This is a genomic window from Rhizorhabdus dicambivorans, assembly GCF_002355275.1.
GTDB lineage: Bacteria > Pseudomonadota > Alphaproteobacteria > Sphingomonadales > Sphingomonadaceae > Rhizorhabdus > Rhizorhabdus dicambivorans.
Window position 1 is genome coordinate 57,672 of sequence record NZ_CP023451.1, and the last position, 112,213, is coordinate 169,884.

The following is a 112,213-nucleotide window of genomic DNA, read 5'->3' on the forward strand; positions in this document are numbered from 1 at the left end:
GGCGATTTGCTGGACCATAGCGGCGCCCAACCAATTCAACATCTTCCGCAGAAAGGGTATAATGCCCAATGATCGCGGTTTCTTGGACAGGAGGATCGAACAGGCGCCGGCGCTCGTCTCCGGTCAGAAGTCGGCGTCGTGCCATTTTGCTCTCCCGCTGAGGCGAATAACAAAATTGACACCAAAGCGGCTTGCACTGGAGGGAGGCCATTCGTTGCCGGTTGATCCCCGAGCAATCACCCGGCGCAGCAAGACAGTTTGGCGACATCCTTATCAAACGTTTGGGCCGCCAGTTTGAGGCCTTCCACAGTGGTCAGGTAAGGAAATATCGTTGCACCCAATTCCAGGGTGGTCATGCCGTGTTTGATCGCCAGCACCAGTGTCTGGATCGAATCCGCGCCTTCGGGTGCCATGATCTGGCCGCCCAGCAAACGGTCGTTCGCCTTGTCGGCAATCAGTTTGATGAGACCCCGCGTATCGCGTGCTGCCAGTGCCCTTGGCACAGCATCGAGCGGGAGCAGCGAAACCTTGATGTCCAGGCCTTGCGCCCGTGCTGTCGTTTCAGTGAGGCCGGCGCTGGCGACTTGCGGGTCGGTGAAGACGACGGATGGCATGGAGGAATTGTCGTAGCGGTATTGGTTGCCCGTCACCGCGTTGCGCGCGGCCAGTTTTGCGCCATAGGCGGCCATGTAGACGAACTGGTCCCGTCCCGTTACATCGCCCGCCGCGTAAATGCCTGGAACCGACGTTTCGAGGTGGTCATCGACGACGATTCCACCATTACGGGCAAGCACTATGCCGCGCTCCTCCAGCCCAAGCCCGTCGCTATTGGGTCGGCGTCCGGTGGCGATGAGCACCTGTTCCGCCGCGACGGTGTCACAATGCCCCTCGCAGGTCAATTCGACCCCGCTCTGTGTTTGGGCGATACGCTGATAGCCGACACCTGCGCAAACCCGCACGCCCTCGGCTTCCAAATAGTTTTTCAGCGCGGCACTCACTTCCGGGTCCATTTCGGGGAGCAGGCGGCTTCGGCAGCAGATGGTGACATCAACGCCCAGACGCGAAAACATCTGTCCCAGTTCTACCCCGATCACCCCGCCACCGATCACCAGCAGCGATTTGGGCAAGCGATCCAGCGCCAGCGCCGATGTGCTGGTTAGGTAGGGCACGCTGTCCATCCCCGGAATCGGCGGCACGGCGGCGTGCGCACCCATCGCCAATATGACCTTGCCGACCTTCATGGGCGCATCGCCGACAATCAGCGCACCATCGGCAAAGCGTGCCTTGCCCTCGATATAGCTCACACCGTCATAGGCGGGCAGCAGATCGACATATTTTTTTTGGCGCAGCGTCGTGACAAGATCGTCCTTCGACGCCGCCAATACGGACCAGTCATCCATCTGGACAGCGCCCCCAAGGCCGGGAAAGCGCGCGGCGGCAAGCCCACCATGCACCGCTTCGGCGGCGCGGATCAGCGTCTTGGAAGGAACGCAGCCAACATTGACACAGGTGCCGCCAATCGTGCCGTGACCGACGAGCGCCACTTTCGCGCCCAGATCGGCAGCGGCGATCGCGGCGGAGAACCCGGCAGAACCCGCGCCGATGACGGCCACGTCAAATCCTTCCTGCCCGGGGCGGTTGCAACAGTCGTTCATTGCTTATCGCTTTCTTGAGGCGCTGGCGGCGCCCCGCTCAGTTTTGAATAGCGCGCGCCGGATAACCCGCGTTGGTTGATGCAGCGGCAATCGCAGCAGCATTGGTGCGGCGCGGGTTATAGGTTGCGCGCGCGGTCTTGGCTGCGAAATCGACCGTGACCGCCGTTACCCCGGCGACGCCTTCCATCGCCTTCTTCACGGTGATCGGGCAGGTGGCGCAGGTCATGTTCTCTATGGCAAAGGTGGTTTGCTTCTGAGCGGTTGCGGTAGCCGCGGGGCGATCTTGCGCCGTGCCACTAACTGCATAGGCGACCCCGCCGCCAGCCATAGCCAGCACGGCCATAGCGATACATACTGTCTTTTTCATGGGTATTTCCTTTCAATAGAACCAGGGTGCCCACCAGTCGATGGTGAGCGCCAGGATGGCGACGGCAAGGCCCAGCCACAGCACCGCCTTGGTGGTCCAAGCCGATTGTGGACGAGCGCAGTAGGAACCGTCTTCACAGGGCGGTTTCGGCTTGAAATAGACATGCCAGAAGCCGTAGCCGAGCAGCGCGAGCGTTACGCCTGCGACATAGGGCTTGTAAGGTTCGAGCGCCGTCAGGTTGGCGATCCACGCGCCGGAAATTCCGAGCATAACCAACAGTAGCGGGACGACGCAGCAAGCCGAGGCGAGCCCCGCGCCGATCAATGCGCCCGCCGCAACCCAGTTTGCCTGCTTCGGCTCGTGGTTTTCGGTGAGGGCTGGCTGTCCCGCTTCCGGCGTTGAGACCATGGCTTGAATCCCTTGTTCCAACTGAGTGATTCGCAGTGTAGGCTCTGTAGCCACTACAGACTCAAGAGGTATTTTCATGGAGCAACAGGTCGGCATCTTGCGTGCCCAGCTTGCCCGGAAAACAGGCTGCAATCTCGAAACCATCCGCTATTACGAGAAGGTGGGATTGCTGCCGGGGCCGCCTCGCAGTTCCAACGGCTACCGCGTCTATTCGCCGGAACTGGTGCAAAGGTTGCAGTTCATCCTGCGCGCGCGCGACCTTGGCTATGCAATGGATGAGATACGGTCATTGTTGTCGCTCACCGATACCGGTGCACAAACCTGCGCGGAGGTTATGGCGAGAACCGAACTCCACCTTGAAGATGTCCGCCGCCGCATTGCAGATTTGCAGAAGATAGAGGTGACGCTGGCGACCACGTTAGCCAGATGCACTGGAGATGACGTTGCCGAATGTCCCATCCTGGAAGCACTCCAGTTTTTACCCCATCAAGGCAATTGACGCCATCTTTGAGGGATTTGATTTTGTGATGTCAGCTTGGAGTATAGCCTAACCGGACGTCAGGGCGCTACCGCGGTTTCTGTCAGATTAGGGTACTAAACGGAATTTGTTGACGAATGTCGTTGCGTATCATAGATTTCAACCTGACATTTTGATGGAGAGAGTGCGCAGTGAAGGGGCAACGGATCGGCTATGTCCGGGTCAGCACGTTCGATCAGAATGTGGATCGCCAATTGGAAGGTCAGTCGCTCGATCGGACCTTCACCGACAAGGCATCGGGCAAGGACGTCAACCGCCCCCAGCTTGAGGCTCTGCTCACTTTCGCCCGCGAAGGCGATACCGTCGTCGTCCACAGCATGGATCGGTTGGCCCGCAATCTGGATGACCTGCGCAAGCTGGTCCAGGGCCTCACCAAGCGAGGTATCCGGATCGAGTTTGAGAAGGAAAGCCTGTCCTTCTCGGGGGAGGACTCCCCGATGGCCAATCTGATGCTCTCGGTCATGGGTGCGTTTGCTGAGTTCGAGCGCGCCCTGATCCGCGAACGGCAACGCGAAGGCATTGCGATCGCTCGGCAGCGCGGCGCCTATCGGGGGCGGAAACGGTCGCTCTCGGATGAGATGATTGCCGATCTGCACCGCCGCGTTGCCGCCGGTGAACGCAAGGCGACCATCGCGCGCGACATGGGCATCAGCCGCGAAACCCTCTACCAGTACCTTCGCGCCGCTGCCTGACACCAATGTTCACATTATGTCCGGAAAATCGTTGTTCAGCGTACAAAGCTTGAGGTGACGCCAGCAAGGCGCAGGCGGCGAACACATGATCGGTGAAGCCGCCCGTGTCGGCAAAATGCTGGCGAACGCGGCGGCCCGCGTCATTCATGAGCAGCCCGTCCAGGATATAGGGAGCCTCGCTGACCGTTGCCGGGATCACCTGGGTTGCGAACGGCGCATATTGATCGGACACATGGCTGTATCCCTTGAGGCCCGGGACGTTGCCATATTTCGCGTTGATCAGATTCATCGCCTCGCCCTGCTCGGTAGCAAGGAAGAACTGCCCGTCGCTGGATGCCGATTGCCCTTGTCCCCAGAAGGCGGCCATGGGCAGGGCGGCGTGGGCCTCCACGATCATGGCGAGCGCCCGATCATAGGCGCTGCCTTCGACATGCCAGCGCGCGATCCGCAGCAATTCCCAGAAGCTGTGCGTGTTGGTCGCCGCCGCCATCTTGCGCAAACCGAGATTGACGCCTTCCGCCAGCAACACGTTCATCAGGCCGATCCGGTCGCTGCAGGGCGCGCCGGTGCGCAGATGCGTGAACGCCTCGGAAAATCCGGTTCGCTCATCGACTTCCAGCAACAGATCGGTGATCCTCGCGGGCGGGAGCTGTTGATAGAGATCGAGCACGAGATCCTCGGCCCCTTCGGGCGTGTCGGCCCTCAGCTTGTCGATGTGCAGCTTGCCGTTCTCGATGATGCCGCCTGGGATCGTGCCGGTTCGCGCCGCGCGGCCAAACTCCTTCAGCCGTGTATCCAGTCGAGCCCTGCGCTCGGCCAGCCATTCGCCGGGTCGCAGCGGCACGGCGAGCCGCGCGGTCTGCTCTATCGCCTGTGGCGGGACCAGAAGCTGCTTGAGGTCGCCATAGCGGCGCGATCCCGCCAACCATATGTCACCGGACCGGAAGGCGTCGCGGATGTGGAACAGCACCGCGATTTCCCAAAGCCGGTGGTCGCCGCTGGGCTCAGCGCGAAGATGACGATGCCATTTCGAGTTGGGACGTAGAAAATCCACCGGCGGATCGACCTTGATCCCGTTACGCAGCATCGCAACGGCCGTCAGAAGAGGCGTGGCGATCGGCGCCGCCTGCATGTCGAGCAGGCGCAGCATCCTGGGCGCGTAGAGGCGGAAACGGTGATAGCCGTCCAGCACACGGCTGAGCGGGTCGGCCGCGAGCACGTTGGTCAGCGCGGAGGCCGTGGCGACAAGGGTTCTGAACCGTTCCCAGCCAGGCCCGGTGGCGATTATCCCGTCCAGGGCCGTGCCATCGTCCTGCGCTCCAAGCAAAGCACCACCGATTTCGGCAAAGGACTTCAGCGTGTCCCGAACGGCCGCCTTTTCGTCGGCGATCCTGGTGTTGCAAAGGCGTTCGGAGGCCCGATAGAGACGGCCTACGATGCGATCGTGGGTCTCCACGATGACATCGGCCAGCGATGACCGCCATTCCAGGGTGCAGACAGCGAGGATCGCAAGCCGCCTGTCTTCGGGCAGATCACGCATGCCGTCGGCGTAATAGCGCTCGCCCTGCCGGCGAAGCCGGGTCACACGATGCGCCGGCACGCCGTCCAGCAAATCCGCCGGAAGATCGAACCTTTGAAGATATTCCAGTCGATCCATCAGCCGGTTAGCGGCTGCTGAATTTGCGCCAACCTCGAACTGTCGCAGCCATACGAAGCGCGTGACGCGACCATCCACCGTATCCTCCAACAGGTGAGCCAAATTCTCGCTCAGGGTTGGCGTGATGCGATGGGCGATAAGATCCTCGATCCGGCGCTCGGCCTCAACCAGCGCATCGGCGCAAAGGCGCTCGATCGTCGAGGAGCCGGGAAGGATCGTGCGGGTGCGGCGACACTCCGCAACGAAGCGACGGGCAAGATCCTCATTCGATGTCGCCGCCTCGGCTTCCCGAGCGATCCATTCGCGCAAATCCCGTGCGCCCCGCCCCGAAAAGGAGCGATAGCCGTAGATTCGGCGAAGGTCCGCCAGATGCTCGTGCCGGGTCTCCTCGCGCGCGGCATAGAGGAGTAGATCGTCGCTGGTCAGGCCGAGCTGGGCCGCGATGAAATCCGATACCTGCGCCGGGATCAACTCGCCAGGAGCGAGCACCCGGCCCGGGTAGCGCAGGACGCACAGTTGCAGCGCGAAGCCAAAACGATTGTGGGCGCGCCGGCGCTGGCGGATATGCCCGAGATCCTCATCGCTGAGGGTATAGTGCCGCAGCAGCTCACCTTGATCGACCGGCAAGTGAAGCAGCGCCTCGCGCTGTCGATCGGTCAGGGTCACGCGACGCGGCATACATGCTCCTTATTCTTTCCGAGCTACGGTTTGAGATAGCTTGATTGAGATGCTGGTTAAGATACACAATAGCCCAATCTTATGTGCTCATGTTCGTCACCGCCTCAAACCTTCGTTTGTGATCCATGCTGATCGGCTACGCCCGCGTGTCCAAAGCCGACGGCTCGCAGTCGCTCGACCTGCAGCACGATGCCCTTCGCGCTGCCGGTGTCGAGCCAGGCAATATCTATGATGATCGTGCATCCGGTAGCCGTGATGATCGCCCCGGTCTTGCCGCCTGCCTGAAATCGTTGCGCGACGGCGATGTCCTCATCGTTTGGAAGCTCGACCGGCTCGGCCGAACGCTCACCCACCTGGTCAGCACGGTGCAGAATCTGTCGGATCGCGGTATCGGTCTGCGGGTGCTCACCGGCAAGGGCGCGCAGATCGACACCACGACGCCATCGGGCCGGATGGTGTTCGGCATTTTTGCCACACTGGCGGAGTTTGAGCGGGATATGATCCGCGAGCGCACCATGGCTGGCCTGGCCGCTGCCCGCGCGCGGGGACGCAAGGGTGGCCGCAAGTTCGCCCTCTCCAAGGCCCAGGTGCGGCTCGCTCAGGCTGCTATGGCCCAACGCGACACGTCCGTTTCCGACCTCTGCAAGGAACTCGGGATCGAGCGCGTCACTCTCTACCGCTATGTCGGTCCCAACGGGGAACTCCGGGATTACGGTCAGCGCGTGCTTGCTGCCAAAACGCGATGATGATGACGGGAGCCCCGATCAAACTTACCCAAGCGGACGCCGCAGACGTTGCAGACCTGTACAACCGTTGCAGCGACTATTTCCTGTTGCAGGACGGGGCCGCGCCCACGCTGGACGATGCTCGCGAGCTTTTCTCCGATGTGCCGCCCGAAAAGAGCGCCCACAATCAAGCTGTCCTGGGATGGAAGGGGCCTGGCGGCCTATATGCAATCGCGGCCATCCTCCGCGATTATCCGCGTGATGGCACATGGTATCTCGGCTTCATGATCGTAGATGCCGCACAGCGTGGTCGTGGCGTCGGACGCTCAATTTACTCGACGGTCGAAAGCTGGGCCGCTGCGAGAGGTGCCACAGAGATTCGGTTGGCCGTGCTGGAAGCGAATGAAGCGGCAGAGCGATTTTGGCGTTCTCTCGGCTTCATTGAGTATCGGCGCGTTGGGCCAGACACCTTCAAAATGCGTAGCCATCGCCGGATAGAACTGAGCCGTCGCCTTTCTGGCGCGACCGTAGAAGGCAGCAACAAGTAAGATCTCGCGCCGGCTATCTGGGCGAGCTTGGCGTAGGATTCCGCCCCCTCCCGCAAACGCCCCCTTTCAGGGAAGGGGGCTTGAGATCGCCTTGATGGCCTTCAATCCCGTTCCAAAACGAGCGATCGCGTCCCTGTTTCTCTCCAGCTCGCCATAGGGCAGATAGGCGAAGTCGAGATCGGCAATACGGCTGAAAGCCGGGCGACGGAGTTGCGCGCGAACGTCCTGCTCGCGCGCATTCGGTGCGACCAGGAATAGCCCGGCGGCAGCGTGCAGATCGCTCCCCGACAGCGCCAGATCGAGCATGCGCACGATCCCCGAGTAGATCGAGGTCGAATGTTCAACCTCGAACGCGGCGGCGACGCCGTCGCCACCCTTCGCCAGCCACAACACGTCGATGAGGCGGATCGAGTCCGCTCCGGGAGAGGTCGCAATGGCGTCTGGAAGGCGCTCGAGGCATCCCTGTCCAAGCGGGCAGCCAGCGTGAAGTCGACCGCGGTCATTGGCGGCGATCCACACATCGTAACCGAGGGCATGGCCGAGGTCGCGCAGCCAGGCCTGGATTTCGGCGTGCGTGCGATCGGTTTCGCCCTGCGCGGCGGCTGTCTTGTCGAGCCGGCTTGCCTCCGCTCTGGCATGTTCCAATCTGCCGAGCCAGTCGTCGGCCGCCGTTGCGTCATCCTCCAGCGGTGGCGCGGGATAGCGGCCCGAGCCAATGTCGAACAACAGTCCGCCGATCGCGCCGAGATCGTTGGAGAGCAACTCGCGGTAACGGTCGTTGAGGTCGAGGATGCCGGCGCGCATGGCGAGAAAATGATCCCATGACCCGAGCTTCACCTTGGCGCCGGTGACGGCATTGTAGCCCTTGACGATCGCGGTATTGAAGGGCGGCACCAGCGTCGGGTGAAGGAAATAGAGCAGGTTGGCCGCCGCCGGCCCCAGCCCCTTGATCTTGAGCGCGTCTATGCTGCGGATGTGGCTGATGATCTCCTCGGCGGTATCGCAGCACGAGCAATTGTCGAGCAGGCGACCGAACGCCCGCTGATTGTCCGGGCTTTCGTAAATGTCGGGAATGCGCAGCTTGGGCTTCCACAGCCAGGCATGGTCGGCGCCCTTGAAGATCTGCCGCTGTTCGGCGATCGAGTGGACAACCGTTTCCAGTGACGAGCCGCGATAGGCGACGCCGAACCGCCCACTTTCGATTTCCACGACCACCTGCTGCAGCCCCCGACGGATGGAGCGGAAGTTTTTCAGGCGTTCGTCCCAAAGAAACCAGGAGCGATAGGTGGCGCCCGGATCGTCTCGCCAACGACGGACAAGCTCGCTCAAGAGATCATGATGTGTCGTGGGTAACAAGGTCATACTGGCTCGGTCATCCTGAACTGGCTCCTTGCCGCTCAGGCTATCGCGGGCAAGGGCGGCTTGCACGTTCAATGTGCGATCCGCGAAGCTTGCTCAAACTGCCTGTGATCGCGCAGGGAAACGCGGCTGGCGTTGGGCGTTGCCGATCGCATCCGTAGACCGGGCGCACGGCCAGGCAGACGGCCGGCAGGGGCGTCGCCGCCCCGGAGCGGCGACGCAACCAGCTTCTTTTGGTCGAACTTAGCGGATCATTGCTTTGTGATCGCGGTGACCTCGCCATCGCTGCCCTTGAGCGAGAGGTCGAAATCGACCTTGTCGCCGACCTTGACCGCATCGGTGATCGCGGGCGCCGCCTTGAACGCCATCGTCATCGCCGGCCACTTGGCTTCGGGGATCGGGCCGTGGTTGAGCGTGATCGTGCCCGCCGTCTTGTCGATCGCGGTGACGGTGCCATGGCCCTTGGCCTTGATTGCGGCGTTCGCGTCAGGCGCCATCGACATGTTGCCCATGTCGCCGCTCATGGTCGCGGCAGGCGCCGCCTGGTTGGTTTCGGTTGTAACCGGGGTCTCGCCCTTCTTGCCGCACGCGGCGGTCAGGACGGCAAGGCCGAGGGCGAGGGTCAGTCGTGCATGTCTCATAATCGTCTCCTTCATGATGAAGCGGGTTGATGGATGGGGTCGGTCTTCGGCCGGCGCAGCAGCAGATAGGCGGCGGGCAGGACGAACATCGACAGCAGCGGCGCGCTCAGCATGCCGCCGATCATCGGCGCCGCGATCCGGCTCATCACCTCCGAGCCCGCGCCCGATCCCAGCAGGATCGGCAGCAGGCCGGCGAGGATCACCGCGACCGTCATCGCCTTGGGCCGGACGCGCAGCAGCGCGCCTTCGCGCACCGCGGCCTTCACCTCGGCGGCGTCCGGATTAGCCGTGCGCTCGGCCAGCGCATTCTTGAGATAGATCAGCATCACCACCCCGAACTCGGCGGAGACGCCGGCGAGCGCGATGAACCCGACCCCGGTGGCAACCGACTGGTTGAACCCCAGCAGATAGAGCGTCCAGATGCCGCCGGTCAGCGCGAACGGCAGCGTGCCCATGATCAGCGCAGCCTCGTCGAAGCGGCCGAAGATGAGGTAGAGCAGCACGAAGATGATCAGCAGCGTCGCGGGCACGACCAGCTTCAAGCGGTCGACCGCGCGCTCGAGATATTCGAACTGGCCCGAATAGGCGATGCTGACCCCCGGCGAGAGCCGAACCTGTCTCGCCACCGCGCGTTGCAGATCGCCAACCACCGAGGCGAGATCGCGCCCGCGCACATCGACATAGACCCAGGTCGAGGGCCGGGCATTCTCGGTCTTGAGCATCGGCGGCCCTTCGGCGATCGTGACATTGGCGACCGTGCCGAGGGTGATCTGCTGGCCCGCGGGCGTCAGGATCGGTAGCCCCCGCAGCCCGTCGAGGCTGTCGCGCAATTCGCGCGGATAGCGCACGCTGATCGGATAGCGGGCGAGGCCCTCGACCGTCTCGCCGATCGTCTCGCCGCCGATCGCGCCCGAGACGATGGCCTGCACGTCGGCGATGTTGAGTCCGAACCGCGCAGCGGCGGCGCGGTCGATGTTGACATCGACATAGCGTCCGCCGGTCAGCCGCTCGGCGAGCGCCGAGCTGACGCCCGGCACGGTCCTGGCCACGGTCTCGACATCATGGGCGATGCGGTCGAGCTCGGCGAGATCACTGCCCGACACCTTGACCCCGATCGGGCTCTTGATGCCCGTCGCGAGCATGTCGATGCGGTTGCGGATCGGCGGCACCCAGATATTGGCGAGCCCCGGAAGCCTCACCCGGCGATCGAGCTCGTCGATCAGCTTCTCGGGCGTCATGCCTGGTCGCCACTGGTCGCGGGGCTTGAACTGGATCGTCGTCTCGAACATCTCGAGCGGGGCGGGGTCGGTCGCGGTCTCGGCACGCCCCGCCTTGCCGAACACGCTTTCGACCTCGGGCACCGTCCTGATCAGCCGGTCGGTCTGCTGGAGCAGTTCGCTCGCCTTGGCGGCCGAGAGACCGGGCAGGGCCGAGGGCATGTAGAGCAGGTCGCCCTCGTCGAGGTTGGGCATGAATTCGCCGCCGAGCCGGCTGAGCGGCCAGGCCGTGGTCGCGAACACCAAAGCCGCGATCAGCAGCACGGTCTTGGGCCGCTTCATCGTCCAGTCGATCGCAGGCCGGTAGAGATCGGTCAGCCAGCGATTGACCGGATTGGCCTGCTCAGGCGGGATCCGCCCCCGGATCAGCCAGCCCATCAGGATCGGCACCAATGTCACCGACAGGATCGCGGCGGCGGCCATCGCATAGGTCTTGGTGAAGGCGAGCGGCGCGAACAGCCGGCCCTCCTGCGCCTCCAGTGTAAACACCGGGATGAACGACAGCGTGATGATCAGCAGGCTGAAGAACAGCGCCGGCCCGACCTCGGCCGCCGCCTCGGTGACGAGGATCCAGCGCGTCTCGCCGTCGAGATGCGTGCCCGGATGGTCCTGCTCCCAGCGCTCGATCTTCTTGTGGGCGTTCTCGATCATGACCACGGCCGCATCGACCATGGCACCGATCGCGATGGCGATGCCGCCGAGCGACATGATGTTGGCGTTGACGCCCTGGTAGCGCATCACGACGAAGGCGGCGAGCACGCCCAAGGGAAGGGTGAGGATCGCGACGAGCGCCGAGCGGACATGCCAGAGGAAGAGCGCACAGACCAGGGCCACGACGACGAACTCCTCGACCAGCTTGTGGGTGAGGTTCTCGACAGCACGGTCGATCAGCTGCGAGCGGTCATAGACCGTCACCACCTCGACGCCCGGCGGCAGGCTCCTCTTGAGGTCCGCGAGCTTGTCCTTGACCGCCGCGATCGTCTCCCGCGCATTCTTGCCCGAGCGCAGGATCACGACCCCGCCTGCGACCTCGCCTTCACCGTTCAGCTCGGCGATGCCGCGCCGCATCTCGGGGCCGATCTGGATCGTGGCGACGTCGCCGAGGCGGATCGGCACGCCGCCGGCCGCCGTCTTCAGCGGGATCGCGCGGAAATCGTCGAGCGTCTTCAGATAGCCTGAGGCGCGCACCATATATTCGGCTTCGGCCAGCTCGAGCACCGACCCGCCCGCTTCTTGATTGGCCTGCCGGATCGCCTCGACCGCCTGGGCGTGGGTCACCCCGTAGGCCGCGAGCTTCACCGGATCGAGCAGTATCTGATACTGCTTGACCATGCCGCCGATGCTGGCGACCTCGGCGACGCCGGTCACGGTCTTGAGCTCATAGCGCAGGAACCAGTCCTGCAGACCGCGCAGCTGCGACAGGTCATGCCGGCCGGTGCGGTCGACCAGCGCATATTCATAGACCCAGCCAACCCCGGTCGCGTCGGGCCCGAGCGCGCTGCGCGCGCTCGCCGGCAGGCGCCCCTGCACCTGGTTCAGATATTCGAGCACGCGGCTGCGCGCCCAATAGAGATCGGTGCCGTCCTCGAAGATCACATAGACGAAGCTGTCGCCGAAGAAGGAATAGCCGCGCACCGTCTTGGCGCCTGGCACCGACAGCATGGTGGTGGTGAGCGGATAGGTGACCTGGTTTTCGACGATCTGCGGCGCCTGACCCGGGTAGCTGGTACGAATGACGACCTGCACGTCGGACAGATCGGGGAGGGCGTCGATCGGGGTGGATCGTACCGCCCAGAGGCCCGCGCCGACCAGCGCCAGCATGCCGATCAGAACGAAGAAGCGGTTCTTGACCGACCAGCGGATGAGATGGGCGATCATCGGCCCGCCACCTTCGCCATACGCCGCAGCGTCGGTCCCGCCGGGGGCCGGTCGAACCCGAACCGAACCCGGTCGCCCGCCTTGAAGCCGCGCGCGATGCCCGGATCGGCGAGCGCGAAGGTCATCGTCATCGCGGGCCAGTCGAGCGCGGGGACCGGTTCGTGGCTGAGCGTCACCGCATTGGCCGTGAGCCGCTCGATCTTGCCCGTCGTCTCGTACAGCGTGGCTTTCGACCTCGGCGCGGCGATGGTCGCCGATGCCGCACCGCCGCCGATCGGCCGCGCCTCGATTCCCGACAGGCTCGCCTCGGAGTCGATCAGGAACTGCCCCGAGGCGACGACTTTCTCGCCGGGCGACAGGCCGGCAAGGATCTCGGTTTCACCGCCCGCCTCGCGGCCGATGCGGACCTCGGCGGGATGATAGCGCCCGTCGCCTGCGGCGAGCATGACGAGCGTGCGCTTGCCCGTGCGGATCACCGCCTCGCTCGGCACCAGCAGCGCCGGCTTGGCATCGCCGCCAAGCACGACGCTGGCGAACATGCCCGGCCGTAACCGCCCGTCCCGGTTGGGCAGCTCGATCCGCACGGTGAGCGTGCGGCTGTCGGCCTGCGTCGTCGGCAGGATCGCGATCACCCGGCCGGCGAAGCGCTCGCCGGGGAAGCTCGCCAGCGTGGCGCTGGCATTCTGGCCGACCCGGACATCGCCCGCGCGCGCTTCGGGCACCGCGGCATTGAGCCAGACGGTGCCGAGCCCGCTTACCTGGGCGAGCGTCTGGCCCATGGCGAGCGTCACGCCGGCACGGGCGTCGAGCGTCTGGATCGTGCCCGAGATCGGCGTCGTGATGGTCACCACGCCGTTCGGCCGACCGCTCCGCTCGACGCTGGCGATGAGGCCGTCGGACATGCCCATCAGCCGCAGCCGCTGGCGCGCGGCCGCGGTGAGATCGGGCTTGCCGAGCCGCCTGACGCTCAGATATTCGGTCTGCGCGCCGCCCCATTCGGGCAGGAGCAGGTCCGCGATCGGCGCGCCGGCGCGGACCACGTCCCCGGGCGCTCGCGCATAGACGCGGCTCACGAACCCGCCCGAACGCGCCTGGATGACGGCGACGTCGCGCTGGTTGAAGTCGATCGTGCCGGTGACCTCGAGGGCCGAGGCAAGGCTGCCCATCTTCGCCGCGACGACCCGCAATCCCAGGCTCTGCCGCGCGGCGGGATCGACGGCGACCGTGGGGGCCGCGCCGGCGCTTCCTCCGTCCGCGTATCGCGGCACGAGCTGCATATCCATGAAGGGCGACTTGCCGGGCTTGTCGAACTTCTGGTTGGGGAACATCGGATCGTACCAGTAAAGGACTTTGCCTGCCCCGGCGGGCGTGGTCGCCTCCGATTGCGGTGCCTGGCGATGGCCAGCCCAATAGCCTGTGCCGCCGGCCAGCAGCGCGACAGCCAGGATCGATGCGCCCCAGCGCAGCGCGGATTTATCGAGCGTCATGGCCGCTCCTCCCCATAGGTGATAGTGATGCGGACCGCGTCGCGCGCGACGTCGGCTTCGCGGTTGAGCGCCTCGACCTCGGCCTCCGCGAGCCCGAGCGTCGTGAGCAGCGCGGCGCCAAGGTCGAGCTTGCCGGCGCCATAGCTGTCGCGGTCGAGCTCGGCGCGGTGCCTGGCGAGTGGCACCAGCGTCTCGCGGGCATTGCGCAACCGGGAGAGATGCATGGCATGGTCTGCGAGATCGGCGTCGAGCTGCGCCACCAGCTCGCGGCGGATCGCCTCGCGGTCGAACCGACCCCCTTGCGCAAGGCTCTCGCTTGCAGCGATCCTGGGGTTCTGGCGCTTGCCGGCGAACAGCGGCAGGTCGATCGACACGCCGACCGAGGCCATGTCGCCGTACATGGGATCGCGCCGGCCATAGGTGACGCCGACCTTCCAGTCGGGGCGCTTGTCGGCGCGCGCGAGACGCACGTCCGCTTCGGCGACTGCGATCCGCGCGTCCTGCGCGCGCAGGGCGGGAAGCGCATCGATCCCGGCCCGCAGCCGGATCGGATCGACATCGAGCATCGGCGGGTCGCCCGTCGCCTGCGGGTCGGGGTCGCCGGTATAGCGCGCGAGCCGGGCCCGCGCCTGCGCCACCACCGCAGCCATCTCGGCGCGGCGATCGGCGATGGCGGCGCGGAGCTGGTCGGGCTCGAGCGCCTGGCTCGGGCGCGCGCTGCCCGACGCCAGGCGTGCGGTCACGGTCTTCTGCAGGTCGTCGAGGCTGGCATCGAGCAGGTCGAGCTGCCGGAGCCGGCGTTCTCCATAATAGAGATCGACCCAGGCGAGGGCGGTCTCGAGCCGCACGTTGCGGCCTTCGACCAGCTCGCCCGCCTCGGCGATACCGATATCGGCCGCGGCGCGCGCGGCGCGTGCATGGCGCTTGGCGAGATTGGGGAAGGTCTGGCTGAACCCGATCGTCGCCATGGTGAAATCGTCGCGCGTGAAGCTGCCGGCATTGGGGCCGCTCACCGGGAAGTTCTGCAGGCCCAGGTCGAGCGTCGGATCGGGCAGGCGATCGGCCGCGACCGCCGAAGAGCGGGCGCCGGCTGTCGCCGCCGCGCGCGCCTTGAGGCTTGGCGCGTTGGCGGCAGCGAGCCTCACTGCCTGCTCGTAGGTGAGCGGGCCGGCCGACACCGGCACGGCCCAGGCGCTCGCAAGCGTCGCACCGATAGAGAGCAACAGGCGTCGCACAGCGCGCCTCGGCATCATGATCATGGATATCATCCCCTCATGACAGAGGCGGCGCGCCAAGATGTGACGCGCCGCTCCGGAGCGGGTTTAGCCCTTGTCCGACCTGACTGCGCCGCGCATGCAGTCGGCGGCGCTTGCCTGCATCATCGCGCAATCGCAGCTGGCCATGTCCCGGCTGTCGGGCACCCATATGCGGACACGCGCAGGGCCAGTCGCCCGCGGACCATATTGCGGCGCCGACCGCCATTCCCAATGGCCTTGCGGCGTGCGGCTCGCGTCGGTTGCAAGCGCAGGCGCGGCGAGACTGAGGGCCGCCACAAGGGCGGCCGGAAGCAGTTTGATCATCACGAAAACCTTTGACTGAAAAGAAGGAAACCGGGCGCGCACGCATCGATCGATGCGCGCAGCCCGTGCTCGTTCAATCAGGCAAGGCTGGTGGGAGGATCCGGCTCGGGCGCAACCGCCTTGCCGGTCAATATCGTGTCGGTCGTCCAGAAGCTGGGCGCGTCGTAGAGACGCGCAGGCGCAACGCCGCCTGCCAGGTCCGCTGCGACCAGCGGGATCACGCACCCCATCGCGGCGATGCAATCGAGCGTCAGGCCCTTGCAGGGCTTTTCGCTGGGCGCAGGCTGCTGCTTGGCCATCATCGCCATGCAGTCCGCATCCATGCCCTTGGCCAGCGGCGCGCCTGCCGCCTGCGGCACGCTGTGCGCGGCCGCCATCTGGGCTCCGAAGAGACCGGACAGCGCTCCGATGACGAGCAGGAGGGCGAGCAGGCGTTTCACGGGCCTCGATATCTAGCGGGTTTCGCGGGCGCAGCCAACCAAAGTCTCGCGCCGCGCGGATTTTGAAGTGCTGACGGCTGATTCCGTCAACTCCGCGTCAATAAAGATCCGGCCCGGGGAAGAAGATCGGCTGCGGCCTCTACGTATATCGAGGCTGGACCCGGGACCGTAGTCCCAAGCCTGAAGAGACGCTCTTCCCCTCGGCAAAGTCCGGGCGGTGGCTTACCATCCAAGGAGGTGAATATGGTCAGAAAAACTCTCATGGTCGCGCTTGCCGGCATTTCGATGCTTGCTGCCGTCCCCGCTATGGCCCAGGGCATCGGGCACAGCCTGTTCATGCGCGGCTCGATCGTCGACACGGGCAGCAACGGCACGGTCGTCTGCATCGGCAAGGCCGATGGCGCCGAGGTCGGCCAGAAGCTCGAGGTCTATCGCGTCGTGACCCATCCGGGTCCGTCCAAGGGCGTGGCGCCGACCTATCACCGCCAGCTCGTCGGCCATGTGACAATCGACCATATCTTTGACGATCACTTCGCGCACGTGTCCGTCGCCGACGGCACGCCTGCCAAGCACGACATCGTCGAGCTTCGCAAGAACTGACAAGCCGGTGGCCCGGCGGCACGGGCTGCCCTGATGCGACGCGTCGGGGCAGCGGGCCGCCGGCGACGAGGAGACCGTTCGGGGTCAAAGCGAAACCGCTTGACCCTGGACCATGGTCCAACCGGCATGATCGAGCGGATGACATGGGCAATTTCAAGATCGGCGAACTGGCCGCGGCCGCAGGCGTGGGCCGCGATACGATCCGCTATTATGAGCGGATGGGCCTGCTGCGCGAGCCCGCGCGCACGGCAGCGGGCTACAGGCTCTACGACGCGACGGACCTCGAGCGCGTCAACTTCATCCGCTCGGCGCAGGAGCTTGGCTTCACCCTCGATCAGGCCCGGCAGCTGCTGGCGCTCAGGGCATCGGACACCGCGCATGCGCAGGCCGTGCTCGATATCACGCTCGCCAAGATCACGGACGCCGAAGTCCGGCTCAAGCGCCTGTCCGATATTCGCGACATGCTTCGATTGCTTGCCGATGAGTGCCCGGGCGAAGTTCCTGTTTCCGATTGCCCTATTCTCACGTTCCTCACGGAAAGGCGGAGATCTGATCACCGAAAGATATAAGAGCAAGCCTCGCAGGAAGAACAAACACCATTATTAAAAGGGGATTTATCATGACACGAATGCATATAGTGGCTGGGATTGTTCCAGCATTGCTTCTGGGCGCCTGTGCGACGACGCCGCCTACCTCCGCACAGGTCGAAAGCTGTAGGGCCATGGAGGGCGATATGGGTCTCCAGACACGTCATGACCATGGCGAGATGAAACAGCAGGGTCGTAATCCCATGAACCTGTCGCACGATCAGTGCCGCAAGATTCTTCGCCAAGCACAATGATTCCTGCTCCGGGTGGCTCGGGCCCACCCGGAGATTCCTCCAGTACGAAAGGAAGAAGCAATGGTCGGAAATCGAAAAGTCATACTGTCGCTAATCAGCGTTAGCCTGCTCTCGATGGCGGCGCTTTCGGGCTGTGAGCGCAAGACCGATCAGACGGTGCCGGCTGCGGCCAACAGCGCCGCACCCGCGGCTGGCGCTGATAGCGTAAATCCCGCCGGCATGGATCATTCGGACGCCATGGCCAATGAACAGGAGATGGAGCGGCATCACCAGCAGGCCATGGACCATGATGCGATGCGCCAGGGAGGCATGAACAGCAGCGCTCCGAAGACCGAGCCTGCGCCTGCGGATTCGGCGATGCCGATGAAGGACATGTAAGGGCGCGAAGGGGGTCGACATGTGCGTTTGGACCAGCCTTCGCCTTTCGGGTCTGGGGTTGTTGCTCGCTTTCAGCCTTCCCTCTGCGAGCGTGCACGCTCAGGAGGGCGAAGACCATTCGGCACATCATGGGGATACTTCGGGCGGTGCGGGGATGGCCGATGGCGCAATGTCCGCAAAGCCCGAGGTCGGCACCTCCGATATGGCCTCGATGATGAACTCTATGATGGAGCGCATGATCAACGGCGAAGGCGAGAATGAACATGGGCACGATTCCCGCCGCACCGCATTTTTTTCGCAGTTGCTCGCCTTTCCCGCGCTCGACGAAGCGGCCCGGCAGCGGGTCGCTGCGCAGGCCGGGGAACGGGTAAGCACGGGCCTGTCGATGGTCAACGCCGCCTCGGCCGACGGCGCGCGTGCGACAACGGTCTCGGCCCGGCTCGATGCGGCGCGCCGGATGCGCGAAGGGACCGACCTGTTCCGCTCCGGTACCGCCGCGCAGGGCGCGATCGGAGGCTTGCAGCCGCCCCGGGAGGTCGGGCTTGCCTGGCTGCGCGATCAGCTCGACATCGACCAGGCCGCGCCCGGCCATGCCGATCACTGGTTCGGCATCTCGCCCTCGCACCTCCTTCTCATGCTGTTCCTGGGGCTGGTGAGCGCCACGCTTATCGCGCTGCAGATCTTCCGCCTGCGGCGGATCGGGGCGATCGCCGGCGGTGTCGCCACCGCCAAGGTTCCAGCAAAGCCGGAGCCGAAGGCTGCCCCTCCCGCTACCAGGGTTGCGCCCGCGCCTGCACCCGTTGCCGACAGCGCCGGGCTCGCGCCGAGCAATGCGGCCGCACCCGCTGGGGCGTCGCTGCGCAAGCCCAAAAGCTGGGCGGGGCAGCTGCGCGTGGTCCAGATCGTGCGAGAGACGCCGAGCGTGCTGACCTTCCGGCTCGCGGACCCGACCGCCGACCGGCTGCCGTTCGACTTCCTGCCGGGCCAGTTCCTGCAGGTCGAGGTAGAGCCCGAAGCGGGCAAGACCGCGCGCCGTTCCTACACGATCGCCTCTTCGCCGACCCAGCGGGCCTATGTCGAACTGACGGTCAAGCGCGAGGAGCAGGGCGTGGTCTCGCGATACCTGCACGACAAGGTCGTCGCCGACGATCTGCTGAAGGTCAGCGGACCGTTCGGCGCCTTCACCTTCACGGGAACGGATGCCCAGAGCATCGTGCTGATCGCGGGCGGGGTCGGCATCACCCCGATGATGTCGGTGCTGCGCTATCTCACCGACACCGCGTGGAAGGGTGATATCTTCTTCTTCTACGGCGCACGGTCGACCGAGGAATTCGTGTTCCGCGACGAGCTCGAGCGGCTCGAACGCCGTTTTCCCAACCTCCATGTCGTCGCCGCGATGCAGCGCGCGCCCGGCACCGTCTGGATGGGCCCCGAAGGGCCGATCACCCGCGAGATGATCCTGGCCGCGGTGCCGGAGATCGCGAGCCGGCGGATCCATATGTGCGGCCCGCCGGCGATGATGGGCGCGATGCGCGGCGTGCTGGCGGAACTTGGCGTCCCCGAAGCGCAGCTGCACACCGAGGCGTTCGGTCCGGCCTCGCTGCCGGCCGACCACGAGGATCTCGAGGTCAAACCCGCGCCCGCGCCAGCGGATAAGCCGGCCCCGAGCGCCGAGGTGGCGCCGAGCACGGTGACCTTCTCCGTGTCGGGGGTGTCGGCGGCCTTGCCCGCGGACGAGACCGTGCTCGAGGCGGCCGAGGGCGCGGGCGTCGAGATCTCCTATGCCTGCCGTGCGGGCACATGCGGCGCCTGCGTGGTCAAGCTGCTGCAGGGCGAGGTAACGATGGAGGTCGAGTCCGGCCTCGCGCCCGCCGACAAGGCGCAGGGCTATGTGCTCGCGTGCCAGGCGAAGGGCACGGGCACGCCGCTCGTGGTCGAAGCCTGATGCGCGAACGCAGCGACATCGCCGTCGGCCTGCTGGTCGCATTCCTGCTGCTGTTCCCGTTCGGCTACCTCGTGCATGTGTCACCGCGCTTTCCGGGCAGCCTCGCTGGCGGGATCATCGGGATCGCAGCGCTCGTGCTGATGCTGCTGACGCTTCCCTATGTCGCGGCCAAGCACATCGCCTGGGTCGACAAAGTGCTCTCCCGGCTCGTCAGCAAGCCTACCCTGCTCGCCATCCACATCTATGCCGGCGTGCTGGCGCCGATCCTGGGTCTGGTCCACGCCGCGCACAAGCTCGAAAGCCCGGTCGGACTGCTTCTGACCGTCCTCCTGCTGATGACGGTCATCACCGGCTTCATCGGCCGCTACCTGCTTGCCCAGCTTGGTCGGGCGCTGCGCGGACGCAGGTCGGAACTGGCCTCGCTTCGCGCCGCCTTCCTTGAGGAGCCGGCGGCGCCGGCGCAGGCCGATACCGCAGCCGCGCCGCTGTCGGGCTGGAGGCGCTATCTGTTCGTCGCCGGGGATGCGCCCGCGGGCCAGCACCCCCAGAACAGGGCGGGGATCGCCGCGGCGCTGGCCGATACCGAATTCGCGATCCGCGCCGAAGAGGCGACCAACACCCTGTTCGCGCGATGGCGGTTCCTGCACATCCTGCTGGGCTGTCTCATCTTCGCGCTGCTCGCGCTCCACGTCGGCGCGGCGATCTATTACGGGCTGCGCTGGCTATGAGCTGGCAGCGTCTTTCCTATGCCGTCTTCATCGCAGCCCTGCTGGTGATGGTCGCCGCGGTCGCGATCCGGATGCGATCGGACGCGCCGAGGGATGCCGGCCTGGTGGCGCAGCTCGTAGCGCCCGGCCCGCTCTCGAGCGCCCACCAGTCCTTCGCCGGCCAATGCACGGCCTGCCACACGCCGGGCAAGGGCGTCGAAACCCGGACCTGTCTCACCTGCCATGCGGGCACGGATTTCGGGACGAAGCAGTCGACGCAGTTCCACGCGAAAGCGACGCAGTGCACCTCCTGCCACGTCGAACATGAGGGAGAGCGCGGCATCATCCGCATGGATCACGCCGCCTTGCTCGACATGGCAAAGTGGCGGCAGCCTTCGGCGGGCATGTCGACAAACACTCGAAGCCTGACCCCCGAGACCGCGCTCAATTGCGCGAGCTGCCATGCGTTCCGCGATCCGCACCAGGGCCTGTTCGGCACCGACTGCGCGAGCTGTCACAAGACCGACAGCTGGAAGATCGCCAATTACCGCCATCCATCGGTCAATTCGACGCAGTGCGCCGAGTGCCACAAGGCGCCGCCCAGTCACTTCATGGAGCATTTCAGCATGGTCTCGCAGCGCGCAGCCGGATCGAAAGCGCGCGTCGACCAATGCTATGCCTGTCACGCCACCGACAGCTTCAACAATATCCGCAAGCGAGGCTGGTATGATCACCATTGAGGCCGACTGGCTGAGCGCCTTCTTCCGGCTTGCGGTGATCGGCCTGGAACTGGCGGGCACGCTGACCATCCTGGTCGGCGCGGGGCTCGCAACCTTTCTGTTTGCGCGGCGGGCGAGGGCGGGCGACCGAACCGAGGCCTATAGCGCGTTCCGATCGGCGCTCGGCCGCAGCATCCTGCTCGGCCTGGAATTTCTGGTCGCCGGCGACATCGTCAAGTCGCTGGTGATCAACCCGACGCTCGACGATCTCATCGTGCTGGCCGGGCTTGTGCTGGTGCGGACCTTCCTGAGCATCTCGCTCGGGGTCGAGATCAACGGCCACTGGCCCTGGGAGGAAACCCGGATGGCGCGGGAGAAGGCGCGTGCGGCGTCGGATGGGTCGCCGGCTACGGCTGAGGCCGCCGGATGCGGCACAGCGCTCAAGCGATAGCAGATGGAAGGCGCATCATGATCGAGAGACGCGAATTGCTGATGGCGGGCGCCGGCCTTGCCGCCGCCGGAACGCTGGCTGCGCCGGCGGCGGCGCAGCAGCATCGAATGGAAGGGATGGCGATGTCGATGACGGACTGCATCGACGATTGCGTGGCTTCGCACCGCATGTGCCTGGAAACCGCCGCTTGGCTGACGAAGCAAGGCGGCGCGTCAGCTACGGCGTCGCTGATCGCCATGCTGAACGACTGTGCGGAACTGTGCCAGGCGACTGCCAACTCGATGCTGCGGGAATCTGCCCTGCACCGCATCGTCTGCCGCGCCTGCGCCGACGCTTGCGAGCGCTGCGCCGAGGAATGCGGACGCCATAGCGCGGACCAGCGGATCGCGCGTTGCTCGGCCACCTGCAAGAAATGCGCGGCGAGCTGCCGAACGATGGCGGACATGTCGAGCTGAGCGGCGCGCTTCGCACGTGCCCCACATAGTCACGTTCAGGCCAGAGCCCCCGGTCACAGCTTGTGTGTCCGACAACTACGCCAGGACAGCGATCATGGCACGTGGCACAAAGTCCGAGTATCCGGCAACGGCGGAAATCATCGCACCCGCCATCGCCGGAGCCTTCCGTGCCGCCACCCGATAGTCGGGTAATGCCGAGCACCATCTTTACGATTGCGTGAACGCTCCACGGTCGATCTGTATTGGAGAAGTCAGTGTCAACCGCCGAATTTGTCAACCGGCTACCCGAATTGCTCCGCCCCAATCCAGCAAGGGTAGTGATCAGACCCTATATGCCGTCGACGGAAACCTATAAATATGCGGTACCGGATCAGCCACGTGCGCAGCGCATCGCCGACCGCGTCCTGGCGCTCGACCCAGCATCGCTCCACGATGAGTTGCAACGCATTCTTGATGATTTCTCGGGAAGGCATCGTGAGGTTCCGTCCCTGTTTTTGCGGCGGTTCCACGAGGTTGATGGCATCATCGTCTGTGATTGCGAGGTCACCCATGAACAGGCGCTCTTGATCGGTGCCCATTTTTGCAACGAATATTCCTATGAGGCAGCAGCGCTTTTCAATCCGAGCATCGTCCTGCATCCTGACCAGTCTGCTGTACCTGAAAACTCTCTCCGATTCATTCTTTCCCTGCGAGGCGTGGGCGAGGGGCATATCTCCTCCGTCACCTTTCGCACCGGGTTTTGCGCCGCGGACGGAACCATAGCAATCAATCCTCCGAGCCCCATGCCGCTCGTGCTGGAGACTGAAAACATCTCCGGCGAGGACCGGCCGGACGCGGGCATTCGGATCAAGTGCGATGGCAGCCACGATCTCTCGGAGATCGTGATCTTTCCGACAACCCCCAGCCAGCGTGGTGGCATCGAAGACCTTCGCTTGGTCCGCTTCCTGGACGACGATGGCCGAGCCACCTATTTCGGTACATATACGGCATTTAGCGGCCAGTCCGTCCGGCAGGAGTTGTTGTCCACGCCGGACTTCCGGACATTCGAACTCAGACCGCTGCGTGGGGATGCCACCGGTAGCAAGGGCATGGCGCTTTTCCCCCGACGCATTGCCGGGCACTTTGCCATGCTTGGGCGCGAGGATAACGAAAATATCTGGTTCCTGACGTCCGCGGACATTCACGACTGGAGTGGCGGAGCGAAAGCCATCGAACCTCGCTGGCCTTGGGAGTTTGTCCAGATCGGTAATTGCGGATCGCCGATCGAGATCGACGAAGGCTGGCTGGTCGTAACTCATGGAGTCGGCGCCGTTCGGAACTATTGCATCGGGGCGTGCCTGCTGGACCGTGACGATCCCTCGAAGCTGCTGGCGCGGACGAAGCTACCGCTTTTGCGGTCGGACATGGATGAGCGCGAAGGTTATGTGCCAAACGTAGCCTACAGCTGCGGCGCGATGGTACATAATCGGGTGCTGGTACTGCCTTATGCCATTGCTGACAGCTTCACCACTTTTGCCACTATTCCTCTCGAGCGTCTGCTGGCCGCCATGGATTAGTCACTGTTGCCGACCTGTCCTGCTCTCGAGTCCGAACCATAGTTACACATCGGCACAACAACGATGCCAGTGCGATAATTTATGGCCATCTCAGAGACGGACTTCGCACATTACGTATACAGCAAGGCGGAAGGTGACACCATTTCACGGGCAAGCTCCGGAAGGGGCGACAATCGACCGGGCATATGCTCGATCGAACGAGAAACCCAGACTTGAAGGAATGGATACTTGCGCAAGAAGACGGCAATGATCGCTTCGCTCGCAGCTCTCGGCTTCCTCGCCGTCAGTGCCGGACCGGTGCTGGCGGACGGGATGCCGCCGGGCATGCCCGATCTTGAGGAGACCCTCAAGGCCAGGCCGGCGCCTGCCCAGCCCGATCCTGCCCACATGCAGGGCATGGCTCACGGTAAGGAGCAGATGCACGGCCAGATGATGCAGGGCCATCGAATGGCGATGCGGGATTCGCAGGACCAGGACGGCGCCTCCGGCATGTCACACAGGTCGGACGGTGGTTGCTGACCCTGCCATCATTCCATCAGACGACAAGGTTGACGGACAAGATCATGGCCGCTTTCAACCGAAGCCTTGGTCCGCCGTTCCCACGGCGGGCCAATCGCTTTTCTGGCCGGTCTCAGGACGAGAAAACCAGGCCGGGTCACATTTTTGATCGATCCCGGATCATCATTTTACGCGCCTGCTCCAGCAGGCACACGGCCGATCGGATTTCGATTCGTAACTTACGTATACAGACAGCGTCTCGCTAGCAGCATTGAAGCTTCGGAATTGCCGGGATCGGAACGTCGATCGGGCAACAGGAAGAACACTCGGAGACCCTCAATGCGACAGACGACATTTCTCGCGGCGCCCGTCAGCCTCTTCGCGACGCTAACCTTCGCCGCCGGCACCGCTCTCGCCCAGTCGACGCCCGCGCCCGCGCAGGCTGCGCCGGCCCATGCCCACCAGCAGGGCATGGATCATGGCGGGCAGCAGATGCACGATCAGATGATGAAGGATCATCAGGCCGGCGCGCAGAAGCAGCAGGGGCAACCGGCCCAGCAGGATCAACAGGGCATGTCGGGGATGGCCGGCATGTCCGGCGGGTCGCCAGCATCGAACGGCTCGGGCATGGCCGGTAAGGCGAAGAGTGGCTGCTGCAAGATGCCGATGAAGAAGGCCAAGCCGGCCGCGAAGAAGAAGACCGCCAAGCCCATGGCCGACAAGCCGATGAGCGACATGTGAAGTTTCCAGCCCCGATAAAACACCCCCCGGGGCTGAGGGCCCGCCGCCGCCCCGCGGCGGGCCAGTTCTTTGACGATGCCCAGCGTCGCCCCGTGCTCCCAGCTTTCAAAGCCGGGACCGAGCAACTAACGTGAGAGAGGAAACAGTGATGCGAAAGCATCTTGGCGTCGGTGCTGCTGTTGGCTTTCTGCTCTTTGGCAGCACGCCGCTCCTCGCACAGGGTATCGGCCATAGCTTGTTCATGCGCGGCAAGATCGTCCGTACGGATGCGGGCGGCACAGTGGCCTGCCTGGGCAAAGCCGATGGCGCGCACATCGGGCAGATACTCGAAGTCTATCACGCAACGCCGCGCCACCGCCGCCTTGTCGGTCATGTCGAAGTCGACCAGATTTTCGACGACCATTATGCTCATTTCCGCGTGAGGGACGGGACGCTTCAGAAAGGCGATTGGGTGAGCCTAAAGCGCGTCCGGGCGTAACGCCAGAATTGGAATGCCAAGCGCCGCCCTCGCCAAAAGAAGACTCGGCCGAGTAACGCCTGTCTCGGCATAATTCCGATCAGGCGTGCGCGAATAGGTTCAGGAGTCGATGAATATTCATCGGCTCCGTTGGCGTGTCCGACCCTTAAAGCCCGCGACACCGATACCAGACTACCTTCTGCGGAACTTACTTATAGGCCGCCCGGGCAAAGAGACTACTCCGTCAGGCCATCGATAGAGATGGAGTCAGGTTATGTTCGAGAAGGCGATCGGGACCATTAACGCGGCGGCCTCCTTCCGACACCGCTATGATAATTTCATCGGAGGCCGCTGGAGCGCTCCTGCGAGCGGCGAGTATTTCGCCGACAAGAGCCCGATCAATGGCGCCCAGATCGCCGAGTTCGCGCTGTCGACGCCGGAAGATGTCGAGCGCGCGCTCGATGCGGCGCACGCCGCCAAGGATCAATGGGCAAGGATCGCGCCCGCCGAGCGCGCCAGGATTCTCAATCGCGTCGCCGACCGGCTCGAGGATAATCTGGAGCTGCTGGCGCTTGCCGAGACGATCGACAATGGCAAGCCGATCCGCGAGACCCGCGCTGCCGACGTGCCGCTTGCAATCGACCATTTCCGCTACTTCGCCGGCTGCATCCGGGCGGAGGAAGGCGGCATCTCGACGATCGATGCCGACACCATCGCCTATCATTTCCGCGAGCCGCTCGGCGTCGTCGGCCAGATCATCCCGTGGAACTTCCCGCTGCTGATGGCGGCGTGGAAGATCGCCCCGGCGCTGGCGGCGGGCAACTGCACCGTCATCAAGCCCGCATCCCAGACGCCGCTCACCTTGCTGATGTTCGCCGAGCTCACCGCCGACATCCTGCCGCCCGGCGTGCTCAATGTCGTCACCGGCCCGGGACGGACCGTCGGCCAGGCGATCGCCGCCAATCCGCGCATCGCCAAGGTCTCGTTCACCGGCGAGACCGTCACCGGCAAGCAGATCATGCACGCCGCGGCGGACCATCTGATCCCCCAGACGATGGAGCTTGGCGGCAAGTCGCCCAACATCTTCATGGCGGACGTGCTCGACGAGGACGATGCCTTCTTCGACAAGGCGCTCGAAGGCTTTACTTTGTTCGCCTTCAACAAGGGCGAGGTCTGTACCTGCCCGTCGCGCGCCCTGATCCATGAGTCGATCTTCGACCGCTTCATCGAGCGCGCCGTGGCGCGCGTCGCCGCGATCCGCCAGGGCGATCCGCTCGACCCGTCGGTCCAGGTCGGCGCGCAGGCGTCGGAGGACCAGCTCCACAAGATCCTGGGCTATATCGATATCGGCAAGGCCGAGGGCGCGCAGTGTCTGGTCGGTGGCGCCAGGGCGCTGCCGGGCGGTGCGCTCGACCAGGGCTATTTCGTACAGCCGACCGTGTTCGTGGGTCAGAACCACATGCGCATCTTCCAGGAGGAGATCTTCGGTCCCGTCCTGGCGGTCACCACCTTCAAGACGGTCGAGGAGGCGATCGCACTTGCCAACGACACCGCCTACGGTCTTGGCGCGGGCGTCTGGACCCGGAGCGGCAACACCGCCTACCGTCTGGGCCGCGCGATCGAGGCCGGGCGGGTCTGGACCAACTGCTATCACCAGTACCCCGCCCATGCCGCCTTCGGCGGATACAAGGCGTCGGGCTTCGGGCGTGAAAATCACCGGATGATGCTCGACCATTATCAGCAGACCAAGAACCTGCTCGTCTCCTATGACGAGCACGCGCTCGGCCTGTTCTGACCCCTCGCTCAAAAGGAGAAACGGACATGGCGAAAACCATGAAGGCGGCGGTCGTCCGCGAATTCGGCAAGCCCCTGGTCATCGAGGACGCGCCGATCCCGACGGTCGGCCCCGGGCAGATCCTGGTCAAGATTGCGGCAACCGGCGTGTGCCATACCGACCTGCACGCGGCAGAAGGGGACTGGCCGGTCAAACCCAACCCGCCCTTCATTCCTGGCCATGAAGGCGTCGGGCATGTCGCCGCCGTCGGTGCGGGCGTCACCCATGTGAAGGAAGGCGACCGGGTCGGTGTGCCCTGGCTCTACACCGCCTGCGGGCATTGCGTGCATTGCCTGGGTGGCTGGGAGACGCTTTGCCACGAACAGCAGAACACCGGCTATTCGGTCAATGGCAGCTTTGCCGAATATGTCCTCGCCGATCCCAACTATGTTGGTCACCTTCCCGACAATGTCGACTTCCTCGACATTGCGCCGATCCTCTGCGCGGGCGTCACCGTCTACAAGGGATTGAAGGCCACCGAGGCCCGACCCGGCGAGTGGGTGGTCGTCTCAGGGATCGGCGGGCTCGGCCACATGGCGGTGCAATATGCCCGTGCCATGGGTCTCAATGTGGCCGCGGTCGACATCGACGATAGCAAGCTCGACCTCGCTACACGCCTTGGCGCCACACTGACGGTCAACGCGCACAGCGAGGACCCTTCGGCAGCGCTCAAGAAGGCGATAGGCGGCGCGCACGGAGCGCTCGTCACCGCCGTTTCGCCCAAGGCGTTCCAGCAGGCGCTCGGCATGGTCCGGCGCGGCGGCACGGTCGCGCTCAATGGTCTGCCGCCGGGCGACTTCCCGCTGTCGATCTTCGACACCGTGCTGAACGGCATTACCGTGCGAGGCTCGATCGTCGGCACGCGGCTCGATCTGCTCGAGGCACTGGCGTTCGCCGGCGACGGCAAGGTCAAGGCCACGGTCCATGCAGACAAGCTGGAGAACATCAACGACGTCTTCTCCCGCATGCACCATGGCGACATCGAGGGCCGGATCGTCCTCGACCTCGCCTGAACCCGACTTCGCGAAAGTACAGTTCATGTCTCCCTTACATATCCGGCCGATCGCACGGCGCCGTTTCGTCCAGGGGCTGGCGATCGGCGGCGCGGTTGCCGGCTTCGCCCCGGCGCTTCTCGCGCGATCCGCCCCAGTCTCGCCCGCCGAGCTTAGCGGGACCGAGTTCGACCTCGAGATCGCCGAGCTGCCAGTCAACTTCACCGGCAAACGCCGTATCGCGACCGCCGTGAACGGCAGCGTGCCCGCGCCGGTCCTGCGCCTGCGCGAAGGCGACACGGTCACGCTCCGTGTGCGCAACGGCCTCAAGGAGATGTCGAGCATCCATTGGCACGGCATCATCGTGCCGGCGGAGATGGACGGCGTGCCCGGCATCAGCTTTGCCGGCATCGCGCCGGGCGAGACCTTCACCTATCGCTTCGAGGTCCGCCAGAGCGGAACCTACTGGTATCACGCTCACACGCTCGCCGAGCAGACGGGACTCTATGGAGCGATCATCGTGGAGCCGAAACAGGCGCCGGCGGCGCGGGCGCCCGATCGCGACTATTGCATCGTGCTCAGCGACTGGTCGGACGAGCCGCCGCTGCAGATCTTCCTCAATCTCAAGAAGCAGAGCAGCTACTATAATTTTGCGCAGCCGACCGCCGGCGATTTCCTCAAGGATGTCGGCACCATGGGCTTGGGCAAGGCGCTCGAGCGGCGGCGGATGTGGAACAGCTCGCGGATGAACCCGACCGACTACAGCGATGTCTCTGCCGCGACCTACACCTATCTGATGAACGGCGCGCCGCCCGCCGGCAACTGGACCGGTATCGCCGCGCCCGGCGAGCGCGTGCGCCTGCGCTTCGTCGGCGCGGGGACGGCGACGTTCTTCGACGTGCGGATCCCCGGGGTCGAGCTGACGGTCGTATCGACCGACGGGCAGCCGGTCGAGCCGGTCACGGTCGAGGAATTCCGGATCGGCCCGGGCGAGACCTACGACGTCGAGTTCACCATGCCCGAGGGCGGCGCCCGCACCATCTTCGCGCAGGCGATCGATCGGAGCGGCTATGCGCGTGGCACGATCGCACCGGCCCCGGGCATGGCGGCAGCCGTGCCGCCGCTCGATGCCCGGACCTGGCTCGAGCCGGTCGACATGATGGGCGCGATGGCGACGATGGGCGCAATGGGAGGCGACGCGCATGCCGGGCACGGCATGACCGAGATGCCGGCCAGGGCACGGCACGCCCGCACCGAATATGGCGCCAATACCGACATGCGCGTCGACTATCCGCGCACCAATCTCGACGATCCCGGCGCCGGGCTGCGCGGGCGCGGCTGGCGCGTGCTGACGCTGGCCGATCTGCGCACGCCGGGCGGCGATCCCGACCCGCGCGAGCCCGAGCGCGACATCGAGCTGCATCTGACGGGCAATATGGAACGGTTCATCTGGTCGCTCGACGGCATCAAGCTCAACGATTCCCGGCCGCTGCATTTCAAGCCGAACGAGCGGCTGCGCGTCACCTTCGTCAACGACACGATGATGGCGCATCCGATGCATCTGCACGGCATGTGGAGCGATGTCGAAGGCCCGGACGGCGCCTTCCAGGTCCGCAAGCATACGGTCGTGGTCCAGCCCGCCCAGCGGGTGAGCTTCCGCGTCACCGCCGACGCCATGGGCCGATGGGCCTTCCACTGCCATCTGCTCTATCACATGGCGGCCGGCATGTTCCGGGAGGTGGTGGTCGCATGATCCGGATTATCCCCTCGCGCGGCATTGCTCTTGGCGTTGCCCTCTTCCTGGCGCCGGCGATCACGGCTCCCGCCCTCGCGCAGGATGCCTTGCCCCCGTCGCCCGCCGCCACCCCTGCCCAAACGGCCACTCCCGATCCAAACTCACCTTCCGCGCAAGGCTCTCAGGAGCATGCGGGCATGGACATGCCGGGCATGGATATGACCGACACGAAGGCGTCCGGTAACGGCGCCACGATGGACATGGGCTCGATGCAGGGTGGCAAGGCCCCGCCGGACGCGCGCAACTCGGACGATTATGCCGACGGCTATCGCAACTCGACGCTGCCGGGCTATGAGATGGCCGACAAGCTCTCGATCCCCAAGATACTTGTGGATGAGCTCGAGTTCACCAGCGGCAACGAGGGTCAGGGCGTGGGCTGGACCGTGCTCGTCACCAAGGGTCAGGACAATGACAAGCTCTGGCTGCGCAGCCAGGGGCTCAAGAACTCCCGCGACCAACGTCTCGATCCGGAGAGCAGCGTCGAGGCGCTGTGGTGGCACAGCAAGAACCCGTTCTGGGGCACGCTGCTCGGGGTCAGGCAGGATCTCGGCAAGGGTGCGACCACCTGGCTCGCCGCCGGCGTCGAGGGACTGGCGCCCTATTGGTTCGACGTCCAGCTCACCGGCTATGTAGGAACCGATGGGCGTCTCGCGGCGCGCGCCAAGGCCTCCTATGAGGTCCTGTTCACCAATCGGTTGATCCTTACGCCGCAGGTGGAAACCAATATCTATTCGAAGCGGTCGAGCGATCGGCAGCTCGGCAGCGGCTTCAGCAATGTCGAGCTGAGCGGACGGTTGCGCTACGAGGTGTCGCGCAAGTTCGCGCCCTATATCGGCTTCGTCTGGGAGCGCGCATTTGACGGCACGGCCGATTTCCGTCGCCTGCGCAGGGAAGGGCCTTCCGAACACAGGCTGGTGATCGGCTTGCGCGCCTGGTGGTGATCCGCGGATGGCCACTCGAGGGATCGACCGCGAACGCGCCGCGTGACAAGGCTGGATCGCAAGCCAACGGTCGCTGGCCGGCCTCCTTTTTCGTCTTGTTGCTCGCGGCGGCTGCGGCGTCGGCGGGACAGACGGCCATTCTCGCCTTCCTTCCGGCACTGGTCGACCCGGCTCGTGGCGCGCTATCGTCAAGCGCTCATGATTTTCACGTCGCGAGCCTGACCGCGGTCCATCCCCTGGCAGCCTTGCTGGCGGCGCCGCTCTGGGGCTGGATCGCGGACCGGGTCGACTATCGGGCGATGTTGCGCGCAGCGCTGGTCATCCTCGCGCTGGTGACCGCGCCGATCGGCCTCGTCGGGTTGCCTGAGCTTTATGCATTGCGTCTGGTGGCGGGGATGGCGTCGGCCGCCATCATACCGTTGGGCTTGCTCTGCGCGAGCTTTGCCGCAAGCGGGCGCGCGGACCAGGCGCGCCGCTTCACCTGGCTGACCGCCTTCGTGTTTCTGGGCGATCTCGCCGGTCCGCTGGTGGCGGAGGTCTCGGCCGCGATCCTGCCCCGCGCTCCCCTCATGATCCTCGCTCTCGGCATCGGTGCCGTCGGGGCGGCGCTTTGCGCCGTGCGTCTGCCGCGCTGGTGTGCACCTTGCATCGATGGCGGAGACCTGCCCGCGCCGACGCTCGGCGCGACGCTGATCCTGCTTTTCGTCACGATCGTCGCGGGCGGCGGGCTGGCGGCGATGCATGTCAATCTCCTGGTGACGCGGAGCGTCATTTCGCTGAGCCGCGAAGAGATCGCCTGGATGCTCAGTCTCTGCGGATTGGGCATGCTGGCAGCACAGATCTTCCATGCGAGGCTCGATTGGCTGGTGACCATGCCGAGGCGGCTTGCGGGGCTGACGCTCGGCCTGCTGGCTGCGGCGCTTTTCCTGTTCCCTGTCGCCGCGAGCATGGCCGAACTCAGTGGGATCATCGTTGCTGCCGGCTGGAGCTCGGCAACCCTTCGATTGGTCACCAGCTTCTGGATCAGCGGCGGCGGGGCCCCTTCAGGCGTGAAGCTCGGTTTCCAGCATTCCGCCGCCAGCATCGGGCAGGCGCTCGCGCCGCTGGCGATAGCCATCGTCGCTCCCGGGGCGCAGCCGCTCGTTCTGTGGGGGATTGGTGGTCTATCGCTAGCGCTGCTTGTGTCCCTGCCGCTAGCCTGGAGGCCGCCCGCCATCGTAAAATCATCTGCGTGATGAGGGGAGGGGCGCATTGATGCGTATAGAAAAGAAGGGGCCTCTGCCCCATGCTTATCGTTCTTCCGGGAGTCATTTCATGAAGACCCGCCTATTCGTCGCCTTGCTGTTCCTCGCCATGCCCGGCGTAGCGCTTGCGGCCAGTGATATCGTCGTCCACCGGGATCCGGGATGTGGATGTTGCGAGAAGTGGGCGCAGGCCGTGCGCGCGAAGCTGGGACGCAAGGTCGTCATGCGTGACGATGCGTCGCGCAGCGAGCTTCAGCGCAAGGCCGGCATGCCCCGGACGCTGGCATCTTGCCACAGCGCGATCGTCGATGGCTATATGATCGAGGGCCATGTCCCGATATCCGACGTCAAGCGCTTGCTGGCGACCCGTCCTGCGGGCGTCAAAGGCATTGCGGTTGCGGGGATGCCGATCGGTTCGGAGGGCATGGAAGTGGCAGGCGCTGCCCGCCAACCCTATACGGTGGTGGCCTTCGGCAGCGCCGGTCAGCGAATTTTCGCCCGCCATTGATATCGCGCGGTTTGCAGCATCCTGCAGAATTGCCCGGTGGTAGAGGACCCCGCTGTCGAGTGTAGAACCTTGTGTCAAGCGAGCTGATGGCGTCCCTACCCCTACCTACACTGAAAAAGCAACGATTTGTCTTGTAAGTTGTTCGCGGTCGTCTCCCTGATTTGCCTGAATTTGGCCCAAAATGTGGAACGATTGTGGGACCGTTTGCCCACCGAAAGTGTGAGAACGGCCCCAACATTCCCGATCAGGGCCCCGAACCGATGGCACTCACAGCATTGAAGGTGAAAAACGCGAAGCCCGGTCGCCATGTCGATAGCCGGGGCTTTGCCTGATTGCACTTTGCGTTCGCTTGCATTACATCGTCATGCAGAAAGGAAATCGACATGGCCGCAAACGCTCTTGTGCAGACCCGGATCGACGGAGCGGTGAAGGAGGAAGCCGCGACCGTGCTGGCTGCTATGGGGCTGACCGTCTCCGATGCCGTGCGCCTGATGCTGACCCGCGTTGCCCGCGACAAGGCCTTGCCGTTTGAACCGCTGGTGCCCAATGCCGAGACGATCGAGGCCATGAAGGAAGCGCGCGAGGGAAAGGGCAAGCGGTTCGCCACGGTGGTCGACCTGATGGCCGACCTCAATGCGGACGATTGAACGCTTCGGGCGGTTCAAGCGCGACTACAAGCGGGAGAAGAAGGGGCAGCACGCCAAGACGCTGGACGCTGACCTGATCCCGATCATCGAGGCGCTGGCATCCGACGAGCCGCTTGAACCGCGCCACCGCGACCATGCGCTGACCGGCGACTGGCGCGACCATCGCGATTGCCACATAAAGCCCGACCTCGTGCTGATTTACCGCAAGCCCGATGACGACACCTTGCAGCTTGTGCGCTTGGGATCGCACGCGGAATTGGGTTGGTGACGCCCGCGCATGGCGAGCTTATACGTTTGTCGGGTATGTCAGCCAGAGGCACGATTACGGGTTAGGTGTGATCAGCGAGCATCCGATGCCAACAAGCTTTTGCAGAAGACATCAATCGCAGAGATGCATTCGGCAGGCGCTGCTTGAAACAAAAATGAGGGCCATAAATCACTTTCACCCTCAAATTCTGACAAATTTGCCGTTAGTTCACGACTGGTGAGCGAGAAATGAGCCGATCGCGTTGGGCTTGAAGAGCCGACCGCTCGCTCCACCGTCGTGACCCCTACGTTGATGACCGGCGGATGCTGGCCCGGTAGACGATGCTGCCGAGAGCGACGACGACGCCCATGATGGCAAAAGATTCCATGCTCGAATGGCTCAAAAGCCAGATCGTGAGAAGGAAGGCGGAGTGCCGGCGCTGGGCCGAGCACCACACCCATCCCGAGCGCGGCGATATCACCGTGGCCTAGGCGCTGGAGATGGAGCGGCCTGTCCTGCAGCCGATCCTGGCGCCCTTCGATGGCTTCCATGAGAGCGAGCATGCCGTCACCGGCACCTGCCTCATCAGCTTCGACCGCAACCGCTACTCGGTCATGTCCAGGGCGGCGCGGCGCACGGTGCAGGTGCGCGCCTATGCGGGCCGGATCGTCATCCGCTGCGGCGAAGAGATCGTCGGGGAACATGAGCGTCACTTCGGGCGGAACCGCACCATTTACGATCCCTGGCATTATCTGCCGGTTCTGGCCCACAAGCCCGGTGCCCTGCGCAACGGCGCGCCGTTCCAGGACTGGGAGTTGCCGCCATCCCTCCATCGCCTGCGACGCAGGCTGGGGCACGGGGATGAGGCGGATCGCAGGTTCGTGCGGGTGCTCTCGGCCGTGCTCACCGATGGCTGGAGCAGGTCGAGGCGGCGGTGCGCGAAGCGCTGGCGAGCGGAACGGTCAGCGACGACCTGATCCTCAACATCCTCTCCCGTCGCCGCGAGCCGGCGACGCCCCATAGCATCGTCACTTCGGAAGACCGGATGCTGAGTCACCCGCCGATCGCCGACTGTGCCAGCTATGACCGACTGCGAGGCTATGATGCAGCGGCATGAGATGATCGACACAATGCGCGGCCTGGGCCTCAAGGGCATGGTGGCCGCGTTCGACGAGGCCGTCACCACCGGCCTCCAGCGCCAGCGCACCACCATGGAGATCCTGACCGATCTGCTCCGCGCGGAAGCCACCCATCGCGACGCCGCCTCGATCCGATATCGCATGACGGCCGCGCGGCTGCCGGTGGTGAAGGACCTGGAGCGGTTCAGCTTCGAAGGGACGCCGATCAACGAGGGACTGATCCGCTCCCTGCATGATGGCTCCTTCCTACCGGCGCGTCGCAACATCGTGCTCGTCGGCGGCACGGGCACCGGCAAGACCCACCTCGCCATCGCGATTACCGCCAACGTCGTGCGCAAAGGGGCTCGGGCACGATACTTCAACACCGTCGATCTGGTGACACGCCTCGAAGAGGAGGCCCGGATCGGCAAGGGCGGGACCCTGGCGGGACAGCTCTCACGGCTCGACCTGGTGGTGCTCGATGAGTTGGGATATCTGCCGTTCGCGCGCTCTGGTGGCCAGCTCCTGTTCCACCTGATCAGCAAGCTCTACGAACGCACCAGCGTCGTTATCACGACCAACCTCGCCTTCGGCGAATGGCCTACCGTGTTCGGGGATCCCAAAATGACCACGGCTCTGCTCGACCGCGTCACTCATCACTGCGATATCGTCGAGACCGGCAACGACAGCTGGCGCTTCAAAAACCGCAGTTAGCCGCCACTCTCACCCCAGCTTCAAAACGAACTTGCGCTGTGTACGCCTCCGGCCGGGCTACGCCCGACCTCCGCCGCACACAGCGCAGGGCATCAACCCTCCGCTCAATCTCGAAAAGGGGGTCCCCCTTCAACGCCTATACGGGGTCCCGTTTGCGCGCCGTTTGACAAAGTGAATGGCAGACTGCCGATCACCCCGGCATTGCTGCTGACCGCGAATTATACCTACACCGATTCCGTCCGGAAGGGTGGCGGCGAGCCCGCTTTCGACGGCAGTTCGCTTGACGGAACGCCGCTCGACAAGACGCCCAGGCACATGGCCAACGTTCGCCTGGACTGGCAAGCGACCGAGCAGATCGCGGCCTATGTGCTCGGCTACTACTCGGGCAAGCAGACTTTCAGCGGGTTCCGCAACGGCGCGCTCAACACCCGCACCCGTGAAGGGAGCACGACCTTCGATGTCGGCATCAATTTCACGATCAATGAGAATTTCGCGCTGAGGGCGGCGGTGCTCAACGTCACCGACAAGATCGTGCCGGTCGATGACCGCGGCCGGTTTGATGGTCTCGACGGCAACTGGATGCTCGATGAAGGGCGCCGCTTTTGGGGCACGGCAACGATCAGCTTCTGATCGATCAGGCCGGCCTTCTGCCTTCGCGTTCGAATATTCGCTGAATGCAGAGAGTCGGCCCCTTTTCATCCATGGATCCCGATTCAAGAAACGTTTCTAAAGTCAGAATTCAGTGATCAGTGGATTCGATCTCCGTAAGGAGCGGGGTGGGAGCACATAACCCTGACCGGCGAAGAATATCGCTGGCCAAAATTCTTAGCGTAGGATTTGGTCCCCTCCTGGAAACGCACCATGATCGCCATGTGCGGCATCGAGCGCGTCAGTCGCATTTGCGCCCGATGCCAACTGTCATGGATCCGTCCAAGCTGGTGACGGGGCGCGAAACGGCGCGGCAGTTTTTGCCCTTGCGGGGACGCCGGAGGGCTTTGCGCTCAGAGGCTGTCATGCACACCTGTTCATACAGCCATTATCGGCAAAAGCTTGCCCATCGACGCGCACGCGGCGCCGGTAACGGGATTGGTACCGAGACTTTTCCTCCGGCGATAGCGACTGGAATGAACAGTCCCGTGAGCCGGGCGGCATCTGAGCAATCGCGGGCGAGGATAGAGCAGCCATCGACCCGGCTGCCAGACCTGCGAACAGAAGTTTGGTGCGCATGGACAAAAGGTTCACCGAAACTCGCATCCAAGTGTGGCGTTTGTCGACAGAACGTGGCTAGCCCACGAGCAAGGGTTGGCTGGGACTGCGCGGCATCGGACTCCTCGATCGATCACTGTGCAATTTGCGCCTCGCTGTCGTCAGACCGGGGTCTGAGCCAAAGACTGGCGACAAACCAGGCGAGCGCTACCGCCCCGGCAGAAAAGACGATATCTCCAGGAACCCTCAGCCACACCAGCAGATCGACCACCGGTTGCTGCATGAACTCGGCCGAGCGAGCGTACCAGTAGCCCTTGTCAATCGCGGCGGTCAGCTGAAGCGTACCAAGTGGCAGCAAGGTCAGGAGCGCCATCAACGCAAGGCCGATGTTGAAGCACCAAAAGCTCGTCTTCAGCACGCCTTCGTTCCAGATCAGGTTCGGCAACATGCCACGCAGGCAGAACAGGACGAGCCCGACGCCCAACATGCCGTATACGCCGAACAATGCGGTGTGTCCGTGCAGCGGCGTCAGATTGAGACCCTGCATGTAATAGAGCGACAGCGGCGGATTGATGAGGAAGCCGAACAGGCCTGCTCCGACGAGATTCCAGAAGGATACCGCCAGGAAGAACATGACGGGCCATTTATAACGCTGCATCCAGGGTGTCGCGCTGCTCAGCTTCCAGTGTTCATAAGCTTCGAAGCCAATATAGGCGAGCGGCACGACCTCGAGCGCTGAGAAGCTCGCGCCAAGCGCCAGCACCGCGATCGAGGTTCCCGCGAAGTAGAGATGGTGCAACGTTCCCAGCACTCCGCCTGCCATGAAGATGATCGTGGCAAACAAGACGGCGACCGTGGCGGTGGGTGTCGGAATGAGGCCGAGGCGCGTGAAGAGGAAGGCGATGACCGCGGTGGCGAACACCTCGAAAAAGCCTTCGACCCACAGATGGACCACCCACCAACGCCAATATTCAATCATGGAGAGCGCTGTATGCTCATTCCAGAACAGCCCGGCACCGTAGAAGAGTCCGATGGCTACGGCGGATAGGAAAAACAGCATCGTGATGTGGCGGGATTCGGACTTCTCTTTGAGCGCAGGCCAGAGCGCCCGGCCGACGAGCACAAGCCAGAGCATCAGGCCGATGAAGAGAAACCACTGCCAGAAGCGCCCCATATCGACATATTCCCAGCCCTGGTGTCCGAACCAGAAGTTCCTCTCCAGTCCCAGTTTCTGCATCACCGCGAGCCATTGCCCGGCAAAGGAGCCCACGACGATAATCAGGAGGCAGGCCCAGAGGATGTTGGCACCCAGAGCCTGGAACCTCGGTTCATGGCCCGAGATCGCAGGAGCTATGTAGAGGCCCGTTCCCAGCCAGGCTGTCGCGATCCACAGCACGGCAAGCTGCGTGTGCCAGGTGCGGGTGATCGAATAAGGCAGGATCTCGGCCGCTTCATAGCCATAAACCAGCTGCCCCTCGACCTGATAGTGGGCCGTCATTGCACCCAGCATGATCTGCGCGAGAAACAGTGCGAGAACGACCCAGAAATATTTGGCTGTCGCCCGCATCGAAGGCGTCACCGCGATCTCGCGCAGCGGATCTTTCGCGGGGAGGTCGTGCTCCTTCTCCCTTCGTCCGTGCGTCACCGCATGGTGCCAACCCAACAGCGCGATGCCGGCAAGCAGGAAGGTGACGCTGAAGGCCGACCAGATGAATGTACTTGATGGTGGGCGATTCCCGACCAGCGGCTCGCTCGGCCAGTTGTTCGTATACGTTGTCGTCCGCCCTTGTCGTTCCGTTGTGGCCGCCCAGGCCGTCCACCAGAAGAAGGAGGTCATGGCGGCTCGGTGCCCTGCGTCGGGGACCGTATCGTTCTTCATGGCATAGTTTTCGCGCAGCTCGGCCGTGGCGGGGTCGTTGCCGAACAGATTGACGTAGTGCTTTGCCACCCGCTCGATTGCCACCGCGCGATCGTTGCTGATCGTGATGGTATCCGTGCTCGCTTCAAACGTGTTTCGGCGCATTTCCGTTTGCAGCCGCCGCTGGAGGAGCGCCTTGTGTTCCTCGTTTAAACTCTCAAAGGCGCCGCCCAGATCCCGCTGTGCCCAGAGATCGAGAAGTGCCAGTGATTCCCGGTGCAACCAGTCGGCTGACCAATCGGGCGCTACGTAGCCGCCGTGTCCCCAGATCGAGCCCAGTTGCATGCCGCCCATAGATTGCCAGACCTGGCGGCCACGCTGCATCTCGGCACGGGTGAAGACGGTTTCGCCGTTTGCGGTCACGACCTTGGCGGGAAGCGGCGGCGCCTGAATGCTGATGTCGCGGCCAACCAGAAGCAGGACGGCAAAAGAGACTGCCAGCAATGATAGAAGCCAAATCCAGAGCTGACGTGTTCGATCCATGGTTCTCCCCTATGGGCTACGAGGCGGTACAGCAAAGCGACTAGCGCGCTGCGCGCCGTGCCATCATGCCGCCCGTGATCAATTCTTCCTGGGGGCAGGCTGATCCGATTGAACGACCGGACCGCCTTCCGCTTCCCACCGGTCGACACAGTCGCAATCGTCATAGGCATCGACCGCCAAGGTCTCGGCGCCGGCTTTTGCCTGTGATCCTTCTACAGGCGGAAAGAGGATCGTCAGAAGCAGCACAGAGTTTTCCGCGCCCTTGACCGAGTGCGGCGCGCCTCCTTCGAGATAGACCCACTGGTTACGCCGCAGTTCGATCGAGCTTGCGCTGAGCTCGACTTTCACATGGCCCTCGAGGCAATGCAGCATGATGCTGCCCGGCACCTGATGCTGGCGCATTTCGGTGCCGCTCGGGATCACCAGCCGGATGGTTTCGAAATGGTCCGCCTTCACGATCGCTGTGGAATGTTCTTCATGTGTCGTCACGTTCTCGGGCAAGAGATCGACGACTTCTCCGGGCGCTGCGTGGTGAAGGGCCATATCGTTCAATTCCTTTCCGTGTTCGTGGTTTTATGATTGGAGCAAGACGGGCAAGCGGACTGCCGCGTGCGGTCCGGCTTGGAGCGTCCAGCGCGCAATACCTTTACCCATCGCGCGCCGATTTGGAGTCCTGCGGCGATCCATGACCGCGACGCGCGGCGACGACCGTCAAAGGGAGCGGGATCGACCGGTTCACCACATTCTGGACAGAACATGTCACGTTCCTCCTTTTCGGCTTCGATGCGCCAAGACGTCAATCATCCATCTGGCGCCGCAGGGGTTTCGAACCGATCGGCCGCGTTACGCTCGAAGAGCGACGCGAGATCTCGCCGCTTCGTCAGCAGGTCGGCAAGCGTATAGCGGTCAAGTACCGCCAGGAACGCGCCGAGCGCCTCCTTCAGCACGCCCGTCAGCCCACATGCAGGCGCGACCACGCATCCGCCGCAGTCAACGAGATCGAAGCCGTCCTCGGTCTGGCGTATGAGTGCGCCGATGTTGATCTCTTCGGGCGGCCGCCCCAGGCGGATGCCGCCCGACCGTCCACGCACACTCTCCACATCACCACTGCGTGCGAGTTGGTTCACCACCTTCATCAAGTGATTCTGCGAGATTCCGTAGGCCTGCGCGACCTCACCGATCGAGCACAGGCGGTCAGGCCGCGCGCCCAGATAGAGCAGCACGCGCATCGAATAGTCGGTGAACAGGGTCAGTTTCATGGGGCGTTCCCACTCTCTTCCTCAGCTCGTCGCATTAAGATGTATTCATCTTGCATGTTTTCAGGGAAAAGTATAGATGCATTCCGGATACATGATTGGAGTCGGGCGAATGACCGAGCTGGAACTGAAGGATGAGGCGCTCAAGCAGCTTGTCGACGCCTTCTACGCGCGCGTTCGCGCAGATGCCGACCTGGGGCCGATTTTCAACGACGCGATCGATGACTGGCCGGAACATCTCGAAAAGCTGGCGGCGTTCTGGTCATCCGTCATGCTCGCCAGTGGCCGATACAAGGGCCAGCCCGTGCCAGCGCACCTGAAGCACAGGTCGAGGATAACGCCAGCGCTTTTCGACCGCTGGCTCGCGCTGTGGGACTGTACGACAAACGAGATGATGGCGCCCGACGCAGCTGCGGCTCTGCAGGCGAAAGCGAAGCGGATTGCCGAGAGCCTGCAGCTTGCCATGTTTTTTCGGCTCGATCGGCCAAGCGTCGCTGACGGCGAGGCCGGGTCCATTCATTGCGAACGGCGAGTACCCACCCATGCCTGACATTCTACCCTATCGTTCGACGCCGGTGTTCGATCAGGACACGCTCCCGGCCGCCCTGCGGGCACGCCATGATACCAAGGCGGGTGTCTGGGGTTTGATCCGCGTTCTGGAGGGTGAGCTTCGGCTGACCTATCTCGATCCACCGTCGGAGGTTGTCCTGACGCCCGAACGGCCCGGATTGATCTTGCCGCAGCAGCCGCACTTCGTGACGCCCATCGGCGCCATGAAAATGCGGGTCGATTTCTATGATCAGCCGCCCGGCGCCTGATCGCCGGGAAACTCGAATCCCTTCCAACAAGGAGAAGTTTATGTCGCAGCCCCTCAGCGATCAGACCATCGCGCTCGTCAAGGCGACGGTCCCCGCGCTCGAAGCGCATGGTCTGGATATCGTGCATGAAATGTATTCCAGGATGTTCCAGAACCCGGACATTCGCGATCTTTTCAACCAGTCGCATCATGGTGACGCCGGTTCGCAGCCGCGCGCGCTCACCGGCGCCATTCTCGCCTATGCCAGCAATATCGACAATCTCGGCGCGCTGGCTCCCGCGGTCGAGCGCATCGCGCAAAAGCATGTCGGTCTCCAGATACTGCCGGAGCACTATCCGCACGTCGCCGAAGCACTGCTCGGTGCGATCAAGGCGGTGCTGGGCGATGCGGCGACCGACGAAATCCTCGGGGCCTGGGGGGAAGCTTACTGGTTTCTCGCCAATATCCTGATCGCGCGGGAACAGCGCGTCTACACCGAACAGAAGGACGCGGCCGGCGGCTGGAACGGCTGGCGCGATTTCCGCGTCGAAGACGTTGTGCGCGAAAGCAGCGTCATCAATTCCTTTGTCCTTCGCCCCGTCGACGGCGGCCCCGTCATGCGCCACAAGCCGGGCCAGTATCTTACCTTCTGGCTCGAAATTCCCGGACATCCGCCGGTCAAGCGCAACTACTCGATTTCGGCCGCCGCCAATGGCGAAACCTATCGCATTTCGGTCAAGCGCGAGCCGCAAGGGCTCGCGTCGGGCTGGTTGCACGACGAGGCGAAACCCGGGACGATCCTGAAGGTGGCCGCGCCTGCTGGCGAATTCTTCCTCGCCGATCATGTCGAACGGCCGGTCGTACTGCTGTCGGGCGGCGTGGGCCTGACGCCGATGGTGGCGATGCTCGAAGCCCTCGTTCAGAACGGCGCCGAAGTGCCGGTTCATTACATCCACGGCACGCATGACCGCGACACCCATGCGATGCGCGACCATGTCCGCGCTGTGGCGAGCCATGGCCAATCGATCGCGATCACCGATTTTCACCAGACCCCGCTCGAGGATGAAACAGAGGGCAGCGACTACGATGTGGCCGGCATAATTACCGATGAATGGTTGGTCGCCAGCACACCGGTCGCACAAGCGGACTATTACATCTGCGGGCCGCGTCCGTTCCTGCGTCATGCGGTCTCGACCCTGTCGCTGGCGGGTGTGCCGTCGGACAGGATCCACTATGAGTTCTTCGGCCCGGCCGACGAACTGCTCGCGGCCTGAGGGAGCGGAGGCATGGACGACATCATCCTGGCCCGGGCCGTTCATGTCCTGGCGGTCCTTGTCTGGATCGGCGGCGTGGCGTTCGTGACGCTTGTGGTGATGCCGTCCGTGCGCGCCGCCAATCCGCCGGCGGAGCGGCTGGCGGCCTTTCATCGACTGGAGGGGCGCTTTGCGGCGCAGGCGCGCATCTGGGTGCTATTGGCAGGACTGAGCGGCTTCTGGATGATCTATCGCGCGCAGATGTGGGACCGCTTTTTCGATCTTCGCTTCTGGTGGATGCATGCGATGGTAGGGCTGTGGGCCGTGTTCGCCGCGATGCTTTTCGTGATCGAGCCGCTGTTTCTCCACCGCCGAATGATGACATCGGTCAAGCCCGCCGCAGATTTTGCCCGAATGGAGACACTTCACCGAATATTGCTGGGTATCGCGGCTGTCACGGTTCTCGGCGCAGTGGCGGGAAGCCACGGGTTCTAGACTGCGCTTTTCGTGTGGTTCCAAAATTCAGTGGCTGTCTCCCAAGAGGGGATCAGATATCCGCCGGGGCCGCCCGCGCCAATCCAGCCCAATCTTCCGCCCGCCATCGGACGTTCGTGGTTCGGAACCATCCTATGCGAAGTCGATTCCCACAGGACTGCCGCTCGAAGCCCTCCCATTATTGCCGATGCCATGGGTTCCGCCTGACCTGCTCTCTTCCGCTCCAATCGCACAGCAAAGTGAAACGCCATGTTCAACAAGCCATTCACAGCCGTACTGGCGATGACCATGCTCGCGCTCGGCGGCTGCGCGACAGGCGCGCGATACGTCGATCCCCAAGCCCCCATTGCGGAGCTGAGAGACAAGGTCGTAACCGGCAACGCATCCTATCGACAGCGCATCGCTCTGCCCGCCCGCGCGAAATTCAACGTGAGACTGCTGGACGTTTCGCGCGCCGATGCGAGATCGGTGATCATTGCCAAGGAAACGCGCGAGACAGCAGGGCAGCAGGTTCCTTTGCCATTTTCGATTAGGGTGAAGGAACAGGACTTGAAGACCAACATGCGTTACGCAGTCCGTGCGACGATTACCGATCCCGAGGGCAACCCGATATGGACCACGGATACGGTTCATTCGGTCGATCCCACGCGGTTCGAGCAGGATCTGGGGACGCTCAATATGGTTCGCGTTGGTGACCGCCCGGCGGCTTCAGGCTTGATCGGCCCGCAATTCAAGGTGGAGGACATCAATCAGACCGGTCTGATCGACAAATCCAATGTGACGGTGCAGTTTTCGCAAGACGGCCGAGTGAGCGGATCGGCCGGCTGCAACAGGTTCACCGGCGACTATTCGATCGAGGAACAGTCGCTTCGGATCGGACCGCTCGCCGTGACGCGCCGGGCTTGCGTGCCGGCGCTCGGGAACCAGGAAACCAGGTTCCTGGCCATTCTGCAGGATGTGACCTCATGGTCCGTCAACAGCAATGGGTCAGTGCTCTTCCGTGCCGACGACGGACGATACCTGGCGGCGATACGCTGATTCGACCGCAGTATGCTGAAGAGCGGCTGCCGCTCAGTCCTGACCGATCGGAGACGGAGGTCGAGCCAGTCTTGGACACAGGCTTAACGGTCCAAGAGCTTGATCGGCAAAAGTCCATTGCGCCGTCGCCAAACACAGGTTCAAATTCGGCCGCGATGCGTGGCGAGCGACGCTGACCACTGATTTTTTGGTGTTTACCGCGGGAGACGGCAGGGCAATAGTTGGGAACTTCCGTCCGACCCGCGTGTTGCTGGTTCGGCGCGAGCTGTGTTCCCATCGGGAGCGAACCTGCTGCTGCGCTGTCAGCCCGTGGCGATGACCGATGAGGGGGGAAATAGATCGGCCATGATACTGACCTTGACCGAGACCGAACGCCAGATCGCGCTCGCCATTTCCGTTGCCGTCGGTCTGTGCGGCCTCGTTCTCGCAGCGGCAGGCAATCAGGACACAATGGAAATCCACGGCTGGCTGATCCTGGCCATTGCCGCCATTTGCGCCATCATCGTAATCCGCGGCATCTGGGGACCGGAACCGCCAAAATCCCGTTTGCAAAGCTACTATGACGAGCCCATCAAGGCCGGCATCATCGCCAGCATGGCTTGGGCGGTGGTGGCGATGTTCGTGGGGGTCTGGGTCGCCGCGCTGCTGGCATTCCCTGACCTGACGTTTGACAGTGCCTGGGCGAGCTTCGGCCGCTTGCGACCGGTGCACACCAGCGGCGTGATCTTCGGCTTTGGCGGCAACGCGCTCATCGCCACCTCGCTGCATGTCGTGCAGCGGACCTCGCGGGCGCGTCTTCCCGATCAGCTTTCGGCCTGGTTCGTGCTGGTGGGCTACAACCTGTTCTGCATCCTCGCGGCCAGCGGTTATCTGCTCGGGGTTACCCAATCGAAGGAATATGCCGAGGCCGAATGGTATGCCGACATCTGGCTGGTGATCGTCTGGGTGACCTACTTCATCCTCTACATCCGGACGCTCGCACGCCGCAAGGAACCACACATTTATGTGGCCAACTGGTACTTCATGGCCTTCATTCTCGTCGTCGCGATACTCCATATCATCAACAATCTCGCGATTCCGGTCTCGCTGGGCCATGCGAAGAGCTACACCATCTGGTCGGGCGTCCAGGATGCTATGGTGCAGTGGTGGTATGGTCATAACGCCGTCGCCTTCTTCCTGACGGCGGGCTTCCTGGGCATGCTCTATTACTACCTGCCCATCCGGGCCCAGCGGCCGATCTTCTCCTACCGTCTCTCGATCCTGAGCTTTTGGGGCATTACCTTCTTCTACATGTGGGCGGGTTCCCACCACCTTCATTATACCGCCCTACCGCACTGGGTTCAGACGCTGGGCATGACCTTCTCGGTGATGCTCCTCGTGCCGTCATGGGCTTCGGCTGGCAACGCCTTGCTAACATTGAACGGCGCCTGGCACCGCGTGCGCGATGATGCGACGCTCCGCTTCATGATGGTCGCGGCGGTGTTTTATGGCATCTCGACCTTTGAAGGTTCGTTCCTCGCCATCCGGCCCGTCAATTCGCTTTCGCATTACACCGACTGGACGGTTGGCCATGTTCACGCCGGCGCGCTCGGCTGGGTGGCGCTCATCACCTTCGGCTCGCTCTACACGCTGGTGCCGTCCTTGTGGAAGCGCGAGGCGATGTATTCGCCCGCCTTGGTCGAGTGGCACTTCTGGCTCTCGCTTGCCGGCACTCTTGTCTACATTTTTGCCATGTGGAACTCGGGCATCATCCAGGGCCTGATGTGGCGGACCTATACGGAGGAAGGCACGCTAGCCTACTCCTTCCTGGATTCGCTCAGAGCCATGTATCCCTATTACATCGCGCGTACGCTCGGCGGCCTTCTGTTCCTGATCGGTGCTGTGATCGGCGCCTACAATATGTGGAGGACCATTCGCGCCGCCTCGGCCCAGGCGCCGTTCGAAGGCGACGTCCCGCTACAGGCCGCGACGGCGGCGGGGAGGGCCTGAGCCGTGGCGGAACTGTTTCATCGCAAGCTCGAACGTTCGGCGATCGGCTTCGTGCTCGCCATCATCGCGGCTGCCAGTGTCGGCGGCCTCGTCGAGATCGCTCCGCTTTTCACGATCGACGAGACGGTCGAGGAGGCGCCAGACATGCGGCTCTACACGCCGCTCGAACTGGCGGGGCGAAACATCTATGTGCGCGAAGGATGCTATGCCTGTCACAGCCAGATGATCCGGACGCTGCAGGACGAAGTTGAGCGCTATGGTCCCTATTCGCTCGCGGTCGAATCCAAATATGACCATCCGATGCTCTGGGGTTCGAAGCGCACCGGACCCGACCTCGCCCGCGTTGGCGGCAAATATTCCGATTTCTGGCACGTCGCCCATCTGACCAATCCGCGCGATGTGGTGCCCGATTCCAATATGCCGGCCTATCCCTGGCTGGCGCGGACGCCCTTGCGCCTCGCTGATCTGCCCTTGCACCTCAAGGCGCTGCGGGCCGCGGGGGTGCCCTACACCGATGCCATGATCGAGAATGCGAGCGTCGATGCCTTCGACCAGGCGACACCGGAAAGCTCGACCTCGTCCGGTATCACCGAGCGGTATGGCGAAGAAACGCAGGTTCGCGTGTTCGACGATGTGGCGACCGAGGTCACCGAGATGGACGCGCTCGTCGCCTATCTTCAGGTTCTCGGCCGGCTGACCGACGTGCCGTACAAGAATACGGCCGCGCCGCAGAAGCCGCCAGAGCCGGTGAAATGACATGAGGAGGCAGGCATGGACATAAGCCACGAGGCTCTTGTTGCATTCTCGAAAAGCTGGGGGCTGTTCTACCTCATCGGTCTGATGATCGGTGTCCTCATTTATACGTTCCGGCCGTCCAATCGTGGCAAGTTCAACCGAGCCAAACAAAGCGTTCTCGATCAGGACGACAAGCCATGGACGTAGAGCGCGATCCCGTCAGCGGTCATGAAACGACCGGCCATGTCTGGAATGGCATCAAGGAGCTCGATACGCCGGTCCCCAAGGGTGTGCTGATTTTTCTGATCGTCACCCATCTCTTCGCTTTCGCCTGGTGGATTCTCATGCCGACTTGGCCCTTGGGCGACACCTACACCAAGGGAATTCTCAACATCGACCAGCGCACCTCGGTCGAAAAGCACCTGGTCGATTCGCAGGCGGGACGGGCCGACTGGATAAAGCGGATCGAAAGCGAGAACCTCGAGCAGATCGCGGCCGACCCCCGGCTCATGACCATCGTGCGTAGCACCGGCCACCGGTTGTTCGGCGACAACTGCGCCGCCTGCCACGGCATTAATGCCAAGGGGGGTTATGGTTATCCCGATCTGACCGATGACGACTGGATCTGGGGCGGCGACCTTGAGACGATCGCGCAGACCATGCGTGTTGGGGTCAATGTGGAGCATCCGCAGGGGCGCGTCTCGCAGATGCCCTCGTTCGGACGCGACGGGATACTCGATGCCGATCAGGTCAGTCTGGCGGCCAACTATGTCTACGCCTTGTCGCATCCCAAGTTCGTGACGAATGCCAATCGGACGTCGATTGTATCGGGGCGCGAGGTCTTCATGGCCAATTGCGCGATTTGCCATGGCGAGGATGCGCGCGGGAAGCGCGATGTCGGCGCTCCCAATCTGACGGACGCGCGTTGGATCTATGGAGGAGACATCGATCAGATCGTGGAGACCGTCCATGGCGGACGCCAGGGGCATATGCCGACATGGGACGAGCGGCTTACGGACTCGGATATCAAGATATTGGCGCTCTATGTTCATTCGCTGAGCGCGCCTCAGCGATGACGGCCATGCGATCCCGATCCCGGTGGCTGGTCTGGACGCTGGTGGCAGCAGGCCTTTTGCTGTTCGTTCTTGCGAACGCGCATTTTTTCTACGTCGCCTTTCGCTCGCAGCCCGAATGCGTGGGACATTTGAAGGAACGCGCGAACGGGAGCGGGCAGTATCGCGCGGCGAAATCGGCATGCTGAAAGGTAGCGGGACATGAGCGATAAAAGCCCCTCTTATGGCTTGCTGAGCCAGACCTCGGGCATCGAGGAGACGAAGAGCGCGCGGTTTCAGCGCCATCTTCCCGCTTCCATCGGCTTCCAATGGCTCAAGGCCGGATGGCAGGATCTTTTCCATCGGCCGATGCCGAGCCTGGCCTACGGTCTGGGCATTTTCCTTCTGTCTCTCGCTGCTGTCGCGATGCTCGCGCTGTATGGCCGCGACTATATTCTTTTTCCCGCGCTCGCCGGCTTCATGATCATTGCCCCGCTGCTGGCCATCGGACTCTATGAGAAAAGCCGCAACCGAGAAGCGGGACGCGATACGTCGCTGCGCGAAATGCTCCTGGTGAAACCGGCGGCGGGCCCGCAGGTGCTTTTCACCGGGGTCCTGCTCAGCCTGCTGATGCTACTGTGGATGCGATCCGCGGTGCTCATCTATGCGTTGTTCTTCGGCGTGCGCCCCTTTCCCGGCCTGCCTCACATAACCGCCTTCCTGCTGACCGAGCCGGTGGGATGGATTATTCTCGGCGTCGGCACGGCGGTGGGCGGCCTGTTCGCCTCATTCGCTTTTGCGATCAGTGTTTTTGCCATTCCGATGCTCCTCGATCGCAAGGTCGATGCGCTCACGGCGATGGGAACAAGCACGGCGCTCGTCTGGAACAACCTTGCGCCGATGATCGTCTGGGGCGCCATCGTCCTTGCGCTTTTCATACTCTGCGCGGCTACGGGCTTGATCGGCCTCATCGTCATCTTCCCGTGGCTTGGACATGCCACATGGCATGCCTATCGCGCGGTCTCAGACACGCAGGCCTAGACATGGCCAGCCATGCCATGCCTGCCGTCCAGGCGCCGACATCATTGACCGGGCAATCGGTCGATGAACTCATCTTCGCCAGCCAATCGCTGGATGACGGAACGATGAGGACGCAACTGTCGGTCCCGACCGCGCATTGCGGCGGATGCATGGCGAAGATCGAGCGCATCCTTGGTAACCTCGAGGGCGTCGTAGCGGCTCGGGTCAATCTATCGACGCGGCGTGTGACCGTCACATGGCGGCAAGCGCAAACCGCGAGTGCACCGCCTTTGCTGGCAACGCTGAACGAGGCGGGCTTCGAGGCAAATCTTCTCAGCCAACCGGACGAACGCGCCGATCCCGAAAAGCGCCGGCTGATCGTCGCGACAGCGGTCGCCGGCTTCGCGGCGATGAACATCATGCTGCTTTCGGTGTCGGTCTGGTCAGGCGCCGACCCCGCTACGCGGCAGCTGTTCCATCTCATCTCGGCGCTGCTCGCGCTTCCCGCGGTATTCTTTTCGGGGCGCATCTTCTTCTTGTCGGCATGGTCGGCATTGCGCGCGGGACGCACCAATATGGATGTGCCCATCTCGATCGGCATCGTCCTGACACTGGGTCTCAGCATCTACGACACGCTGCATTTCGGACGCCATGCCTATTTCGACGCGGTCGTGACGCTGATCTTTTTCCTGCTTGTCGGACGAACGCTCGACCATGCCATGCGTGACAAGGCCCGTTCGGCCGTGCTCGGGCTGACGCGAATGACGCCTGCGGGCGCGAATGTAATCGGCACGGATGGATCGCGCGCTTTTAGACCGCTCGAGGATGTCTCGGTGGGTGATGTCATCCTCGTCGCGCCAGGCGAGCGTGTTCCGCTGGATGGTCTTGTCCTTGCGGGCGAGGGCGATCTCGACACTGCCGCGGTCACGGGCGAGGCGATGCCGGTGCCGGTACGACCGGGAAGCACGCTCGTTTCGGGCATGCTGAATCTCAATGGTTCGCTCAAGGTGCGTGTGACCAACAGCCACGCGCGGTCCTTTCTATCCGAAATGGTGCGAATGATGGAAGCGGCCGAGCAGGGCAGAGCACGCTATCGCCGTCTCGCCGACCGTGTTGCGGCCTATTACTCGCCGATCATCCATTCGCTGGCCTTGGCCGTGTTTGCCGGGTGGTTCCTTGACACAGGCGATTGGCATCGGGCGCTGACCATTGCCATTTCGGTGCTCATTGTGACCTGTCCCTGCGCGCTTGGTCTCGCCATACCCATGGTTCAGGTCGCCGCGGCGAAGCGCTTGTTCGAGCACGGCATCGCGCTCAAGGATGGAAGCGCGCTCGAGCGGCTTGCACAGGTCGATACCGTGATTTTTGACAAGACCGGCACGCTCACTCATGGCGATTTGCGAGTGAGCAAGATCGCCATCGATGAACCCTATCGCGCAATCGTGATGGCGCTGGCGTCGCGTTCCAACCATCCCGTCGCACGCGCGATTGCCGCCAACGGCGGCGCCTTGTCCGGCCTCGATCTGGACAGTTTTTCCGAGCTGCCGGGCCGGGGTTTGGAGGGCCAGCGGAACGGCCATCTGTTTCGCCTGGGGCGTGCCGATTGGGCTTTGAATCCAGGCACGGGCGAGAGTGGCGGTTTCCAGACCGTGTTCTCGGTCGATGGTGAGCTTGCCGGCCATTTTGCCTTCTTGGACGTTGAAAAGACGAGTGCGCGGGAAGCGGTGGCCAAGCTTGACGCGCTTGGGCTGCCTATCGAACTGCTTTCGGGCGATCACATTGCTTCTGTGTCGGGGTTCGCGAACGCGATCGGTATCGCCCACTGGCGTGCCGGATTGCTGCCGCAGCATAAGGTGGAGCGGCTTCAGGCGCTGGCGGACAGTCAGCGCCTGACCTTGATGGTGGGTGATGGGCTGAACGATGGACCGGCACTGGCGGCGGCGCACGTTTCGATGGCTCCTTCCAATGCCGCCGACATCGGTCGGGCGGCCGCGGATATTGTTTATCTCGGCCAGGATCTCGATGCGGTTCCGCGCGCTGTGCAGATCGCGCGCGCGGCCCGGCAACGTGTCCGCCAGAACCTGGCGCTTTCCGTCGGTTATAACCTTTTGGTGATTCCTGTGGCCATGGCGGGCTATGTCACCCCACTGCTTGCTGCCGTCGCCATGTCGCTTTCGTCGATTTCGGTCGTTGCGAACTCTCTGCGAATTCCCGCAGCACGCGGATCACGGCTTAGCAGGCGAGCGCCGGCACCGACCCTCGTTCCCCTGGCCGCTACCCGATGAGCGGGATCCTGTGGCTGGTGCCGGTCGCGCTGCTGATGGGCCTTGCTGGGCTGGGCGCCTTTCTTTGGTCGATGCGCACCGGGCAGTATGATGATCTGGATGGAGCGGCCGAGCGAGTCGTGACCGACGCCAAGTCAGACCAGCCTCTTGTCGAACCTGATGATTGGCGACCCGAAACCGAGGGCGAGGCAAATCGTTTGCGATAAGGATGGTGGTGTGGACACCATTGGGCAAAGGACGAAGTGATGATGCAGGCACCGAGTTGGAATTGGGTGGGCGTCCTTGCCTTCATCTGCGGGGCGGCGGTCATCATTCCCAGCCTTGTCGCGCTTGCACTCAGTCTTGCCGCTGTTGCCCGAAACCTCCTGTGAGGCTGGCATCGGTCTGACGGAGGGATAGTGGTCTACCTTGGAAAAACTGGTCCAATTCTGAAGAGAGCCCATTTGGGCATGAGAATTGGAGAAATGTATGGGACGTCAGAGGTTTACGCCGGAGCAGATCATAGCGAAGCTGCGTGAAGTAGAGGTGATTGTGGGGCGAGGCGGCACAGCGGTGGAGGCTTGCCGCCAGATCGGGATCGCGGAGCAGACGCTATATCGGTGGCGCAAGGAATATGGCGGGCTGAAGGTCGACCAGGCGCGGCGAATGAAGGATCTGGAGCGCCAGAATGCGCGGCTGAAGAAGCTGGTGGCCGACCTCGCGCTCGACAAGGCGATCCTGCAAGAGGCGTCGAAGCTGACTTTTTGAGTCCCTCCCGTCGCCGTGAGGCGATCGAGCAGATCCGTCGCGCGTTGCCGGTATCGGAGCGACGGACCTGCCGTGTTCTGGGCCAGCATCGTTCGACACAGCGCCATCCACCGAAGGATGATGCCGACGAGCGGCGGCTAACAGCCGACATCATCGCGCTGGCCAAGGACTATGGCCGGTATGGCTATCGCCGCATCCATGTCTTGCTGGGCCAGGCGGGCTGGCAGGTCAGCCTGTCAGTGGTGAGAACACCGGGAATAAAAGGGGCCACGGATCGGCCAGTCTCACCGGATTAAAAAGGGGCCAGTCCTGCTAGACCTCCGTTTTTGGGCGGAGGTGGAGGATGAAGAGAGTGGAGCTTTATCAGAAGGTCCGCCGCGCCGTGCTGATTGACGGGATGAGCCGTCGCGCTGCCGCCCGGTATTTTGGGATCAATCGCAAGACCGTCGACAAGATGCTGTGCTTTCCAGAGCCAGCAGCGCACGGCCGGAGCGGGCAAACCTACAGCCGCAAGCTGTCCGGATTTACCGACATCATTGACCAAATCCTGGTGGATGACCGCAAGGTTCACATCAAACAGCGACACACTGCCGCGCGTATTTTCGAGCGTCTGCGCGATGAACATGGCTTCACCGGCGGCATCACCATTGTTCGCGACTATGTGGCGGGCGCCAAGTTGCGCAGCCGCGAGGTGTTCATACCATTGAGCCACAAGCCGGGGCATGCGCAGGTGGATTTTGGTGAGGCGGACGGGATCATCGACGGCAAGTTGGTGCGGTTCCACTATTTCTGCATGGACCTGCCGCACAGCGATGCGCCGTTCGTTAAAGCCTATCCTGCCGAGGTGGCTGAGGCATTTTGCGAAGGGCACGTGGCGGCCTTTGCCTTCTTCGGCGGCATCCCGCAGTCGATCCTGTATGACAACACCAAGCTGGCAGTGGCGCAGATCCTGGGCGACGGGAAGCGCGAGCGCAGCCGGATGTTCTCGACCCTCCAGAGCCATTACCTGTTCGAAGACAAATTCGGGCGCCCCGGCAAGGGTAACGACAAGGGCAAGGTCGAGGGGCTGGTCGGTTATTCCCGGCGCCACTTCATGGTGCCGAGGCCAGAGGCGCCCAGCTTTGATGCGCTGAACGCGCGCTTTGTCGAACAATGCATGGAGCGACGACAGGCCATCTTGCGCGGGCATGAGCGCAGCATCGGTGACAGGCTGGTGGCTGATCTGGCGGCCTTTATGCCGCTACCGGCGGTGCCGTTCGATCCCTGCCATATGGTGACGGGGCGGGCCTCGTCGATGTCGCTGGTGCGCTATCGTACCAATGATTATTCGGTGCCGACGGCCTATGCCCACCAGGAGGTCGTAATCAAAGGCTATGTCGATCGGGTTGCGATCATCTGTGGCGGGGAGCTGATCGCAGTGCATCCGCGCAGCTATGAGCGGGAGGACTTCATTGCCAACCCGCTGCACTATCTGGCGCTGTTAGAACAGAAACCCCGCGCGCTTGATCAGGCAGCGCCGCTCGATGGCTGGGTGCTGGCTGAACCGATGCATCGCATCCGACGACTGATGGAGGCGCGCAGCGGCAAAGAGGGACGGCGCGAGTTCATCCAGGTGCTGCGGCTATGCGAACGCTTCGAGCAGTCCCTGGTGGAATGGGCAGTGGCCCGCGCGCTGGAGATGGGGGCAATCAGCTTCGATGCGATCAAGATGATCGCGCTGGCCCGCCTCGAACAGCGTGTGCCGCGCCTCGATCTGCAATTTTACCCGCATTTGCCGCGCGCGAATGTCGGGCGTACCGATCCGCGCACCTACATGGGCCTGCTCTCGCAGGCAGGCACTCCAGCGACGGGAGTGGCAGCATGAGTGATCCCATGATGCCGCTGCCAGCCATCGAGGCCGAACCCACCAGCGTGCCGCCCGCTGTACTACTGGCCAACCATCTCAAAGCGCTCAAGCTGCCCACCTTTGTGCGCGAGTATGAGAAGGTCGCCTTCGAGGCCGCGCAGGATCGGGCCGATTACCCCCGCTATCTGCTGCGCCTGTGCGAACTTGAACGGATTGATCGCGAGCGCCGGATGGTGGAGCGCCGTATCCGCATGGCTCGCTTCCCGCACACCAAGAGCTTTGACACCTTCGACTTTGCAGCCCAGCCATCACTGAACAAGGCCTTGGTTCTGGAACTGGCGCGCGGTGAATGGATCGAGCGGCGGCGTAATGTCATTGCGCTGGGCCCCAGCGGCACCGGTAAGACCCACACCGCCCTCGCGCTAGGACTGGCTGCGTGCCAGAAAGGGCACAGCGTGGCCTTCACAACGGCCGCGGCGTTGGTCCATGACCTGATGGAGGCTCGCGACGAGCGTCGCTTGCGCAGCCTGCAAAAGCATCTGGCATCTGTAAAGCTGCTGATCCTCGACGAGTTGGGATATGTACCATTCACCGCCGTGGGCGGCGAGTTGCTGTTCGAGGTACTCAGCCAGCGCTATGAACGCGGCAGCACGCTGATCACCAGCAATCTGCCCTTCGATGAATGGACATCGGTGTTCGGCTCCGAACGCCTGACCGGCGCCCTGCTCGACCGGCTGACACACCACGTCCACATTCTCGAGATGAATGGTGACAGCTTCCGTCTCGCCAGCAGCCGCAAGCGCCAGAAGGACAAGGGGGAGGATAAATGACCTAAGAACGGGCGGCCATCGGCAGCGGGAAATCGGCTTCCGCTCCGCTCCAGCCGCTTCCCCGCTGCCGATGCTGCCCAGCCTCAACCTTGGGGCTTTTTGTTCAAACCAACTGGCCCCATTTTAAACCGGTGCCTGGCCCGTTTTTATCCCGGCGTTGACAAGTGGTTGAGCGTATCTGGCGGCGGGAGGGTCTTAAAGTGCCGAAGCGGCAACCGAAACGGCGGCGGCTCTGGCTCGGCGACGGATCGTGCATCCGGCTGCGCCCGGAGCATCGCGGCATGTGTGGTCCTACGACTTCGTCGAGGATCAGACGCACAACGGTCGCAAGTTCCGAATGCTCGACATTATCGACGAGTTCAGCCGGGAATGCCTGGCGATGGTGCCGCTGCGGCGCTTCCGGTCGAACGACGTGATTGACGTGCTGACCGATCTGTTCATCGAGCATGGGCCGCCCGAGCATATCAGATCCGATAACGTCCTAGGTTGGGAAGCAGCGGCGGGAAAAGGCCAGCAGGTCTCGTTGCGCCGAGCGTGATCGGCGCTGATGACTTTTTGATCCAGATGGCTTCCATCGTCAAGGAATGCGCTCTCGGCCATAGCAAACACAGGATCCAGCGACCGCACCGGTCGTGGTCCTCACCGTCCTTAAAATGAGATGCGGATGCCAGATGGAAGGCCCGAACATTATCTACAGGGTCGCGGCTGCGCCCTCACGGCTCCACAGAGAGGGGTCCTTCCATCTGGTGTCCGTCCGTTCGACGAACGGACGGTACTCGGTTCCCGTCTTGATGACGGCGTGCGCGACGCGCGCCATCTTGGCGGTGAGTGCGGTCATCGCCTTGCGGCGGCGATCAGGGTCGTTGCCGTGGCCGGCCACATAGCGACCAAGCTTGTCGCGGAAACTGTTGTCGCGCTGGCGAATGGCGACCTGGGTCGCCATCCAGAAGGTGCGGCGTAGCCGGGCATTGCCGTACTTCGAGAGCTTGGTTCGGCCTCGGAAGGTGCCTGACTGACAGGTGGCCAGGTCGAGCCCGCAAAACTTCAGGAACTGGCGATGATGGTTGAAGCGCCGAAGATCGCCAGCCTCGGCGAGGATCGTCAGCGCGTTGATCGGGCCGATCCCGGGGATCATGCGCAGGAGCTGATAGTCGCGGTTCTCGCTGAGCATGGCATTGGCGGTCCGCTCGATCTCATCGCGTTGCCGGATCAGGCTGCGGGCTTGTGCGATGACCATGCGGAACATGGCGACCGCGACGGATTCCTCGTCGACCGGCAGTGCAACCGAGGCGCAGGCCGTCTCGTAGATATCGTTGATTAAGCGGGCCTTGGAGACCTTGCGGCCGACCAGTGACCAGGCCTCGCGCGTGAAGGCCTCCTGACCGAGCGTCGTCATGCTGGCCGGTGTCGGAAACCGTTCGAGCAGAGCCAGGAACCAGTCGGACCGGCTGTTGCCCGCAAAACGTTCGATCTCGGGAAAATACAAAGGCAGGTAATGGGTCAGGATGCGGTGCCAGGTCTGCGTCTTCGCCTTGGAAATGGCCTCGTGCGTCTTCGACATCTCCTGCAGGTCGTTGATGCCGGCGGCCAGCGGGTCGACGTAGCGCTGAGTGGCGCCGATCTGGAGCATGTGCAGAATTACCTGGGCGTCTTTGGAATCGTTCTTGTCCCAGCCATTATGCAACGCCTCACGCGTCCGTGCCAAGGCGACCGACGAAATCAGGCGCAGCTCGAAACCCGCAGCTAGCAGTCGGTGCGCCAGCGTACGGTGGTAGTTGCCGGTGGCCTCAAAGCCAACGACGATAGGTCTGCCGATGGCTGCCAGATCGTCCGCGAGGCGGTCGTAATCAGCCTTGGTAGCCATGACTGTCATGCGGCGACGTCGTCCGCCCTCCGGGCGTTCGATCAGCACTTCCTGGCGGTGCTTGGACATATCGATGGCTACCAGCACGGCATCGGCCGGAGTAGAACTGCGCTTGGTCATGGTCGGTCAGTCTCCAAAGTGTTGAGTCGACAACTTCACTTTAGAGACCTGCTGGCCGGTCATGGCCGCCTTGATGAAGCCGTCGGGCGCTACGCGCCCTTGTCTCCATCAAGGCGAATGCTGCCTTCGAGGGGCAGCTTCCCAATGTGCTACGGCCCCGAGTTCGTCGCTAATGCGGTGCGCGAGTGACTCGGCAGGCTTGGCGTCATTACCCTCTATATCGAGCCCGGCAGCCCATGGGAGAACGGCTATATCGAAAGCTTCAATGCCCGTCTGCGAGATGAACTGCTCAACGGCGAAATCTTCTACAGCCTTGAGGAGGTGCGGATCGTCACCGGCTGGTGGCGCGATCATTACAACCGAGCACGGCCCCACAGCAGTCTCGGATATCGACCACCGGCCCCGGAGACGATCAAGATGCCAGCCTGGCCGCTCGGCTCCGCTACGCTCCGCCTCCCGCCCAGGCTGGTATCAGAGGCGCAGATCAACTAACTACACAACCGGACCAGTCATTGCGGGCAGTCCATGTCCTGAGCTCGGCCCATCGCGATGTTGCGACATGGCTCTGCCGTTGCCTGGCGCCGAGGGAAAGCGCCCTCCGCCTGACTGATCCCCTAAGCCCGGACGGTTGCCGTGGGGCAACCCCCGCGGTGCCGGACCGGGTTGTCGCTCGCGCGCCTGCCCGCACCACTCCGGCCCTTGTGGGTCGGGTCGCCGCTTGCGCGTCGATGCCCTCGTCTCCCGCCGGTCTTGGCCGGGTCTCGTCGGAGGGACGGTCCCTCGGACGGAAGCAACGGAGATTTGATCATGCAGAACATCGTCATTCTTGCCGGCAATATCGGCATGGATCCGGAGAGCCGCACCACCCAGGGCGGGACCCGCATCACCCACTTCACCCTGGCGACCTCGCGTCCCCGCTATTCGGAAGGCAAGGTCGTTCGCGATGAGAAAGGCTACCGCGTCCAGGACACCGAATGGCATCGGATCACCGCGTTCAATGGCCTCGGCAAGACCGTGCAGGAGCATTGCACCAAGGGCATGAAGCTGCTGGTGCGCGGCCGCATCCATTACAGCGAATGGACCGATGGCGACGGCGTCGAGCGCTACGGCACCGAGATCATCGCCGAGACGATCGACTTCCTCAGCCGGGCGAAATCGAAGTCCGACGAGGCCGGCGACCCTGATCCTGAGCTCGACGACGACGTGCCCTTCTGACCCCCGGATCCCCGCGCGCTTGTGGCGCGCGGGGGCATCCAGCGGCGAGCCGGATTTGCCATAGCTCGCGAGGGATTTTGCAGGCGGGGGCGTCTGCACTATCCGCTTTCCGTCGCATGGGATCGAAGATCGCATGCCACACCGACCTCAACGAGGCCACGCTCAAAAATACGCCGCGCGGTCCGATATGGGTCCTCAAGGCGCGGGGCGGAAGCGAAAGCTGGTGGAACGCCTACACTGGCGAAAATGTCGATGAGATCAGTCTGGCAGACGCTCGGCGCTATGCTCTGATGTCCTACAAAGGATCCGGCAGGCTGCAGGCGGTCGACTATCAGGAAACGGCGCCCGAGGAAGCGCAGGTCGGCGGGCCGCTGTGGCGCGCCAGCTTCGCCGACAAGGAGCATAGTCGCCTCTATCTGGATCCGTTCACCGGAGAGGTGCTCAGTCGCCGTTCGGACCTGTGGGACTTCTATGATTTCTTTTACAAAATCCATATCATGAACCTTGGCGCCTCGCGCAGTTACAACCATCCACTGATCGTTGTCGCTGCATCGGCGACGTTGCTCATCGTGGTCACCGGGATCGTCATTCTGTTTTATCGCCTTGCGAAGGATCTCAAACGACTGCTGACGAAACGTCGCGCATCAAGGCCTGCGACCTGAGGTCATCGCGCTGCGACGGGCTCACTTGCCGATCCACTCCGGTTCGGCTGTGGCCGCGCAATTCTGATCGTCGCTCGGCCCGCCGTGTCCACGGGCAGCGCGAGCAGATGAGCCGCCGTATCTTCGCGGTCGGGTAATGTCGCGGGGTGCGATGGAGCTTGCTGTGTCCTGATCGGCGCGCGGGCGGGCAACGCGCGCCTCGCACGATCACACGCGCAGCAGTCGCCCCACCGCCCGCATGATCGTCGCCCTGCGCGCCGCATGCTCGGTAGCGTCGCGTGCGGCTCCGGTCATGCACCAGAGCTGGGTGAGGGCGGCGACAAGCCGGACGACGTCCATGGGCGTGAAGTCGGCGACGATCCGCCCCTCGGCCTGCGCCGCTGCGATCCCGTCCAGCTTCTCCCCGAGAAGGACCTCGCCGGCCGGGAGCATCAGAACATCCTGGCCACGCTCCAAATGATGCCAGGTCAGCAGCCTCCACAAGCGCGGGCGCTCGACCAGCAAGTCATAGGTGCGCCCCGCATAACCCTCAAGATCATTGGGATCGAAGCGATCGGCCTGCGCCGCGTCCATCACTTCCTGCGTCAGCGCGGCATCGAAGAGCGCCTCCTTGTCCCCGAAATAGGTGTAGAGCATCGGCTTGCTGATACCCGCCGCCTGCGCAATGCGATCGATCCGCGCGCCCGCCAGCCCATGGGACGCGAACTCCTCGGTCGCTGCAGCCAGGAGCGTCTCGCGGCTCTGTGCGGCATTCCGCCTGGTTCGTTCCTTCATCACACCTCCCGGCATTGACGCATTCCACATATGAAGTTACCTACCAGTTGGTAATATATGGAGCAGCATATGTCCAATCACTGGTTTCTCACGGGCGCGTCCAGCGGCATTGGCCGCCATCTGGCCGAACTGATCCTGGCCGCGGGCGACGACCTTACCGCGACGGCTCGCAGGCCCGAAAGCCTCGACGACCTTGCGGCGAAATATCCGAGCCAGCTGCGCGTCGAAGCGCTCGACGTCACGGTCAAGGACGATATTGCTGCGGTCGTGGCCCGGGCGCAGGCGCGTCGACCCGTCGATATTCTGGTCAACAACGCCGGCGGCGGCGTGATCGGCGCCACCGAAGAGATGTCGGACGCCGAGGTCGAAGGCCAGATCGCGCTCAATCTCATGGCGCCCATCCACATCACCCGCGCCTTTGTCCCCGCGATGCGCCTGCGCGGGAGCGGCCGGATCATCCAGATCTCCAGCGCCAGCGGTCAGGGCTCGCTTCCGACGAGCAGTCTCTATCATGCGGCCAAATGGGGCCTGGAGGGCTTCAGCGAATGCCTCCGCCAGGAGCTTGAACCCTTCAACCTGTTCGTGACGCTGATCGAGCCGGGTGGCGCGCGCACCAGCTTCAGCCACAACCTGCAATTCGCCAGCGAGATCGCCGCCTATCGCGATACGCCCGCCGGCGATATCCGCAAGATGTTCGAGACCGCCGGAAACGAGCTCTACACGCTCGACCCGCAAAAGATCGCGCAAGCGATCGTCGATGTCGCAACCAGCGACCATCCGCCGCTGCGCGTGACTCTGGGGGGTGACGCTTTCGGCGTTGTCCAGGCGGCGCTGCAATCGCGGCTCGCCTTTCTGCAGTCCCAGGAAGCGCTCGCGCGCTCGGTCGCTTTCGACAGTTGAGCTTTCCCGTCTTCCAGCTTTCGTCTCCGCGCGGTGCGATGCGCCTCACCGGGGCCCGGCAACCCCTGTCGTCAGCGCCGCTATCCGATACTTAGGTATAGCCATCCGACACGATTGCCGAAGCGCCAAACGGGCAATCGCTTGGTACCATCGCAAGAGAGGAAAACCTTCGCGGTCGCCAATCAAGGGTGCGCGGACCTTCGCAGTCTGCGTGCCCTTGATGTGGCAGCGCGCCGCCCAGCCACGCGCGTCATGAACGGGAGCGGCCTTCTGCGAAACCCAACGCTCCGCCGCATCTTCTATAAGCTCTCGCTCGAATTGCTGCGCGCCGCCTTCGTCTTCCTGCGACTGGGGTTAAAGGGCGAGGCGCGCCTGCTTGTGCACGCGTCTCAATGGGCGAGGCACACGGCTTCCGGTCGCCGCCGCAGGTGGCGGCACCGGAAAGTGCCATGAGCGTCGTCGCCGCCTTTCTTTATCACGAGGGCAAACGGCTGCGGCCGGTGACCCTGATCGATCCGGCGTGCGAGCATATCGCCAAGGATGACTTTGTGTGGATCGGCCTCTCCCAGCCCAGCGAAACAGAACTTGCCGACATCGCCGGAAATTACGGCCTTCACCCGCTTGCCGTGGAAGATGCCGGCAACGGCCACCAGATTTCCAAGCTCGACGTCTACGGTGACCAGTTGTTCATCGTCGCCAGGACGGCACATCTTGAAGGCGATCATATCGCCTACGGCTCCACCGCGATTTTCCTGGGCAAGAATTTCCTCATCACCGTTCGGCAGGGTTCGGCACGCTCGCACAGCGAGCTTCGCGCGCATCTCGAAATCACGCCGGACCTGCTGCGCGAGGGCCCGGACTATGTGCTCCATGCCATTCTGGACTTCATCGTCGATGGCTATTTCCCGATCGTCGAGGCGATCGAGGAGGACGTCCTCAAGATGGAGCAGCGCATGCTTGCAGCCTTTCTCACCCGCGAGGAGGTGACCCGGATTTTCACGCTGCGGCGTGAGCTCGTCCGCTTCCAGCGCGTGCTCGGACCCATGCTCGAGGTCGGTCGCAAGCTGGTGAACCTGCAGCTTCCGCGGCTTGATGAGGCCTCCAAACCCTATTTCCGTGATCTGCTCGATCACATGCTCCGGGTTGAGAGCGCCATCACCGGCATCCGCGACATCCTGATCTCGGTGTTCGAGGCGAGTCACCTGCTCGAACAGCAGCGCCAGGGTGCGATCACGCGTCAGCTCGCCGCCTGGGCCGCGATCCTCGCGGTGCCTACCGCGATTGCCGGGATCTACGGGATGAACTTCGAGAATATGCCCGAACTGAAGACGCAGTGGGGATATTTCGTCATCCTCGGCGTCATCGCTGCGGTCTGCATCGGACTCTACATCCGGTTCAAACGCAACCACTGGCTTTGACGTCGCTGACCGCTGTCCACATCGCGCAGGGCTGAGGCCGCCGGGGGCAGGTTGCCACAGTTCAATGCTTTCGAAGCGTCTCGGCGCGGTGCCGGTCCAACGCATCGAGCAAAGCCCTGCCGATCAACGGCTTTGCGAGAACGTGATCGAAGCCCGCCTCGGCGGCCCGCGAGGCCAGCAGCGTGTCGTGAAAGCCTGAGATCATGATGGCCCGTCCCGACCATCCGATCTCGCGAAGGTGACGCAGCATCGCGAATCCGTCGATGTCGGGCATGCGATAGTCGAGGATGACGCAGTCCGCCTCCTTCGCGCGGGGGTCGGCCAACAGCGCGCGGCCGGTCGTATATCCCCACACGGCATAGCCGCGCGATCTCAGCAGCAGCTGGAGGCCACGCCGCACGCCGGGATCGTCGTCGGAGACGAGGATGGTGTATCTGCCATCATGCTGGGTGGAACGGACCGATGGCATTGCGAGAAGCGGACACCCGTGTGACGATTGCACCATCGATCGCATATCGCGCCTCGTCCCGTCGCTACGTAGAGGTCGCAGTCACTTCGGCTTGCGGCCCATGCCCGCGGCAAAGGCGATCCGCAGGGCTTCGGACAGATTGCGGACCTCGAGCTTGGCCATCAGGCTCGCGCGATGGACCTCGACCGTTCGCGATGAACAGCCCAGGTCATAGGCGATCGTCTTGTTGGGCAGGCCGTTGGCCAGCCTTTCGAGCACTTCCCGCTCCCGGGGCGTCAGTGCAGCGACCCGCACCCCTGCTTCGGACGTTTCCAGGGTACGAAGGTCGACATCGTCGAGACGCGCGAACGCGCGGCTGACGGCGCCGAGCAGGGCGGCTTTCTCGAAGGGTTTCTCGAGAAAGTCGACCGCGCCGCCTTTCATGGCCTGCACCGCAACCGACACGTCGCCATGGCCGGTCAGGACGATGACCGGCATGTTGACCCCGCGTGCTGCCATGGCGGCCTGAACCTCGAGACCGTCCATCTCGGGCATGCGCACGTCGAGGATGACGCAGCCGACGGCCGCCGACTTCGCCTCCTTGAGAAACTCCACGCCGGAGGCATAGGTCACGACGTCGTAGCCCGCGGTCTTGAGCGCAAAGCTCGCCGCCTTGCGGATGCTCTCCTCGTCGTCGACCAGATGGATGACGCGTCTATCCCCCATGTTCCTCCTCCGCCCGCGCATGGATCAAGGTAAAATGAAAGCGCGCGCCGCCGCGGTCGGGGCGCTCCATCCAGATACGGCCCCCATGCGCTTCGATGATGGTCCGGCAGATCGAAAGGCCGAGGCCCATGCCGTCGGCCTTTGTCGAGTTGAACGCCGTGAAGAGCTGCTCGCGGACCTCGTCGGCGATGCCGGGGCCGGTATCCTCCACGGTCACCTCGATCAGCCCGTCAGGGCGCAACCTGGTCGCCACCTTGAGGTCGCGAACCGGACACGCCGCCATCGCCTCGATGGCATTGCGCATCAGGTTGACCAGCACCTGCTGGATCTGCACCCTGTCGACGAGGACCGGCGTCGCGGCGGGATCGACTGCAAAGAAGCTGCGGATGCCGCGCTCGCGGGCGTCGACCAGCGCGAGCTGGCTCGCCTCGGCGATGACCTGCGGCAGCTCGTGGAGGCTCTTGTCGACCTCGCCGCGGGCGACGAAATCGCGAAGGCGCCGGACGATATGGCCGGCCCGCAGCGTTTCCTGTGCCGCATCATCCATCACCGACCGTAGCGACACGAAGGGTTCGTCGTCCCGCTCGTCGAGCATGTCGCGGATCGTCTCGAGATAGAGCGCGACCGCGGCAAGCGGCTGGTTGAGCTCATGCGCGAGGGTCGAGGCCATCGTGCCCATCGCGCTCAGCCGGGAGACATGGACCAGCTCTGCCTGCAGTTCCTTGAGCCTGAGCTCATCCTGCTCCTTGGCGGTGAGATCCCGGATGAAGCCGGTGAACAACCGCTGCCCGTCTTCACCGGCCTCGCCAACCGACAGCTGCATCGGGAAGGTCGAGCCGTCGCGGCGCTGGCCGACCACGACGCGGCCGAGGCCGATGATCCGGCGCTCGCCGGTCTGGAGATAATGCGCGATATATTCGTCGTGCCGGTCGCGATCGGGCTGGGGCATCAGGCAGGAGACGTTGCGGCCGACGAGCTCGGTTTCCGAATAGCCGAACAGGCGTTGGGCGGCCGCGCTGAACGACGTGATGGCGCCGGTCTCGTCGATGATGATCATCGCATCGGGGACGGTCGCCAGGATCGACTGGAGATGCTGCTCGCGGGTCTCGATTGACGCCCGGACCGCCGCCTCGTCGGTGACATCGCGACTGATGCAGGCAAAGCCTCGATGTGCGTCGCCTTCGAACAGGGCGCTGATCGTCAGGCGCGCGAGATATTCCGCGCCGTTCTCGCAGACCCGCCACGCTTCGCGCTCCAGCGTGCCTTCGTGAAGGGCGGCCGCCAGGTCTGCGCACGGGCGGCCGGCCGCAATCTCGTCGGGCGGGTAGAACAGGTCATGGGGCTGTCCCAGGACGCGATCGAGGGGCCAGCATTCGGCACGCTCGCCTTCTTCATTATAGCTCAGCACGATCCCGGCAGGATCGAGCAGCGTCAGGACGTGGCCGCCAGCCTGTCGCAGGAACAGCGGCGCAAGCCGCGCTACGTCGCTGGCAATCTCGTCCGGCCCGCGCCTCGTGTCGACCATCGTCCCGGCTCACGGGCCTGGCCGGGCGCACGGATCCGGGCGTAGCCCGACCGTGCCACTCAGCGCCGCGCGAGTATGGCCTTCATCTCGTCGATTTCCTGCCGCTGCGAGCGCTTGATCGCTTCGCAAAGCCGGATGACTTCCGGATCGCTGAGCTTTGCTTCCTGGCACATCAGGATCGCCCCGGAATGATGCGGGATCATCGAGCGCAGAAAGGCCGTGTCGCCGATCGTGGTCTGGGTGCGGATGAGCGCAAAGCTGCCGAAGAAGGCGACCAGCGACGCGGCGATCAGCGCGATGTTGGCGGCTTTCGACGCGAACATGTGCCGCATGGCGACGATCATCAGCACCACCATCGGCGCGACCATCATCAGCGTCATGTAGAGCATGTTGAGGTTGTTGTAGAAGCTGTCGAGCCCGTCGATCATGACGAACATCACCAGATACATGATGACGCCGCTGATGACGGTCTGAACGGCAAGGCTCCAATAGGCGCCCATCTTCCGGGTGTTCATGTGGGACGAATGGTCCATGGCGTATCTCCTTCGCTCGGCGCCGGCCGACCTTGGTATGAGTGTAACGCCCCGCTCTCCTGTTCGCCCCCGCCATCAGCCGTCCTGATGCTAAAACCAGAAGCGAACGCCGGCGACGAAGCTGGTCGCATGGACGTCCTCGCCGGCAAGCCTCGACAGCCGCGCCGTGTCGCCGGCTTTGCGCAGATAAGAGACGCCGATATAGGGTGCGAACTGGCGGCTGAACTCATAGCGCAGGCGCGCGCCGAGCTCTATGTTGACCAGCCCCGAACCGATGTCGTTCTCCGGAATATCCTGCGCGGCGAAATTGACCTCGGCGCGCGGCTGCAAGATCAGGCGCTGGGTAATGCGCTGGTCGTAATAGCCCTCGACCCGGCCCAGAACATCGCCCTTGGTCGAGAGGAACAGCGCGCCTTCGACTTCGAACATGCCGGGAGCCAGGCCCTCGACGCCGACCGTCGCGTAAGTGCGGTCGGGCCCGCGGCCGAAGTCCTGGCGGATACCGCCCTGAAGATTGAAATAGGGGTCGATGGCCCGGCTATAGAGCACCTGCACCTCCGCGCTGTCGATGCCGCGGCCGAACTCGCCTTCGCCCTCGCTCTTGAGCCAGAGCCGGTTGATATCGCCGCCGTAAAAGCCTTCGCCATCCCAGCGATAGCCATCGCGACCGCTATGCGCCTGATACTCGAACAGGTTGAGCAGCACCTGCCCGAAATTGTTGCCGCCGCTGTCCTTCATCATGATGTCGCGTGAGCGCGCCATCTCGGCGCCGGGAAAATCACGATCGGCGAAGTGGTCGCTGGGGGGAGGCGGCGGGGGCGCATTGCCGGCCGGAAGCGCCGTGCCGGTCATTTGCATGCCGGGCATGGCGGAGGTTCCGGGCATGGCGGTCTGGCCATGCTGCGAATGGTCCATCCCGGGCATGTCCGGCATCGCGCCGTCCTGATGCCGGGAGTGGTCCATGCCCGGCATCTCCGCCATCGCGGGAGCAGCGGGTTGCGGTTGACCGGCGGCATCTGCCTGTGGCGCAGGACTGGCCTGGTCCTGCGAATGGTCCATTGCCGGCATGGTGCCCGGCGCTGGTTTCTGAGCGCGCGGCCTGGTAGCGGGCTTGGGGCGCGGCGCGGCGGCCTTGTCCTTCTTTTTCTCCTGCGCCGGCCGCGCCCCGCCCGGCGGCGCCATGCCGGGCATGTCGTGCATCGAATGATCCTGGGCAAAGGCGGGCGCGGCGGAGAGAAGGGCGATCGCGCTCACCAGCGGCGTGAGGATGCGGGTCATTGCGCGTCTCCCTTCGGACGGACGCTCACGACCCGCATCATCCCTGCATGCATGTGGTAGAGGAGATGACAGTGGAAGGCCCAGTCGCCGACCGCGTCGGCGGTGAAGTCCCAGGTCACCTTGCCGCCGGGCTGGACGATCACCGTATGCTTGCGCGGCGCATGATCGCCATGCCCCGTCACCAGCTCGAAGAAATGCCCGTGAATATGGATCGGATGCCCCATCATCGTGTCGTTGATGAGATTGACGCGCACCCGCTCGCCTTCGATGAAGGGGATCGGCTCGTGATGGTCCGACATTTTTTCGCCGTCGAACGACCACATGAACCGCTCCATGTTGCCGGTGAGGTGAATGTCGATGCTGCGGCTCGGCGCGCGCACGTCCGGATTGCGATCGAGCGCCATCAGGTCCCTGTAGACAAGCACCTTGTGGCCGACGTCGGCGAGGCCCTGGCCGGGCTCGCCGGTGCGGTCTACGGGCATCGGCGAGATGGTCTGGACGCTCGGGTCGCGCTTCACCTGCGGCGCGTTCGAGAAGTCGCGCATCTTCATCGAGCCCATCGCGTGCCCGCCATGATCCATGCCCGCCATCTGGCCATCGGCGCCCATCGCGCCGTGGTCCATGCCGGCCATCGATCCATGATCCATCCCCGAATGATCCATGCCTGCCATGGCGCTATTGTCCATGGTCGCCATCGCTGCCGCCGCGCCGGTCGCGAGGCGCGCGGACGCGTTCTTCTCGGCCGTCGGATCGACGCCCCGCATAGCGCCGCCCGACATGTCCATGCCTTCCATGCCCGGCATCGAGGACATGTCCATGCCCATGTCCTTCATGTCGGCGAGCGGCCGTTTGCGTAAGGGGGGAACCTCGCCGGCCATGCCGGCCCTCGGCGCGAGCGTGGCACGCGCCATGCCCGAGCGGTCGATCGCCTCGCCGACAAGGGTGTAGGCCTTGTCATCGCCTGGGCTGACAACGACGTCGTAGGTCTCGGCAACACCAATCTGGAACTCGTCGACGGTGACCGGCACCACATTCTGCCCGTCGGCCTGGACGATGGTCAGCGGCAGGCCGGGGATGCGGACGTTGAAGGTGGTCATCGCCGACGCATTGATGACCCGCAGCCGCACCCGTTCGCCCGGGGTGAAGAGCGCGGTCCAGTTGTCCATCGGACCATGGCCATTGACGAGATAGGTGTAGGTGGATCCGGTCACATCGGAGATGTCGGCCGGGTCCATCCGCATCTGGCCCCAGTCGAGCCGGTCTTTGAGCGGCTGATCCTTGCCCGACAGGAGCCCGGCCAGGGTCTGGCGCTGGAAATTGAAATGGCCGGGGTTGGCCTTGAGGCGCCGGAAGATCGCCTGCGGCGAGAGCGCGCTGTGATCGGCGAGCACGATGACATGCTCGCGGTCATAGGCGACCGGATCGGCACCGGCGGGATCGATGATGATCGGGCCGTAATGGCCTTCCTGTTCCTGCAGGCCTGAATGGCTGTGGTACCAGTAGGTGCCGCTTTGCACGACGGAGAACTGGTAGAGGTAGTTCGAGCCCGGCTTGATGCCCGGAAAAGACACGCCCGGCACACCGTCCATATTGGCCGGCAGGATCAGCCCGTGCCAGTGGATCGAGCTGTCCTCCTCCAGCTGATTGATGACGTTGAGCCGCACGCGCTGGCCCTCGCGCAGCCGGATCAGCGGGGCGGGGACCGTGCCGTTGAGGCCGATTGCCCGGAACTTGCGCCCGTCGATGGTCATCGACTGCCGGGCGATGGTGAGCGTGATGTCTTCGCCCGACACGGTCGGCAGCGTCGGTCGCATCCCCGGCGAGATCGTCTGCGCCCAGGCCGGCAGCCAGGCTGACAAGGCGGCGCCGCCGCCGGCGAGGGCCGCGCCGCGGAGGAACTGGCGGCGGTCGAGAGCAGAAATCATTCGGTTGTCTCAGCTTTAAGAAAGAGGGCGGACCTATTGGAAATACGCAGCGTGGCCTCATCCCCCTCAAACTTTCTTCAACATTTCCGCGAGGCGTGCGCGGGCGCGGTAGAGGCGGGTCTCGACTGCCTTCTGGCTGATGCCGAGAATCTCGGCGGTTTCGGCTTCCGATTTCTCATCGATCGTCCGCAAGACGAGCGTGTCCTTGAGCGATGCGGGCAGGGCGGCGATCGCTTTCATGGCCTCTGCCAGCTGCTGCTCGGCGCCGATCGCCTGGTCGGGTAGTGGCGCCTCGTCGACGACATGTTCGGCTTCCCCCAGCGCCAGCGCGTGGGAGAAGAAGTTGCGGACCGCGCGGCGGCGGCGCCAGTCATGGCATTTGTTGATGACGATCCGCGACATCCAGACCGGAAAAGGTCGCGCAGCGTCATAGCGGTTGAGTGCGGCGAAGGCGGCGACGAAGCTCGCCTGGGTCACGTCGAGCGCTTCGTCGCGGTTCCCGACATGGCTGCGCACGAGGCGGTGCACCCAGCCCTGATGCCGGCGGACCAGCTCGCCATAGGCCGCTTGCCGGCCTCCAAGCGCCAGAGCCGCGAGCTCCCCGTCCGAGCAGTCGGGGAGGCACGCGGTCATTTGGACTTGGCCGTCAGCGCTTTCACCACGGCGTCGTCGAACTTGTCCGTCTGATCCGGGCGCAGCACGGCCCGCATCGCGAAGATATGCTCGAGTGTTTCCTTCTGCAGCGCGCCCATCGCCTGGTGCGAGCGATCCACCGCCCCTGCAACCCGAGGACCATAGCCATGCTCCGCCTCGATCGCCTCGGCGAGCCGCGCGTTATCGGCGCGCAGTTCGGCCTCCAGTGCCTGTCGCCGGATCGCATAGTTCTTCTCGATCGTCTCGAGACGGCTATGTTGCGCGGTGTCCAGCTTCAGATCGCGATGGAGCAGGTCGTGCAACTCATTTTCGACCGGGCGCACCGGAACCACATAGACGCGGCCGATGACCACACCGGCGATCGCCGCGGCAAAGGTCAGCAGGACGAGGAGCAGGAGCCGGCGGTCGCGCATCATTGTGAACTCAGCAGCGTCGAAGGAGCGAGCGCGAGCCGCGCGTCAAAGGGCGATATCGGCCCGGCTTCGGTCGACCGCACAGGCACGGCCGAGCCGGCAATTCCCAGGAACAAGGCTGCTGCCGCGGCGATACCGAATGTCGTGGCGCTCAGGCGGGGCATGGCCTGGAGCCGGGCGATCTCGGCCATGACGCGGCTGTCCAGCCCGGCAAGCCGGGGATCGAGCGGCGCTTCCCGCAACCGGCTGAGCATGTCGTCGAGGTGGTCCATGATGTTTCTCCGTCTTCACTTCTCAATACGCAGGATGGTCCGGCAACCCTTGTCCGGGAACAAAAAGAAAATTGCGAGGGGTGCAGGTCGCGGCTGCGTATTCTCTCATGTCACTGACAGGAGAATGTCCAAATGCGCTTCTTTTCGCCGCTCGCAGCCATCGCCGCCGTCGGCCTGAGTGTTTCGGCTCCGGCCTACGCCCATCCCAAGCTCGTGTCCTCGACGCCCGCCGCCAACGCCAGCGTCCCGGCGCCGTCGCGTATAACGCTCACCTTCAGTGAAGGTCTGATGCCGAAGCTGTCGGGCGCCGAGATCGTGATGACCGGCATGCCCGGCATGCCCAACCACCGCATGGCGGTAACCGGCTTCAAGACGTCCGTCGAAGGCGACAAGACGCTCGTGCTGACGCTCGCCAAGCCGCTCATGGCGGGCAGCTATCAGGTCGCCTGGCACGTCGTCTCGACCGACACGCACCGCATCCAGGGCAATCTCGCCTTTACCGTCAAGTGACGCCATGAACGACGTGGCACTCGTCGCCGTCCGCTGGGCGCTCTACGTCGATCTCGGCCTGTTGTTCGGCCTGCCGCTGTTCGCGCTCTATGCGCCCGGCGGCGGCCGGATGGTACAGCGGCATCTGCCGATGGTAGCAATGGTGGCCGGTCTCGCCTGTCTCGCCCTCCTGCTGTCGGCGCTGGGGTTCGCGTTGCAGGCAGCGGCCATGACCGGGCTGCCGCTCACCCAGCCTGATCTTTCCATGGTCGCAGAGCTGTTCAACGGCACGTCCATGGGAACGGCGCTGAAGGCGCGCCTCGTCGCGCTCCTCGTTCTTCTGCTCTCCATCCCCTTCTATCGCCGGCAATCCCGTCCTGCCTTCATCGCCTCCACTCTGGCAGGCGCGGTCGCACTCGCGACCCTCGCCTGGAGTGGGCATGGCGCGGCTGGCGAAGGCGAGGCGGGCTGGCTGCAACTGGGGGCCGATCTCATCCATCTGCTCGCCGCCGGCGCCTGGGTCGGCGCGCTTGCCGCATTCCTCGCGCTGGTACTTCCCAGGCTCGCAACCGACGATCTCGCCGCTCAAGACATGGACCGGGTCACGCTCGCCGAGGAAGCGTTGCGGGGCTTCTCCCTCGTCGGCACGATCATCGTCGCCCTGCTGATCCTGACCGGGACGGTGAACGGCTGGTTCCTCGTCGGTCCGGGCAACATCGCCTCGCTCGGGCAGTCGACCTACGGCCTGCTGCTCATCGCCAAGCTGCTGCTGTTCGCCGGCATGCTGGGCCTGGCCGCGCTCAACCGTTATCGCCTGACCCCGGCACTTGCGCAGGCGATCGAGGAAGAGGACGCGCCACGGGCGCAGGCGCTGCTGCGCGCGAGCCTCGTCGTCGAAGGCGGTCTTGCGATCGTCATTCTCGGGCTCGTCGCCTGGCTGGGGACACTATCGCCGCCCATGTCGATGTAGCTTATCGTTTCGGACGCCTCGCGTTGGGAGAAGCCAATGCAATCCTACACCCCGCCGCTCGGGACCGGATCGACGAAAGACTATGATCGCGCGATCCGCCTGTGGACGCGGGAGAAGCGGTGGCGTGCCGCCATGCTCGCCGCCCTGGCGCCCAAAGCCGGTGAGACGGTCGTCGACGTCGGCTGTGGCACCGGCAGCTTCGCGCTGATGCTCAAGCAAGCCGAGCCCAGGACGCAGGTGATCGGTCTCGATCCCGATGCCGAGGCGCTCGACATCGCGCGGCACAAGGCCGCTGTGCGGCGGGCCGATATCGACTGGCGTCAGGGATTTGCCAGGGACGTGGCCCCGGGTACCGCCGACGCTGTCGTGTCGAGTCTCGTGCTGCATCAGATGCCGGTCAGGGAGAAGGCGGCAACCCTGCGCGCCATGTTCGCCATGCTGCGCCCGGGTGGGCGCCTGGTGATCGCCGATTATGGCCGCCAGCAGGGTTTCATGCGGCTTGCCTTCCGCCTGACCGTGCAGCGGCTCGATGGCATCGATGATACCCGGCCCAATGCCGACGGCGTGCTCCCCGGCCTGATCGCGGCGGCCGGCTTCAGGCATGTGGCCGAGACGTTTCGGCTTTTGACCATCACCGGCGCGATCGACTTGTTTACGGCGCATCGACCGGCGCAGGACCACGGCCTTACGGTTGCCAATGACCTTGGCTGATGGCGGCCAGGCGAACGGGCCCGCCGATTTGTCCGCTTAGGCGATTACGTATTGACCCTGACACGGTGTCAGACCCTAGATCGTCAGGCGTCGAAAGGAGCAAGGCGATGAACGAGACACATGGAGCGGCGCATGGCGGCGGTTGCTGCGGCAGCCACGGCGCTGCGAAACCAGCGGCTGGCGTCAAGGACCCGGTCTGCGGCATGACCGTCGATCCTGCGATCACTGCGCACCATGCCGAGCATGGCGGTGAAAGCTATCATTTCTGCAGCGCGGGCTGCCGGGCAAAATTCATCGCCGATCCCGAGCGCTATCTCGGCCCGCCGGCACCGCCAGTCGCGGTGCCAGAAGGCACGATCTGGACCTGCCCTATGCATCCCGAGATTCGGCAGGACCATCCCGGGTCCTGTCCGATCTGCGGCATGGCGCTCGAGCCCGCGACCGTGACTGCCGACAGCGGCCCCAGCCATGAGCTGGTCGATTTCACACGGCGCTTCCGGGTCGGCCTGATGCTGGCCCTCCCGGTGCTGATCCTCGAGATGGGCGCGCATCTCTTTCCCGCGATCCATCGCCTCGTGCCGATGTCGATCTCGGTATGGATCCAGTTCGTGCTGGCGACACCCGTCGTGCTCTGGGCGGGCTGGCCCTTCTTCGAGCGTGGCTGGGCCTCGCTCAAGACCCGCAACCTCAACATGTTCACCCTGATCGCGATGGGGACCGGGGTCGCCTGGATCTACAGCGTCGTCGCGACGCTCGCGCCCCAGCTGTTCCCGCCCGCCTTCCGCGGAGAGGACGGCATGGTTGCCGTCTATTTCGAGGCGGCCGCGGTGATCACTGTCCTCGTGCTGCTCGGCCAGATGCTCGAACTGCGCGCGCGCGAGCGGACCTCGGGCGCGATCAAGGCGCTGCTTAACCTTGCGCCAAAGACCGCGCGCCGGATCGGTTCCGATGGCAGTGAAGAGGAAATCAGCCTCGATCTCGTTGCGGTCGGCGACCGCCTGCGTGTGCGTCCCGGCGAGAAGGTGCCGGTCGATGGCGTGGTCGAGGACGGCCGTTCCTCGCTCGACGAGTCGATGGTCACCGGTGAGTCCATGCCCGTCACCAAGGCCAAGGCCGACACGGTGATCGGCGGCACGCTCAACCAGACCGGCGCGCTCGTTATCGTCGCCGACAAGGTTGGCCGGGACACCATGCTGGCGCGCATCGTCCAGATGGTCGCCGAGGCGCAGCGCTCGCGCGCGCCGATCCAGCGCATGGCCGATCAGGTGTCGGGCTGGTTCGTGCCCGTGGTCATCGCGGTCGCGGTGGTCGCGTTCATCGCCTGGGGCATCTGGGGCCCCGAGCCGCGCTTCGCCTACGGGCTGGTTGCGGCGGTCGCCGTGCTGATCATCGCCTGTCCCTGCGCACTGGGTCTCGCCACGCCGATGTCGATCATGGTCGGGGTTGGCCGCGGCGCCGGGCTCGGCGTCCTCATCAAGAATGCCGAAGCGCTCGAGCATATGGAAAAAGTCGACACGCTCGTCGTCGACAAGACCGGCACGCTGACCGAAGGCCGGCCTGCCGTCACCCAGATCGTGCCGGCGCCCGGCTTCGACGAAGCCGAACTGCTGCGGCTTGCCGCCTCGGTCGAGCGGGCCTCCGAGCATCCGCTCGCGCTGGCGATCGTCGAGGCCGCCAAGGATCGCGGCATCCCCACGAGCGACGTCACCGACTTCGATTCCCCCACCGGACGCGGCGCGCTCGGCACCGTCGACGGCCGCCGGATCGTGCTCGGTAATGCGCGGTTCCTCTCGGAAGAGGGCATAGCAACCGACGCGCTGGCGGAGCAGGCCGACGCCCTGCGCCGGGATGGCGCCACCGCGATCTTCATCGGCGTCGACGGCACCGTCGGCGGCGCCTTTGCAATCGCCGATCCCGTGAAGCAGACGACGCCGGAGGCCCTGGCCGCACTCAAGGCCGAAGGCATTCGCGTGGTGATGTTGACCGGCGACAACCGCACCACAGCAGAGGCGGTGGCAAGGCGGCTCGGCATTGACGATGTCGAAGCCGAGGTACTGCCCGACCAGAAGAGTGCCGTCGTCGCGCGGTTGAAAAGCGAGGGGCGCGTGGTGGCGATGGCCGGCGACGGGGTCAACGACGCCCCCGCACTGGCTGCCGCCGATGTCGGTATTGCCATGGGCTCGGGCACCGACGTCGCGATCGAGAGCGCGGGCGTGACGCTGCTCAAGGGCGATCTCATGGGCATCGTGCGGGCACGGCGGCTGAGCCAGGCGACCATGTCCAACATCCGCCAGAACCTGGTCTTCGCCTTCATCTACAATGTCGCCGGGGTGCCGGTGGCGGCGGGCGCGCTCTATCCGCTGTTCGGCATCCTGCTCTCGCCGATCATCGCGGCCGCCGCCATGGCGCTCTCCTCGGTCAGCGTGGTCACCAACGCGCTGCGCCTCAACCGGAAAGCGCTGTGAACATCGGGGAGGCGTCGAAGCAAAGCGGGGTCTCGGAGCGGATGATCCGCCATTATGAGAAGATCGGCCTCATCCCGGCGCCGCCGCGCCGGGGAGCGGGTTATCGCGACTATGGCGAGAGTGACCTCCATCGCCTGCGGTTCATCGCCAATGCCCGCGATCTCGGTTTTCCGATCGAGGAGATCCGGACCCTGCTCGGCCTGTGGGCCGACACGGGCCGCAGCAGCGCCGATGTAAAGCGGGTCGCGTTGGCGCGGGCGGAGGAATTGCAGCGCAAGGCCGAAGCGCTGACGACCCTGCGCGAGACCCTCGTCGATCTCGCCGAGCGCTGTCATGGCGACGAGCGGCCAGATTGTCCCATCATCGCCGAACTGAGTCTCGACAGAAAATGTTAGCGCCGGCCGCCTCTCGGACCAGACCCGCTCTGGCGGCCGGGGTGCTGATCGCACTTGGCATTCTCACGACGGGCCTCGCGATATATTTCCTCGCAGTCCGCCCGCCACTGCTGGCGGAGGATCTTCGCCATATCGGCGGCAACCCGCAGACCCTTTCGCCGGTATTGCGGGACTGGTTCGGCGGGATAGCTGGCTCGCCCGTGCGACCGCACTGAGCCTCCTGATCGTATTTGGCCGCTTTTCATACAGCAATGTCGTGCTGAGCTCTGACTTCTGGGGCTGGCATATGCGAGGCAATCCCTCCGTAGGACTACGGAGTGCGCAGAGGCTTCCTGCGCTTCAGGGCTTGTTGCACCGCAGCAGGAGCGAAAATGTGCAGAGTCGAAGCAATATCCCTGACCCGTTGGACGGTCTGGCCACGACGCTGGATCGGTCGAGCTTCGCCGCCATCGCGCAGCTGACTTCAGGCCAGTCGCCCGCCACTTTGGCGCAGTCTTTTTCCGACTGGTGGACGCACATTCTCTGCTCGCCAGGCAGGCAGCTGCAGCTCGCCGCCAAGGGCGGGCGCAAGCTGATGCGGCTCGCCGACTATGCCATGCGCAGCGCATCCGGCAGCGATCCCGAGCCGGCGATCGATCCGCTGCCCCAGGATCGGCGCTTCGCCGACGCAGCCTGGAAGCGCCATCCGTTCGACCTGATCGAGCAGGCCTTCCTGCTCCAGCAGCAATGGTGGCATGCCGCGACGACCGGCGTGAGCGGCGTCACCGGGCACCACGAAGCGATCGTCGAGTTCGCGACCCGCCAGATGCTCGACATGGTGTCCCCGACCAATTTCATCCCGACCAACCCCGTGCTCCAGCAGCGCATCCTCGAAACCGGAGGACAATGCCTTGTCGAGGGTGCGCGATTTTTTTGCGACGACCTGGAACGCCTGGTACGCGGGGAGCCCGCAGCGGGCACGGAGGCCTATCGGGTCGGCGAGAAGGTCGCAGCCACGGCTGGCAAGGTCGTGTTTCGCAACAGGGTCATGGAACTGATCCAATATGCGCCCGCAACCGAGACGGTGCGTCCGGAGCCGATATTGATCGTGCCGGCATGGATCATGAAATATTACATCCTCGACCTGTCGCCGGAAAATTCGCTCATCCGCTGGCTGGTAGGGCAGGGCTACACCGTGTTCTGCATCTCCTGGCACAATCCCGACAGCGCCGACCGCGATCTCGACATGGAGGATTATCGCCTGCTTGGGCCGATGGCCGCCGTTGATGTCATCCAGGCGATTACCGGCACCGAGAAGATCCACGCGGCCGGCTATTGTATCGGCGGCACGCTGCTCGCCATCACCGCGGCCGCGATGGCGCGCGATGAAGATGAGCGTCTGGCGAGCGTCACGCTGTTCGCCGCCCAGACCGAGTTCAGCGAGCCGGGCGAACTTGGTCTGTTCATCGACGAGGCGGAGATCAACCTGATCGATGCGATGATGTGGGCGCGCGGCTTTCTCGACAGCAGCCATATGGGCGGCGCCTTCCAGATGCTGCGGTCCAACGATCTGCTCTGGTCGCGCATCCTCTCGACCTATCTCATGGGCGAGCGCGAGCCGATGACCGACCTCATGGCATGGAACGCCGACGGCACCCGCATGCCCTATGCCATGCACGCGCAATATCTTCGGCGCCTGTTCCTCGACAATGACCTGTCCGAAGGGCGCTACGAGGCCGGCGGCCACCCGGTCTCGCTCTCGGGGCTGCGCATGCCGATCTTCATGGTGGGCACGGAAACCGACCATGTCGCGCCGTGGCGCTCGACCCACAAGCTCCACATGCTGACGGGCGCGGAGATCCGCTTCGTGCTGACGAGCGGTGGCCACAATGCCGGGATCGTCTCCGAGCCCGGGCATCCTCATCGCCATTATCGCATCGCGACACGGATGCAGGATGGCCCGGCGCCAGGTCCCGATGCCTGGCTGGAGCGGGCCGAGGTGCGCGAAGGGTCGTGGTGGCCGGAATGGAGTTCATGGCTTGGATCGCACTCGGGCGAGGCGGCGGCCCCACCGGCGATGGGCGCGCCCGAACGGAACTATCCGCCGCTCGGTGATGCCCCCGGGCGCTACGTGCTGGAGCGCTGAGCCATGGCCGCCGCCAACCTCATCGAGAACCGCACGTTCGACGAGATCGCCGTCGGCGATACGGCCAGCCTCACCCGCACGCTGTCCGCCGACGACATCCAGCTCTTCGCGGCGGTGTCAGGCGACGTGAATCCGGCGCATCTCGACCCTGTCTATGCCGAAACGGACATGTTCCACAGGGTCATCGCTCATGGCATGTGGGGCGCGGGGCTCATCTCGGCGATCCTGGGAACCGAGCTGCCAGGGCCCGGTGCGATCTATCTCGGCCAATCGCTTCGCTTCACCCGCCCGGTGGGCGTCGGCGACACCATCACGGCCTGCGTCACCGTCGCGCAGAAGCGCGCCGAGCATCATGTCATCGTTCTCGACTGCACCTGTGTGAACCAGAAGGGCGAGACCGTCATCAGCGGCCAGGCCGAGGTCAAGGCGCCCACCGAGAAAGTCAGCCGGCCCCGCATGCCGCTTCCCGACGTGCGGATCGCCAGCCACGACCGCTTCCGCCAGTTGATGGCGCGCGCCAAGGACGGATCTGCGTGCGTCACGGCCGTGGTCCATCCGTGCAGCGCCGACGCCATGCGCGCAGTGGCTGAGGCCGCCGACGCCGGCATCGTCGTTCCGATTCTCATCGGCCCTGCGGCGCGTATGACGAATGCGGCGAAGGACGCCGGTGTCGATATTGCGGCCTTCCGGGTGATCGACGTCCCGCACAGCCACGCCGCCGCCGCCGAAGCCGTCGCGCGCGTGCGGGCCGGCGAAGCCGCGCTGCTGATGAAGGGCTCGCTTCATACTGACGAGCTCATGGGCGCGGTCGTATCGTCCGACACGGGCCTTCGGACCGAACGCAGGATCAGCCACGCCTATGTGATGGACGTGCCCGGCTATCCGCGCCCGCTCATCATCACCGACGCCGCGATCAACATCGAGCCGACGCTTGAGGACAAGGCCGACATCGCGCGCAACGCGATCGACCTTGCCCATGTGATCGGGATCGAACAGCCCAGGGTCGCGATCCTCGCCGCCGTCGAAACGGTCAATCCGAAAATGCGCACCACATTGGATGCCGCGGCGCTCTGCAAGATGGCGGACCGGGGCCAGATCGAAGGCGCGCTGCTCGATGGCCCGCTCGCCCTCGATAATGCGATCAGCGAGGCGGCCGTGCGCGAGAAAAGTATCGTCTCGCCGGTCGCCGGCCAGGCGGACATCCTGCTGGTGCCCGATCTGGAGGCCGGCAACATGCTCGCAAAGCAGCTGACCTTCCTGGGCGGCGCCGATGCCGCAGGCGTGGTGCTCGGCGCGCGCGCTCCGATCATCCTCACCAGCCGGGCAGACAGCGTGCGCACGCGCCTCGCCTCCTGCGCGCTCGCGGTGCTGCTGGCGCGGGCTGCGACCAAGGCGGCTCCCGGCGTTGCGGGACAGCGCCGCGATGGCTGAAATCCTGTGCCTCAACGCCGGTTCGTCGAGCCTTAAGTTCGCGCTCTACGCCGAGCCGGGCACTGATGAGCCCTCTTTGCTGGCGAGCGGCAAGATCGAGAATATCGGCCTTGAGCCGCACCTGATCGCGCGCGATGCGAAGGGGGATGTCCTTGCCGAGCGGCGCTGGACGAAAGACGGCACGATCACGCACGAGACGCTGCTCGAGGATTTGCTGCGGGAGATCGAAGCCTCGGTCGGCGACGATCTGATCGCGGTCGGCCATCGGATCGTTCATGGCGGCACCGACTATTCAGCGCCGGCGCGGGTCGACGCGCCACTCCTCGCCGCGCTCGAGGCGCTTTGCCCACTGGCGCCATTGCATCAGCCCCATAATCTCGCCGCGGTCCGCGCCGTCTCCAGGCTGCGCCCCGCTGTGCTGCAAGTCGCCTGCTTCGACACCGGCTTCCATCATGGCCAGCCCCCGATCGCGACGCGCCTCGCGCTGCCGCGCGCGCTTGGCGAAGAGGGCATGCGGCGCTACGGTTTTCACGGCATCTCCTACGAATATATCGCGCGGCAGCTGCGTTCGATCGATCCCGATACAGGCGGTGGCCGCACGATCGCCGCGCATCTCGGCAACGGGGCCAGCCTTTGCGCGATGGCCGGGGGGCGCAGCATCGACACGACGATGGGGTTCACCGCGCTCGACGGGCTGGTGATGGGTACGCGCTGCGGCGCGCTCGACCCGGGCGCGGTGCTCTATCTTTTCCAGCAGAGGGGCATGACGGCGCGTGAAGTCGAGCATCTCCTCTACAGTGAGTCCGGCCTTTTGGGCGTGTCCGGCGTCTCCAGCGACATGCGCGCGCTTCTCGGCAGCGAAACGCCCGCCGCTGGGGAAGCGATCGAGCTCTTCGTCTGGCAGATCGCGCGCCAGGCCGGCGCTCTCGCGTCCTCGCTCGGGGGTCTCGACACATTCGTGTTCACTGCCGGGATCGGCGAGAATTCGCCTGAAATTCGCGCCCGCGTCGCCGGTCGGCTCGGCTGGCTCGGCGTGGACCTCGACGCGGACGCGAACCTCCGAGGAGATGCAGTCATCAGCGCGCCGTCCAGCCGTGTCGCCGTCCGCGTCATCCCGACCGATGAGGAAAGGATGATCGCTATCCACGCCGCCGATCTGCTGCGTGAGGAGCCGAAAGCATGAAACCTCTCGTCGATCTTACTGGCAAGCGCGGCCTGGTGATCGGTATCGCCAACGCGCATAGCATCGCGGCGGGTTGCGCCCAGGCCTTTCACGACTGTGGGGCGAGACTGGCGGCGACCTATCTCAACGGAAAGGCCGAGCCGTTCGTGGCGCCCGTCGCGGAGACCCTGGGAGTCGAATGGCTCGCCGCGTGCGATGTCCGGGTGCCGGGCGAAGTGGAGGCCCTGTTCGAGCGGGTGAAGTCCGAATGGGGCGGCCTCGATTTCCTGCTTCACTCGATCGCTTTCGCGCCGAAGGAGGATTTGCACGGCCGCGTCGTCGACAGCTCGGCCGAAGGCTTCGCGCTGGCGATGGACGTCTCGTGCCACAGCTTCCTGCGCATGGCGCGTCTCGCCGAGCCGCTGATGTCGGATGGCGGCCGCCTGCTGTGCGTCACCTTCTACGGGTCGGAGCGGGTGGTCGAGCACTACAACCTGATGGGGCCGGTCAAAGCGGCCCTCGAAAGCGCGACCCGCTATGTCGCGGCTGAGCTTGGCCCCAAGGGCATTCGCGCCCATGCGATCTCGCCAGGCCCGATCGCGACCCGCGCTGCCAGCGGCATCGACCGCTTCGACGAGCTGCTCGAACGGGCCGCGGCGACGGTCCCGCAGCACCAGCTCGTGACCATCGAGGATGTCGGAGGGCTCGCCGCCTTTCTGGTGAGCGATGCCGGCCGCCATATCACCGGCACGATCATTCCGGTCGATGGCGGTCAGCACCTGCTCGGCTAGGGCGGCTCGCCGCGATCGGGGGCTATCCTATTTGTCGCTGGTGGCCTGCTTCTCGCCGTCGCCCGGGCTTTTCTGCCCGAACCATGGTCCGACAATGGCAGCAAAGGCATCCAGCGCCCCGGGAGCCGTCGGAGCGCTCGCGACGGCCTGCCAGGCCTGCTGCCATTCCTCGAACGCCGATCTTGTGCCGGCAATCATATGCTCGCGGACCGTGGCCATGTCCTCGAACAGTGCCCGCGGTCCGGCCGGGCTGACCGCGCCGGCGTCCGACGTCTTGTCCGTCGCGCCCGCAATCGAGGCACGCGCCTCTTCGGCGAAGCGGCCGGCGGCGCGGTTGCCGACCTCGAGCGACTCTTCGCCACCTTTCCGGGCGACTTCGGCGAGCTTCAGCATCAGGCCGACATTCGCTTTGGCGAGCGCGGCGAGTTGATCAACGGGATAGGGCATGAAACGGTGAACCTTTCTCTTCGCGTTTGAGCTCTGGCATATCGGGCATAGCGCCCTGGCCTGAGGCCCATCGCGTCGCGCCGCCGTTATTCGGCGAGGCTGAATCAGAGAGAATCGGTAACTCTACGTATGCCGAATCTGCGGCTTGCCTGCGACGCTCAGCCAATGCACTTTTGGCTTGTCGTCCATGTCGTGCCCGCGGGCAGCGACTTCTACCCGTCCCGTCATGATCGCGGCACGGTCGGGCATGATTATGGTCTGACCCGGCAACCGGCATGGGCGTGATACCGTCCATAGCCAGGCTCGGCCGGATTGCGGCGCTGCGCGGTCCCGTCCTCGACGTCGAGTTCGACGAAGGGCCGCTGCCCGCGGTCAATGAAGCGCTGCGCGTCGATGCATCGTCAGGCCCGCTGGTCGCGGAAGTGCAGAGCCATATCGATGACCGCACCGTCCGCGCCGTCGCGCTTCAGCCGACCTCCGGTCTCGCTCGTAATGTCGGCGTGACGGCCTTGGGCGCCCCCATCGCGGTCCCGGTCGGAGACAAGGTTCTGGGGCGGCTCCTTACGCCGACCGGGCAGGTGGGTGACGGCGGCGCGCCGCTTGGGCCGGATGTTCCATTGAGGCCCATTCACCGCGCACCCCCGCCGCTCGAAGACCAGAACGCGGCGACGGCGATGTTCGAGACTGGCATCAAGGTCATCGATCTGCTCGCGCCGCTCGCCCAGGGTGGCAAGGCGGCGATGTTCGGGGGCGCGGGGGTGGGGAAGACCGTGCTGGTGATGGAACTCATCAACGCGATGGTCGCGCGCTATGAAGGTGTTTCCGTCTTTGCCGGCATCGGAGAGCGATCGCGCGAGGGCCATGAGCTGCTCACGGACATGCGCGGCTCGGGCGTGATCGACAAGACCGTGCTCGTTTTCGGGCAGATGAACGAGCCGCCGGGCGCGCGCTGGCGGGTAGGGCTGACCGCGCTCACCATCGCCGAATATTTCCGCGACGAGCAGAAGCGCAATGTCCTGCTGCTCATGGATAATGTGTTCCGCTTCGTCCAGGCCGGCAGCGAAGTCTCCGGCCTGCTCGGACGCATGCCTTCACGCGTCGGCTACCAGCCGACGCTGGCCAGCGAAGTGGCCGCGCTGCAGGAGCGCATCGCCTCGGTGCATGGAGCGGCGGTGACCGCGATCGAGGCGGTCTATGTGCCCGCCGACGATTTCACCGACCCTGCGGTCACCGCCATCTCCGCCCATCTCGACAGTTCCATTCTGCTCTCGCGCGCCATGGCGGCCGAAGGCATCTATCCCGCGGTCGATCCCCTGGGATCCTCGTCGATCCTGCTCGATCCGCAGGTCGTGGGCGATCATCATTACGCGCTCGCCCAGCAGGTCCGGGAGACGATCGCGCATTATCGCGAGCTCCAGGACATCATCTCGCTGCTCGGTATCGAGGAGCTGGGCCGCGAGGATCGGCTGATCGTCGGCAGGGCGCGGCGGCTGCAGCGCTTCCTGACCCAGCCCTTCATGGTGACCCAGGCCTTCACCGGGCAAGCCGGCCGTTCTGTGGGGCTGGCCGATACGCTGAAGGGCGTCGCGGCCATCCTGGCCGGCGCGACCGACGACTGGCCCGAGAGCGCCTTCTACATGGTAGGCGATATTGAAGAGGCACGCTCTCGCGTGGGGCAGGGCGCATGAAGCTGCGGATCACCGATCCGACCGCGATCCTCGTCGACACGGACGTCAGGTCGGTTCGCGCCGAGGATGCCAGCGGCAGTTTCGGCATCCTGTCGGGCCACGCCGATTTCCTGACCGCGCTTGGCGTCTCGATCGTCTCCTGGCGGGGCGCCGATGGCGCTCCAGGCTATTGCGCGGTGCGCAACGGCATTCTGACCGTAAGCCACGGCACGGGGGTCGCGGTCGCGACGCGCGAAGGCCATGTCGGCGATGACCTCGGAACGCTCGAGCATGACGTGCTCGCGCGCTACCGCGAGCGCGACGAGGGCGAACGATCCGAACGGACCGCGTCGGCGAAGCTCAGGATGCAGGCGATCCGCCATATGGTCGAGGCCCTGCAGGGTGGTGGCCGGGAGCTTGGTCTGTGACCGCGGACAAGCCCGAGCAGCCGATCGTCGAAGCCATCCGGACCCGCGCGGAACGGCGGCGGCTTGCGCAGCGGCTTCCTTCCGTCGCCCGCAATCTCGGCCAGATCGGCGTGCTCGGCTGGCAGATCGTCCTGCCCGCGCTGGTCGGTCTCGCGATCGGCCGCTGGCTCGACCACCGGCTGGATAGCGGCATCTTCTGGACCGCGCCGCTCCTGCTCGTCGGGCTCGCCCTCGGCTGCTGGTCGGGCTGGCGCTGGATGCACCGGCAATGAGCCAGCTCTCCCCCATCCTGTTCCTGGCCCTCGGATTTGCGGTCGGCCTCGCCCATTTCGCGGCCATCGCCAGAGAAGCCGACCTCGTCACCCATGGCGGCCCGGCATCGCGCGCGATCCTGCTCAGGCTCGGGCGTCTCGCCGTCACTATTCTGGTTCTCGTCATCGCCAGCCGGCAAGGGTGGCCGGCGCTTCTTGCCGCAACAACCGGCTTCATGGGCGGGCGCCAGATCATGCTCCACCGGCTCGGAGGCGCCCGATGAAATTCGCGTCACCACTTGAAAGCCATGTGCTGTTCGCGATCGGTCCGGTGCCGATCAGCCAGCCGGTCGCCACGACCTGGGGCATCATGGCCTTCCTTACAATCGGAAGCTGGCTGCTGACCCGCCGCCTTGCGTTACGCCCAACCCGAGCCCAAGCGGCGCTCGAGCTGGTCGTCGAGACCGTCGCCGGCCAGATCCGCGAGACGATGGAGGCGGAACCGCAGCGTTATCTGCCGCTGATCGGCACGCTGTTCCTGTTCCTGCTGGTCGCCAACTGGTCGTCGCTGATCCCCGGCGTCGAGCCGCCGACCGCGACCCTCGAAACCGACGCGGCGCTGGCGCTGATCGTCTTCGGCGCGACGCTCTGGTTCGGCGTCCGCGCGCTCGGGCCCAGGGCCTATCTCGCGACCTTCGCGCGCCCCTCGATCCTGCTCGCCCCGCTCAATATCGTCGAGCTCTTCACCCGCAGCTTCTCGCTGATGGTGCGCCTGTTCGGCAACGTCATGAGCGGCGTCTTCATGATCGGCGTCGTGCTGAGCCTCGCCGGGCTGCTCGTCCCGATCCCGCTCATGGCGCTCGAAATGCTGACCGGCGCGGTCCAGGCCTACATTTTCGGCGCGCTCGCCATGGTCTTTATCGGGAGCGCTATCAGCGAGAACGGCGCCCGCCCGCCATCCAAACAGGAGTCCCCCGCATGAACTGGATCCATCTCGCCAGCATCCTCGGAGCCGCTTTCGCGATCTCGATCGGCGCAATCGCCCCGGCGCTCGGGCAGGGCAGGGCCGTCGCCGCCGCGATGGACGCGATCGCGCGCCAGCCCGAAGCCGCCAACACCGTCTCGCGCACGCTGTTCGTGGGCCTCGCGATGATCGAGACGATGGCGATCTACTGCCTCGTGATCGCGCTGCTGCTGCTCTTCGCCAACCCGTTCGCCTGACATGCGGATCGACTGGTGGACGCTCGCGCTGCAGGCGGTCAATGTCCTCATCCTCGTGTGGCTGCTCGGACGCTTCCTGTTCCGTCCGGTGATGGATGCCATCGCTGCCCGCCAGGCATCGGCCCAGGCGCTGCTCGACGAAGCGCGGGAGGCAAAGGACCGGGCACAGGCCGAAGCGCAGGCGCTCAAAACGCAGAATGACGGCTTCGTCGCGGATGCGGCGGCTCGCCGCGCCGAGATCCGGACCGAGGCCGAAGCGGAGCGCCAGCGCCTCCTCGCGCAGGCCAGGCTCGAGGCGGACGCCGTCGTCGAGCAAGGCCATGCGGCGATCGATGCCGAACGCGGGCGGGTGGCGGCGCAGTGGCGGGAAAAGGCAGCGAACCTCGCCGCCTCGATGGCAGGCACGTTGCTCGCTCGTCTCCCGCCCGAGCAGACGGTGCAGGCCATGGTCGACGCGCTCAAGGCGCGGCTCGGAGACCTTTCCGAGGCGGATCGCCGCAGCCTGGCGGCCGCCGGGCCCGTCACCGTCGCGACGCCCGCGCCGCTGACGGCCGATCTGCAGACGCAGGTAGCGCGCGCGCTTGGCGAAATCCTGCCGGATACCGCGACCCCGATCTTCGCAGTCGATCCAGATCTCATCGCCGGCGCGGAGCTTCGCACGCCCCACGCCGTCGTGCGCAACAGCTGGCGCGCCGATCTCGACGCCATGGTTGAGAGCCTCAATGAAGACGATCATGCCCGGATCGCCTGAAGACTGGCTGACGCAGGCCCAGAGCTGCATCACGCGCGCCAATCTCGGGCCGCGTGTCGATGCAATTGGCCGGGTGGAATCGATCGGCGACGGCGTTGCCATGGTCTCGGGCCTTCCGGACGCGCGCCTCGACGAATTGCTCTATTTCGCCCGGGGCCAGACCGGATTCGTCCACACGCTCGACCGGGACCGGATCGGCTGCGTGCTGCTCGACGATGCCGCCCAGGTGGAGGCAGGAGACACCGTAACCGGCTCGGGCGAGGTGGTGCGCGTGCCGGTTGGCGAGGCATTGCTTGGCCGAGTCGTCGATCCGCTCGGCCGTCCGCTCGATGGGGGCGCGCCGATCCGGGCCAGGCGCTTCGATCCTGTCGAACGGCCGGCGCCGGCGATCATCGAACGCGACCTCGTCGTCCAGCCGGTGCAGACCGGCACGCTCGCAATCGATGCGATGTTCGCCATCGGCCGGGGGCAGCGCGAACTCATTCTCGGCGACCGCGCCACAGGCAAGACGGCGCTCGCGGTCGACACGATCATCAACCAGCGCACCAGCGACATGATCTGCGTCTATGTCGCGATCGGCCAGAAAAGCTCGGCGGTCGCGCGCGTGGTCGACCAGGTGCGGCGGCATGGCGCGCCGGACCGCACCATCTTCGTCGTGGCGAGCCCCGCCGCGGCGCCGGGGCTGCAATGGATCGCGCCGTTCGCGGGCTTCACGATGGCCGAGTATTTTCGGGATGGTGGCGGCCATGCGGTGGTGGTGCTCGACGATCTCACCAAGCATGCCGCGACCCATCGCGAGATCGCCCTGCTGACCGGACAGCCGCCCGGGCGCGAGGCCTATCCCGGCGACGTCTTTTTCCTCCATTCCCGCCTGCTCGAACGTGCGGCGCGTCTCTCGACGGAGAAGGGGGGCGGTTCGCTCACGGCTCTGCCGATCGCGGAGACCGATGCCGGCAACGTCAGCGCCTATATCCCGACCAATCTGATCTCGATCACCGACGGTCAGATTATTCTCGACGCGAAGCTGTTCGCGCAGGGGCACAAGCCCGCCATCGATGTGGGCACGAGCGTGAGCCGGGTCGGCGGCAAGACGCAGCTTCGCGTCCTGCGCGACGCGAGCGGGACCATGCGCCTCGACTATGCGCAGTTCCTCGAGCTCGAGATGTTCACCCGCTTCGGCGAGCAGCCCGAGCCGCGTGTCCGCGCCCAGATCGAACGCGGCAAGCGCTTGCGCGCCTTGCTCGTGCAACCGCTGTCGAGTCCACTACGGGTCGTCGACCAGGTGGCGCTGGTCGTGGCGCTCGGCGAAGGGTTGCTCGATGGCATGGCGGTCTCGGAGATATCGTCGCTCCGCACGCGGCTGCCCGCCTGGATCGACGATCACGTCCCCGATCTATGCGCGCAGATCGAGCGGACTGGACAGATCGACACCGCGCAGCGGTCCGCTCTGATGACGACGGTGAAAGCGCTGATCGAAAGCCAGCCGGCCGGTTCTGCATCATGAGCGATCGCCTCGCCGAGATCGGCCAGCGGATCGAGACCGTCCGCCAGCTCGGTGCGGTGGTCAACGCCATGCAGGGCATCGCCGCGCAGCGGGCGCATCAGGCGCGCGCGCTGCTGCCTGCGGTGCGACGCTATGCGGAGACCGCCCGCACCGCCATTGGCCAGGCGCGCCGCCTTGACGAGCCACTGGCGCGTTTTCCGGCGCGGACGGTCGGTGGTGCGAGAGGCGGCCTTATCCTGTTCGGTGCGGAGCAAGGCTTTGCCGGGGCCTTTCCGGAGCAGCTGCTCGACGGCGCCGCGGCCGACATGCAGGACAGGCATATTCTTCTGATTGGCGCGCGCACGGCCACGCTTGCGGCCGAGCGCGGTCTGCGCATCGCATGGAGCGCGAGCATGCCGAGCAAGGCCGATGCGCTGCCCGCACTCGCGACAAGCATCATCGACGCGCTGTACGACTATCTGGACGAGGTCGGCGCGGTGCCCATCACCATGGCTTATCCGGTCTGGAGCAGCGGCAAGGGCGTCTCGATCGTGCGCGCGAGCCTCCTGCCGCTCGACCTCGACACTTTCCCCGCGTCCACGGCGGATTTGCCGCCGCTCGTCAATATCAACGCGGCGGACCTTATCGGCGACCTGACCGCGGAATATGTCTTCGCCCACATCTGCGCGGCTGCGGTCGAGACGTTCGTCGCCGAGAATGAGGCACGGCTGCGCACCATGGCGACCGCCCGCAGCCACATCGATCGCAAGGGCGAGGCCCTGCGCCTCGAGGAGCGCCTCACGCGTCAGGATCAGATCACCAGTGAAGTCGTCGAACTGAGCGGCGGGCGACATCGGCGAGAATGAATGCAGGGCAGGCATTTCTGCTGTTCAGCAAGAAACCGCAGAACCGCCATTGTCGTCGGGATCAAGGATGGAGTTGAGCATGCACTATAGTAGCGGGAACTACGAAGCTTTCGTGCGGCCCCGCAAACCTGAGGGCGCTGACAGGAAGACGGCCTGGTTCGTCGGCTCGGGTCTTGCGGGACTGGCAGGCGCGGCGTTCCTGATCCGCGACGGCGGCGTCGCCGGCGAGCATATTACCATCCTTGAGGAGCTGCATGTTCCCGGCGGCGCGCTCGACGGCCTCGACGTCCCCGAAAAGGGGTTCGTCATCCGCGGAGGGCGCGAGATGGAGGAGCATTTCGAATGCCTCTGGGATCTCTATCGCTCGATCCCTTCGCTGGAGATCGAGGATGCGAGTGTGCTCGACGAATTCTACCGGCTCAACAAGGACGATCCCAATTTTTCGCTTCAACGCGTGACGCAGAACCAGGGCCAGGATGTGCCCGACAAGGCTTTGCTGACACTCGGCGGTCGCGCGCAAAAAGATCTGATCTCCGTCTTCCTCGCGACGCGGGAGGAGATGGAGAACAAGCGGATCAACGAAGTCTTCGGCGATGATTTCCTCAGGAGCAATTTCTGGCTCTACTGGCGCACCATGTTCGCCTTCGAGGAATGGCATTCCGCGCTCGAGATGAAGCTCTATCTGCATCGCTTCATCCACCATATCGGCAGTCTGGCGGATTTTTCCTCGCTCAAGTTCAACCGCTACAACCAATATGAATCGATGGTCCTGCCGTTGGTCAAATGGTTGCAGGATCGCGGTGTCAGATTTCGCTACGGCGTCGAGGTCACCGACGTCGATTTCGACATCCAGCCCGGCCGCAAGCAGGCGACCCGGATTGCCTGGATCGAAAACGGCGTCGAAGGCGGCGTCGATCTCGGCGCCGATGATCTCGTCTTCATCACCATCGGATCGCTGACCGAAAATTCCGACAATGGCGATCATCATACACCGGCCAGGCTGAATGAGGGGCCGGCGCCGGCCTGGGACCTGTGGCGCCGGATCGCGGCCAAGGACCCGGCCTTTGGTCGTCCCGACGTGTTCGGATCGCACATCCCGGAAACCAAATGGGCGTCGGCGACCATCACCACGCTCGACGCGCGCATTCCGGCGTACATTCGCAAGATCGCCAGGCGCGATCCGTTCAGCGGCACGGTGGTGACTGGCGGCATCGTCACGGTCAAGGACTCGAGCTGGCTGCTGAGCTGGACGGTCAGCCGGCAACCCCACTTCAGGAAACAGCCGAAGGACCAGATCGTCGCCTGGTTCTATGCCTTGTTCGTCGACCGGCCGGGCGACTATGTGAAGAAGCCGATGCAGGACTGCACGGGCGAGGAGATCACGCAGGAATGGCTTTATCATCTCGGCGTGCCGGTCGAGGACATCCCCGGCCTCGCCGCGACGGGGGCGAAGACCGTGCCGGTGATGATGCCCTACATCACCGCCTTCTTCATGCCGCGCCAGGCCGGCGACCGGCCGGACGTGGTGCCCGAGGGCGCGGTCAACTTCGCCTTTGTCGGCCAGTTTGCCGAGTCGAAGCAGCGTGATTGTATCTTCACGACGGAATATTCGGTGCGCACGCCGATGGAGGCCGTCTACACCCTGATGAAGGTCGAACGCGGCGTGCCGGAAGTGTTCAACTCAACCTATGATATCCGCACGCTTCTGGCCACAATCGGGCCGCTCAGGGATGGCAAAGGGATCGACATTCCCGGCCCGTCCTTCCTGCGCAAGCTGTTGATGAAGAAGCTTGAAGGCACAGAGATCGCCCAGCTGTTGGAAGAGTTTCATCTCCTTTCGCGATAGCAATCAAGCGCGACCCTTCGCCTGGGCTCACGAAAATTCCGCCAAAAGCTGATGAACAACGTCGATGCATCCCGGCAGGCACTATGTCCGCGCCATCAGGTGACACGCAGAGATTCAACCGCAGCAGCCCTGGCCGCCTTTACCTACAGCGGCCTTCCCATTCCAGCCGCAAAGGCGATCCGCAAGGTTTCGGCAAGGGTACGGACTCCAAGCTTGGACATGATGCTCGCGCGATGGACTTCGACCGTCCGTGAAGAAATGCCCAGATCATAGGCGATGGTCTTGTTCGGAAGGCCTTGCGCAAGGCCTTCGAGAACATCCCGTTCGCGCGGTGTCAGTAGATCGACCTGTCGGCATGCCTCGGCTTCTTCGAGAGCGCGCCCCTCGGCCGTGTCGATGCGCGCGAACGCTCGGTCTATCGCATCGAGCAGCAGCGCCCGTTCGATAGGTTTGGCCAGGAAATCGACAGCACCCGCCTTCATCGCTTGGACAGCAAGCGCAATGTCTCCGTTGCCGGTCAGCATCACGACTGGCATGCTTATATCCATCTGCGTCAGCGCTGCCTGAACCTGTAGACCGTTCATGTCCGGCATGTGCATGTCGAGAACGATGCTACCTCTTTCAGCTTCATCTGCAATTTTCAGAAAGTCGACTCCCGAGCCATAGGTCTCGACGGCAAATCCCGCTGTCCTTAATGTGAATCCTACAGCTTTCCTGATTGTTTCTTCGTCATCAATGACATGAACGACGCGCTTGCTCTCCATGGCCCCCCGGACGTGTTGGCATTGCTGCGCACCCCAGCGGGCACAGCTTCAAAGGGGAGACCTTCTACGGGTAGGACCATGGTCCAAGGTCAAGGCCGAAATACCGCCGCATCACAACAGGCAAGGCAGGTGCTCGGCGAGAGGGGGGTAAGCGACCCGGCATCATGTGCCGAACTTTGCGAGATGACCGCTCTTGCGAACGGGGCGGCGCTCCCTCTGGTCTCCCGGCGGCAAGGCGCCGCAAGACGCTGCCGCCGGGAGTGGGCACGCCTCTTGGGGGATGAGCGCGCTGGTTGCTCCTAAGCTCGACGCGTCATGTTGTCATGGCAAGAAGCTGATAATCGCTATTCTGTGTCAGCAGCGCGCCGTAACGCCGATGTCCGGGGCGGATCGCAGCTCCGCTCGCGCGCCGCTACGGCACGGCGAATCCGATTCAGCACGAACCGGTGATCATAGGGTTTTGAGATCGAAGGCTGATCATCGCAGAGATCGCCCGCCTTCCGTGTCGCAGTTTCGATATTCCCGGCGAGGATGGCACCGATACCGGGTTGTTCCTGACGAACCAAGGATGCCAGGCCCGCGCCGCGCTCAGCGCGATCGAGCCAGCGCAGCGCTGCCATCACATCGTCGACCGGCACCGGGATGCTGGCGGGCGACGGAGGGCCGGTTGGCCCTCGACGGCGGAGCGATCGGACGCCCAGGATGCAAGGATGGCGGGCTTCACTTCGGGCTCAAGCTGCGGGTGCCGAGCAACGATGAAGGGATCAAGGAACGAGCGTGTGTGCGACATGACATATCCTCCTTTCCTGCCGCGACTTTCTCCGAAAGCGGAGTTCCCGGAAGATTGGTTCGGACTCGCTTAGGTTCAATGAATGGGAATGCGCCCGGCGTTTGCCGGGCGTTCGTTTTCATCGTGCATTGAGCATTGAGTACTGAAGAACTGACGCGCAGCGCACCGTTCAGATCCCGCGGCGAACGGACTCCGCAATCGCCGGCATCACGTCGATATCATTCGAAGTATGTGCAACAGCGTTCGTGCTGACGATCCTCTCGACGAGCCCACCCAGGACTTGCGCTGCATCGCCGGCGAAAAGCGGATGCACGACCACGCAATCCGGTCGCGTGAACCCCATGTCGACCAGCTGGCGCGCCGCCTCGGCGAGGGTTCGGCCGGATGAGGCGATATCGTCGACCAGCACCGGCTGGCGATCGAGAAACGCTGGGGCATTCGGAATCGAGATGGTGACGTCACGGTCGCCGGACCGGATTTTCTCGCACACGAGAAACGGAGCATCGGCATCGGCCGCCACCTGCGAGACCCACTGTTCGCTTTCCAGGTCCGGACCGATGATCAGCGGACGAGCGACATTGCGCTTGATCCACGAGGCCAGAAGCGGCGCGGCATGAACGACCTGGGTCGGGATGCGGTAGATTTCCGACAACGCATGATAGCGATGGAGATGCGGATCAACCGTCACCAGCCAGTCGAGATGGCGAGACAGGATCGCGGCAAAGGTTCGCGACGTCACCGCCTCGCCGGGATGGAAGCGAATGTCCTGGCGCATGTAAGCGAGGTAGGGGGCGACGAGCCCGATCCTGCGAGCGCCCAGATCGCGCGCGGTGTCGGCTGCGAACAGCAGCGGCAACAGCTTGGCGTCCGGATGATCGAGACTGCACAGCAGGATGACCTCGCGGTCGCTGATGTCGCTTACGACCCTGAGATAGGTTTCCCCGTCAGGAAACTGACGATGCTCGATCGTGCCGACCTCTGCATCGAGCGCGGCGGATAGCGGCTGTGCCAGGGCCTCGCTGCCAGACAGCGCGAACAGCACGGGACGGTTCATAGCGCTTCAATCCCGAAGATCGGCCCGTCGCTCACCGCATAGGCCGCCGCATAGTCGAGCTCGCCCGGGCTCTCGGCATGAATGGTGCACAAGGGAGCCCCGGCATCCACCATCTGGTTCAGCCGACACTGCAGCGCGACGCCGGCGGCCTTGGCCATCGGCGCGCCGGCAAGCTTCGCGACCGTCGCGAGCTTGCGATTGTCGATACTCACCAGGCGGCCGCTATAGGGAGCGATCATATCCTGTTGGAACCGGGCGACCGGTGGAGCCCGCATGCCGCCCTGCGCTTCGCAGATACGTTGGAACTTGGCCCAGGCCCGGCCGCTTTCGAGGCACGCCCGCGCACGCGCATAACCTTCGCGGGCCGGGGCTGCGTCCGCGAGCTCAAGCAGTCCTCCCGCCAGCTCGCAGGCCCGGTGGGCGAGATCCTCGGCGCCCGGCTGCCCCTGGAGCACGGCAAGGATATCCTGCGCCTCGAGCGCCGGACCGATGCCCCGTCCGATCGGCTCGGCGCCGGGGCCGCGCATCACGCGCGTGCGAAGCCCGAAGGCTTGGGCGACCGAGCTCAGCGCGCGCTCGAGCGTGTCGGCGGCATCGGCGCCGCGTACCTTCGCCGTCGGCCCAACCGGGATGTCGATGACCAGATGGGTCGCACCGGCCGCGATTTTCTTGGACAGCACCGAGGCGACCATCTGCCCGACGGCATCGATATCGAGCACCCGTTCCACGCCGATGATCACATCGTCGGCCGGACTGAGATTAACGGCGCCGCCCCAGGCGATGCAGCCGCCTTCGCGCTCGACCACTTTGCGGATTGCGGAAACGTCGAGGTCGACAGGGGCCAGCACCTCCATCGTGTCCGCCGTGCCGGCCGGCGAGGTGATCGCCCGCGACGATGTCTTCGGCATGATGAGGCCCTCGGCGGCCATGATCGAGACGATGATCGGCGTGGTGCGATTGCCCGGCAATCCACCGACGCTATGCTTGTCGACGATGACCTCTTCGGGCCACTGCAATCGCTCGCCGACATCGACCATCGCCCTGGTCAGGCTGATCGTTTCGTCCGTATCGAGCGGGACCGCTGAGCAGGCCGTGACGAACGCCGAGAGATGGACATCGCTATAGCGTCGCTCGGCGATGTCGGTGATGATCGCTGAAAAAGCCCCATCGGAAAGCCGATTGCCATAGACGCGCCGACGCACGTCGCTGAGCGAGGCGAGAGGCTGGGCGTGCGCGATCTCGACCGGATCGCCGTCACTGACGCCGAGCCGCTGCCAAGCGGATTCGGACAGGCCGATCTCGCCTGGCGCTGGAGCCTCCGCGGAACTATGCAGCAGCGAGACGACGATTTCCCGCCCGCCGGCGCGCAGCGCAACTTGCGCGCGCGACGCGAGACCTTCCGAGCGGCAGACCGGACAGTCGTGGCGCATGACCGCGATCTGATCGCTTCCGGCAGCCGACAGGCCGATGCGGTGTGCCCGCAGCGTCGTCGCGACAGGCTCTGCTTCGGCGTCCTCGATAATCCCGGGCTTCATGCGAGCATGCCCCAGCTACCCAGCGCCGGTACGCTGCATGCCCAGCCCAGCTCCTCCGAGACGCGCTTTGCCAGAACCTGGGCGCCGGTCGGCTCGCCATGGGTGACATAGACATGGCGTGGGGCCTCGTGCAGAGACCCGAGCCAGCGCATCAGCTCGTCACTGTCGGCATGGGCCGAGAGCATCGTCAGGTTGGCGACCTCGGCTTCGACCGGGATATACTCACCGTGGATCTTGATCGTCCGGGCGCCTCCGATCATGGCGGCGCCGCGGGTGCCCGCCGCCTGGAAGCCCGAGAAGAGGATGAGGTTCTTCCCATCCGGCGCGAAGCGCTTGAGATGGTGGAGCACGCGGCCGCCCGTCGCCATTCCACTGGCCGAGATGATGACCTTAGGGGCGGGGTTGGCGGTGAGTTCTTTGGATTCTTCCACTTCGCGCACATAGTGCGCGACCCCGCACGCCGCTTCACACTCGGCGCGTGTCAGGCGATGCTCGTCCATGAAATCGCACATCAGCCCGCTCGCGTTGATCGCCAGCGGGCTGTCGAGGAAGATCGGGATGTCGCGCAGACGGCCTTCGGCGCGCAGCCGGGAAAAATGGTAGAGCAGGGACTGGACGCGGCCCACGGCGAAGGCGGGGATCACCACGGTCCCGCCACGCTTGACGCACCGTTCGACATGGTCCCCCAGGGTCTTGGTCGGATCGACCTGTTCGTGGCGGCGATCGCCATAGGTGGATTCCACGAGGACATAATCGGCACGGGCAGGTGGCTCGGGATCCTTCATGACTGCGTCGCCATAGCGCCCGACATCACCTGAGAAGAGGATCGTGCGGCCCTTCCAATCGATCTCGATCGAGGCGGCGCCGAGGATGTGGCCGGCGCGATGATAGCGCGCCCTGATGCCGTCCGCGATCGGGTGCCACGCCCCGAACTCGACCGTGCGGAACAGCTGCAGCGCAAGGCGGGCGTCAGCCTGCGTGTAGAGCGGCAGCGCGGGCTGGTGCCTGGAAAAGCCGTGGCGATTGGCGAACTCCGCATCCTTTTCCTGGAGGTGCCCGCTGTCGGGGAGCAGAAGCTCGCACAAAGCTTCGGTCGCCCGGGTGCTGAGGACGGTCCCGTCCCAGTCAAGGCGCGCCATGCGTGGCAGCGCGCCGGAATGATCAAGATGCGCGTGCGTCAGCAGCAACAGGCCGACATCGGCAACCTCGGGCGCGATCGGCGCCCAATTGAGGCGGCGCAAATCCCTCGGACCCTGGAACAGGCCTGAATCGACCACGACCTGCGTATCGCCGTCGTCCACCAGATAGCGCGACCCTGTCACCGTTTCCGATGCGCCGAGGAACGCGACGCCAAGGCCGTCGGCAGGTCGCGTGGCGAGGTCGATCCTTGCTTCCCGTTCGAGCAGGTTCACCCCGACATGGCCGCGGGAATGATGCTTTTTCCTTTTCTTGTGCATGAACTCTGGCCTGCCTCTCACGCTTATTGTCCTTAGCGCAGCATTGGTGGACGACCAGCGCACGCCTATACGCAAAAGCCGCAGAATGACGGCCGCGTCATGACCACTGCGTAACGCCGATAGGGATGGTGAGGTTTGTGAACCAGCCGGCATCGCCTTCTTGGGCGAATGACGGACTTCGGTCTCTACTTATACCTTGCTCCCGGGACTCGGATCTATGCTCGCAAGACATTGGCGAGAGAAGAGCGGCATATGGACGGGCATGACCATCGCATGCGCAAGCGTGGAAAGATCGTTTTGATCGGCTTCCTGCTAGTCGCGGGCTTTTTCCTCATCACCGAGCACACCGCACATTTCCTGGGTGTGTTGCCCTATCTGATCCTGCTCGCCTGTCCGCTCATGCACCTGTTCATGCATCACGGTCATGGCGGCCATCAGCATGGCCATGACCAGATGCCGGGTGCTGTCCCGACCGGACTGCCTGCGAATTCGAACGAGCGCGTGGAAGGGGGGCCGCGATGACGCATACCGATTATGGCTATGGTCTTTGGGGGCTGGCGCTGGTCAACGCCTCCGTGTTCATCCTATTCGCGTACAGCTTCTTCAAACCCGCCACCGGGCGCGACTGGCGCAGCTTCGGCGCATTCAGCGCATTCATCGTTGCACTCTTCGCCGAAATGTATGGCTTCCCGCTCACCATCTTCTTGCTCTCGGGTTGGCTCCAGTCGCATTTCCCCGGCCTCGACTGGTGGAGCCACGATGCCGGCCATCTGCTCGAGATGATGTTCGGCTGGAGGGTCAACCCACATTTTGGCCCGTTCCATCTTGCCAGCTTCGTGCTGATCGGCGCGGGCTTCTGGCTGATCTCGGCCGGATGGGCGCCGCTTCACGCAGCCCAGCGCGTTCACAAGCCCGCAACGACGGGAATCTATGCCAAGGTTCGCCATCCGCAATATATCGGGTTCATCCTCGTGATGCTCGGATTTCTGCTGCAATGGCCGACGTTACTGACGCTCGCCATGTTTCCGGTGTTGGTGGTGATGTATATTCGCCTTGCCCGGCATGAGGAGAAGGCGGCGCTCGCGGAATTTGGCCAGGCATATCGTGCGTATATGGACCGCGTACCCGCCTTTGTTCCGCGGCTACGTGGTCGGTCGGCTCGTTTCTCCGACTCCAACCCCGCTCGGGGGGAGGCGGCAGGTAAGGCGATGAGGCCCGAAGAGCAAGCTCCGCCGCGCCGAGGCTGAGGGGTTGGACGCTTCGCCGCGTATTATATTCGAACGGTGACGCACGCATCAGGCGCGTTGCACTGCGGTACTTTGATTTGTCGGGAGTAGCTTCACTTGATTTGGCGGATCGCGTGACATGAAATCCGTCGTGGTGCCCCAGAGTCGTCCCTCATCGGACCTTCGCGCATCGGCAAATCGTGATGTCAAAAAGCGCCTTCCCTCATCTGCTCTTCACTGGGACGAAGACGTACCAAGGCAGTGGTGGTCACAAGTTCGGCCGCTCGCCGCCGCCGTTCGCGCACGCCCTCCGCAATTGTCCATGAGCGGGTCGGCGACCCTCCAAGCACCGCCAAGCCGGGCCCGACGGAACCGCGAACGGCGTAGCTGACTCAGTCCGGCCGTGCGCCTTTTAGGGTGAGAAAGTAACTGGATGTGCATCGAGTCAGAAAGACAGCTTTTTCAAGCGATAGACCCTGCGGCGGCCGACGCGATATTCCATACATTGAGTGCCCGATGGGTGTTGCACATCCTGGTAGCCCTGAGCAAAGACGAGCTGCGATTTACATCCATTCGTCGAGCCATACCGAAAATCAGCGCTAATGTGCTCACGGTCCGCCTACGGGAATTGGAAGGCGTATCTCTGGTCTCGCGAATGATGTCGCCACCGCCTGAATCCTATCAACTCTATGGCTTGGGGCCATTGGCGCATGGTTTGAGACCTGCGCTCCAACATCTGGAGCAATGGAGGACTAAGCTCAGCTTACTCGAATGAAATGCAGCGTTTTAGGTCGATGCTTTATCGTCGACTGCGTTGAGACCACTCAACAGTGGATTTCCTGCTCCCCCGTGGTTGGCCCCTCGGCAGGAGAACAGCCGCGATCTCATCGTAGCTGATCGGGTGGACACGGTCGCTCGTGCGGAAACGCGCGATGTCCAACGTGTCGTCGCCGAACGTCACAGCAATCGAGTTTATGAGATAGGCTCGCTCCCGGGAGTAGGGCAGCATCCAGATCACTCGTTTTGTCGCGATATTTTGGCGTAGTCTGGTCAGTTTGAGCGTTAGCTGTCGGCTCGGCTGATCGTTGGATCCGACGGCGAGGACGGTGGTGCCATATAGCCTGGCGGGTTTACGCCACGCCAGTATCTGGTCGATGGTAGCGCCTGCCTCGACCACCGAATCGCACCCACTGGCGTATCGGTTATTGATCGCTCCCGACAGTCCGACGCCAATGCTGTCACCGATAACAAGGCACGCGAACATGCACATCCTCGTGTAGAGAGGCGACTGAGATTGCCGGACGGTACAGAACTTGGAACCAACTCGGCCTTGCTTAGTCTTCCATTGCCATAACGTGTGCAGCAAGCGCCGACACGTCGGCATGGCCGTATGCATCCGGCGAGACGCGCCTTGTCGTGAGGTAGGGGCCTGCTCTTAAGAACGCTCTCGAGAGCACGCTTAGGAGCAGTGGATGCGGCAGATCACGGTGATGACTGGGCCGGAACGGCGGCGGCGCTGGAGCGACGAGGAACGGCTCCAGATTTTGGCAGAAGCCTTTGCGCCTGGGGCCAGCGTTTTGGCTGTGGCGCGTCGGCACGATATTTCCACGGCGCGCATTTACACGTGGCGCAACAAGCTGCGGCAGCCGCCCGCCCTGACGGAGTTCGCCCAGGCGGTGGTTGACGATGGCGAACAGCAGAATGCGCACCAGGCCGCAATGCCGGTAATCATCGTGGATCTGGGTGGCAAAGGGCGCGTGAGCATATCTGCGTCGGCACCAGCTGCCTTGGTGTCGGCAGCGCTCAAGGCCCTGCGATGATCCCAGCTGGCGCGCGGGTGTGGATTGCGATGGGCCACACAGATATGCGGCGCGGCATGCAGAGCTTGGCAGCAATGGTGCAGCAGAGCTTCTCGCGAGACCCATTTGCCGGCGATCTTTGGGTCTTTCGCGGGCGCAGCGGGGCGCTTGTGAAGATAATCTGGCACGACGGCCTGGGGATGTCGTTATATTCGAAGCGATTGGAACGAGGGAAGTTCATTTGGCCCGCCGCGAAGGACGGCGTGGTGTCGCTGACGAGCTCACAGCTGGCCTGTCTGCTCGACGGAGTGGACTGGCGGAACCCGCAATATAGCTGGCGCCCACAGAGCGCAGGATAGGCGCAGATTTTCTCGGCGGAGGCTGCATTTTCCGCTTCATCCGGGAGGTTTTCTATGATTCCATCCAAGTTGTGGACGCCGCCGTTTCGCCCCTGCCTGACGATATCGAAGCGCTCAAGGCGTTGGTACGGCTCAGTGCGCAGCGCGCCGATGAAGCCGAACAGCGGGCCACGAGCGCTGAAGCAGAACTGGCCAATGCCCGTGCCCGGGAGAGCGCCACCGAGGCGTTGATCTCGCACTACAAGTTGCAGATCGCCAAGCTCAGGCGCGAGCAGTACGGCCCCAGCGCCGAACGCACCCGCCGGCTTCTTGCGCAGATGGAGTTTGAGCTCGAAGATTTGGAGGCCGACGCCGCCGAAGATAATCTGGCCGCCGAGACCGCCGCGACAAAGGCGACGAACGTCACCGCCTTTGAGCGCAAGAGGCCAGTTAAAAAACCGTTCCCCGACCATTTGCCCCGCGACCGCGTCGTCGTTCCGGCGCCCTGTTCCTGTCCGGCCTGTGGCGGCATGCGCCTGTCGAAGCTGGGCGAGGATGTAACCGAGACGCTGGAGGTAATCCCGCGTGCCTGGAAGGTCATCCAGACCGTACGCGAGAAGTTCTCCTGCCGTGACTGCGAGAAGATCACGCAGCCGCCCGCGCCATTCCATGTCGTGCCGCGTGGCTGGGCAGGGCCAAGCTTCCTCGCCATGCTGCTGTTCGAGAAGTATGGGCAGCACCAGCCGCTCAACCGCCAGGCGGAGCGCTTCGCTCGCGAAGGCGTGCCGCTGAGCGTCTCCACGCTTGCCGATCAGGTTGGTGCGGCGTCCTTCGCCTTGATGCCCATCTTTCGGCTGATCGAGGCCCATGTCTTTGCCGCCGAGCGCGTGCATGGCGACGATACCACCGTGCCGGTCATGGCCAAGGGCAAGACCGATACCGGTAGATTATGGGATTATGTCCGGGATGACCGCCCGTTCGGCGGCGCCGATCCGCCGGCGGTGGTTTTCTATTATTCGCGCGACCGGCGCGGGGAACATCCCCAGGCGCACCTCGCGTCCTGGTCCGGGATTCTGCAGGCTGATGCCTATGCGGGCTATTTTGAGCTGTACGCTCCCAACCGCCAGCCTGGTCTCATCCTGGAGGCAGGATGCTTTGCTCACGCGCGCAGGAAGTTCTTCGAACTTGCTGACGTCGAGGGCGCTGCGCGCAAGAAGAGCCGCGGCGAGCGGACTGGCCCGATCTATCCGATTGCGCTGAAGGCGGTGCAGAAGCTGGACGCCCTGTTCGACGTTGAGCGCGGTATCAACGGCAAGACACCAGCGGAGCGGCTTGCCGCCCGTCAGGAGTTGAGCGCGCCACTGATCGCCGAACTGCACGACTGGTTGAACGCCCAACTCGCCAAGCTGTCGCGTAACCATGATCTCGCCAAGGCTATCAACTATATGCTCCGGCGCTGGGACTCCTTCACCCGCTTCCTCGTCGATGGCAGGGTATGCCTCACGAACAACGCAGCGGAACGGGCGCTACGCTGTGTGCCACTCGGGCGGAAAGCATGGCTATTTTGCGGCTCCGATCGCGGCGGTCAGCGCGCCGCCATCATGTTTTCACTCATTCAAAGCTGTCGCCTCAACGACCTCGATCCCCAGGCTTGGCTCGCCGACGTCCTTGCCCGCATCGCCGGTCATCCGGCTAATCGGCTTGGCGATCTGCTCCCATGGAATTGGAAACCAACAGCGTTGAAGCTGGAGCCGTGACCTCATAGCATCACGGCATGGAATTTGACCCGCAACCCGAACTGATTGAATCCTCTCTCTGCCGGTCCATCGAACAGGCGGGCGTACGGCTGACCATCAACATCGTGCGGCTCGCCACCGAACGTGGTTGGTCCCTCGAGGTCGTCAACGAGCACGGCACCTCGACGGTCTGGGACAATCTATTCCCCACCGACCGCGATGCCGATGCTGCATTCCGCGATGTGCTCGCTCAAGAAGGCGTCGAGGCCTTCCTCGGCAAGTAAGATGCCAAAACCCCCAGCAAACCGTCAGTAGCCGCGGTCCTCACCGGATGCGTACGCATGGCCTAGGATATAGGATGCACCCGTCTCGGAAAAGAATAGTTTGACGCGCTGCTCTTCTGAGGCGGGGGTAGAGGTCAGCACCGCCACGTCAGAATTCTTCCAGAAGGCGTCGACAAAATTTACAAGTTCAGACCAGGCCTTATCACTGTCGTCGTGAACCGTGATGCGCTCTCGCCCACGATAGAGTATCACAAGAACCGATACCTGCATGACACCTTGAAGCTCGCCCTGTGTACCTACCAATTTATGAACTGTCTCCAGGCTGCTGACCATGCTAAGCCCGACGCCGTTCGAGATCGCTGAAAATCGTCTCCAAATTGGAGCAACTTTGCGTGTGTAGTCGATTGATTGCGACTGGTGTAAGTCTCATGGAAACGACGGCCGTGGTCGACTGATACGACCAGAGCGGATGGAAGGGTTGTGAACCGTGGAACATCTTTCGGCCGCGGAGCTTCAGAATTGGATCGCGCTCTATGCCGCTGCGGGGCTTTGCTGCGCCCTTGCTCTTATCATGTCCTTGGGTTTCATCACCGTCGAGCTGTGCCGCGAACGGACATGGGAAACGGTCACCACGCCGAGGAACCTGCTCCGGCTCATCCCTAAAACCTGGTGGAGATGGCAGAAGCTGTACCTGCTTTCGACCCCTGTTACGCTTGCCATCGTGAGTGCATTCGCCATGACATTGTCTTGGCCTTAGGGCTACGCCCTTCCATCAGGATCGGTAGAACGCTTCGACGATCAGGCGCCAGATTTGTTCATCCTCAACGTCCTTCGGCGTGATTGAAAGAACGGGAGCGATCTGTTCAAGGCTCCGGCGAGCAGCCAGCTTCGGGATACGTAGCTCGACGCTCGTCTCCTCTAGAGCTTGCACTATGAATCGTCGAATCTCACCAGTAAGACGCGAGCGCGCTTCGAGGAGGAATTCCGGTCGACAGCTTCCAAGCGGGGTCAGCCGGTCAAAAACTGGCTTCTCAATTGCTAGTTCGATGCCATCTTGCATGAGGCGGTGCCTCGATCGGAGGAGGGCTCTCAACAAGGTCCTATGGAAATTGCTATCGACCGGTATGAACCTCAGACCCGAATAAATCGGTTGGGCGTAGGCTCGCAGTGGCGCATAGCCTTGCGCTTCGGGATATTGGCCGATAACGACAATCACCAGATACGGCCCTGTGATCGAGTTATCCCGCACCGATGGCGACTGGACGCGATTGGCGACTGCGATCGGCTCGGATCCTGCCGGAAAGATCGTCGAGCCTTTGAACGACTTGGCAAAGATCGTGAGAAAGCCTTGGGGTGCATGGCCGCGCGGCCATCGGCGAGATAGCGCTCGGATGCCTGCGAAGGCCCGCCTGCTGTGAAGCGCGTCGCCGTGAGTCCAGAGAACACGATCGAGTTCGATTCCAGGGGCAACTTCGATCCTCGCGGCGGCCGCTGCGAGCAGCTTGAACTCCGCGCCGATGGCACGCTCTGACGGCTCCTGATCGCTGGGGACGGCAATGTTGAGACCGGCATTGGCGATCAGCCTCCAGAGCAGGCGGGCGAGGCGCGGAACGGAAGCACTTCGCGTGCGGTCGTCGCTGGCGTCGTCATCTGGTCGTTGAGCGAGCTTTTCCGGCGCCGGGCGCAGAACCTCGAAATAGCCGACGGGGGGGTCTGCCGGCGTCTGGGCTCTCCGCGTTTCCGTGATGCGGTTCGTGGCTTGGTCCCGAAAGAAGGGACAGGACGAAACGTGTTCGGGCCGGTTTGTGCTTGTGAGCCGCCGCAGGTAATAGGTCTCCGCTTCCGACAGGAACGCGGGTGTCAAAATGGGTGGTGCCTGTTTGGTGCCACGGCAGTTGCAGGCAATCCACTTCGAGCCGATACGCGCCTGCTGCACCAACGTGATGCCGGCCTCTTCGTCATGTCGGGATCCTTCACCGATGTACCAGCGCACGAGAGCCGCCCGAAGGGGGAGCGGAAGGGGGATGCGAGCGGCGTCAAGTCCGTCGCTATGGCGATCAATCAACCACATGGACTAACCTGTCGAAGCGGGTTTCGATCCGATCGTCCCTGAAGCGTTCAGGATTGACAACAATATTCGCCCTGACCTCCACTCCCCATGAGCACGGCTAGGAGGTGCGAAATGAGATCAATCTTGCTCGTGGCGGTCGCCCTATCCGTTGCCTTTCATGGCTCGGAAGCCGGTGCCAGCCAAAAAGGCAGGGAGCGCAGGTCGGTGGAGGTGATCGTGATGGGGACGGAGCCAGCGCCGAGGGGATCTGCTGTCGATGCCACAGCTCCGCGCGCAGAGGATAACGGAGGCAATCGTCAAGTGACGGCTTCCAATTCGCTTCCTACGGCATTTCGGACCCATGACCTGAGCAGGCGTTGGGTCGCCTTTGAGATGGCGAACAGCTTCGCTGCGGCGACAGCGCAAACCGATCCCAATGACCAGGATCCCTTTGCGCATGTAGGAGTCGCGTCAACTGCGCCTCTTCAGTCGCAGGACGCCGTGTCATTCACTTCCCCAATAGCAATCCCAGGTTGGATGCGCGAGGGTGTGGTCTTCTCGAGTGTTCCAACGAGTAGTGCGCCGGGCTGCGCCCCAAGCGGCTATCGACCGGCGAGTTTCCTTGATTCCCGCACCGAATATAGACGATCCGGATACTATGAGATGATGAGCAGCATCGCTTGTGAGTACGGCATTCCGGTCGGCCTCTTCGATGCGATGATCATCCGGGAGAGCGGTTACAAGGCAGGGATCTATTCGCCAAAGAACGCTTTCGGATTGACGCAGCTCATGCCCGGCACGGCCGCCGACCTTGGAGTCAATCGCTACGACGTCGAGCAGAATCTGCGAGGCGGGGCGCGATACCTCCGGCAGCAGCTCGATCGCTTCGGACAGGTCCACCTGGCTCTTGCAGCCTATAATGCCGGACCGAGCCGCGTGAGGGACGGGATGCTGCCGCGGATCGCCGAGACCCAGGCCTATGTCGATAACGTGCTTCTAAATTGGCGACGTTTGGCGGCGCTGCCGCCGCGGGCGACGGTCCAGGTCATGTCGGAGCTCGCTGCCGTGCGGCAGCAGCACAGAGCCCGAAGGGTAACAGTTTTTTCGTACTAGGCGAGAAGCGGATCGAGCAAGTCCGTGGCCATCGTCGACATCCACAAGAGCAGGCTGAGGGTGGAAATCTGAGCGAGTTGTACCCGCCGAGCCATCACGGCACTGACCTCCTTGACTAGCTTCTCAACTACCGCTTGTCGTAGCGGCCCGGCCCACTCCTTGCGTACCTCTGTGCCATCCATCCCTTCGATTTCGTCGAGCGCCGCCACGAGCATCGCCGGGAGGCCTTTGAATAACTCGGCGAGCATCACAAGCGAGGTTTGGAAGCGCTCGTCGAGGAAGAGGGCTGGATCACTGTAGGTCTCGATCGCGATCATGGCTTGCACGATGTTGATGTCCAGGGCGGCCAAAACCTGCTGGAGTTCATACACGAACATCGGCGCGCGCTTAGCGGGATCACTGTGAAGTAGGAGACCGAGACGCGTTTTGCTGATGCCGGTCTTCAGCGCCAGCTTGCGTTGGCCTACATTCTGTTCAGACATTGCTTCGAGGATCAGCGGGATGAAGTCCCACTGCTCGACCCTGGCCGGAACGCAGCCATCGTCGGAAGCTTCGATATGGGCAAGCGATGACAAGTCATGGCCCCCTTTTGCACGCAAGGCCTGAAACGAAACACACAGGCAGTGACTTAGCAAGCCTCTGCATTTTGTGCGCCTGCAGCAAAAGCCAGCAGCAACTATCTTAGCGGGACTATCTTCTCGTTACCCAGTTCTTCGCTGATCGCAGATTTTCGTGGCGGATTATCTGTGCCCTCCAATCCCAGTCGCTCAAGAACGCGCGCAGCTTTCTGGCCGACCACGTAGTGGAAGAGCATGATCGAAAGTGTGTCCCCCAAGCTTATTTCGGACCCAAGCCCCTCAGAGATGAGCTTCTTTACTGCATCCAGGCTGTCGGCACTTGATCTGGTGATGGTCAGATCGATTCGAATGTCGCCTGTTGTAGGGATCGCCGACAGATGCTCCCGGATTGTTTCAGGTGCATGGTCCTCCAGCGCACACGGCAACCCGATCCGATCGGAAACCAGATTTCCGAGGGTCTGATAGCACCTGGTTTCGTTCGAACGCAGGCGCAGGCTCTCCGTCGTCAAATTGAAGAAATGCTCCGATATGTCGAGCGCGAGGGTGCACTGATCTCCTGTCATGGCACCTGCACCTGGCTATCCTCCATCCTTAGCTGTGGTTCGATAACGTAGACACGATTAAGCCGGGCTGACGGGATCCCCCCGAATCCGGTTAGCGATTCTAACTTCGCCCGTCATTGATCGCAATTAGAGGCGCGGACGCCGAATCAAAAATTCGTCTGCCCCGAGAAATGGGGCGGCGTGCCCCAGATAGTGGGGCGAGCTGCCCCGCATGCCGGGGCGCGCCGCCCCGGCCATCGGGGCAGGGTCCGATCAGACTCACATAAAATTCGTTTGCGAGACCGTGCCGTCGGGAACTGCGTTGCCGCCGATCGCTCGCCGGGACCACCCTTCAATTGGGCGCGGGTCAGTCGCGTTCCGTTTGAAGGGAAACTCTCATGCAGTCTGTCATAAAGTACAGCGGTCGTGCGGAGCTGGCGATCTTCGCTTTGGTCGCACTCGCGTTCGCGCTCCTGCTCTTTGCCGGCCCGGCCCTCGCCGGTGCCGACACGACGTTCGATACGGCGCTCACGAAGTTCACCGACTTCCTCGAAGGGTCGGGCGGCAAGATCATCACCGTCCTGTCGCTCGCGGGCGGCATCGTCGCGTTGGCCTCAGGCCGCTTCTCGATGGGCCAGATCGCCATTCCTGTCGGCGTCGGTGTGGGTGCCGGGACCGGCATTCCGATCGTCACCTCCACCGTCACGGCAACAATCTGAACAGTCCAAGGGTCGGCCGGAATAGCAGATCCGGTCGGCCTGCGGGGAGGGTGGTGATATGGCCGCGGACAAGTACGTCGTTCCGTCTCATCTGGATGATCCCGAGCTAATCGGGCTGTGGACGCTGGATGAGTTCCTAGCGATGGTTTTGCCATTCGTCTGGGGTATCCTGTCTCAGCATATTCTCATTGGCATGTTGCTTGCGGGCGCAGGCTGGTGGGGACTGAAGAAGGCTAAGGCAGGACGGGCGATCTCCTGGCTGCTTCACATGGCCTACTGGCATCTTCCGGCCGGCTTCACCGGCATGAAGGCCACACCGCCCTCCTATCTCCGGCTGATGGCGGGCTGAGATGGAAATCTCCTACACCCACGCTCAAAGCCAGCGGGTCCTGAAGCAGCGCAACCTGCTTGTGATCGTCGCCGGCGTCCTTGGCAGCCTGTGCGCCATCCTCGGTCTTGTGACAGTCACGCGCGACAGGGAGATTGTCCTTCAACCGATCCTGGCATCGCCGTTGGTCGTGAACTCTTCAGGTGTCTCGCGGCAGTATCTCGAGCTGGTCACCCGCGACACCGCGGTGCTGACGCTCGATCGCAGCCCGGCGAATCTCGAATACTGGATGAAGTCGGTACTCGATATCACCGCGCCCAGCGCGCAAGGAAAGATCCGCGCCGACCTGATGAAGATCGTCAACGAGCAGCGCGGCTCGTCGATCGCCCAGTTCTTCACCATCCAGACTATGGAGCTGGATACGAAGAATCTGCGGTCGACCGTCACCGGCGACCTGCACACGATCGTCGGCAACAAGGTCGTCTCCAGCGAGCGCCGCTCCTTCCGCTTCGATTGGCAATATTCCGGACTGTCCCTGAAGCTCGTGGGCTTCGGAATGGTGACGACCGGCAAGGAAAAGGATCAGTGATGTCGGTCTACATCATCGGCAGCGCCGCGACCGGCGCGGTCTTCCTGTCGCGCTATTATTGCATCGTGAGCCGGATGATCGGCGTTGCCCTAGTCGCCGTGAGCTTCTTCCTCATCACCTCCCCGGCTTGGGCGGACCAGACGGTGATGGCAGCCGACGGCAGCCAGGTTGATTGCGCAGCGTCGGCAAAGGATCTCACCAGGATCAGCTTGGTCGAGGACGAGTTTGCGTCGGTCTCGAAGATCTCGACCGGCAATCCGCAGGATGACTTTTCCGTCGTCAACGAACCGGTGCGGGGAGACATCTACCTCTCGGTGCCGGAGGGCTTCGCGCGCCCGGCGCTTTCGTTCTTTGCGACCAGCAAGCGCGGCTACGTCTACAAGATCGTGTGCCGGATCGCCGGCGAGCAGGCCGTGCAGCTCTTCATCTCCAATCCGGCGATCGCGAAGGCCAACGTGGAGGAGAATGGGGCGCCCCAGGCGGTGGTTGCAACCAGCCCGCAGGAAGCGGCGGTCGTCCTCATCCAGGCGATGTATTCAAACAGCGTCGCCGATGGCTACGAGATGCGCCAGCGCACTCTGCGGCCGGTCTATGTCGGCAATCTCAAGGTCCAGATGATCGCTGAATATCGGGGGTCGGAACTGACCGGCCGCGTGCTGCGCATAGAGAATCGCGGCGGGGAAGCCGTCACGCTGACGGAGAGCACGGTCGCGCCGAGCAGTGCGCTCGCCGTGTCGATCGCCGAGCCGAAGCTGGAACCTGGGAAGGTCACCACGGCCTACCTCGTCTCACAAACCGGGAGGCAGTGACATGGCCTGGAATGACTTCCTAAAACGCAATCGTGAGCCGTTGGATGGCAGCGATACTGAGGGCGTCTCGCCCATCTCGGCCGACCTGTCCGCGAACGAAAGCATCCGAAAAAAGCAGCGCATGCTGCTCGCCGGGGTCGCCGGCGTCGGCCTGGTGGCATCGTCCTTCTGGATCTTCGGCGGCGACGAGAAGGCGACCGGTACGAACGACGACGGGACCGCGAAGGTCGAGGTGTCGACCAAGGACATGGTCAACAAGAATCTCAACCAGCAGGAGTGGATGGCGCTCTCCGAAAACCAGATGCAATCGGTCGAGAATCAACTGAAATCGGTCAACGGCCAGCAGCAACGCCTGGACCAGCTTTCGCAGCAGGTCGAACTGCTCAAGGGGGAAAATCAGGCGATGCGGGCGGACGGCTCGCGCGTCCTCTCGGCTTATCAGCAAGAGAATGAGGCGCTGCGCCGACAGGTGGCTTCCGCCCGAACTACGCCGGCGCCAGCGCCCGCGACCGGGCCGGGCGCGATGTACGGGCCCAACGGGACCCAGGCCTATCAGCGTCCGGATGGGCCGAACGCGTCTGCCAATGGTCGCCCGATGCCGATGGGAGGCGCCGCCGAGGTCAAGCTGGTCAGTTTCCAGACCGCAGATGCCGGCAATGCCACGCGCGTCGCTAAGGGAACGACCACCTTCAGCGACAGCATCAACTATCTGCCGCCCAACAGCTTCGCCAGTGCCAAGGTCATAGTCGGCGTTGACGCGAGCGCCGGCGTCAACAGCCAGACCGACCCCTTGCCGGTCGTGCTTCGCGTCACTGGCCCGGCCCGTTCCGTCTATCAGAACGGGCGCCTCCTAACGACCAAGATCGAAGGCTGCCTCGTGAACGGTGCCGCCCGCGGCGAGCTCTCGAGCGAGAAGGTCTACGTCAAACTGCAAAAGATGACGTGCCCGCAGCCTGGCGGGCGCTACGCCGTCTCCGAGGTCAAGGGGTTCATCGCCTTTGGCGGCAAGACAGGGGTGCGCGGCCGAGTGGTCAGCCGGGAAGGCTCGCTTGCCATGCAGGCGTTTCTGGCCGGTCTGGTCAGTGGTGGCGGCAACGCTCTCAACACCGCTTTCAATCAGCCGCTCGCCAGCATCAGCACCGACGGGGAGGGGGGCGTCAACCGCACGCCCAACTTCGGCAGCGTCGGCCTGCGCGCGCTCGGCGGCGGTGCCGCGGAATCGGGCAAGGACGTCTCGAAATATCTGATCGAGCGGGCCGAGCAATATCAGCCCGTGATCGAGATGCCGACCGGCATCGATGTCGAAATCGTTTTCCTGGAGGGTGTCTATGTCCGCAATTGATCGTCTGCGAAAGCTGCGCGCGTTCGCTCGCCCGGCGCCGATTGTAGCGGCCGCTGCCGCGCTCGGCGTTGCCGGAATCGCTCTTGCAGCCGATGTCGCCGGCAAGGATGACGCCAAGGTCAGCCTGCTCCTGAAGACCAGGCTTCCGAAGACGCCGATCAACAAGCTCGATTGCGATAAGATCGACGGGCTGTGCGAAGTCACCTCGGGCGCGAACCTCTTCTACGTCAATCATGGCGCGCGCTATCTGATCATCGGTCGTGTCTACGATATGGAGACGCGCCAAGACCTGACCGCGGCGCGGCTGCTCGAGATCAATCCGGACATGCTGGTGGGCGGGGCCGCCAAGGCGAACGCCGCGGTATCCGATGACGGCGAGGCTGGCGAAATCGCAGCGACGGCGCGCGGTGTCGGCAAGACATCCGCGCCGGTCCGCCCCGTCTCGCTCAACCTGTCTGGGCTTCCGGCCGACGGGGCCATTGTCTGGGGCAACCGGTCGGCCAAACAGAGCATCACCATCTTCACGGACTTCCGTTGCGGTTATTGCAGGGCGCTCGCCAGCGTCTTGCGCGGCATGGATGTGAAGGTGGTCGAGCGTCCGATCTCGGTCCTCGGTAGCCGCGACATCGCCGACCGCGTCTATTGCTCCAAAAACCAGGAACAGGCGCTGCATGCCGCCTATGCCGGTGAGCCATTCAAAGCGCCGGCGAGCTGCGACACCAAGGGGCTCGATGCAAACGAGCGCTTCGCGCGCGAGCATGGGCTTAATGCGACGCCAATCATCGTTCGGGGTGATGGCGCCGTCCTGGAAGGATATCGGCCCAAGGAGTTTCTCGAGGCCTGGCTGCAGGGGACGCGGTCGTGACGGCGCGGCACGCCCTGTCGCTGCGCGGCTGCGCGATCGCCGCTCTGTCCCTGCTTGGCGGGTGCGCCACGTTCGGCAGCAATGTGAAGGGAAGTTTTTCCTGTAAAGCGCCCGATGGCATCTGCGCGCCATCGTCCTCGATCGACGATCGAGCACTCGCGATGATCACCGGAGAGGGCACTGTCGAGCGTTCATCGCCGGCCAGCAGCGGGCCGGCCAGGCAGTCTGCACCCAGATCCTCGCACATCGCCTTTTTAGGACAAGCGCCGGCACCTCAGATCGATGCGCGCCGTACCCAGGAGCGCGTGCTGCGCATTGTCTTTCAGCCATATATCGATGAGCGTGGCCGCCTTCATGAGGTGACGGCAGTCCATGCCGTGGTGCAAAGCGGGGAATGGCAACAACAATTCCTCGTCAATGCAACAGCGATACCGGACCGAGATGCGATTGTCGCTGCTGAGCAGCCGGAATCGCTCGCCGAAGCGGTCGATCGAGCGGAACTGGCAAGCCGAGCGACGGGCGGCGTCGACCCCAATCTACCCGATCCTGCGGCCGTCGCGGCAGCCCGCGCCCGTGCAGCCGACCCGGTCAAAGCGATCAAGGACGATGTTGCGACCCGTCTAGCCCCCAAGGCGGGCCGCACACCGACGCCCCCGGCCACTAACGTCTCCTCCAGGCGCGCGGAATCGCGCAGCGTCGAGGGAGCAGTGCCGGGGGCGCCGACTATCGAAGCGAAGGTGCCGCCGCTCGCAACGGCAGACAAAGCCTCGGCCGGGACCGCCCCGGCGCCGGAGGGCGCAGACAGTGCGACCGCGATCGGCGAAGCAATCACGCGGGTGAGAGGCTCTACCGAATACCAGGCGCGCTCGGCTCAGGCAGCGAGCGACGCGAAGGCAGCAGCTCTGACCGGATCGACGCCGACACCCGAGCCCAAGACGAAGCCCACCGTGCGCGCGGCGAACTTCCCGGCCGCTGCTCCAGAGGAAAATTGAGATGGCGAGCGGCTTCCTCGATGAGTTGCTGTCCGGTATCTTCGGCGACAGCAAGCGACCGGACACCCAGCGGCCGGACCTGGTGGTCCCGATGCTTGCGCATTGGCTCCCTTATCGAAGCTTCGACCCGAAGACCGGTATCTTCTACAATAGCGCCTCGCGCGGCTTCGTGATCGAGGCCGCGCCGCTGGTCGGCGCGGACGAGCGGACGGGTGAGATCCTGGCGCAGTTCCTGTCCGAAGGCATTCCCGCGCCCGGCTGCCTTCAGATTCACCAATGGATGTCGCCGCGCATCGGCGAGCAGCTCTCGAAATGGTATCTGCCCCGCTACTCGGCGCGCGGCGTTTACGAACGGATGGCCAAGCACCGGGTCGACTTCCTGACGGACGGCGTCTGGAATTCGCTTTCAGCCGACGCGCCGTTTTGCCTTCGCCATCATCGGGTCGCGATATCCTACTCGACGCCGGAGTCCTCAAACATCACGATCGAGCAGATCGTATCGCTCATGGACGGGCTGATCTCGGCTCTTCAATCGGTGAACGTATCCGCCCGCAAGATGGACCCGGTCGCGCTCATCGGCTGGATCGACGATATCACGTCGCCGACCACCGCCGCTGGCGACGATGCGGTGAGCTACAACCCTCTCGACCCGATCGCCGATCAGGCGATCCGAAGGGATATCGAGCTGCATATCGAGCCGGACCGCATGTTGCTGCGGACCGAGCGCTTCCGGCCGACCGGAAAAACGCTGAAGGGCGCGCCGGAGATCGGGGAGATCTACCCCGACGTGTTCGATGTGCGCTCCTTCTCGGTGCGCAACCTGCCCACGCGCTGGGCGCCATGGGACGTAACCCGGCTGATCGGCGACATCTTTACCGACAAGCTGCGCATGCCATGCCCCGTATCGACCAACCTGTGCATCGAGTTCCCGGACCCGCAGGCGTCGACCAACAAGGCCAGCTACAAGTTCATGCGAACGACCAGCCTGGCCGATTCCAAATCGTCCCGCTTCCTGCCGCAGCTCCGCGAGCAGTCGCAGGAGTGGCGACACGTCAATGAAGAGATCCGGCAGGGCAGGAAGCTCGTGCGCGTGTTCTTCAGCGTCACGTCGTTCTCGCCGAAAGGGCAGGGCGACAGCAACGAGCGAGTGCTGAAGTCGGTCTACCGTGCGGCGGGCTGGGATCTTCTCGATGACCGCTACCTGCAGGTGATGGGTCTGTTGTGCGCGATGCCCATGACGATGGCCAATGGCCTGTCAAAGGATCTCGAGCGCATGAAGCGGATGCGCACTCTGCTCACGACGACGGCCGCAAATCTCGCGCCGCTGCAGGGGGAATATCTCGGCGGAAGCATTCCCCACCTGCTGCTGATCGGCCGGCGCGGACAGCCCTTCTTCTGGAGCCCCTTCGAGAATGCCGCCGGCAATCACAACGTCGCCGTGTTCGGCAAATCGGGCTCCGGCAAGTCGGTCGCGCTGCAGGAATTATGCGGCTCGCTCTGCGGTGCCGGCGCGCGAGTGGTCGTGATCGACGACGGGCGTTCGTTCGAGCATTCGGCCAAACTTCAGGGCGGCGCCTTTGTCGAGTTCACCATGAGCTCGGGCTTCTGTCTCAATCCCTTCTCGATGATCGACGAGGCCCAGGCCGCCGAAGACGAGGACTATCTCCTCGACTGCATGGCAATGCTGAAGGCCATCATCAATCAGATGTCCCGGCATATCAACCTGCTCGACGACACCGAGCGCGGGCTGATCGACGGTGCCGTGAACCAGGTCTGGGAGGCGCACGGCAGCCGCGGCTCGATCGATCTTGTCATCGAGGCGCTCGAGGCAACCGGAAACGGGCTGGCCGCGAACCTTGCGATCGCGATGCGGCCCTTCTCGTCGGGCGGCACCTACGGCCGCTTCTTTCAGGGCGAGGTCTCGTTCGAACTTTCGGCCCAGCTCACGGTCTTCGAGCTCTCCGATCTGTCTGCCCGTGAGGAGCTGCGCAGCGTCGTCCTGACGGCGATCATGTTCATGTCGCAGCAGATGATGCGCAAGCTGGATCGTTCGATCCCGAAAGCGCTACTCCTCGACGAAGCATGGCAGATGCTCCGCGGCGGGGCGATGGCCGATTTCATCGAGACCTACGCGCGTACCTGCCGGAAATATGGCGCATCGCTGGTCACGGCGACGCAATCGCTGAACGACTATTACAAATCGGCCGGATCGGTCGCGGCGCTCGAAAATTCCGACTGGTTCGTGATCCTCCAGCAAAAGCCGGAGACGATCGCAGACTTCAAGAAGCATGACCGCTTCGAGATGGACGATCACACCGATGCGCTGTTGCGATCCTTGAAGCGCAACGGCTTCGAATATTCGGACATCATGATCAAAGGGCCCGACACCCTCGCTGTCGGCCGCCTGGTCCTCGACCCCTATTCCGCAGCGCTGTTCTCCTCGAGTCCGAAGACTTTTGCGGCGATCGACGCTCTGATCGCCGAGGGCCTCAGCATGGACGAGGCGATCGAGCGGATCGCGTTTCCGAACAATCCCGAAAAGTGGGTCAGCAATCTCGTCCCGGAGGACGAGATCGCGATCGCGGCGGAGTAGCAGGGATGGCGACGCATCCGGTCCCGACCACCGCCCGGCGATACATCGGGTTCACGCGCCATGAATGGCAGACCATGCTTCATTTCCTGCTGCATGGGCTCGGCTTTGTCGCGTCGACGATGCTCATCACCTGGGGCCTCTTCTGCCTCTTCTTCCTCGCGATCGGCGGCTTCTCGTTCGATGGTTTCGTCCATCAGCTCAATAATTTCACGACGCG

115 protein-coding genes and 7 pseudogenes (2 of these 122 only partly in view) are annotated in these 112,213 nt (G+C 63.9%); 86 read left to right on the forward strand and 36 right to left on the reverse strand.

Translation table 11 applies throughout. The annotated features are described in order from the left end of the window. The 4 genes from CMV14_RS24745 to CMV14_RS24760 form a co-directional block, all read right to left on the reverse strand. Positions 1-145 carry the start of a Tn3 family transposase gene (locus CMV14_RS24745; protein WP_014072601.1) on the reverse strand. It extends 2,825 nt beyond the left edge of the window, so only the first 145 of its 2,970 coding nucleotides appear in the window; the start codon lies at positions 143-145; the stop codon falls past the left edge of the window. Between the two features lie 91 nt (positions 146-236). Beyond that, entirely contained in the window at positions 237-1,655 is a 1,419-nt protein-coding gene (gene merA / locus CMV14_RS24750) for a mercury(II) reductase (protein ID WP_004213247.1), read from the reverse strand. 37 nt (positions 1,656-1,692) lie between these two features. Next, positions 1,693-2,022 carry a heavy-metal-associated domain-containing protein gene (locus tag CMV14_RS24755; RefSeq protein ID WP_004213249.1) on the reverse strand — a complete coding sequence of 110 codons (330 nt, stop codon included), beginning with the start codon at positions 2,020-2,022 and terminating at the stop codon, positions 1,693-1,695. 12 nt (positions 2,023-2,034) lie between these two features. Further along, positions 2,035-2,430 (reverse strand): mercuric transporter MerT family protein, encoded by a 396-nt coding sequence (locus CMV14_RS24760; protein WP_014072602.1) that lies wholly within the window; start codon positions 2,428-2,430, stop codon positions 2,035-2,037. Positions 2,431-2,506: 76 nt separating this feature from the next. Between CMV14_RS24760 and CMV14_RS24765 the strand changes: the two genes are divergently transcribed. Further along, entirely contained in the window at positions 2,507-2,929 is a 423-nt protein-coding gene (locus CMV14_RS24765; protein WP_014072603.1) for a MerR family transcriptional regulator, read from the forward strand. Between the two features lie 170 nt (positions 2,930-3,099). Beyond that, a complete protein-coding gene (locus tag CMV14_RS24770) occupies positions 3,100-3,660 on the forward strand; it encodes a recombinase family protein (RefSeq protein WP_004213255.1) in 561 nt (186 codons plus the stop codon). 61 nt (positions 3,661-3,721) lie between these two features. Here CMV14_RS24770 and CMV14_RS24775 read toward each other — a convergent pair. After that, positions 3,722-5,995, reverse strand: a pseudogene (locus CMV14_RS24775) (Tn3 family transposase); the annotation flags it as partial. Between the two features lie 125 nt (positions 5,996-6,120). On the opposite strand from CMV14_RS24775, the gene CMV14_RS24780 reads away from it, so the two are divergent. Beyond that, a complete protein-coding gene (locus CMV14_RS24780) occupies positions 6,121-6,741 on the forward strand; it encodes a recombinase family protein (protein ID WP_008832583.1) in 621 nt (206 codons plus the stop codon). 2 nt (positions 6,742-6,743) lie between these two features. Continuing rightward, positions 6,744-7,268, forward strand: a complete 525-nt coding sequence (locus CMV14_RS24785; protein ID WP_011607966.1) for a GNAT family N-acetyltransferase — start codon at positions 6,744-6,746, stop codon at positions 7,266-7,268. Positions 7,269-7,334: 66 nt separating this feature from the next. Here CMV14_RS24785 and CMV14_RS24790 read toward each other — a convergent pair whose 3' ends face one another. From CMV14_RS24790 to CMV14_RS24820, 7 genes are all read right to left on the reverse strand, one after another. Next, positions 7,335-8,630, reverse strand: coding sequence for a type II restriction enzyme NmeDI-related protein (locus CMV14_RS24790; RefSeq protein WP_021247421.1), 1,296 nt, complete (start codon positions 8,628-8,630; stop codon positions 7,335-7,337). 248 nt (positions 8,631-8,878) lie between these two features. Next, on the reverse strand, positions 8,879-9,268 hold the full coding sequence (locus CMV14_RS24795; protein ID WP_021245555.1) for a copper-binding protein: 390 nt from the start codon (positions 9,266-9,268) through the stop codon (positions 8,879-8,881). 11 nt (positions 9,269-9,279) lie between these two features. Continuing rightward, positions 9,280-12,423: an efflux RND transporter permease subunit gene (locus CMV14_RS24800; protein ID WP_066969660.1), complete on the reverse strand. Its 3,144-nt coding sequence runs from the start codon at positions 12,421-12,423 to the stop codon at positions 9,280-9,282. Continuing rightward, positions 12,420-13,910: an efflux RND transporter periplasmic adaptor subunit gene (locus tag CMV14_RS24805; protein WP_021243085.1), complete on the reverse strand. Its 1,491-nt coding sequence runs from the start codon at positions 13,908-13,910 to the stop codon at positions 12,420-12,422. The genes CMV14_RS24800 and CMV14_RS24805 overlap by 4 nt, the downstream gene beginning before the upstream one ends. After that, on the reverse strand, positions 13,907-15,169 hold the full coding sequence (locus CMV14_RS24810; RefSeq protein WP_013039107.1) for a TolC family protein: 1,263 nt from the start codon (positions 15,167-15,169) through the stop codon (positions 13,907-13,909). The genes CMV14_RS24805 and CMV14_RS24810 overlap by 4 nt, the downstream gene beginning before the upstream one ends. Positions 15,170-15,232: 63 nt before the next feature. Further along, entirely contained in the window at positions 15,233-15,490 is a 258-nt protein-coding gene (locus CMV14_RS24815) for a hypothetical protein (protein WP_007683334.1), read from the reverse strand. A 77-nt stretch (positions 15,491-15,567) separates the two neighbouring features. Continuing rightward, complete coding sequence (locus tag CMV14_RS24820) at positions 15,568-15,930, reverse strand: hypothetical protein (RefSeq protein ID WP_007406428.1); 363 nt, start codon at positions 15,928-15,930, stop codon at positions 15,568-15,570. Between the two features lie 243 nt (positions 15,931-16,173). On the opposite strand from CMV14_RS24820, the gene CMV14_RS24825 reads away from it, so the two are divergent. From CMV14_RS24825 to CMV14_RS24945, 23 genes and pseudogenes are all read left to right on the forward strand, one after another. Then, a complete protein-coding gene (locus CMV14_RS24825; protein ID WP_025549152.1) occupies positions 16,174-16,530 on the forward strand; it encodes a hypothetical protein in 357 nt (118 codons plus the stop codon). Positions 16,531-16,673: 143 nt separating this feature from the next. After that, positions 16,674-17,099, forward strand: a complete 426-nt coding sequence (locus CMV14_RS24830) for a heavy metal-responsive transcriptional regulator (protein WP_021243089.1) — start codon at positions 16,674-16,676, stop codon at positions 17,097-17,099. Between the two features lie 386 nt (positions 17,100-17,485). Then, positions 17,486-17,749 carry a hypothetical protein gene (locus tag CMV14_RS24840; RefSeq protein WP_238147332.1) on the forward strand — a complete coding sequence of 88 codons (264 nt, stop codon included), beginning with the start codon at positions 17,486-17,488 and terminating at the stop codon, positions 17,747-17,749. Between the two features lie 19 nt (positions 17,750-17,768). Continuing rightward, positions 17,769-19,694 (forward strand): 2Fe-2S iron-sulfur cluster-binding protein, encoded by a 1,926-nt coding sequence (locus tag CMV14_RS24845; RefSeq protein ID WP_021243091.1) that lies wholly within the window; start codon positions 17,769-17,771, stop codon positions 19,692-19,694. Beyond that, positions 19,694-20,422 carry a hypothetical protein gene (locus CMV14_RS24850; protein WP_009824015.1) on the forward strand — a complete coding sequence of 243 codons (729 nt, stop codon included), beginning with the start codon at positions 19,694-19,696 and terminating at the stop codon, positions 20,420-20,422. The genes CMV14_RS24845 and CMV14_RS24850 overlap by 1 nt, the downstream gene beginning before the upstream one ends. Beyond that, positions 20,419-21,141, forward strand: coding sequence for a hypothetical protein (locus CMV14_RS24855; protein WP_025549149.1), 723 nt, complete (start codon positions 20,419-20,421; stop codon positions 21,139-21,141). Before CMV14_RS24850 ends, CMV14_RS24855 begins: the two co-directional genes overlap by 4 nt. Next, positions 21,128-21,571 carry a DUF1622 domain-containing protein gene (locus CMV14_RS24860; protein WP_004212663.1) on the forward strand — a complete coding sequence of 148 codons (444 nt, stop codon included), beginning with the start codon at positions 21,128-21,130 and terminating at the stop codon, positions 21,569-21,571. The genes CMV14_RS24855 and CMV14_RS24860 overlap by 14 nt, the downstream gene beginning before the upstream one ends. 14 nt (positions 21,572-21,585) lie before the next feature. After that, a complete protein-coding gene (locus CMV14_RS24865) occupies positions 21,586-22,026 on the forward strand; it encodes a four-helix bundle copper-binding protein (RefSeq protein WP_025549148.1) in 441 nt (146 codons plus the stop codon). Positions 22,027-22,280: 254 nt separating this feature from the next. Next, entirely contained in the window at positions 22,281-23,582 is a 1,302-nt protein-coding gene (locus tag CMV14_RS24870) for a glycoside hydrolase family 130 protein (protein WP_456291223.1), read from the forward strand. 228 nt (positions 23,583-23,810) lie between these two features. Then, positions 23,811-24,101, forward strand: coding sequence for a hypothetical protein (locus CMV14_RS24875; protein ID WP_007406388.1), 291 nt, complete (start codon positions 23,811-23,813; stop codon positions 24,099-24,101). Positions 24,102-24,419: 318 nt separating this feature from the next. Further along, a complete protein-coding gene (locus CMV14_RS26945) occupies positions 24,420-24,821 on the forward strand; it encodes a hypothetical protein (protein ID WP_015449265.1) in 402 nt (133 codons plus the stop codon). A gap of 148 nt (positions 24,822-24,969) precedes the next feature. Then, entirely contained in the window at positions 24,970-25,299 is a 330-nt protein-coding gene (locus tag CMV14_RS24890; protein ID WP_021224454.1) for a hypothetical protein, read from the forward strand. 253 nt (positions 25,300-25,552) lie between these two features. Beyond that, positions 25,553-27,073: an aldehyde dehydrogenase family protein gene (locus CMV14_RS24895; protein WP_025549141.1), complete on the forward strand. Its 1,521-nt coding sequence runs from the start codon at positions 25,553-25,555 to the stop codon at positions 27,071-27,073. 26 nt (positions 27,074-27,099) lie between these two features. Further along, complete coding sequence (gene adhP / locus CMV14_RS24900; RefSeq protein ID WP_007683342.1) at positions 27,100-28,125, forward strand: alcohol dehydrogenase AdhP; 1,026 nt, start codon at positions 27,100-27,102, stop codon at positions 28,123-28,125. A gap of 25 nt (positions 28,126-28,150) precedes the next feature. Continuing rightward, a complete protein-coding gene (locus CMV14_RS24905) occupies positions 28,151-29,857 on the forward strand; it encodes a copper resistance system multicopper oxidase (RefSeq protein WP_062343367.1) in 1,707 nt (568 codons plus the stop codon). Beyond that, entirely contained in the window at positions 29,854-30,840 is a 987-nt protein-coding gene (locus tag CMV14_RS24910; protein WP_009823975.1) for a copper resistance protein B, read from the forward strand. Before CMV14_RS24905 ends, CMV14_RS24910 begins: the two co-directional genes overlap by 4 nt. Then, positions 30,834-32,075, forward strand: a complete 1,242-nt coding sequence (locus CMV14_RS24915; RefSeq protein ID WP_066969879.1) for an MFS transporter — start codon at positions 30,834-30,836, stop codon at positions 32,073-32,075. The genes CMV14_RS24910 and CMV14_RS24915 overlap by 7 nt, the downstream gene beginning before the upstream one ends. Before the next feature lie 79 nt (positions 32,076-32,154). Continuing rightward, positions 32,155-32,592 carry a DUF411 domain-containing protein gene (locus CMV14_RS24920; protein ID WP_007683347.1) on the forward strand — a complete coding sequence of 146 codons (438 nt, stop codon included), beginning with the start codon at positions 32,155-32,157 and terminating at the stop codon, positions 32,590-32,592. Positions 32,593-32,975: 383 nt separating this feature from the next. Further along, entirely contained in the window at positions 32,976-33,239 is a 264-nt protein-coding gene (locus CMV14_RS24925) for a type II toxin-antitoxin system RelB/DinJ family antitoxin (RefSeq protein WP_004212689.1), read from the forward strand. Further along, positions 33,226-33,507 carry a type II toxin-antitoxin system YafQ family toxin gene (locus CMV14_RS24930; protein WP_004212690.1) on the forward strand — a complete coding sequence of 94 codons (282 nt, stop codon included), beginning with the start codon at positions 33,226-33,228 and terminating at the stop codon, positions 33,505-33,507. The genes CMV14_RS24925 and CMV14_RS24930 overlap by 14 nt, the downstream gene beginning before the upstream one ends. Before the next feature lie 401 nt (positions 33,508-33,908). After that, positions 33,909-34,603, forward strand: a pseudogene (locus CMV14_RS24935) (Mu transposase domain-containing protein); the annotation flags it as partial. Continuing rightward, the gene (istB, locus tag CMV14_RS24940) at positions 34,590-35,318 is read left to right on the forward strand and encodes an IS21-like element helper ATPase IstB (RefSeq protein WP_025549137.1); all 729 of its coding nucleotides are present in this window, start codon (positions 34,590-34,592) and stop codon (positions 35,316-35,318) included. The pseudogene CMV14_RS24935 and the gene istB (CMV14_RS24940), both read left to right, overlap by 14 nt. A 171-nt stretch (positions 35,319-35,489) precedes the next feature. Next, a complete protein-coding gene (locus CMV14_RS24945; RefSeq protein ID WP_004212694.1) occupies positions 35,490-35,948 on the forward strand; it encodes a TonB-dependent receptor domain-containing protein in 459 nt (152 codons plus the stop codon). A gap of 709 nt (positions 35,949-36,657) precedes the next feature. Here CMV14_RS24945 and CMV14_RS24950 read toward each other — a convergent pair. From CMV14_RS24950 to CMV14_RS24960, 3 genes are all read right to left on the reverse strand, one after another. Beyond that, positions 36,658-38,925 carry a nitric-oxide reductase large subunit gene (locus CMV14_RS24950; RefSeq protein ID WP_025549136.1) on the reverse strand — a complete coding sequence of 756 codons (2,268 nt, stop codon included), beginning with the start codon at positions 38,923-38,925 and terminating at the stop codon, positions 36,658-36,660. A gap of 78 nt (positions 38,926-39,003) precedes the next feature. Continuing rightward, a complete protein-coding gene (locus CMV14_RS24955; protein ID WP_004212697.1) occupies positions 39,004-39,468 on the reverse strand; it encodes a cupin domain-containing protein in 465 nt (154 codons plus the stop codon). 257 nt (positions 39,469-39,725) lie between these two features. Further along, on the reverse strand, positions 39,726-40,184 hold the full coding sequence (locus CMV14_RS24960; RefSeq protein WP_004212699.1) for an Rrf2 family transcriptional regulator: 459 nt from the start codon (positions 40,182-40,184) through the stop codon (positions 39,726-39,728). Between the two features lie 109 nt (positions 40,185-40,293). Here CMV14_RS24960 and CMV14_RS24965 point away from each other — a divergent pair, with 109 nt between their 5' ends. The 17 genes and pseudogenes from CMV14_RS24965 to CMV14_RS25050 all read left to right on the forward strand — a co-directional run. Then, the gene (locus CMV14_RS24965) at positions 40,294-40,731 is read left to right on the forward strand and encodes a group III truncated hemoglobin (RefSeq protein WP_004212701.1); all 438 of its coding nucleotides are present in this window, start codon (positions 40,294-40,296) and stop codon (positions 40,729-40,731) included. Next, positions 40,724-40,999, forward strand: a complete 276-nt coding sequence (locus CMV14_RS24970) for a TehB family protein (RefSeq protein WP_004212703.1) — start codon at positions 40,724-40,726, stop codon at positions 40,997-40,999. The genes CMV14_RS24965 and CMV14_RS24970 overlap by 8 nt, the downstream gene beginning before the upstream one ends. A gap of 40 nt (positions 41,000-41,039) precedes the next feature. After that, positions 41,040-42,251: an NO-inducible flavohemoprotein gene (gene hmpA, locus CMV14_RS24975; protein WP_004212704.1), complete on the forward strand. Its 1,212-nt coding sequence runs from the start codon at positions 41,040-41,042 to the stop codon at positions 42,249-42,251. A gap of 12 nt (positions 42,252-42,263) precedes the next feature. Beyond that, complete coding sequence (locus CMV14_RS24980; RefSeq protein ID WP_004212706.1) at positions 42,264-42,725, forward strand: hypothetical protein; 462 nt, start codon at positions 42,264-42,266, stop codon at positions 42,723-42,725. A 249-nt stretch (positions 42,726-42,974) separates the two neighbouring features. Next, entirely contained in the window at positions 42,975-43,763 is a 789-nt protein-coding gene (locus CMV14_RS27285) for a YbaY family lipoprotein (RefSeq protein WP_004212707.1), read from the forward strand. A gap of 345 nt (positions 43,764-44,108) precedes the next feature. After that, positions 44,109-45,752, forward strand: a complete 1,644-nt coding sequence (gene ccoN, locus CMV14_RS24995; RefSeq protein WP_004212708.1) for a cytochrome-c oxidase, cbb3-type subunit I — start codon at positions 44,109-44,111, stop codon at positions 45,750-45,752. A 3-nt stretch (positions 45,753-45,755) separates the two neighbouring features. Further along, a complete protein-coding gene (gene ccoO / locus CMV14_RS25000; protein ID WP_004212709.1) occupies positions 45,756-46,508 on the forward strand; it encodes a cytochrome-c oxidase, cbb3-type subunit II in 753 nt (250 codons plus the stop codon). Between the two features lie 15 nt (positions 46,509-46,523). Continuing rightward, complete coding sequence (locus CMV14_RS25005) at positions 46,524-46,694, forward strand: cbb3-type cytochrome c oxidase subunit 3 (RefSeq protein ID WP_004212711.1); 171 nt, start codon at positions 46,524-46,526, stop codon at positions 46,692-46,694. Continuing rightward, on the forward strand, positions 46,685-47,563 hold the full coding sequence (gene ccoP / locus CMV14_RS25010) for a cytochrome-c oxidase, cbb3-type subunit III (RefSeq protein WP_004212713.1): 879 nt from the start codon (positions 46,685-46,687) through the stop codon (positions 47,561-47,563). The genes CMV14_RS25005 and ccoP overlap by 10 nt, the downstream gene beginning before the upstream one ends. A gap of 198 nt (positions 47,564-47,761) precedes the next feature. Then, positions 47,762-48,580 (forward strand): DUF2189 domain-containing protein, encoded by an 819-nt coding sequence (locus CMV14_RS25020; protein ID WP_004212715.1) that lies wholly within the window; start codon positions 47,762-47,764, stop codon positions 48,578-48,580. Between the two features lie 2 nt (positions 48,581-48,582). Continuing rightward, positions 48,583-50,844 (forward strand): heavy metal translocating P-type ATPase, encoded by a 2,262-nt coding sequence (locus CMV14_RS25025; RefSeq protein WP_004212717.1) that lies wholly within the window; start codon positions 48,583-48,585, stop codon positions 50,842-50,844. Next, positions 50,841-51,050, forward strand: coding sequence for a cbb3-type cytochrome oxidase assembly protein CcoS (gene ccoS, locus CMV14_RS25030; RefSeq protein WP_004212718.1), 210 nt, complete (start codon positions 50,841-50,843; stop codon positions 51,048-51,050). Before CMV14_RS25025 ends, ccoS begins: the two co-directional genes overlap by 4 nt. Positions 51,051-51,089: 39 nt before the next feature. Then, on the forward strand, positions 51,090-51,215 hold the full coding sequence (locus tag CMV14_RS27450; protein ID WP_004212719.1) for a hypothetical protein: 126 nt from the start codon (positions 51,090-51,092) through the stop codon (positions 51,213-51,215). Between the two features lie 97 nt (positions 51,216-51,312). Further along, positions 51,313-51,824 (forward strand): annotated as a pseudogene (locus CMV14_RS27295) (transposase); the annotation flags it as partial. Between the two features lie 110 nt (positions 51,825-51,934). Continuing rightward, complete coding sequence (gene istA, locus CMV14_RS25040; RefSeq protein WP_096367681.1) at positions 51,935-53,455, forward strand: IS21 family transposase; 1,521 nt, start codon at positions 51,935-51,937, stop codon at positions 53,453-53,455. Between the two features lie 11 nt (positions 53,456-53,466). Further along, positions 53,467-54,267, forward strand: coding sequence for an IS21-like element helper ATPase IstB (gene istB, locus CMV14_RS25045; RefSeq protein WP_066970386.1), 801 nt, complete (start codon positions 53,467-53,469; stop codon positions 54,265-54,267). A gap of 167 nt (positions 54,268-54,434) precedes the next feature. Next, a pseudogene (locus CMV14_RS25050) lies at positions 54,435-54,745 on the forward strand (DDE-type integrase/transposase/recombinase); the annotation flags it as partial. A 213-nt stretch (positions 54,746-54,958) separates the two neighbouring features. On the opposite strand, the gene CMV14_RS25055 reads toward CMV14_RS25050, so the two are convergent. Continuing rightward, entirely contained in the window at positions 54,959-56,251 is a 1,293-nt protein-coding gene (locus tag CMV14_RS25055; protein ID WP_019052494.1) for an IS110 family RNA-guided transposase, read from the reverse strand. Between the two features lie 153 nt (positions 56,252-56,404). Here CMV14_RS25055 and CMV14_RS25060 point away from each other — a divergent pair. From CMV14_RS25060 to CMV14_RS25070, 3 genes and pseudogenes are all read left to right on the forward strand, one after another. Further along, a pseudogene (locus CMV14_RS25060) lies at positions 56,405-56,743 on the forward strand (integrase core domain-containing protein); the annotation flags it as partial. A gap of 315 nt (positions 56,744-57,058) precedes the next feature. Beyond that, a complete protein-coding gene (locus CMV14_RS25065; protein WP_004212722.1) occupies positions 57,059-57,466 on the forward strand; it encodes a single-stranded DNA-binding protein in 408 nt (135 codons plus the stop codon). Positions 57,467-57,582: 116 nt separating this feature from the next. After that, entirely contained in the window at positions 57,583-58,128 is a 546-nt protein-coding gene (locus tag CMV14_RS25070) for a PepSY domain-containing protein (protein WP_004212723.1), read from the forward strand. 207 nt (positions 58,129-58,335) lie between these two features. On the opposite strand, the gene CMV14_RS25075 is transcribed toward CMV14_RS25070, so the two are convergent. Further along, the gene (locus CMV14_RS25075) at positions 58,336-58,902 is read right to left on the reverse strand and encodes a TetR/AcrR family transcriptional regulator (protein ID WP_004212724.1); all 567 of its coding nucleotides are present in this window, start codon (positions 58,900-58,902) and stop codon (positions 58,336-58,338) included. A gap of 69 nt (positions 58,903-58,971) precedes the next feature. On the opposite strand from CMV14_RS25075, the gene CMV14_RS25080 reads away from it, so the two are divergent. Beyond that, the gene (locus CMV14_RS25080; protein WP_021245217.1) at positions 58,972-59,802 is read left to right on the forward strand and encodes an SDR family oxidoreductase; all 831 of its coding nucleotides are present in this window, start codon (positions 58,972-58,974) and stop codon (positions 59,800-59,802) included. A 449-nt stretch (positions 59,803-60,251) separates the two neighbouring features. Beyond that, positions 60,252-61,220, forward strand: a complete 969-nt coding sequence (corA, locus tag CMV14_RS25085) for a magnesium/cobalt transporter CorA (protein WP_004212726.1) — start codon at positions 60,252-60,254, stop codon at positions 61,218-61,220. Positions 61,221-61,281: 61 nt separating this feature from the next. On the opposite strand, the gene CMV14_RS25090 is transcribed toward corA, so the two are convergent. The 9 genes from CMV14_RS25090 to CMV14_RS25130 all read right to left on the reverse strand — a co-directional run bounded on the left by CMV14_RS25090 (position 61,282) and on the right by CMV14_RS25130 (position 68,994). Continuing rightward, on the reverse strand, positions 61,282-61,689 hold the full coding sequence (locus tag CMV14_RS25090) for a response regulator (protein ID WP_021245219.1): 408 nt from the start codon (positions 61,687-61,689) through the stop codon (positions 61,282-61,284). 81 nt (positions 61,690-61,770) lie between these two features. After that, entirely contained in the window at positions 61,771-62,394 is a 624-nt protein-coding gene (locus tag CMV14_RS25095; protein ID WP_013039093.1) for a response regulator transcription factor, read from the reverse strand. Beyond that, a complete protein-coding gene (locus tag CMV14_RS25100; protein ID WP_066701154.1) occupies positions 62,384-63,919 on the reverse strand; it encodes a PAS domain-containing sensor histidine kinase in 1,536 nt (511 codons plus the stop codon). The genes CMV14_RS25095 and CMV14_RS25100 overlap by 11 nt, the downstream gene beginning before the upstream one ends. Positions 63,920-63,978: 59 nt before the next feature. Beyond that, complete coding sequence (locus CMV14_RS25105) at positions 63,979-64,452, reverse strand: DUF305 domain-containing protein (protein ID WP_004212732.1); 474 nt, start codon at positions 64,450-64,452, stop codon at positions 63,979-63,981. Positions 64,453-64,542: 90 nt separating this feature from the next. Next, on the reverse strand, positions 64,543-65,730 hold the full coding sequence (locus tag CMV14_RS25110) for a copper resistance protein B (RefSeq protein ID WP_066701153.1): 1,188 nt from the start codon (positions 65,728-65,730) through the stop codon (positions 64,543-64,545). After that, on the reverse strand, positions 65,727-67,655 hold the full coding sequence (locus CMV14_RS25115) for a copper resistance system multicopper oxidase (RefSeq protein WP_021238864.1): 1,929 nt from the start codon (positions 67,653-67,655) through the stop codon (positions 65,727-65,729). Before CMV14_RS25115 ends, CMV14_RS25110 begins: the two co-directional genes overlap by 4 nt. Before the next feature lie 66 nt (positions 67,656-67,721). After that, positions 67,722-68,288, reverse strand: coding sequence for an RNA polymerase sigma factor (locus CMV14_RS25120; RefSeq protein ID WP_046765847.1), 567 nt, complete (start codon positions 68,286-68,288; stop codon positions 67,722-67,724). Beyond that, positions 68,285-68,722 (reverse strand): periplasmic heavy metal sensor, encoded by a 438-nt coding sequence (locus CMV14_RS25125; RefSeq protein ID WP_025550099.1) that lies wholly within the window; start codon positions 68,720-68,722, stop codon positions 68,285-68,287. Before CMV14_RS25125 ends, CMV14_RS25120 begins: the two co-directional genes overlap by 4 nt. After that, positions 68,722-68,994 carry a hypothetical protein gene (locus CMV14_RS25130; protein WP_007406394.1) on the reverse strand — a complete coding sequence of 91 codons (273 nt, stop codon included), beginning with the start codon at positions 68,992-68,994 and terminating at the stop codon, positions 68,722-68,724. The genes CMV14_RS25125 and CMV14_RS25130 overlap by 1 nt, the downstream gene beginning before the upstream one ends. A 132-nt stretch (positions 68,995-69,126) precedes the next feature. On the opposite strand from CMV14_RS25130, the gene copC reads away from it, so the two are divergent. The 9 genes from copC (at position 69,127) to fabI (ending at position 79,533) form a co-directional block, all read left to right on the forward strand. Further along, a complete protein-coding gene (gene copC / locus CMV14_RS25135; protein ID WP_007406420.1) occupies positions 69,127-69,504 on the forward strand; it encodes a copper homeostasis periplasmic binding protein CopC in 378 nt (125 codons plus the stop codon). 4 nt (positions 69,505-69,508) lie between these two features. Next, on the forward strand, positions 69,509-70,453 hold the full coding sequence (gene copD, locus CMV14_RS25140; RefSeq protein ID WP_007406374.1) for a copper homeostasis membrane protein CopD: 945 nt from the start codon (positions 69,509-69,511) through the stop codon (positions 70,451-70,453). 36 nt (positions 70,454-70,489) lie between these two features. After that, positions 70,490-71,164 (forward strand): class I SAM-dependent methyltransferase, encoded by a 675-nt coding sequence (locus CMV14_RS25145; RefSeq protein ID WP_017501308.1) that lies wholly within the window; start codon positions 70,490-70,492, stop codon positions 71,162-71,164. A gap of 107 nt (positions 71,165-71,271) precedes the next feature. Next, complete coding sequence (locus tag CMV14_RS25150; protein WP_021245221.1) at positions 71,272-73,629, forward strand: heavy metal translocating P-type ATPase; 2,358 nt, start codon at positions 71,272-71,274, stop codon at positions 73,627-73,629. Next, positions 73,626-74,024, forward strand: coding sequence for a Cu(I)-responsive transcriptional regulator (gene cueR, locus CMV14_RS25155; protein ID WP_007406402.1), 399 nt, complete (start codon positions 73,626-73,628; stop codon positions 74,022-74,024). The genes CMV14_RS25150 and cueR overlap by 4 nt, the downstream gene beginning before the upstream one ends. Before the next feature lie 403 nt (positions 74,025-74,427). After that, entirely contained in the window at positions 74,428-76,149 is a 1,722-nt protein-coding gene (locus CMV14_RS25165) for a PHA/PHB synthase family protein (protein ID WP_021245223.1), read from the forward strand. A gap of 3 nt (positions 76,150-76,152) precedes the next feature. Then, positions 76,153-77,580, forward strand: a complete 1,428-nt coding sequence (locus CMV14_RS25170; RefSeq protein WP_066701152.1) for a bifunctional enoyl-CoA hydratase/phosphate acetyltransferase — start codon at positions 76,153-76,155, stop codon at positions 77,578-77,580. Further along, positions 77,573-78,763: an acetate/propionate family kinase gene (locus CMV14_RS25175; RefSeq protein ID WP_037448015.1), complete on the forward strand. Its 1,191-nt coding sequence runs from the start codon at positions 77,573-77,575 to the stop codon at positions 78,761-78,763. The genes CMV14_RS25170 and CMV14_RS25175 overlap by 8 nt, the downstream gene beginning before the upstream one ends. Then, positions 78,760-79,533 (forward strand): enoyl-ACP reductase FabI, encoded by a 774-nt coding sequence (gene fabI / locus CMV14_RS25180; protein ID WP_066701151.1) that lies wholly within the window; start codon positions 78,760-78,762, stop codon positions 79,531-79,533. Before CMV14_RS25175 ends, fabI begins: the two co-directional genes overlap by 4 nt. Before the next feature lie 27 nt (positions 79,534-79,560). On the opposite strand, the gene CMV14_RS25185 is transcribed toward fabI, so the two are convergent. Continuing rightward, on the reverse strand, positions 79,561-79,926 hold the full coding sequence (locus CMV14_RS25185; RefSeq protein WP_125964309.1) for a hypothetical protein: 366 nt from the start codon (positions 79,924-79,926) through the stop codon (positions 79,561-79,563). A 329-nt stretch (positions 79,927-80,255) separates the two neighbouring features. On the opposite strand from CMV14_RS25185, the gene atpD reads away from it, so the two are divergent. The 10 genes from atpD (at position 80,256) to CMV14_RS25235 (ending at position 88,493) form a co-directional block, all read left to right on the forward strand. Next, positions 80,256-81,668 (forward strand): F0F1 ATP synthase subunit beta, encoded by a 1,413-nt coding sequence (atpD, locus tag CMV14_RS25190; RefSeq protein ID WP_037448022.1) that lies wholly within the window; start codon positions 80,256-80,258, stop codon positions 81,666-81,668. After that, positions 81,665-82,075, forward strand: coding sequence for a F0F1 ATP synthase subunit epsilon (locus CMV14_RS25195; protein ID WP_037448025.1), 411 nt, complete (start codon positions 81,665-81,667; stop codon positions 82,073-82,075). Before atpD ends, CMV14_RS25195 begins: the two co-directional genes overlap by 4 nt. Beyond that, the gene (locus tag CMV14_RS25200; RefSeq protein WP_021245229.1) at positions 82,072-82,347 is read left to right on the forward strand and encodes an AtpZ/AtpI family protein; all 276 of its coding nucleotides are present in this window, start codon (positions 82,072-82,074) and stop codon (positions 82,345-82,347) included. Before CMV14_RS25195 ends, CMV14_RS25200 begins: the two co-directional genes overlap by 4 nt. Continuing rightward, a complete protein-coding gene (locus CMV14_RS25205) occupies positions 82,344-82,610 on the forward strand; it encodes an ATP synthase subunit I (RefSeq protein ID WP_017501319.1) in 267 nt (88 codons plus the stop codon). The genes CMV14_RS25200 and CMV14_RS25205 overlap by 4 nt, the downstream gene beginning before the upstream one ends. Beyond that, positions 82,607-83,308: a F0F1 ATP synthase subunit A gene (locus CMV14_RS25210; RefSeq protein WP_021245230.1), complete on the forward strand. Its 702-nt coding sequence runs from the start codon at positions 82,607-82,609 to the stop codon at positions 83,306-83,308. Before CMV14_RS25205 ends, CMV14_RS25210 begins: the two co-directional genes overlap by 4 nt. Continuing rightward, positions 83,305-83,547: a F0F1 ATP synthase subunit C gene (locus tag CMV14_RS25215; RefSeq protein ID WP_017501321.1), complete on the forward strand. Its 243-nt coding sequence runs from the start codon at positions 83,305-83,307 to the stop codon at positions 83,545-83,547. Before CMV14_RS25210 ends, CMV14_RS25215 begins: the two co-directional genes overlap by 4 nt. A 1-nt stretch (position 83,548) precedes the next feature. After that, complete coding sequence (locus CMV14_RS25220) at positions 83,549-84,298, forward strand: F0F1 ATP synthase subunit B family protein (protein WP_021245231.1); 750 nt, start codon at positions 83,549-83,551, stop codon at positions 84,296-84,298. Then, the gene (locus tag CMV14_RS25225) at positions 84,282-85,802 is read left to right on the forward strand and encodes a F0F1 ATP synthase subunit alpha (protein WP_021245232.1); all 1,521 of its coding nucleotides are present in this window, start codon (positions 84,282-84,284) and stop codon (positions 85,800-85,802) included. Before CMV14_RS25220 ends, CMV14_RS25225 begins: the two co-directional genes overlap by 17 nt. Next, a complete protein-coding gene (locus CMV14_RS25230) occupies positions 85,799-86,647 on the forward strand; it encodes a F0F1 ATP synthase subunit gamma (RefSeq protein ID WP_066967394.1) in 849 nt (282 codons plus the stop codon). The genes CMV14_RS25225 and CMV14_RS25230 overlap by 4 nt, the downstream gene beginning before the upstream one ends. A 79-nt stretch (positions 86,648-86,726) precedes the next feature. Continuing rightward, positions 86,727-88,493, forward strand: coding sequence for an oleate hydratase (locus CMV14_RS25235; protein ID WP_066701150.1), 1,767 nt, complete (start codon positions 86,727-86,729; stop codon positions 88,491-88,493). A 143-nt stretch (positions 88,494-88,636) separates the two neighbouring features. Here CMV14_RS25235 and CMV14_RS25240 read toward each other — a convergent pair whose 3' ends face one another. The 5 genes and pseudogenes from CMV14_RS25240 to CMV14_RS25260 all read right to left on the reverse strand — a co-directional run bounded on the left by CMV14_RS25240 (position 88,637) and on the right by CMV14_RS25260 (position 94,093). Beyond that, positions 88,637-89,257, reverse strand: coding sequence for a response regulator transcription factor (locus CMV14_RS25240; protein ID WP_030541612.1), 621 nt, complete (start codon positions 89,255-89,257; stop codon positions 88,637-88,639). Positions 89,258-89,850: 593 nt separating this feature from the next. Continuing rightward, positions 89,851-90,047 (reverse strand): annotated as a pseudogene (locus tag CMV14_RS25245) (hypothetical protein); the annotation flags it as partial. Positions 90,048-90,194: 147 nt separating this feature from the next. Further along, positions 90,195-91,101, reverse strand: a pseudogene (locus tag CMV14_RS25250) (ribose-phosphate diphosphokinase); the annotation flags it as partial. Then, positions 91,098-92,636 (reverse strand): thymidine phosphorylase family protein, encoded by a 1,539-nt coding sequence (locus tag CMV14_RS25255; RefSeq protein ID WP_066701149.1) that lies wholly within the window; start codon positions 92,634-92,636, stop codon positions 91,098-91,100. The gene CMV14_RS25255 and the pseudogene CMV14_RS25250, both read right to left, overlap by 4 nt. Further along, a complete protein-coding gene (locus tag CMV14_RS25260; protein WP_171012665.1) occupies positions 92,633-94,093 on the reverse strand; it encodes an MBL fold metallo-hydrolase RNA specificity domain-containing protein in 1,461 nt (486 codons plus the stop codon). Before CMV14_RS25260 ends, CMV14_RS25255 begins: the two co-directional genes overlap by 4 nt. A 252-nt stretch (positions 94,094-94,345) precedes the next feature. Between CMV14_RS25260 and CMV14_RS25265 the strand changes: the two genes are divergently transcribed. The 7 genes from CMV14_RS25265 to CMV14_RS25300 all read left to right on the forward strand — a co-directional run bounded on the left by CMV14_RS25265 (position 94,346) and on the right by CMV14_RS25300 (position 99,476). Then, positions 94,346-94,615, forward strand: a complete 270-nt coding sequence (locus tag CMV14_RS25265) for a DUF2933 domain-containing protein (RefSeq protein WP_066701148.1) — start codon at positions 94,346-94,348, stop codon at positions 94,613-94,615. After that, complete coding sequence (locus CMV14_RS25270; RefSeq protein ID WP_083216029.1) at positions 94,612-95,340, forward strand: methyltransferase family protein; 729 nt, start codon at positions 94,612-94,614, stop codon at positions 95,338-95,340. Before CMV14_RS25265 ends, CMV14_RS25270 begins: the two co-directional genes overlap by 4 nt. 412 nt (positions 95,341-95,752) lie before the next feature. Further along, on the forward strand, positions 95,753-96,094 hold the full coding sequence (locus CMV14_RS27665; protein WP_076605463.1) for a winged helix-turn-helix transcriptional regulator: 342 nt from the start codon (positions 95,753-95,755) through the stop codon (positions 96,092-96,094). Between the two features lie 697 nt (positions 96,095-96,791). After that, positions 96,792-97,139 carry an IS66-like element accessory protein TnpA gene (gene tnpA / locus CMV14_RS25285; RefSeq protein ID WP_019052499.1) on the forward strand — a complete coding sequence of 116 codons (348 nt, stop codon included), beginning with the start codon at positions 96,792-96,794 and terminating at the stop codon, positions 97,137-97,139. A 74-nt stretch (positions 97,140-97,213) separates the two neighbouring features. Beyond that, a complete protein-coding gene (gene tnpB, locus CMV14_RS25290) occupies positions 97,214-97,477 on the forward strand; it encodes an IS66 family insertion sequence element accessory protein TnpB (RefSeq protein ID WP_233423678.1) in 264 nt (87 codons plus the stop codon). Between the two features lie 71 nt (positions 97,478-97,548). Beyond that, complete coding sequence (gene tnpC / locus CMV14_RS25295) at positions 97,549-99,213, forward strand: IS66 family transposase (RefSeq protein WP_019052497.1); 1,665 nt, start codon at positions 97,549-97,551, stop codon at positions 99,211-99,213. A 17-nt stretch (positions 99,214-99,230) separates the two neighbouring features. Then, positions 99,231-99,476 carry a hypothetical protein gene (locus tag CMV14_RS25300; RefSeq protein ID WP_019052496.1) on the forward strand — a complete coding sequence of 82 codons (246 nt, stop codon included), beginning with the start codon at positions 99,231-99,233 and terminating at the stop codon, positions 99,474-99,476. A 24-nt stretch (positions 99,477-99,500) separates the two neighbouring features. Here CMV14_RS25300 and CMV14_RS25305 read toward each other — a convergent pair whose 3' ends face one another. Further along, positions 99,501-99,809 (reverse strand): hypothetical protein, encoded by a 309-nt coding sequence (locus tag CMV14_RS25305; RefSeq protein WP_066701147.1) that lies wholly within the window; start codon positions 99,807-99,809, stop codon positions 99,501-99,503. A 154-nt stretch (positions 99,810-99,963) separates the two neighbouring features. Between CMV14_RS25305 and CMV14_RS25310 the strand changes: the two genes are divergently transcribed. Beyond that, positions 99,964-100,233, forward strand: a complete 270-nt coding sequence (locus CMV14_RS25310) for a hypothetical protein (RefSeq protein ID WP_066701146.1) — start codon at positions 99,964-99,966, stop codon at positions 100,231-100,233. Positions 100,234-100,248: 15 nt separating this feature from the next. Here the strand turns inward: CMV14_RS25310 and CMV14_RS25315 are convergent, their stop codons facing one another. Beyond that, a complete protein-coding gene (locus tag CMV14_RS25315) occupies positions 100,249-101,547 on the reverse strand; it encodes a DUF8535 domain-containing protein (protein ID WP_066701145.1) in 1,299 nt (432 codons plus the stop codon). Between the two features lie 642 nt (positions 101,548-102,189). On the opposite strand from CMV14_RS25315, the gene CMV14_RS27300 reads away from it, so the two are divergent. After that, positions 102,190-102,639 (forward strand): lytic transglycosylase domain-containing protein, encoded by a 450-nt coding sequence (locus CMV14_RS27300; RefSeq protein WP_232037496.1) that lies wholly within the window; start codon positions 102,190-102,192, stop codon positions 102,637-102,639. Here the strand turns inward: CMV14_RS27300 and CMV14_RS25325 are convergent. Together CMV14_RS25325 and CMV14_RS25330 are read right to left on the reverse strand one after the other, a co-directional pair. After that, on the reverse strand, positions 102,636-103,214 hold the full coding sequence (locus CMV14_RS25325; protein WP_066967399.1) for a hypothetical protein: 579 nt from the start codon (positions 103,212-103,214) through the stop codon (positions 102,636-102,638). The genes CMV14_RS27300 and CMV14_RS25325 overlap by 4 nt on opposite strands. 101 nt (positions 103,215-103,315) lie before the next feature. Then, a complete protein-coding gene (locus CMV14_RS25330) occupies positions 103,316-103,780 on the reverse strand; it encodes a hypothetical protein (protein ID WP_066701144.1) in 465 nt (154 codons plus the stop codon). A 377-nt stretch (positions 103,781-104,157) separates the two neighbouring features. Here CMV14_RS25330 and CMV14_RS25335 point away from each other — a divergent pair, with 377 nt between their 5' ends. The 9 genes in view from CMV14_RS25335 to CMV14_RS25375 are tightly spaced (at most 58 nt apart) and all read left to right on the forward strand, a layout consistent with a single transcriptional unit that may run on beyond the window. Beyond that, positions 104,158-104,478, forward strand: a complete 321-nt coding sequence (locus tag CMV14_RS25335) for a TrbC/VirB2 family protein (RefSeq protein ID WP_066701143.1) — start codon at positions 104,158-104,160, stop codon at positions 104,476-104,478. Between the two features lie 58 nt (positions 104,479-104,536). Next, positions 104,537-104,827: a type IV conjugative transfer system protein TraL gene (gene traL, locus CMV14_RS25340; RefSeq protein ID WP_066701142.1), complete on the forward strand. Its 291-nt coding sequence runs from the start codon at positions 104,537-104,539 to the stop codon at positions 104,825-104,827. Between the two features lies 1 nt (position 104,828). Further along, a complete protein-coding gene (locus tag CMV14_RS25345) occupies positions 104,829-105,395 on the forward strand; it encodes a type IV conjugative transfer system protein TraE (RefSeq protein ID WP_066701141.1) in 567 nt (188 codons plus the stop codon). Then, on the forward strand, positions 105,395-106,204 hold the full coding sequence (locus CMV14_RS25350) for a type-F conjugative transfer system secretin TraK (protein ID WP_066701140.1): 810 nt from the start codon (positions 105,395-105,397) through the stop codon (positions 106,202-106,204). Before CMV14_RS25345 ends, CMV14_RS25350 begins: the two co-directional genes overlap by 1 nt. Before the next feature lies 1 nt (position 106,205). Further along, positions 106,206-107,546 carry a TrbI/VirB10 family protein gene (locus CMV14_RS25355; RefSeq protein WP_066701139.1) on the forward strand — a complete coding sequence of 447 codons (1,341 nt, stop codon included), beginning with the start codon at positions 106,206-106,208 and terminating at the stop codon, positions 107,544-107,546. After that, entirely contained in the window at positions 107,533-108,411 is an 879-nt protein-coding gene (locus CMV14_RS25360; RefSeq protein WP_066701138.1) for a DsbC family protein, read from the forward strand. Before CMV14_RS25355 ends, CMV14_RS25360 begins: the two co-directional genes overlap by 14 nt. Next, positions 108,408-109,403 (forward strand): TraV family lipoprotein, encoded by a 996-nt coding sequence (locus tag CMV14_RS25365; protein ID WP_066701137.1) that lies wholly within the window; start codon positions 108,408-108,410, stop codon positions 109,401-109,403. The genes CMV14_RS25360 and CMV14_RS25365 overlap by 4 nt, the downstream gene beginning before the upstream one ends. Before the next feature lies 1 nt (position 109,404). After that, positions 109,405-111,996 (forward strand): type IV secretion system protein TraC, encoded by a 2,592-nt coding sequence (traC, locus tag CMV14_RS25370; RefSeq protein WP_066701136.1) that lies wholly within the window; start codon positions 109,405-109,407, stop codon positions 111,994-111,996. Positions 111,997-112,001: 5 nt separating this feature from the next. Further along, positions 112,002-112,213, forward strand: the 5' portion of a protein-coding gene (locus CMV14_RS25375) for a hypothetical protein (RefSeq protein ID WP_066701135.1). The gene runs 148 nt beyond the window's last position; the window shows 212 of its 360 coding nt (coding positions 1-212); it begins with the start codon at positions 112,002-112,004; its stop codon lies off the right edge, out of view.

Coding starts and splice junctions, on each gene's coding strand:
- CMV14_RS25125 (WP_025550099.1), bottom strand. CDS start 68,722: ATGCGCGACCGCCGGCTCCTGCTCCTCGTCCTGCTGACCTTTGCCGCG.
- CMV14_RS24760 (WP_014072602.1), bottom strand. CDS start 2,430: ATGGTCTCAACGCCGGAAGCGGGACAGCCAGCCCTCACCGAAAACCAC.
- CMV14_RS24890 (WP_021224454.1), top strand. CDS start 24,970: ATGCGAAAGCATCTTGGCGTCGGTGCTGCTGTTGGCTTTCTGCTCTTT.
- CMV14_RS25350 (WP_066701140.1), top strand. CDS start 105,395: ATGTCGGTCTACATCATCGGCAGCGCCGCGACCGGCGCGGTCTTCCTG.
- CMV14_RS25100 (WP_066701154.1), bottom strand. CDS start 63,919: ATGGTCGACACGAGGCGCGGGCCGGACGAGATTGCCAGCGACGTAGCG.
- CMV14_RS27450 (WP_004212719.1), top strand. CDS start 51,090: ATGATGCAGGCACCGAGTTGGAATTGGGTGGGCGTCCTTGCCTTCATC.
- CMV14_RS24815 (WP_007683334.1), bottom strand. CDS start 15,490: ATGATCAAACTGCTTCCGGCCGCCCTTGTGGCGGCCCTCAGTCTCGCC.
- CMV14_RS24805 (WP_021243085.1), bottom strand. CDS start 13,910: ATGACGCTCGATAAATCCGCGCTGCGCTGGGGCGCATCGATCCTGGCT.
- CMV14_RS25175 (WP_037448015.1), top strand. CDS start 77,573: ATGGCTGAAATCCTGTGCCTCAACGCCGGTTCGTCGAGCCTTAAGTTC.
- CMV14_RS24780 (WP_008832583.1), top strand. CDS start 6,121: ATGCTGATCGGCTACGCCCGCGTGTCCAAAGCCGACGGCTCGCAGTCG.
- hmpA (WP_004212704.1), top strand. CDS start 41,040: ATGTCGCAGCCCCTCAGCGATCAGACCATCGCGCTCGTCAAGGCGACG.
- CMV14_RS25205 (WP_017501319.1), top strand. CDS start 82,344: ATGAGCCAGCTCTCCCCCATCCTGTTCCTGGCCCTCGGATTTGCGGTC.
- CMV14_RS25210 (WP_021245230.1), top strand. CDS start 82,607: ATGAAATTCGCGTCACCACTTGAAAGCCATGTGCTGTTCGCGATCGGT.
- CMV14_RS24925 (WP_004212689.1), top strand. CDS start 32,976: ATGGCCGCAAACGCTCTTGTGCAGACCCGGATCGACGGAGCGGTGAAG.
- CMV14_RS24855 (WP_025549149.1), top strand. CDS start 20,419: ATGAGCTGGCAGCGTCTTTCCTATGCCGTCTTCATCGCAGCCCTGCTG.
- CMV14_RS24800 (WP_066969660.1), bottom strand. CDS start 12,423: ATGATCGCCCATCTCATCCGCTGGTCGGTCAAGAACCGCTTCTTCGTT.
- CMV14_RS25235 (WP_066701150.1), top strand. CDS start 86,727: ATGCACTATAGTAGCGGGAACTACGAAGCTTTCGTGCGGCCCCGCAAA.
- tnpA (WP_019052499.1), top strand. CDS start 96,792: ATGCGGCAGATCACGGTGATGACTGGGCCGGAACGGCGGCGGCGCTGG.
- copD (WP_007406374.1), top strand. CDS start 69,509: ATGAACGACGTGGCACTCGTCGCCGTCCGCTGGGCGCTCTACGTCGAT.
- CMV14_RS25195 (WP_037448025.1), top strand. CDS start 81,665: ATGAAGCTGCGGATCACCGATCCGACCGCGATCCTCGTCGACACGGAC.
- CMV14_RS25330 (WP_066701144.1), bottom strand. CDS start 103,780: ATGACAGGAGATCAGTGCACCCTCGCGCTCGACATATCGGAGCATTTC.
- CMV14_RS24765 (WP_014072603.1), top strand. CDS start 2,507: ATGGAGCAACAGGTCGGCATCTTGCGTGCCCAGCTTGCCCGGAAAACA.
- CMV14_RS24795 (WP_021245555.1), bottom strand. CDS start 9,268: ATGAGACATGCACGACTGACCCTCGCCCTCGGCCTTGCCGTCCTGACC.
- CMV14_RS25265 (WP_066701148.1), top strand. CDS start 94,346: ATGGACGGGCATGACCATCGCATGCGCAAGCGTGGAAAGATCGTTTTG.
- traL (WP_066701142.1), top strand. CDS start 104,537: ATGGCCGCGGACAAGTACGTCGTTCCGTCTCATCTGGATGATCCCGAG.
- CMV14_RS24910 (WP_009823975.1), top strand. CDS start 29,854: ATGATCCGGATTATCCCCTCGCGCGGCATTGCTCTTGGCGTTGCCCTC.
- CMV14_RS25315 (WP_066701145.1), bottom strand. CDS start 101,547: ATGTGGTTGATTGATCGCCATAGCGACGGACTTGACGCCGCTCGCATC.
- CMV14_RS25240 (WP_030541612.1), bottom strand. CDS start 89,257: ATGGAGAGCAAGCGCGTCGTTCATGTCATTGATGACGAAGAAACAATC.
- CMV14_RS25255 (WP_066701149.1), bottom strand. CDS start 92,636: ATGAAGCCCGGGATTATCGAGGACGCCGAAGCAGAGCCTGTCGCGACG.
- CMV14_RS25305 (WP_066701147.1), bottom strand. CDS start 99,809: ATGGTCAGCAGCCTGGAGACAGTTCATAAATTGGTAGGTACACAGGGC.
- CMV14_RS25075 (WP_004212724.1), bottom strand. CDS start 58,902: ATGAAGGAACGAACCAGGCGGAATGCCGCACAGAGCCGCGAGACGCTC.
- copC (WP_007406420.1), top strand. CDS start 69,127: ATGCGCTTCTTTTCGCCGCTCGCAGCCATCGCCGCCGTCGGCCTGAGT.
- CMV14_RS25230 (WP_066967394.1), top strand. CDS start 85,799: ATGAGCGATCGCCTCGCCGAGATCGGCCAGCGGATCGAGACCGTCCGC.
- CMV14_RS25070 (WP_004212723.1), top strand. CDS start 57,583: ATGGGATCGAAGATCGCATGCCACACCGACCTCAACGAGGCCACGCTC.
- CMV14_RS25360 (WP_066701138.1), top strand. CDS start 107,533: ATGTCCGCAATTGATCGTCTGCGAAAGCTGCGCGCGTTCGCTCGCCCG.
- istA (WP_096367681.1), top strand. CDS start 51,935: ATGAAGAGAGTGGAGCTTTATCAGAAGGTCCGCCGCGCCGTGCTGATT.
- CMV14_RS25120 (WP_046765847.1), bottom strand. CDS start 68,288: ATGACCGCGTGCCTCCCCGACTGCTCGGACGGGGAGCTCGCGGCTCTG.
- CMV14_RS24980 (WP_004212706.1), top strand. CDS start 42,264: ATGGACGACATCATCCTGGCCCGGGCCGTTCATGTCCTGGCGGTCCTT.
- CMV14_RS25110 (WP_066701153.1), bottom strand. CDS start 65,730: ATGACCCGCATCCTCACGCCGCTGGTGAGCGCGATCGCCCTTCTCTCC.
- CMV14_RS24755 (WP_004213249.1), bottom strand. CDS start 2,022: ATGAAAAAGACAGTATGTATCGCTATGGCCGTGCTGGCTATGGCTGGC.
- ccoN (WP_004212708.1), top strand. CDS start 44,109: ATGATACTGACCTTGACCGAGACCGAACGCCAGATCGCGCTCGCCATT.
- CMV14_RS25345 (WP_066701141.1), top strand. CDS start 104,829: ATGGAAATCTCCTACACCCACGCTCAAAGCCAGCGGGTCCTGAAGCAG.
- CMV14_RS27300 (WP_232037496.1), top strand. CDS start 102,190: ATGATGAGCAGCATCGCTTGTGAGTACGGCATTCCGGTCGGCCTCTTC.
- CMV14_RS25020 (WP_004212715.1), top strand. CDS start 47,762: ATGAGCGATAAAAGCCCCTCTTATGGCTTGCTGAGCCAGACCTCGGGC.
- CMV14_RS25270 (WP_083216029.1), top strand. CDS start 94,612: ATGACGCATACCGATTATGGCTATGGTCTTTGGGGGCTGGCGCTGGTC.
- CMV14_RS25185 (WP_125964309.1), bottom strand. CDS start 79,926: ATGCTGAAGCTCGCCGAAGTCGCCCGGAAAGGTGGCGAAGAGTCGCTC.
- CMV14_RS24860 (WP_004212663.1), top strand. CDS start 21,128: ATGATCACCATTGAGGCCGACTGGCTGAGCGCCTTCTTCCGGCTTGCG.
- CMV14_RS24785 (WP_011607966.1), top strand. CDS start 6,744: ATGACGGGAGCCCCGATCAAACTTACCCAAGCGGACGCCGCAGACGTT.
- CMV14_RS25065 (WP_004212722.1), top strand. CDS start 57,059: ATGCAGAACATCGTCATTCTTGCCGGCAATATCGGCATGGATCCGGAG.
- istB (WP_025549137.1), top strand. CDS start 34,590: ATGCAGCGGCATGAGATGATCGACACAATGCGCGGCCTGGGCCTCAAG.
- CMV14_RS25225 (WP_021245232.1), top strand. CDS start 84,282: ATGCCCGGATCGCCTGAAGACTGGCTGACGCAGGCCCAGAGCTGCATC.
- adhP (WP_007683342.1), top strand. CDS start 27,100: ATGGCGAAAACCATGAAGGCGGCGGTCGTCCGCGAATTCGGCAAGCCC.
- CMV14_RS24790 (WP_021247421.1), bottom strand. CDS start 8,630: ATGACCTTGTTACCCACGACACATCATGATCTCTTGAGCGAGCTTGTC.
- CMV14_RS25150 (WP_021245221.1), top strand. CDS start 71,272: ATGAACGAGACACATGGAGCGGCGCATGGCGGCGGTTGCTGCGGCAGC.
- CMV14_RS24930 (WP_004212690.1), top strand. CDS start 33,226: ATGCGGACGATTGAACGCTTCGGGCGGTTCAAGCGCGACTACAAGCGG.
- CMV14_RS24830 (WP_021243089.1), top strand. CDS start 16,674: ATGGGCAATTTCAAGATCGGCGAACTGGCCGCGGCCGCAGGCGTGGGC.
- CMV14_RS27665 (WP_076605463.1), top strand. CDS start 95,753: ATGTGCATCGAGTCAGAAAGACAGCTTTTTCAAGCGATAGACCCTGCG.
- CMV14_RS27285 (WP_004212707.1), top strand. CDS start 42,975: ATGTTCAACAAGCCATTCACAGCCGTACTGGCGATGACCATGCTCGCG.
- CMV14_RS24920 (WP_007683347.1), top strand. CDS start 32,155: ATGAAGACCCGCCTATTCGTCGCCTTGCTGTTCCTCGCCATGCCCGGC.
- CMV14_RS25090 (WP_021245219.1), bottom strand. CDS start 61,689: ATGCCATCGGTCCGTTCCACCCAGCATGATGGCAGATACACCATCCTC.
- CMV14_RS24965 (WP_004212701.1), top strand. CDS start 40,294: ATGACCGAGCTGGAACTGAAGGATGAGGCGCTCAAGCAGCTTGTCGAC.
- merA (WP_004213247.1), bottom strand. CDS start 1,655: ATGAACGACTGTTGCAACCGCCCCGGGCAGGAAGGATTTGACGTGGCC.
- CMV14_RS24970 (WP_004212703.1), top strand. CDS start 40,724: ATGCCTGACATTCTACCCTATCGTTCGACGCCGGTGTTCGATCAGGAC.
- CMV14_RS24895 (WP_025549141.1), top strand. CDS start 25,553: ATGTTCGAGAAGGCGATCGGGACCATTAACGCGGCGGCCTCCTTCCGA.
- traC (WP_066701136.1), top strand. CDS start 109,405: ATGGCGAGCGGCTTCCTCGATGAGTTGCTGTCCGGTATCTTCGGCGAC.
- CMV14_RS25300 (WP_019052496.1), top strand. CDS start 99,231: ATGGAATTTGACCCGCAACCCGAACTGATTGAATCCTCTCTCTGCCGG.
- istB (WP_066970386.1), top strand. CDS start 53,467: ATGCCGCTGCCAGCCATCGAGGCCGAACCCACCAGCGTGCCGCCCGCT.
- CMV14_RS25215 (WP_017501321.1), top strand. CDS start 83,305: ATGAACTGGATCCATCTCGCCAGCATCCTCGGAGCCGCTTTCGCGATC.
- CMV14_RS24960 (WP_004212699.1), bottom strand. CDS start 40,184: ATGAAACTGACCCTGTTCACCGACTATTCGATGCGCGTGCTGCTCTAT.
- CMV14_RS25055 (WP_019052494.1), bottom strand. CDS start 56,251: ATGACCAAGCGCAGTTCTACTCCGGCCGATGCCGTGCTGGTAGCCATC.
- CMV14_RS25105 (WP_004212732.1), bottom strand. CDS start 64,452: ATGGACCATTCGTCCCACATGAACACCCGGAAGATGGGCGCCTATTGG.
- CMV14_RS24845 (WP_021243091.1), top strand. CDS start 17,769: ATGTGCGTTTGGACCAGCCTTCGCCTTTCGGGTCTGGGGTTGTTGCTC.
- fabI (WP_066701151.1), top strand. CDS start 78,760: ATGAAACCTCTCGTCGATCTTACTGGCAAGCGCGGCCTGGTGATCGGT.
- CMV14_RS25095 (WP_013039093.1), bottom strand. CDS start 62,394: ATGGGGGATAGACGCGTCATCCATCTGGTCGACGACGAGGAGAGCATC.
- ccoS (WP_004212718.1), top strand. CDS start 50,841: ATGAGCGGGATCCTGTGGCTGGTGCCGGTCGCGCTGCTGATGGGCCTT.
- ccoP (WP_004212713.1), top strand. CDS start 46,685: ATGGACGTAGAGCGCGATCCCGTCAGCGGTCATGAAACGACCGGCCAT.
- corA (WP_004212726.1), top strand. CDS start 60,252: ATGAGCGTCGTCGCCGCCTTTCTTTATCACGAGGGCAAACGGCTGCGG.
- CMV14_RS25080 (WP_021245217.1), top strand. CDS start 58,972: ATGTCCAATCACTGGTTTCTCACGGGCGCGTCCAGCGGCATTGGCCGC.
- CMV14_RS24905 (WP_062343367.1), top strand. CDS start 28,151: ATGTCTCCCTTACATATCCGGCCGATCGCACGGCGCCGTTTCGTCCAG.
- CMV14_RS25115 (WP_021238864.1), bottom strand. CDS start 67,655: ATGATTTCTGCTCTCGACCGCCGCCAGTTCCTCCGCGGCGCGGCCCTC.
- CMV14_RS25130 (WP_007406394.1), bottom strand. CDS start 68,994: ATGGACCACCTCGACGACATGCTCAGCCGGTTGCGGGAAGCGCCGCTC.
- CMV14_RS24810 (WP_013039107.1), bottom strand. CDS start 15,169: ATGATCATGATGCCGAGGCGCGCTGTGCGACGCCTGTTGCTCTCTATC.
- CMV14_RS25355 (WP_066701139.1), top strand. CDS start 106,206: ATGGCCTGGAATGACTTCCTAAAACGCAATCGTGAGCCGTTGGATGGC.
- CMV14_RS25005 (WP_004212711.1), top strand. CDS start 46,524: ATGGACATAAGCCACGAGGCTCTTGTTGCATTCTCGAAAAGCTGGGGG.
- atpD (WP_037448022.1), top strand. CDS start 80,256: ATGGGCGTGATACCGTCCATAGCCAGGCTCGGCCGGATTGCGGCGCTG.
- CMV14_RS24850 (WP_009824015.1), top strand. CDS start 19,694: ATGCGCGAACGCAGCGACATCGCCGTCGGCCTGCTGGTCGCATTCCTG.
- CMV14_RS24825 (WP_025549152.1), top strand. CDS start 16,174: ATGGTCAGAAAAACTCTCATGGTCGCGCTTGCCGGCATTTCGATGCTT.
- CMV14_RS24955 (WP_004212697.1), bottom strand. CDS start 39,468: ATGGCCCTTCACCACGCAGCGCCCGGAGAAGTCGTCGATCTCTTGCCC.
- CMV14_RS25025 (WP_004212717.1), top strand. CDS start 48,583: ATGGCCAGCCATGCCATGCCTGCCGTCCAGGCGCCGACATCATTGACC.
- CMV14_RS25260 (WP_171012665.1), bottom strand. CDS start 94,093: ATGCACAAGAAAAGGAAAAAGCATCATTCCCGCGGCCATGTCGGGGTG.
- CMV14_RS26945 (WP_015449265.1), top strand. CDS start 24,420: ATGCGACAGACGACATTTCTCGCGGCGCCCGTCAGCCTCTTCGCGACG.
- CMV14_RS25335 (WP_066701143.1), top strand. CDS start 104,158: ATGCAGTCTGTCATAAAGTACAGCGGTCGTGCGGAGCTGGCGATCTTC.
- CMV14_RS25220 (WP_021245231.1), top strand. CDS start 83,549: ATGCGGATCGACTGGTGGACGCTCGCGCTGCAGGCGGTCAATGTCCTC.
- CMV14_RS24840 (WP_238147332.1), top strand. CDS start 17,486: ATGGCGGCGCTTTCGGGCTGTGAGCGCAAGACCGATCAGACGGTGCCG.
- tnpB (WP_233423678.1), top strand. CDS start 97,214: ATGGTGCAGCAGAGCTTCTCGCGAGACCCATTTGCCGGCGATCTTTGG.
- CMV14_RS25145 (WP_017501308.1), top strand. CDS start 70,490: ATGCAATCCTACACCCCGCCGCTCGGGACCGGATCGACGAAAGACTAT.
- CMV14_RS25170 (WP_066701152.1), top strand. CDS start 76,153: ATGGCCGCCGCCAACCTCATCGAGAACCGCACGTTCGACGAGATCGCC.
- CMV14_RS24950 (WP_025549136.1), bottom strand. CDS start 38,925: ATGGATCGAACACGTCAGCTCTGGATTTGGCTTCTATCATTGCTGGCA.